At 44.8% G+C, this 115343-nt stretch carries 106 protein-coding genes, 1 pseudogene and 1 riboswitch (2 of these 108 running past the window's edge); of the genes and pseudogenes, 74 read left to right on the top strand and 33 right to left on the bottom strand.

Annotated elements, in window-relative coordinates:
• A protein-coding gene (locus NYE25_RS20145) for a putative bifunctional diguanylate cyclase/phosphodiesterase (protein ID WP_341146692.1) crosses the window boundary here: on the bottom strand, window positions 1–1333 show its 5' portion. It extends 389 nt beyond the left edge of the window; only the first 1333 of its 1722 coding nucleotides appear in the window; it begins with the start codon at window positions 1331–1333; its stop codon lies beyond the left edge, outside the window.
• A 228-nt stretch (window positions 1334–1561) separates the two neighbouring features.
• On the opposite strand from NYE25_RS20145, the gene NYE25_RS20140 reads away from it, so the two are divergent.
• The 9 genes from NYE25_RS20140 to hmpA all read left to right on the top strand — a co-directional run bounded on the left by NYE25_RS20140 (window position 1562) and on the right by hmpA (window position 9758).
• Window positions 1562–2620, top strand: coding sequence for an LLM class flavin-dependent oxidoreductase (locus tag NYE25_RS20140; protein WP_341146691.1), 1059 nt, complete (start codon window positions 1562–1564; stop codon window positions 2618–2620).
• A 76-nt stretch (window positions 2621–2696) separates the two neighbouring features.
• Entirely contained in the window at window positions 2697–3152 is a 456-nt protein-coding gene (locus NYE25_RS20135) for a RidA family protein (RefSeq protein ID WP_341051162.1), read from the top strand.
• Between the two features lie 153 nt (window positions 3153–3305).
• Window positions 3306–4340 carry a C40 family peptidase gene (locus NYE25_RS20130; RefSeq protein ID WP_341146690.1) on the top strand — a complete coding sequence of 345 codons (1035 nt, stop codon included), beginning with the start codon at window positions 3306–3308 and terminating at the stop codon, window positions 4338–4340.
• A 67-nt stretch (window positions 4341–4407) separates the two neighbouring features.
• Window positions 4408–5088: a YdeI/OmpD-associated family protein gene (locus NYE25_RS20125; protein WP_341147757.1), complete on the top strand. Its 681-nt coding sequence runs from the start codon at window positions 4408–4410 to the stop codon at window positions 5086–5088.
• Between the two features lie 180 nt (window positions 5089–5268).
• The gene (locus NYE25_RS20120; RefSeq protein ID WP_042192843.1) at window positions 5269–5964 is read left to right on the top strand and encodes a response regulator transcription factor; all 696 of its coding nucleotides are present in this window, start codon (window positions 5269–5271) and stop codon (window positions 5962–5964) included.
• A gap of 124 nt (window positions 5965–6088) precedes the next feature.
• The gene (locus NYE25_RS20115) at window positions 6089–6943 is read left to right on the top strand and encodes a M15 family metallopeptidase (RefSeq protein WP_341051166.1); all 855 of its coding nucleotides are present in this window, start codon (window positions 6089–6091) and stop codon (window positions 6941–6943) included.
• A gap of 29 nt (window positions 6944–6972) precedes the next feature.
• Window positions 6973–7464: a VanZ family protein gene (locus tag NYE25_RS20110; protein WP_052404457.1), complete on the top strand. Its 492-nt coding sequence runs from the start codon at window positions 6973–6975 to the stop codon at window positions 7462–7464.
• Window positions 7465–7509: 45 nt separating this feature from the next.
• Window positions 7510–8346 carry a YitT family protein gene (locus NYE25_RS20105; RefSeq protein WP_341146689.1) on the top strand — a complete coding sequence of 279 codons (837 nt, stop codon included), beginning with the start codon at window positions 7510–7512 and terminating at the stop codon, window positions 8344–8346.
• A gap of 206 nt (window positions 8347–8552) precedes the next feature.
• The gene (gene hmpA, locus NYE25_RS20100) at window positions 8553–9758 is read left to right on the top strand and encodes an NO-inducible flavohemoprotein (RefSeq protein ID WP_341146688.1); all 1206 of its coding nucleotides are present in this window, start codon (window positions 8553–8555) and stop codon (window positions 9756–9758) included.
• Window positions 9759–9823: 65 nt separating this feature from the next.
• Here hmpA and NYE25_RS20095 read toward each other — a convergent pair whose 3' ends face one another.
• Entirely contained in the window at window positions 9824–10930 is a 1107-nt protein-coding gene (locus NYE25_RS20095) for a PdaC/SigV domain-containing protein (protein ID WP_341146687.1), read from the bottom strand.
• 182 nt (window positions 10931–11112) lie between these two features.
• Window positions 11113–11964 carry a metallophosphoesterase gene (locus NYE25_RS20090; RefSeq protein ID WP_341146686.1) on the bottom strand — a complete coding sequence of 284 codons (852 nt, stop codon included), beginning with the start codon at window positions 11962–11964 and terminating at the stop codon, window positions 11113–11115.
• A 91-nt stretch (window positions 11965–12055) separates the two neighbouring features.
• Here NYE25_RS20090 and NYE25_RS20085 point away from each other — a divergent pair, with 91 nt between their 5' ends.
• The 3 genes from NYE25_RS20085 (at window position 12056) to NYE25_RS20075 (ending at window position 14510) form a co-directional block, all read left to right on the top strand.
• Window positions 12056–12892 carry a methyl-accepting chemotaxis protein gene (locus NYE25_RS20085; RefSeq protein WP_443189833.1) on the top strand — a complete coding sequence of 279 codons (837 nt, stop codon included), beginning with the start codon at window positions 12056–12058 and terminating at the stop codon, window positions 12890–12892.
• Between the two features lie 78 nt (window positions 12893–12970).
• On the top strand, window positions 12971–13249 hold the full coding sequence (locus NYE25_RS20080; protein WP_076284951.1) for a hypothetical protein: 279 nt from the start codon (window positions 12971–12973) through the stop codon (window positions 13247–13249).
• Between the two features lie 139 nt (window positions 13250–13388).
• Window positions 13389–14510: a nitric oxide synthase oxygenase gene (locus tag NYE25_RS20075; RefSeq protein ID WP_445667141.1), complete on the top strand. Its 1122-nt coding sequence runs from the start codon at window positions 13389–13391 to the stop codon at window positions 14508–14510.
• A gap of 58 nt (window positions 14511–14568) precedes the next feature.
• Here the strand turns inward: NYE25_RS20075 and NYE25_RS20070 are convergent, their stop codons facing one another.
• A complete protein-coding gene (locus tag NYE25_RS20070; protein WP_081382675.1) occupies window positions 14569–15210 on the bottom strand; it encodes a TetR/AcrR family transcriptional regulator in 642 nt (213 codons plus the stop codon).
• Window positions 15211–15398: 188 nt separating this feature from the next.
• Here NYE25_RS20070 and NYE25_RS20065 point away from each other — a divergent pair, with 188 nt between their 5' ends.
• From NYE25_RS20065 to NYE25_RS20055, 3 genes are all read left to right on the top strand, one after another.
• Window positions 15399–16151, top strand: coding sequence for an SDR family NAD(P)-dependent oxidoreductase (locus NYE25_RS20065; RefSeq protein WP_341146685.1), 753 nt, complete (start codon window positions 15399–15401; stop codon window positions 16149–16151).
• Between the two features lie 180 nt (window positions 16152–16331).
• Window positions 16332–17102, top strand: a complete 771-nt coding sequence (locus tag NYE25_RS20060; protein ID WP_341147755.1) for a helix-turn-helix domain-containing protein — start codon at window positions 16332–16334, stop codon at window positions 17100–17102.
• Between the two features lie 98 nt (window positions 17103–17200).
• The gene (locus tag NYE25_RS20055) at window positions 17201–18616 is read left to right on the top strand and encodes a hypothetical protein (RefSeq protein ID WP_076298017.1); all 1416 of its coding nucleotides are present in this window, start codon (window positions 17201–17203) and stop codon (window positions 18614–18616) included.
• 63 nt (window positions 18617–18679) lie between these two features.
• On the opposite strand, the gene NYE25_RS20050 is transcribed toward NYE25_RS20055, so the two are convergent.
• Complete coding sequence (locus NYE25_RS20050; RefSeq protein ID WP_076298016.1) at window positions 18680–20170, bottom strand: peptide MFS transporter; 1491 nt, start codon at window positions 20168–20170, stop codon at window positions 18680–18682.
• Window positions 20171–20531: 361 nt separating this feature from the next.
• Here NYE25_RS20050 and NYE25_RS20045 point away from each other — a divergent pair, with 361 nt between their 5' ends.
• From NYE25_RS20045 to NYE25_RS20030, 4 genes are all read left to right on the top strand, one after another.
• Window positions 20532–20888, top strand: coding sequence for a nucleotide excision repair endonuclease (locus NYE25_RS20045; protein ID WP_042192814.1), 357 nt, complete (start codon window positions 20532–20534; stop codon window positions 20886–20888).
• A 127-nt stretch (window positions 20889–21015) separates the two neighbouring features.
• Window positions 21016–21678, top strand: coding sequence for a glycosyltransferase (locus NYE25_RS20040; RefSeq protein WP_143759242.1), 663 nt, complete (start codon window positions 21016–21018; stop codon window positions 21676–21678).
• 177 nt (window positions 21679–21855) lie between these two features.
• Window positions 21856–22578 carry a hypothetical protein gene (locus NYE25_RS20035; RefSeq protein ID WP_042192810.1) on the top strand — a complete coding sequence of 241 codons (723 nt, stop codon included), beginning with the start codon at window positions 21856–21858 and terminating at the stop codon, window positions 22576–22578.
• A 5-nt stretch (window positions 22579–22583) separates the two neighbouring features.
• Window positions 22584–23879, top strand: a complete 1296-nt coding sequence (locus NYE25_RS20030) for a polysaccharide deacetylase family protein (protein WP_341146684.1) — start codon at window positions 22584–22586, stop codon at window positions 23877–23879.
• 23 nt (window positions 23880–23902) lie between these two features.
• Here the strand turns inward: NYE25_RS20030 and NYE25_RS20025 are convergent, their stop codons facing one another.
• Entirely contained in the window at window positions 23903–24964 is a 1062-nt protein-coding gene (locus NYE25_RS20025) for an endonuclease/exonuclease/phosphatase family protein (RefSeq protein WP_341146683.1), read from the bottom strand.
• A gap of 156 nt (window positions 24965–25120) precedes the next feature.
• On the opposite strand from NYE25_RS20025, the gene rlmN reads away from it, so the two are divergent.
• The 4 genes from rlmN (at window position 25121) to NYE25_RS20005 (ending at window position 28334) form a co-directional block, all read left to right on the top strand.
• Complete coding sequence (gene rlmN / locus NYE25_RS20020; RefSeq protein ID WP_341146682.1) at window positions 25121–26191, top strand: 23S rRNA (adenine(2503)-C(2))-methyltransferase RlmN; 1071 nt, start codon at window positions 25121–25123, stop codon at window positions 26189–26191.
• A gap of 77 nt (window positions 26192–26268) precedes the next feature.
• A complete protein-coding gene (locus tag NYE25_RS20015; RefSeq protein WP_042192802.1) occupies window positions 26269–26556 on the top strand; it encodes a DUF6509 family protein in 288 nt (95 codons plus the stop codon).
• 217 nt (window positions 26557–26773) lie between these two features.
• Window positions 26774–27253, top strand: coding sequence for a transcription elongation factor GreA (greA, locus tag NYE25_RS20010; RefSeq protein ID WP_042131553.1), 480 nt, complete (start codon window positions 26774–26776; stop codon window positions 27251–27253).
• A 151-nt stretch (window positions 27254–27404) separates the two neighbouring features.
• Window positions 27405–28334: an AEC family transporter gene (locus NYE25_RS20005; RefSeq protein ID WP_042192800.1), complete on the top strand. Its 930-nt coding sequence runs from the start codon at window positions 27405–27407 to the stop codon at window positions 28332–28334.
• Between the two features lie 76 nt (window positions 28335–28410).
• Here NYE25_RS20005 and NYE25_RS20000 read toward each other — a convergent pair whose 3' ends face one another.
• The 4 genes from NYE25_RS20000 to rpiA form a co-directional block, all read right to left on the bottom strand.
• Window positions 28411–29253 carry an aldo/keto reductase gene (locus NYE25_RS20000; RefSeq protein WP_341146681.1) on the bottom strand — a complete coding sequence of 281 codons (843 nt, stop codon included), beginning with the start codon at window positions 29251–29253 and terminating at the stop codon, window positions 28411–28413.
• A gap of 58 nt (window positions 29254–29311) precedes the next feature.
• Entirely contained in the window at window positions 29312–30520 is a 1209-nt protein-coding gene (locus NYE25_RS19995; protein WP_341051187.1) for an MFS transporter, read from the bottom strand.
• Between the two features lie 234 nt (window positions 30521–30754).
• Window positions 30755–31723: a Gfo/Idh/MocA family protein gene (locus NYE25_RS19990; RefSeq protein ID WP_341146680.1), complete on the bottom strand. Its 969-nt coding sequence runs from the start codon at window positions 31721–31723 to the stop codon at window positions 30755–30757.
• 33 nt (window positions 31724–31756) lie between these two features.
• Window positions 31757–32425, bottom strand: coding sequence for a ribose 5-phosphate isomerase A (rpiA, locus tag NYE25_RS19985; protein ID WP_341146679.1), 669 nt, complete (start codon window positions 32423–32425; stop codon window positions 31757–31759).
• A gap of 142 nt (window positions 32426–32567) precedes the next feature.
• On the opposite strand from rpiA, the gene NYE25_RS19980 reads away from it, so the two are divergent.
• The 3 genes from NYE25_RS19980 to NYE25_RS19970 all read left to right on the top strand — a co-directional run bounded on the left by NYE25_RS19980 (window position 32568) and on the right by NYE25_RS19970 (window position 35834).
• On the top strand, window positions 32568–33515 hold the full coding sequence (locus NYE25_RS19980) for a sugar-binding transcriptional regulator (protein ID WP_341146678.1): 948 nt from the start codon (window positions 32568–32570) through the stop codon (window positions 33513–33515).
• A gap of 116 nt (window positions 33516–33631) precedes the next feature.
• A riboswitch (purine riboswitch) is annotated at window positions 33632–33735 on the top strand.
• Between the two features lie 171 nt (window positions 33736–33906).
• On the top strand, window positions 33907–34521 hold the full coding sequence (locus NYE25_RS19975; RefSeq protein WP_339799366.1) for a xanthine phosphoribosyltransferase: 615 nt from the start codon (window positions 33907–33909) through the stop codon (window positions 34519–34521).
• Window positions 34515–35834: a nucleobase:cation symporter-2 family protein gene (locus NYE25_RS19970; RefSeq protein ID WP_341146677.1), complete on the top strand. Its 1320-nt coding sequence runs from the start codon at window positions 34515–34517 to the stop codon at window positions 35832–35834. The genes NYE25_RS19975 and NYE25_RS19970 overlap by 7 nt, the downstream gene beginning before the upstream one ends.
• A gap of 126 nt (window positions 35835–35960) precedes the next feature.
• On the opposite strand, the gene NYE25_RS19965 is transcribed toward NYE25_RS19970, so the two are convergent.
• From NYE25_RS19965 to NYE25_RS19955, 3 genes are all read right to left on the bottom strand, one after another.
• A complete protein-coding gene (locus NYE25_RS19965; RefSeq protein ID WP_341146676.1) occupies window positions 35961–37097 on the bottom strand; it encodes a glycerate kinase in 1137 nt (378 codons plus the stop codon).
• 41 nt (window positions 37098–37138) lie between these two features.
• On the bottom strand, window positions 37139–38407 hold the full coding sequence (locus tag NYE25_RS19960) for a GntP family permease (protein ID WP_076284937.1): 1269 nt from the start codon (window positions 38405–38407) through the stop codon (window positions 37139–37141).
• A 161-nt stretch (window positions 38408–38568) separates the two neighbouring features.
• Window positions 38569–39735, bottom strand: a complete 1167-nt coding sequence (locus tag NYE25_RS19955) for a sugar diacid recognition domain-containing protein (RefSeq protein WP_341059191.1) — start codon at window positions 39733–39735, stop codon at window positions 38569–38571.
• Window positions 39736–40017: 282 nt separating this feature from the next.
• Here NYE25_RS19955 and NYE25_RS19950 point away from each other — a divergent pair, with 282 nt between their 5' ends.
• The 18 genes from NYE25_RS19950 to NYE25_RS19865 all read left to right on the top strand — a co-directional run bounded on the left by NYE25_RS19950 (window position 40018) and on the right by NYE25_RS19865 (window position 59895).
• Window positions 40018–41373: an MFS transporter gene (locus NYE25_RS19950; RefSeq protein WP_341146675.1), complete on the top strand. Its 1356-nt coding sequence runs from the start codon at window positions 40018–40020 to the stop codon at window positions 41371–41373.
• Window positions 41374–41440: 67 nt separating this feature from the next.
• Entirely contained in the window at window positions 41441–41656 is a 216-nt protein-coding gene (locus NYE25_RS19945; RefSeq protein WP_042192779.1) for a hypothetical protein, read from the top strand.
• Between the two features lie 27 nt (window positions 41657–41683).
• Window positions 41684–42370 carry a hypothetical protein gene (locus NYE25_RS19940; protein ID WP_076284935.1) on the top strand — a complete coding sequence of 229 codons (687 nt, stop codon included), beginning with the start codon at window positions 41684–41686 and terminating at the stop codon, window positions 42368–42370.
• Entirely contained in the window at window positions 42367–43569 is a 1203-nt protein-coding gene (locus NYE25_RS19935) for a glutathionylspermidine synthase family protein (protein WP_341146674.1), read from the top strand. The genes NYE25_RS19940 and NYE25_RS19935 overlap by 4 nt, the downstream gene beginning before the upstream one ends.
• 39 nt (window positions 43570–43608) lie before the next feature.
• The gene (locus NYE25_RS19930; protein ID WP_179085796.1) at window positions 43609–44202 is read left to right on the top strand and encodes a hypothetical protein; all 594 of its coding nucleotides are present in this window, start codon (window positions 43609–43611) and stop codon (window positions 44200–44202) included.
• Window positions 44199–44591 carry a DUF350 domain-containing protein gene (locus NYE25_RS19925; RefSeq protein ID WP_149645447.1) on the top strand — a complete coding sequence of 131 codons (393 nt, stop codon included), beginning with the start codon at window positions 44199–44201 and terminating at the stop codon, window positions 44589–44591. Before NYE25_RS19930 ends, NYE25_RS19925 begins: the two co-directional genes overlap by 4 nt.
• A 123-nt stretch (window positions 44592–44714) precedes the next feature.
• Window positions 44715–45728: a potassium channel family protein gene (locus tag NYE25_RS19920; RefSeq protein ID WP_076284933.1), complete on the top strand. Its 1014-nt coding sequence runs from the start codon at window positions 44715–44717 to the stop codon at window positions 45726–45728.
• 138 nt (window positions 45729–45866) lie between these two features.
• Complete coding sequence (locus NYE25_RS19915; RefSeq protein WP_341129419.1) at window positions 45867–47915, top strand: catalase; 2049 nt, start codon at window positions 45867–45869, stop codon at window positions 47913–47915.
• 173 nt (window positions 47916–48088) lie between these two features.
• A complete protein-coding gene (locus NYE25_RS19910) occupies window positions 48089–49228 on the top strand; it encodes a glycosyl hydrolase family 8 (RefSeq protein WP_341146673.1) in 1140 nt (379 codons plus the stop codon).
• Window positions 49229–49259: 31 nt separating this feature from the next.
• Entirely contained in the window at window positions 49260–50810 is a 1551-nt protein-coding gene (wsfD, locus tag NYE25_RS19905) for a glycan biosynthesis hexose transferase WsfD (RefSeq protein WP_341146672.1), read from the top strand.
• Complete coding sequence (locus tag NYE25_RS19900; RefSeq protein ID WP_341146671.1) at window positions 50807–52363, top strand: hypothetical protein; 1557 nt, start codon at window positions 50807–50809, stop codon at window positions 52361–52363. The genes wsfD and NYE25_RS19900 overlap by 4 nt, the downstream gene beginning before the upstream one ends.
• 28 nt (window positions 52364–52391) lie before the next feature.
• Window positions 52392–53642: a glycosyltransferase family 2 protein gene (locus NYE25_RS19895; RefSeq protein WP_341146670.1), complete on the top strand. Its 1251-nt coding sequence runs from the start codon at window positions 52392–52394 to the stop codon at window positions 53640–53642.
• Window positions 53643–53694: 52 nt separating this feature from the next.
• Complete coding sequence (locus NYE25_RS19890) at window positions 53695–55791, top strand: cellulose biosynthesis cyclic di-GMP-binding regulatory protein BcsB (RefSeq protein ID WP_341146669.1); 2097 nt, start codon at window positions 53695–53697, stop codon at window positions 55789–55791.
• Window positions 55781–56635: a diguanylate cyclase domain-containing protein gene (locus NYE25_RS19885; protein WP_341146668.1), complete on the top strand. Its 855-nt coding sequence runs from the start codon at window positions 55781–55783 to the stop codon at window positions 56633–56635. Before NYE25_RS19890 ends, NYE25_RS19885 begins: the two co-directional genes overlap by 11 nt.
• Before the next feature lie 207 nt (window positions 56636–56842).
• Entirely contained in the window at window positions 56843–57091 is a 249-nt protein-coding gene (locus NYE25_RS19880; RefSeq protein WP_042131530.1) for a type B 50S ribosomal protein L31, read from the top strand.
• 132 nt (window positions 57092–57223) lie between these two features.
• Window positions 57224–57745: a YcxB family protein gene (locus tag NYE25_RS19875; protein ID WP_341146667.1), complete on the top strand. Its 522-nt coding sequence runs from the start codon at window positions 57224–57226 to the stop codon at window positions 57743–57745.
• A gap of 92 nt (window positions 57746–57837) precedes the next feature.
• Window positions 57838–59169 carry a histidine kinase N-terminal 7TM domain-containing protein gene (locus NYE25_RS19870; RefSeq protein ID WP_341146666.1) on the top strand — a complete coding sequence of 444 codons (1332 nt, stop codon included), beginning with the start codon at window positions 57838–57840 and terminating at the stop codon, window positions 59167–59169.
• Window positions 59170–59187: 18 nt separating this feature from the next.
• Window positions 59188–59895 carry a DNA alkylation repair protein gene (locus NYE25_RS19865; protein ID WP_081382694.1) on the top strand — a complete coding sequence of 236 codons (708 nt, stop codon included), beginning with the start codon at window positions 59188–59190 and terminating at the stop codon, window positions 59893–59895.
• Window positions 59896–59971: 76 nt separating this feature from the next.
• Here the strand turns inward: NYE25_RS19865 and NYE25_RS19860 are convergent, their stop codons facing one another.
• On the bottom strand, window positions 59972–61012 hold the full coding sequence (locus NYE25_RS19860; protein ID WP_341146665.1) for a copper amine oxidase N-terminal domain-containing protein: 1041 nt from the start codon (window positions 61010–61012) through the stop codon (window positions 59972–59974).
• Window positions 61013–61169: 157 nt separating this feature from the next.
• Between NYE25_RS19860 and NYE25_RS19855 the strand changes: the two genes are divergently transcribed.
• Window positions 61170–63737, top strand: coding sequence for a DUF2339 domain-containing protein (locus NYE25_RS19855; protein WP_341146664.1), 2568 nt, complete (start codon window positions 61170–61172; stop codon window positions 63735–63737).
• Window positions 63738–63770: 33 nt separating this feature from the next.
• A complete protein-coding gene (locus NYE25_RS19850; protein ID WP_076284921.1) occupies window positions 63771–64484 on the top strand; it encodes an HAD family hydrolase in 714 nt (237 codons plus the stop codon).
• 86 nt (window positions 64485–64570) lie between these two features.
• Here the strand turns inward: NYE25_RS19850 and gdhA are convergent, their stop codons facing one another.
• On the bottom strand, window positions 64571–65956 hold the full coding sequence (gene gdhA / locus NYE25_RS19845) for an NADP-specific glutamate dehydrogenase (protein ID WP_339243929.1): 1386 nt from the start codon (window positions 65954–65956) through the stop codon (window positions 64571–64573).
• A 239-nt stretch (window positions 65957–66195) separates the two neighbouring features.
• Here gdhA and NYE25_RS19840 point away from each other — a divergent pair, with 239 nt between their 5' ends.
• The 3 genes from NYE25_RS19840 to NYE25_RS19830 all read left to right on the top strand — a co-directional run bounded on the left by NYE25_RS19840 (window position 66196) and on the right by NYE25_RS19830 (window position 67281).
• Window positions 66196–66474: a hypothetical protein gene (locus tag NYE25_RS19840; RefSeq protein WP_341146663.1), complete on the top strand. Its 279-nt coding sequence runs from the start codon at window positions 66196–66198 to the stop codon at window positions 66472–66474.
• A gap of 257 nt (window positions 66475–66731) precedes the next feature.
• Complete coding sequence (locus NYE25_RS19835; RefSeq protein WP_019914790.1) at window positions 66732–66932, top strand: cold-shock protein; 201 nt, start codon at window positions 66732–66734, stop codon at window positions 66930–66932.
• Between the two features lie 118 nt (window positions 66933–67050).
• The gene (locus NYE25_RS19830; RefSeq protein WP_042131520.1) at window positions 67051–67281 is read left to right on the top strand and encodes a cold-shock protein; all 231 of its coding nucleotides are present in this window, start codon (window positions 67051–67053) and stop codon (window positions 67279–67281) included.
• 104 nt (window positions 67282–67385) lie between these two features.
• Here the strand turns inward: NYE25_RS19830 and NYE25_RS19825 are convergent, their stop codons facing one another.
• The 6 genes from NYE25_RS19825 to NYE25_RS19800 all read right to left on the bottom strand — a co-directional run bounded on the left by NYE25_RS19825 (window position 67386) and on the right by NYE25_RS19800 (window position 72994).
• On the bottom strand, window positions 67386–67847 hold the full coding sequence (locus NYE25_RS19825) for a VOC family protein (protein WP_341146662.1): 462 nt from the start codon (window positions 67845–67847) through the stop codon (window positions 67386–67388).
• Between the two features lie 43 nt (window positions 67848–67890).
• On the bottom strand, window positions 67891–68358 hold the full coding sequence (locus NYE25_RS19820) for a VOC family protein (RefSeq protein WP_341146661.1): 468 nt from the start codon (window positions 68356–68358) through the stop codon (window positions 67891–67893).
• Window positions 68355–68918, bottom strand: coding sequence for an NADPH-dependent FMN reductase (locus NYE25_RS19815; protein ID WP_076284919.1), 564 nt, complete (start codon window positions 68916–68918; stop codon window positions 68355–68357). Before NYE25_RS19815 ends, NYE25_RS19820 begins: the two co-directional genes overlap by 4 nt.
• A gap of 151 nt (window positions 68919–69069) precedes the next feature.
• Complete coding sequence (locus NYE25_RS19810) at window positions 69070–69762, bottom strand: response regulator transcription factor (RefSeq protein WP_341146660.1); 693 nt, start codon at window positions 69760–69762, stop codon at window positions 69070–69072.
• Window positions 69763–69778: 16 nt separating this feature from the next.
• On the bottom strand, window positions 69779–71455 hold the full coding sequence (locus NYE25_RS19805; RefSeq protein ID WP_341146659.1) for a GAF domain-containing sensor histidine kinase: 1677 nt from the start codon (window positions 71453–71455) through the stop codon (window positions 69779–69781).
• A 147-nt stretch (window positions 71456–71602) separates the two neighbouring features.
• Window positions 71603–72994 carry an MATE family efflux transporter gene (locus NYE25_RS19800; RefSeq protein WP_341146658.1) on the bottom strand — a complete coding sequence of 464 codons (1392 nt, stop codon included), beginning with the start codon at window positions 72992–72994 and terminating at the stop codon, window positions 71603–71605.
• A gap of 263 nt (window positions 72995–73257) precedes the next feature.
• On the opposite strand from NYE25_RS19800, the gene hxlA reads away from it, so the two are divergent.
• The 3 genes from hxlA (at window position 73258) to NYE25_RS19785 (ending at window position 74918) form a co-directional block, all read left to right on the top strand.
• Complete coding sequence (gene hxlA / locus NYE25_RS19795) at window positions 73258–73890, top strand: 3-hexulose-6-phosphate synthase (RefSeq protein WP_341146657.1); 633 nt, start codon at window positions 73258–73260, stop codon at window positions 73888–73890.
• Between the two features lie 7 nt (window positions 73891–73897).
• Complete coding sequence (gene hxlB / locus NYE25_RS19790; protein ID WP_341146656.1) at window positions 73898–74455, top strand: 6-phospho-3-hexuloisomerase; 558 nt, start codon at window positions 73898–73900, stop codon at window positions 74453–74455.
• A gap of 85 nt (window positions 74456–74540) precedes the next feature.
• Window positions 74541–74918, top strand: coding sequence for a winged helix-turn-helix transcriptional regulator (locus NYE25_RS19785; protein WP_036682121.1), 378 nt, complete (start codon window positions 74541–74543; stop codon window positions 74916–74918).
• Between the two features lie 95 nt (window positions 74919–75013).
• Here NYE25_RS19785 and pepT read toward each other — a convergent pair whose 3' ends face one another.
• The 4 genes from pepT to NYE25_RS19765 form a co-directional block, all read right to left on the bottom strand.
• Window positions 75014–76246, bottom strand: a complete 1233-nt coding sequence (gene pepT / locus NYE25_RS19780; RefSeq protein ID WP_341146655.1) for a peptidase T — start codon at window positions 76244–76246, stop codon at window positions 75014–75016.
• A gap of 96 nt (window positions 76247–76342) precedes the next feature.
• A complete protein-coding gene (locus NYE25_RS19775; protein ID WP_341146654.1) occupies window positions 76343–76996 on the bottom strand; it encodes a sortase in 654 nt (217 codons plus the stop codon).
• Window positions 76997–77027: 31 nt separating this feature from the next.
• The gene (locus NYE25_RS19770) at window positions 77028–78035 is read right to left on the bottom strand and encodes a hypothetical protein (RefSeq protein ID WP_341146653.1); all 1008 of its coding nucleotides are present in this window, start codon (window positions 78033–78035) and stop codon (window positions 77028–77030) included.
• Window positions 78036–78510: 475 nt separating this feature from the next.
• Window positions 78511–79524, bottom strand: a complete 1014-nt coding sequence (locus NYE25_RS19765; RefSeq protein ID WP_341146652.1) for an LLM class flavin-dependent oxidoreductase — start codon at window positions 79522–79524, stop codon at window positions 78511–78513.
• Between the two features lie 255 nt (window positions 79525–79779).
• Here NYE25_RS19765 and NYE25_RS19760 point away from each other — a divergent pair, with 255 nt between their 5' ends.
• From NYE25_RS19760 to pgmB, 5 genes are all read left to right on the top strand, one after another.
• A complete protein-coding gene (locus NYE25_RS19760) occupies window positions 79780–80784 on the top strand; it encodes a LacI family DNA-binding transcriptional regulator (RefSeq protein ID WP_076297981.1) in 1005 nt (334 codons plus the stop codon).
• A gap of 332 nt (window positions 80785–81116) precedes the next feature.
• A complete protein-coding gene (locus NYE25_RS19755; RefSeq protein ID WP_076285069.1) occupies window positions 81117–82541 on the top strand; it encodes an ABC transporter substrate-binding protein in 1425 nt (474 codons plus the stop codon).
• Between the two features lie 142 nt (window positions 82542–82683).
• Window positions 82684–83772: a carbohydrate ABC transporter permease gene (locus NYE25_RS19750; protein ID WP_341147754.1), complete on the top strand. Its 1089-nt coding sequence runs from the start codon at window positions 82684–82686 to the stop codon at window positions 83770–83772.
• Window positions 83772–84863 carry a carbohydrate ABC transporter permease gene (locus NYE25_RS19745; RefSeq protein ID WP_042131499.1) on the top strand — a complete coding sequence of 364 codons (1092 nt, stop codon included), beginning with the start codon at window positions 83772–83774 and terminating at the stop codon, window positions 84861–84863. Before NYE25_RS19750 ends, NYE25_RS19745 begins: the two co-directional genes overlap by 1 nt.
• Window positions 84864–84937: 74 nt before the next feature.
• Window positions 84938–87943, top strand: coding sequence for a beta-phosphoglucomutase (pgmB, locus tag NYE25_RS19740; RefSeq protein ID WP_341146651.1), 3006 nt, complete (start codon window positions 84938–84940; stop codon window positions 87941–87943).
• Window positions 87944–88013: 70 nt separating this feature from the next.
• Here the strand turns inward: pgmB and NYE25_RS19735 are convergent, their stop codons facing one another.
• Genes NYE25_RS19735 through NYE25_RS19725 form a run of 3 tightly spaced genes read right to left on the bottom strand, consistent with a single transcriptional unit; the run spans window position 88014 to window position 91311 of the window.
• The gene (locus tag NYE25_RS19735) at window positions 88014–89405 is read right to left on the bottom strand and encodes an aldehyde dehydrogenase (protein ID WP_341146650.1); all 1392 of its coding nucleotides are present in this window, start codon (window positions 89403–89405) and stop codon (window positions 88014–88016) included.
• A gap of 32 nt (window positions 89406–89437) precedes the next feature.
• Entirely contained in the window at window positions 89438–90412 is a 975-nt protein-coding gene (locus tag NYE25_RS19730; protein ID WP_341146649.1) for an aldo/keto reductase, read from the bottom strand.
• A gap of 2 nt (window positions 90413–90414) precedes the next feature.
• Window positions 90415–91311: a LysR family transcriptional regulator gene (locus NYE25_RS19725; RefSeq protein WP_341146648.1), complete on the bottom strand. Its 897-nt coding sequence runs from the start codon at window positions 91309–91311 to the stop codon at window positions 90415–90417.
• A 96-nt stretch (window positions 91312–91407) separates the two neighbouring features.
• On the opposite strand from NYE25_RS19725, the gene NYE25_RS19720 reads away from it, so the two are divergent.
• Window positions 91408–92295, top strand: coding sequence for a DMT family transporter (locus tag NYE25_RS19720; RefSeq protein WP_341146647.1), 888 nt, complete (start codon window positions 91408–91410; stop codon window positions 92293–92295).
• 115 nt (window positions 92296–92410) lie between these two features.
• Here NYE25_RS19720 and NYE25_RS19715 read toward each other — a convergent pair whose 3' ends face one another.
• Window positions 92411–93508, bottom strand: coding sequence for an FUSC family protein (locus NYE25_RS19715; RefSeq protein WP_341146646.1), 1098 nt, complete (start codon window positions 93506–93508; stop codon window positions 92411–92413).
• Between the two features lie 307 nt (window positions 93509–93815).
• Here NYE25_RS19715 and NYE25_RS19710 point away from each other — a divergent pair, with 307 nt between their 5' ends.
• The 7 genes from NYE25_RS19710 to NYE25_RS19680 all read left to right on the top strand — a co-directional run bounded on the left by NYE25_RS19710 (window position 93816) and on the right by NYE25_RS19680 (window position 101072).
• Window positions 93816–94925, top strand: coding sequence for an ABC transporter ATP-binding protein (locus tag NYE25_RS19710; protein ID WP_042194671.1), 1110 nt, complete (start codon window positions 93816–93818; stop codon window positions 94923–94925).
• Window positions 94915–95727 (top strand): ABC transporter permease, encoded by an 813-nt coding sequence (locus NYE25_RS19705; protein ID WP_042192705.1) that lies wholly within the window; start codon window positions 94915–94917, stop codon window positions 95725–95727. Before NYE25_RS19710 ends, NYE25_RS19705 begins: the two co-directional genes overlap by 11 nt.
• Window positions 95717–96550: an ABC transporter permease gene (locus NYE25_RS19700; protein WP_042131492.1), complete on the top strand. Its 834-nt coding sequence runs from the start codon at window positions 95717–95719 to the stop codon at window positions 96548–96550. Before NYE25_RS19705 ends, NYE25_RS19700 begins: the two co-directional genes overlap by 11 nt.
• On the top strand, window positions 96547–97620 hold the full coding sequence (locus NYE25_RS19695; protein WP_076284904.1) for an ABC transporter substrate-binding protein: 1074 nt from the start codon (window positions 96547–96549) through the stop codon (window positions 97618–97620). Before NYE25_RS19700 ends, NYE25_RS19695 begins: the two co-directional genes overlap by 4 nt.
• Before the next feature lie 209 nt (window positions 97621–97829).
• A complete protein-coding gene (locus NYE25_RS19690; protein ID WP_340973343.1) occupies window positions 97830–98504 on the top strand; it encodes a response regulator transcription factor in 675 nt (224 codons plus the stop codon).
• Complete coding sequence (locus NYE25_RS19685; protein WP_341146645.1) at window positions 98501–99868, top strand: sensor histidine kinase; 1368 nt, start codon at window positions 98501–98503, stop codon at window positions 99866–99868. The genes NYE25_RS19690 and NYE25_RS19685 overlap by 4 nt, the downstream gene beginning before the upstream one ends.
• A gap of 223 nt (window positions 99869–100091) precedes the next feature.
• A complete protein-coding gene (locus NYE25_RS19680) occupies window positions 100092–101072 on the top strand; it encodes an alpha/beta hydrolase (protein WP_076284902.1) in 981 nt (326 codons plus the stop codon).
• Window positions 101073–101143: 71 nt separating this feature from the next.
• On the opposite strand, the gene NYE25_RS19675 is transcribed toward NYE25_RS19680, so the two are convergent.
• From NYE25_RS19675 to NYE25_RS19665, 3 genes are all read right to left on the bottom strand, one after another.
• The gene (locus NYE25_RS19675; protein ID WP_341146644.1) at window positions 101144–101965 is read right to left on the bottom strand and encodes a class I SAM-dependent methyltransferase; all 822 of its coding nucleotides are present in this window, start codon (window positions 101963–101965) and stop codon (window positions 101144–101146) included.
• 293 nt (window positions 101966–102258) lie between these two features.
• Entirely contained in the window at window positions 102259–103110 is an 852-nt protein-coding gene (locus NYE25_RS19670; RefSeq protein ID WP_042192692.1) for a 1,4-dihydroxy-6-naphthoate synthase, read from the bottom strand.
• Entirely contained in the window at window positions 103110–103772 is a 663-nt protein-coding gene (locus NYE25_RS19665; protein ID WP_149645415.1) for a futalosine hydrolase, read from the bottom strand. Before NYE25_RS19665 ends, NYE25_RS19670 begins: the two co-directional genes overlap by 1 nt.
• A 290-nt stretch (window positions 103773–104062) precedes the next feature.
• On the opposite strand from NYE25_RS19665, the gene NYE25_RS19660 reads away from it, so the two are divergent.
• The 9 genes and pseudogenes from NYE25_RS19660 (at window position 104063) to mprF (ending at window position 113340) form a co-directional block, all read left to right on the top strand.
• Window positions 104063–104533 carry a MarR family winged helix-turn-helix transcriptional regulator gene (locus NYE25_RS19660; protein ID WP_081393105.1) on the top strand — a complete coding sequence of 157 codons (471 nt, stop codon included), beginning with the start codon at window positions 104063–104065 and terminating at the stop codon, window positions 104531–104533.
• Window positions 104534–104673: 140 nt separating this feature from the next.
• Entirely contained in the window at window positions 104674–105075 is a 402-nt protein-coding gene (locus NYE25_RS19655; protein WP_042192683.1) for a DoxX family protein, read from the top strand.
• A gap of 17 nt (window positions 105076–105092) precedes the next feature.
• Window positions 105093–106043 carry a ring-cleaving dioxygenase gene (locus NYE25_RS19650; RefSeq protein WP_341146643.1) on the top strand — a complete coding sequence of 317 codons (951 nt, stop codon included), beginning with the start codon at window positions 105093–105095 and terminating at the stop codon, window positions 106041–106043.
• On the top strand, window positions 106040–106660 hold the full coding sequence (locus tag NYE25_RS19645) for an alpha/beta hydrolase (protein WP_341051270.1): 621 nt from the start codon (window positions 106040–106042) through the stop codon (window positions 106658–106660). The genes NYE25_RS19650 and NYE25_RS19645 overlap by 4 nt, the downstream gene beginning before the upstream one ends.
• A gap of 262 nt (window positions 106661–106922) precedes the next feature.
• Window positions 106923–107084 carry a hypothetical protein gene (locus NYE25_RS19640; RefSeq protein WP_179085742.1) on the top strand — a complete coding sequence of 54 codons (162 nt, stop codon included), beginning with the start codon at window positions 106923–106925 and terminating at the stop codon, window positions 107082–107084.
• A gap of 181 nt (window positions 107085–107265) precedes the next feature.
• Window positions 107266–108527, top strand: a pseudogene (gene ltrA / locus NYE25_RS19635) (group II intron reverse transcriptase/maturase).
• Window positions 108528–108711: 184 nt separating this feature from the next.
• Window positions 108712–109944, top strand: coding sequence for a multidrug effflux MFS transporter (locus NYE25_RS19630; protein ID WP_341146642.1), 1233 nt, complete (start codon window positions 108712–108714; stop codon window positions 109942–109944).
• Between the two features lie 111 nt (window positions 109945–110055).
• On the top strand, window positions 110056–110406 hold the full coding sequence (locus NYE25_RS19625; RefSeq protein ID WP_076297964.1) for a FlxA-like family protein: 351 nt from the start codon (window positions 110056–110058) through the stop codon (window positions 110404–110406).
• A 282-nt stretch (window positions 110407–110688) separates the two neighbouring features.
• Entirely contained in the window at window positions 110689–113340 is a 2652-nt protein-coding gene (gene mprF / locus NYE25_RS19620; RefSeq protein WP_341146641.1) for a bifunctional lysylphosphatidylglycerol flippase/synthetase MprF, read from the top strand.
• Between the two features lie 554 nt (window positions 113341–113894).
• Here the strand turns inward: mprF and NYE25_RS19615 are convergent.
• On the bottom strand, window positions 113895–115343 hold the 3' portion of the coding sequence (locus tag NYE25_RS19615) for an alpha-amylase (protein ID WP_042194667.1). It continues 24 nt past the right edge of the window; 1449 of the gene's 1473 nt are visible here — the last part of the coding sequence; the start codon falls outside the window, past its right edge; it ends in the stop codon at window positions 113895–113897.

Genomic DNA, 115343 nt, shown 5'->3' with positions numbered 1-115343 from the left:
CCAGAACACTCTCTGTGATCTCTAGCTCTAAGTATTCAGGATCTAGCCCGGAGGCTTGCAAGGTGTCTAGAACTAATTCATTGAAGTCGCTTTGCAGTAGCTGCAGCATTGAAATATTAACAGACATCGTCAGATGTGATAATCCTTGCTCATGAAGGCTTTTCAAAAAGGCGCAGGCCGTTCTGAGCACCCACGCTCCGAGGGGAATGATGAGGTGGGAATCTTCTGCTATTTTGATAAACTTATCCGGAGGGACCATGCCTAGTATGGGGTTGTTCCAGCGCATAAGAGCCTCTAGTCCCGTCACCCTGTTCTGAGTCAGATCAATCTGGGGTTGATAGAATACTTCCAGCTCATTTTTCTCTAAAGCATTATATAACTGCTTCTCAATGTTCATTCGCTCAGTAAAGGTATCATTGAGCGGTTGATCAAAGACAATAATTTGACCCTTGCCAGCGTCTTTGGCTTTATACATAGCGATGTCTGCGCATTTAAGGAGTTCCATAATATTACTTCCATGTTCGGGGTGAGCACTGATTCCGATGCTTAGGCTAACATGTAGCAGACTGTCATCCATCTCAATCGCATCTTTAAAACCGGCAATAATGTGAGAGGCTACGCTAGTTATACACTGACTGTTCTCAATAGAATATAAAAGAACGATGAACTCATCCCCGGCGAAACGATACACTTCCCCACTACTCCCAACCAGGGAAACCAATCTCTCACTAACCTTAACAATTAGCCGGTCACCAAATTCATGGCCCATCGTATCATTTACATATTTGAAGTAATCAATGTCGATGAACATTAAGGCTGCAATGTTATTCAGTTCCAAAATGTGAGGCCCATTCTCATAAAAAGCTAATTTGTTGGGCAAGCCGGTTAATAGATCATGATACGCCAGGTAATGCATCCTTTCTTCATTCATGGCTAGCTTCTCTTGATTCTCAATGAGCTGATCATATTGCTGTCTGAGTTCTTCTTCCGTAGCTGTGATTTCCTCATAGGCGGCCTCTAGATTTTCGTGGGCGCTCACCCTATCCCTATAGGCAAGATCCAGTTTCTTCTCGATCCTTTTAATCCGTTTCAGAGTACCTAGAATTAATGCAAAGATAAGCAAAGCTGTTATGAGGATAAAGAACCAGCCTTTAATTATATTAATAAGTCTTATCCACTCCGGATCTCGCGTAAAAGTGGAAACGGCCTTATCTGTTAAAGGGATCCATAAGCACCCAACAATAAAATATATTATGGCGATTTTTAACGAGCCCCGAACAGGATTGAAGGTTTGTTTGGATATGGAATTTTTGTGTTTATTTCTTTGAAGCATATGTCCCTCCTATATCAAGCATGAGATGCATGAGAGCTACTTGTTTTAGATCATTTCAACATATTTCATCAAAATCCTCTATTTGTCAGTGATGTTCTGCAAATTTTAAAAATGAGTTTTTGGACAAGCTGGATCTAGGCATTAATGCCTAGCTATGCTTGAACGTAACTTGTGTTATAATCAAACAAATAACTCGAAGAGGAAATTATAGTTAAGGGGGAATCGTAAGTGGAAATAGGTATCAGTACGTTCGTAGAAACAACACCGGATGTTCAATCGGGGGAGTTAATAAGTCATGCACAGCGATTGCGCGAGGTAGTAGAGGAGATTGTTCTTGCAGATAAGGTGGGTTTAGATATATTCGGTGTGGGTGAGCATCATCGAAAGGATTATGCCGCATCTTCTCCAGCAGTTTTGCTGGCTGCGGCTGCCTCACAGACGACACGAATTCGGCTGACCAGTGCGGTAACCGTGCTGTCCTCTGCTGATCCAGTACGTGTATTTCAGGATTTTGCAACACTTGATGGAATCTCAAATGGACGGGCAGAAATCATGGCAGGCCGGGGTTCTTTTATCGAATCTTTCCCGCTCTTTGGATACGATTTAAATGACTACGATGAGTTATTCGATGAGAAGCTGGACCTGTTGTTAAAAATAACGGCATCTGAAAAAGTAACCTGGAGTGGAAATCACCGACCAGCCATTAATAATCTGGGGATTTATCCGCGCCCCGTTCAGAATCCTTTGCCCGTATGGATTGGCAGTGGAGGCAATACGGAATCTGTGATTCGTGCTGGCCTGCTCGGGCTGCCACTTGTGCTCGCAATTATTGGAGGAAGTCCGTTGCAATTTGCTCCACTGGTGAAGCTCTATAAGAAAGCGGCGGCCCAAGCAGGACATGATGTGTCGAAGCTTCCGGTTGCCTCACACTCGCACGGCTTTATTGCAGAGGATAATCAGCTTGCGGCCGATATGTTCTTCCCCTCTACGCAGGCTAGCATGAATGTGATTGGTCGTGAGCGTGGCTGGGGTCATTATAGTCGGGCGAGCTTTGATGCGGCACGTAGATTTGAAGGTGCCTTGTATGTAGGAGATCCAGACACTGTTGCTGAGAAGATTATTCACCTACGCAAACACGTAGGAATTACACGCTTTATGCTGCATGTACCGCTAGGTACGATGCCTCATAAGGATGTATTGAGAGCCATTGAACTATTGGGTACTGAAGTAGCGCCAATTGTTCGAGCTGAGATATCGAGATGGGAAGCGGAGGTCGAAGCAAAATAGGATTGACCCTTTCTGGATTAATCAGTATAATCTTACCAATTTATTGAGGTTGTACTGATTGGAGGAGGGAACTGAAGTGGCGGATCGAATCATAGCGGATAGACTTGAGGAATTAGGTATTGTCCTGCCTAGTGCTAGTGAACCGGCGGCAAAATATGCTAACTACGTTATAGTTAATGGATTATGTTTTGTATCGGGAAAAGGACCTGCCGGGCATCCCAAAGGCAAGCTGGGACAAGACTTCACCACCGAAGAAGGCTATCATTTTGCACGTCAGGCTGGTATAGAGATCCTTGCCGTCCTTGAGTCAGCTCTAGGTTCCTTGGATAAAGTGAAGAGAGTGGTCAAAATTCAAGGATTTGTGAATGCAGATCCCTTATTCGAAGAACATCATAAAGTGCTCAATGGCTGTTCGGATTTAATGCTGGAGGTATTCGGAGACAAGGGCAGTCATGCTCGTTCGGTATTGGGCGCTATTTCTGTAAGGGATAATCTTCCGATCATTATCGATTCTATTTTTGAAGTGGATTAAAAGGAGGGCTGTGGCACCGAAAGGTGACCGCAGTCCTCTTTTTTACATGGTTTGAGAAGTAGTTAGACAGCAACCCCAATAATTGTAACAAAACTAATTACCCTTTTTTTAGTAATAATAATTGAACATATCAATCAACGAGGTGATGACATCATGAGGATTCATAAGAAAGCCACACTACTTGTACTGCTTACATCTATACTCTATACTGCTCCAGCCCATGCGGCGGTGACGCCTCAGAATCAGGTTACAGGCGTTTTTCTGGATGATCGGCAGCTTGAATTAGAGGTTCAGCCCTTGCTCATAAACGGTACAACGCTTATTCCCATGCGCAAGCTGTTTGAAGAACAGGGAGCAAAGATTTCATGGAACAACGATACCAAAACAGTTAAGGCCACTAAGGGAGCGCTGGTACTGACTTATCAAATAGGAGATTTAACCGCGAACAAAAATGGACAAGCCTTAAGCTTAACCGTTCCGGGTCAGGTTGTCGGTGGTAATACGATGATGCCGCTGCGTTTTGTCAGCGAGGCTCTAGGCAGCACCGTGAAGTGGGAGGCTAACACTCGGACCGTCCGCATCTATTCAGCACTGAATTACGATACAACGATTCGTTATGGGGTTAACCTGCGCAGTTCGCCGAATTCATCGGATCAATCAGGTGTCCAGCAAATGTTGTCCGTAGGTGATAAAGTCCATATCGTTAGAGAAGTGGATGCTTTGTGGTTAGAAGTGCGAACGCAAGACAACAAGACGGGGTACATATCTGCTAAACCGAAATATAGCAATTATACTAGTGAGTCGCTCGCTGAGAAGCAGGGAAGTGCGTTGCTTGCTTATGGAGAAAAGTATCTGGGAACCCCTTATGAATTCGGTGCAGCGACGAACCAGACGTCTACCTTTGACTGTTCTTCTTTCGTAGCACATTTATTAGAGAACGTGTTGTCGGTGGATCTGCCACGCGCCTCTTATAATCAAGCCAAAGAAGGGAAGGAAGTTGGGATCAGCGAACTGCGTAAGGGAGATCTACTGTTCTTTAGTGCACGGGGTCTCGACATTGGTCATGTTGCTATGTATGCGGGAAATAATCAGATATTGCATACGTATTCTAAGGAGCAAGGCGTCCATTATGAAGCCCTGAGTGAGAAGTGGAAGAAGCGTTTTGTGACGGCCCGTAGAATGTTTTAGATTGGGTAGCGATTAGGCTATAATGATCACGATGAAGAAGCATCCGAATACATTTGGGGGATGAAGCATAGTGACTAAAACCATCGTAGAAAAGCTGAACTTACAAAAATACAACCAAGTAGCGATATTGAGTAAACCAGAAGGCTCCGATTATTTAGCGGAATTGACGGATTATGATACTTCGCTAAATGGGGCGTATGATCTTATATTTGCCTTTGTACTAGACATGGCGTCGTTACAGGAACTAGTGAACCGTGTGATTGAGCAACAGAATCTTCATAAGAATGGCTATCTCTTTGTGGCGTATCCTAAAAAGGGAAACAAAGTGTATCCGACCTTTATTCATCGTGACGACTTACTAGAGGGTCTGGGCAGTGATGAGAATGGCTACATCGGGACAAGCAATATTAAATTTGCACGCATGGTAGGTTTGGATGATGTCTTTACAGTTGTGGGGTTAAAAGAGGATGCTAAGGGGAAAGGTCAGCTTTCCAATACCCCAAGTCAATCTGTGGATGACTATATTTCTTTCATTCCAAATGTGGAGCAAGATCTGAAAGATACGTCGGATTTGCTTGCGATCTATGAATCGCTTACCCCGGGATACCGCAAAGACTGGGCTCGATATGTCTATAGTGCCAAACAAGAGGCAACAAGAGCTAAGCGTAAAGAGGAAATGAAGAAGATTCTACAGGCTGGTTATAAGAGTCGTGAGCTGTATCGGCAAGCCAGTAGTACTGAACTCTAACTAGACCTTTCTTCATCAAAAAGATTATTTTGCAGACATAAAGACGGTAAATAATATTGCAACATTACTATTTATTCATCATAGATTTCATCAAAACCACTTCATCCTAGGAGTGGTTTTTAAGTTTGGGGTATAATGGATGTAGATCATATAGCACAAACCTACAGGGGTGAAATATAGATGAAGCGCATTACGATTTTAATTGCGGATGATGAGGCGGAGATTGCTGATCTGGTGGCTTTGCATTTGCAAAAAGAAGGGTATCATATCATTAAAGTATCCGATGGGCGGGCAGCGGTACAAGCTATTGAGTCCCAAACGATAGATTTGGCGATTCTGGATATTATGATGCCAGGGCTGGATGGCTATGAGGTAACCCGTCACATTCGGGAGCAGCATCATCTGCCGATTATTTTTTTAAGTGCGAAGACTTCTGATCTGGACAAGATCACGGGACTTGTCATGGGCGCAGATGATTATATGACCAAACCGTTCAATCCAATGGAGTTAGTCGCCCGCGTTAATTCTCAACTACGGCGCTCTATACAATTCAGTCAGCCCGCAGCCGTTCTTAAGTCGGTCCTTGAAGTTGGTGGGTTGACGATTTCACCAGATGAACATACCGTCACTCTTTACGGTGAGGTAATAGACCTAACTCCGAAAGAGTTTGATATTCTGCATTTATTGGCGAGCCATCCTAAGCAGGTGTTTAGCGCGGAGAGTATCTTCCAACAGGTATGGGGAGAAGCTTATTATGAGAGTGGCAACACGGTCATGGTGCATATCCGTACCTTGCGCAAAAAGCTTGGTGAAGACATCAATAAGAACAAATTTATTAAGACAATCTGGGGCGTAGGATATACCTTTACTGGGTAAGGCCACTGAGCTCTTATACATTTTAAGAAAAACTTTATATTTGTCCTGCTTTTTCTTTAAAGTGTCTTCGTTATTCTATTCCTATCAAGCATAAACGCCTTAAGGAAATGGGAGGACATTACGGATGAAAAAGTGGTTTTTTTTGGTGATCGTTGTGTTATTTGTTGGTTACGCAGCCGCTCGTTATTTACCGGATACGGGTAATTTAGCTGATAAGAATGATAAGATCCAGAAGGGATCGATTAGAGATAGCGATAGTTTAAAGGTGGTTACGCAAGATCAGGTATATCAAGGGGATTTATTGCTGGTGAACAAACAATATCCGGTACATGAGGACAGCGTGAAGTCTGATATTGTGACCTTATTTGATCAGAAGGATCTGGTTCAGGGCTATGGATTACTAGATACCTCGATTCGGTTGTCTGAAAGTGTAGCACATAAATTCAATAAGATGATCAAGGCTGCTGAGAAGGATGGCGTGAATCATTTTTTAATTAGCAGTGGGTACAGGGACTTTGAGGAGCAAGAGCGATTGTATGAGGAAAAAGGTTCAGACTATGCTCTGCCAGCGCAATATAGCGAACATAATTTAGGATTATCGCTGGACATCGGATCGTCCCAATCGGAAATGAGCAAAGCACCTGAAGGCAAATGGCTGGAAAAGAATGCGTGGAAATACGGCTTTATTCTACGCTATCCGAAAGACAAAACGGAGATTACGGGGATTAAATATGAACCTTGGCACTTCCGTTATGTCGGCTTGCCGCACAGTGCGATCATTTATGAGAAGGGAATTGTGCTGGAACAATATTTAGATCTTTTGAAGGAGAATAGTGAAATTTCAACGGTTGTAGACGGCAAAACATATACAGTAAACTATTATCCAGTATCAGGATATACAAGTATTAAGATTCCAAAGGAAGGGCAATATAAAACGTCGGGCGATAATATGGATGGCGTAATTGTCACTACATTTTGATGAGTACGAAGCCTAAGAGCGAGTCTACTATGACGTTATTGCTGGCAGCCGTATTTATTGTCTATATGTATTTCTTGATCCGAATTATCGTATTTAAAGGCGCACCTTTTAGCTTGCAATCACTTTGGGAACAGGCAGGGCGTATGCTCGAGCATCCCGACAGAATTTTTAAGCGACAGGGCAACTATGTACCCTTTAAAGAGATCTCGCGGGGGATAGAGCATCTGTCACTTTCAGATCCTTTTTCATCACTTAATTTAGTGGGCAATCTTCTGGCGTTTATTCCGTTTGGAGTCTTTGTTCCTATGCTGTTGTCGCAAAAAGTAAGGTTATTTCAAAAGGTCTTCATGCTCTCTTTTGCGCTGAGTCTGAGCTTTGAAGTTACACAATTAGTATTGTATATCGGCACCTTTGACGTGGATGATCTGATCTTAAACACTTGCGGTGGGGTAGTCGGTTACGCCATATATAGAATGCTGGTTTCTTCTGGATTGTTTACAACTATATCGAAGCGGTGTTAGTATTTGTGGATGGTAGATATAGACAGAGGATAGAAGGGGCATGGTATGAAAAAGCGTATTTCGGATATTGTTTCCATCATTGTAGGAGCATTGCTATTTTCCTTGGCCGTTAACTTGTTTGTGATTCCGAACGAGTTCGGTGAAGGCGGGGTAACGGGACTGACTATGATTACATACTATTTGTATCAGTGGTCACCAGGTATTGTTAGCTTAATTCTTAATGCTTTATTATTGATTGTGGGTTATAAATTTCTGGACAAAACGACGACAGTATACACGATTATTGCGGTGTTTTTTAACTCGTTATTCCTGATTCTTACGAAGAATTGGCATATCGCCAGCGATGAGTTGATCATCAATACAATATTTGGAGGCATCTTGTCTGGTGTGGGTATCGGAATGATCATACGTGTGGGTGGAACGACCGCAGGGTCAACCATTATCGCCAGAATCCTGCATAAATTTTTGGATTGGAACGTTAGCTACGCTCTTCTTCTAGTCGATTTAGTTGTAGTATTTGCTTCGTATTTCATCATTGGTGTTCAAAGTCTGATGTTTACGATTGTGATGCTTTATGTAGCGACTAAGGTGATGGACTTCATTATTGAGGGAGTGAATCCTAAGAAGGCCGTTACGATTGTATCCAAGGAGCAGGACAAAATTGCTGAACAAGTTAATGGAATCATGGATAGAGGGGTCACAGTCATATATGGCCGAGGGTATTATACTAAAGAACCCAAAGAGCTGCTCTATATTGTCATTAGCAAACAGGAAGTAACCATGCTTAAGAAAATTGTAAGATCGATTGATAAAGAAGCTTTTATCGCCATTCACGATGTAAGAGATGTGTTCGGAGAAGGCTTTGTGGAGCTGGCAAAATAAGAGTGAAAGTGCTGTCCGGTAGCTACCTGAGCTGCTTGGACAGCTTTTTTTTGGATTGGGCATTCGAATGTGATGGATATCATTGCACTTTCTGTTTGTTCACATTTTATTAAATTTTAAAGTGATTCAGCGCACACTCGCTCATTTGCAGCTTCTATATGCTTTTTATAGAGGCATTATCTAATTGCAGGAGAGAGGGTATTCATATGTTAGATCAACAAACGATTGCTATTATAAAATCAACAGTTCCTGTAGTACAGGTTCATGGAACAACCATTACTACGACGTTCTATGGCATGTTATTTGAAAACCATCCAGAGCTATTAAATATATTTAATCATGCCAATCAGCGGCAAGGCAGACAGCAGACAGCGCTTGCTAACGCAGTCCTAGCAGCGGCTATGAATATTGATCAACTAGGGAATATCTTACCGGTGGTAAAACAGATTGCAGAGAAGCATCGAGCACTGGGTGTATTGCCTGAGCATTATCCGATCGTGGGTGAGACCTTGTTAGCTGCGATTGGGAAAGTGCTTGGTGATGCGGCAACACCGGAAATTATAGATGCATGGGCTAAGGCTTATGGGGTAATCGCAGATGCTTTCATAGGAGTGGAAGCAGAAAAATATCGTGAGGCTGCCGAAGCGCTGGGGGGCTGGAGTGGATTCAGAAACTTTATCGTCACTCGGAAGGTTAGAGAAAGTGAGCTTATTACTTCCTTTTACCTGTCTCCTGAGGACGGAGGGGCGATCGCCTCTTATTCCCCGGGTCAGTACATCACGGTTCGTGTTCAGCCCGAGGGGGAAGAATATTCCCATATTCGCCACTACAGTTTGTCCAGTGCTCCGGGACAGGCGTATTACCGTATCACTGTTAAACGGGAAGGTGAAGGGATAGACAGACCTGCGGGCGTCGTATCCGCTTATCTGCATGATTTCGTCCAAGTGGGCTCTATATTAGAAGTGGGCTCTCCAGCGGGCGATTTCGTACTGGATCAGCGTAGTGACACTCCGGTGGTTCTAATCAGTGGGGGTGTAGGCTTAACCCCAATGGTAAGTATGCTGGAGACAATAATTGCTGCACAGCCAGAACGCGAGGTAACCTATATTCATGCAGCCATCAATGGAAGTTTGCATGCTATGAAAGATAGGGTGGCAGATTTAGCACAATCTCATTCTTCTCTTCGGTCCTATGTATGTTATGAATCTCCAGGAGAAGGCGACAAGTGCAATAGATCTGGTTACATTGATCTTTCTTGGCTTCAAGAAATAGCAGATGTGAACTCTGAATTCTATTTCTGTGGGCCGACCCCATTTATGAAGGTCATATATAAGGCGCTCAAGGAATGGCGGGTACCTGATGACAGAATTCATTTTGAATTTTTTGGACCTGCCGGCAGTTTAGAAGAATAATATAGATAACAAAAAGCGCCTCAGCCGATTGGCTGAAGCGCTTTTTGCATTGCGTTAGTGGTGATTTATTTGAAAGAAGCAAATGGATTAGTGCCTTTAGGCAGTATTGAACTAAAATTAAAGGTATAGGTAGGGATTCCAGCTGCATAAGGTGCGATTTCATATTGTTGATAGAAGATAGCTAAGCCACTTTCACTGACGAAGAAGGCAGGCTTCTCTGTTAGACCACCAGTTGACTCCGGAAAAGCTATATCCTTAGTGCTTTGCTTCAACATTTTATCTAGTTTTTGTTTGTAGTTTGGTTCTGCCTTTAGCAGGTCTTTAAGCTCTATCTTCATACCATCCTTCAGCGAGAAGGTATGTCCCTCGCGCATGGTACCGCCGTGTGCTCCACCGCTATATCCATATTGATCAACTACAATACTAAGCACGCCTTCACGGTTAAAGGTGACAACATAATTTTGAGAGTAATCATATTTATTCTCTATCGTGCCATCCCTACGGCTAGACTCTTTCTCAGCCTCTGACACGAATAGTTCAGCCTCTTTTTTGAAGGTGGTATTAATCGTGTTTTGTACTTCATTCGTCAGACCGCTGATCTGTGGATATTGTACTTTAATATTAGCATTCTTATTGCTCTTGTCTAAGGTAACAGAGGTGATCTTGATGTCATTCATCACCTTCTTGCTAAGTTCAAGTGATTTCTGAGCTGGATTATATACGCCTTGAACACCTAAATAATCATTTAACAGTTTGAATGGAACATATAAACGGTCATTGATCATCTTCACTTCATGATTTCCGGTCATGCTATAAATGTAATATCCGTTCAAATCGGTACTGACGCCATAGTCAGAGACCTCCATGTTCAGCTTCACCGAGTCACTACTTACACTGTAAGTCTTTGTGGTTGAATTGTATTGAATAGCAAGGCCGAAGGCATCACGCAATACGGTTAAAGGGATCATCGTATTTCCGTCTACGATTTTTCCTTGCTGCGTTAAGACTTGGCCTTTATATTTAAGCGCCACAGAAGGCTGCTGAACAGCTTGATTGACTGTTTTTGTACCGGTCGTTGCAGCTTGAACAGAATTCCCTCCGATGAGTCCAGTACCTCCAAATAATACTCCAGTAGCTATTACAGCAGACGTCCATTTCATAGTTTTGTTCATGATTTAATTTCTCCTCTCCAATGATGGGCTTATGTAGTTCATTATGATTTTTGATGTTATCTATCACTCCTACAATTATACCTAGGCCCCAAATAGATTTGATTACAAACACGGTTACAGTGTTGTTGCATAGACGTGCAAAAGGTATATACTTTTTAACCATTTATTAATTTTTGACACAATCATGAGGACTTTAAAGTAATTACGGTAAGCTCGGGACGACAATTAAAACGTATAGGCATACGAGTCACTCCAATTCCGCGTGTGGTGTAGACCTGGAGTCGACTATCTGGGAGCTGGTATAATCCGCTTGAATATTTACTGCCGTGCGGCGGGGTATACAAGGCACCTACAAATGGGAGACGCACCTGTCCTCCATGACTATGGCCGGACAATTGCAGATCTATGGGAAGATGACTATATTCATCAGCAAAATCGGGTTCGTGCGCAAGGAGTAGAGTACATGCCTTATCAGGGATATGGCGTAGCGCCTGATGAATATCTGCTTTGCCGACCCACGGATCATCTACTCCAGCTAGATAAAGCGCCTCCGCATCTTTTTTTAAGACAATATGTTCATTATGAAGTACGTGGAATCCAGATTGCGTTAACCCTTTCGTCACAGCTTTCCTAGTGCCAAAAGCATCGTGGTTACCTAACACAGCATATTGTCCAAAGGGTGCCAGCAACTGTGAACAGATGTCCACAGCCTCAGAAATATAATCGACAGAATGATCTAGTAGATCCCCTGTGAAGCAGATCAGATCTGGATTTACATGTTGAATTTGCTGTACTAACTCTGTTAAGGCTTCGGACTTCGTATACACGCCTAAGTGTAAATCACTGAAATGAACGATACGAAATCTATCGAATGCTGGAGGGAGTAGAGGAAGCTTTATATCTATATGTTTAACTTCAAGCCAGTAGGGCTCAACCCAGTGTGAATAAATGCCGGATGCACTTGCGGTTCCAAGCAGCCCGAGCGACACTTGAGCACTTTTCTTCAGAAATTGGCGTCTGCTAATAGTATTCATAAACAAATCATACGTGGGGATTGTTACTCTACTATGACAATATTCATTTAATAACCCATTGTGACGATAAAACTACATATACATTTTTTATATGGGAGATGAAGAGATGAGTATTATCGATGCCTTAGTCCTCGCAGCACCTTATTTCAAAAAGATTCACTCGCAGGATATTATGATTGGAATCACGGACAGGGAGATCTTCCATTATTACGCACCAAGTAAAGTTATTGATCTCGGATTGGTTAAGGGTAACCCTATCCCTCCTGAAGATCTGTCGCTTTCAAATGGACTGAAAGGTATAGCAAGCTCTAACCGAATCCCAGCAGAAATTTATGGAGCTCCTGTAATCTCAACATGTGTACCTATCTACGGAACGGATGATGATGTAATCGGGGTTTTTGCCATTGCCTATACACTAGAGAACGAGAATAAGCTTGAAGGATTCACAGATGAGATTAATGAGATAAGCAGTCATCTAATGGAGATGGTGCAGAGCGTAGCTGCCCAATCTCAGGAATTATCAGCTACTTCGCAGCAAATATTAGATAATACGCGTAGAGCCGTAACGGAATCACAAGAAGTGAATAAGGTTGCCGGCTTCATTCGTGAGATTTCTGAGCAGACGAACCTGCTTGGGCTGAATGCGGCAATCGAAGCCGCGCGTGTAGGAGAGCAAGGGGCAGGTTTTGGGGTGGTTGCTACTGAAGTGCGCAAACTGTCCGTTAACACTAAAGAAGCAACCCATAATATTGAAAAATCACTGAGTGATGTTCAAAAGTCCATTAAGCAAATGGAGCAAGAAATTGAAGCGATCTCTGCTTCTTCACACGCACAAGCAGAATTGGTCACTGAATTCAGCGGGGTAATTGAGCGCTTGAATAAGGCCAGCAAAGAAATGACTACTTTCATGCAATCCATCATCCAGTAGGGTGTATGCATAAAGTTACTTATCCTAAACCATGCTAGAAGAGAACAGGCGCATTTCAGAAGGGAGCGAATTTCATTTATGAAACAACCCGATTCCAGTCTGCAAGCGAACGACAATGTAACTCAAGCCAAAAATGCTTTAGGCAAGCTTCATTTCTCTGTCTCTCAGGCGCTTAGTCATCCAACAGAACAGACTTTGGCACAGGCTGAGAACCGTTTGGCGCATACCGAACAGGCGGTAGAGCAAGCTCGTGCCTCGTTAGGTCCCCAAGGTGTGGAGTTGGCTGAAGAACTGCTGGCCGAGGATAAGAGCAGGCTTGCTGCATTGAAGACGCAAGGGAAACGTTCAGAACGCTAGATGTTCCTGCTACAACCCGTGAAGCGAATAAGCTTCACGGGTTGTTCTCATGTGCTATTCCCCTAAGGATGTAGCTTAGGAGTGTGGGTGGTATACTGGAACGAGAGTTCTAGCATGGCTTAGATGGAGGATAAAGGATATGAATGGCATGCACATCGAAGAGTTAACCCGGCAGGCGGAGGCTTTCATTCGACAATGTTACGCTGAACTTGATAAGACTGAAGCTGAGATGGATCAACGCATCCAAGCCGTACGAGAAGAAATTAATCAATCCGGGAGTTACACACATACAACGGAAGAGCTGGCTCATGGGGCGAGAATGGCTTGGCGAAATAATAGCCGCTGCATTGGCCGCCTCTTTTGGCAATCCATTGAGCTGATGGATGAACGTCTGGCAGAGACCGAGGAGGATATTGCTGAAGCTTTGCTGCGACATCTGGAAAAGGCGAATAATGGAGGACGTATTCGTCCACTTATCACGGTCTTCCGCAGCGGGGAAGCTCCTGATCGGAGAATCCGGATTTGGAACCATCAATTGATTCGTTACGCGGGATATCCTGGTGATGCTGAACATGAACGCGCTGGTGATCCGGCATCGGATGAATTTACGAAAGTGTGCCAACAACTAGGCTGGCAGGGAACAAGGGGCAATTATGATGTATTGCCGCTAGTGATCAGCATAGGTAATGGGCACCCCCATGTATTTCCTATTCCTCAACACCTTATTCAAGAGGTACCGTTAACTCATCCTGAAATTGAACGTTTTGCAGAGCTTCAGCTTCGCTGGTATTCTGTGCCGATCATTTCGGACATGCAGTTGGAGATTGGCGGGATTCTATACCCCGCGGCTCCTTTTAACGGCTGGTACATGGAGACCGAAATTGGCTCACGTAACTTAGGGGATACTGGAAGATATAACACTTTGCCAGCTGTAGCTGATCTGATGGGACTTGACCGCTCCAGTAACACAACGCTTTGGAAGGATCGGGTGCTTCTTGAGTTGAATCGTGCAGTACTGCATTCCTTTAAGCAAGCTGGGGTCAGTATCGTTGATCACCATACAGTAGCCGATCAATTTGTGAGATTTCAAGAGCAGGAGCAGGGACATGGACGTCAGGTTTCGGGACGCTGGTCATGGCTGATCCCCCCTATGTCTCCGTCGTCTACACCGATTTGGCATGACAGTAAACTGAAAGAATATGATTACAGCCCTCGTTTCCTTTATCAGCGATCACCTGTGGCCACCTGTCCTTTTCACTAGCAATCCAATTTATGATCAAAAAAGCGCCAAGTTCCCCTCATAAGGAAACTGGCGCTTTTTAGGCTTTTAAATGCTCTAGAAAGATTTGTTTAAGAAGCTCGAGCTGCTTGTCGGAGTCTAAATCCGATTCTAGCAGGAGGATGTTCTCTTTCATCGTTAGCTTTCTGGAAAAGAGAGCAAAGCTGTTCATCAGCGTGATTAAGGTCTCTTTCACAGGGAGATCGGCGCGAATAGAACCGTCTTCTACCCCATTTTGAATGATCCTGGAGTACTCATGCCAGATCTTGCGGTTTAATGCATTGAAATCCAGAACGTCCTCAACAGGCTCATTTAAGTGAGAGGCGTAGCTTTCAAAATTGACCATAAAAATAATGCTTAAATGATTTTGATCCTGAATAAAGAAGTCAAATAACATCTCGATCTTTTCGAGACAGGTAAGTGGTAAGTCGGCTACATGCTTAAAGTAATCGAGCATTGGCTCTAGCATTCGGGTGGCCACCGCCACGATGAGCTTTTCTTTTCTGGGAAAATATCGAAACAGCGTCGCAATCCCTATATTTGCTTCGCTTGCGACATCCTGCATCGTCGACTTTTCAATTCCTTTTTGCGAAAATATTCGTTCTGCTGATTCGAGAATCGTATATAATCGCTGCTGTTTACCGTCAGATCGTTCTTTTTCATAGCGTGCTTTAGGATTCATGAGGGATAGACCCTTCCATTTTTTAATTAGGTTCTTTAATTATTAGTATTATATCCACCGTTTATTGGATTAAGCAAGGAGAGGTTGTAGTTATTTCGTAAAAATGATATGATGAATATCACAGTGATAGTGTGACTATCATCACTCGAGTTATTATATCACAATACGATTATAGAGGAGACTTAATTATGAATCGTCTAACTAATAAAGTAGCAATTATTACAGGTGCAGGCAGCGGCATGGGTCGTGAAGAAGCCCTTTTATTGTCCAAAGAAGGTGCTACAGTTGTAGCAACTGATATTAACGAAGCTGCTGTACAAGCAGTTGTAAAAGAAATCGAAGCCAATGGTGGACAAGCAGTAGCTTATGCACATAATGTAGCTTACGAAGAAGACTGGATCAAAGTTGTAGAAAATGTGATTAGCAAATTTGGAAAAATCGACATCCTGGTAAATAACGCAGGGATCTCGTTCCCAGTTCAATTACTTGAATCCACTGTTGATCAATGGAACAAAGTAATGAACATTAATGTAAGCAGCGTATTCCTTGGGATGAAACATGTTGTTCCTCAAATGAAGAACAATAAAGGTGGTTCCATCGTCAATATCTCCTCCATCGCAGGTTTGACTGGCAGCAGCGGTGCTGGCGCTTATACAGCTTCTAAAGGTGCCGTTCGTATGCTGAGTAAAGCAGCAGCTGTAGACTTTGGTAAAGATAACATTCGCGTGAACTCTGTTCACCCAGGCTTTATCGAAACTCCAATGAGTGCTGAATTTGTAAATGATGAAAGAATGCATAGCTTCTTTATGTCCCAGACTGCATTGCCACGCGTTGGACGTGCTTCTGAAGTAGCTGAAGCTGTATTGTTCCTAGCTTCTGACGAAGCTTCTTACATTACGGGTGTTGAGCTGCCAGTTGATGGCGGAGTCGTGGCTAAATAATAAATTTCTAATAGGCAATACTAAGAAAGCCGTCTCATGCGTAGATGTTATCTACGCGTGGGGCGGCTTTTTGCGTTCTAGGCGTCTCGATAAGCACTCAAGTAACGCTTGATATACAAAATTAATAGTAATAGATACACTGAAACCATCATAAATGAGGAGGAGATTTCGGTGTTCGATATGTTAAAGGTAGGCAAGAATATCGCTGATTTAAGAAAGCAGACAGGGATGACTCAGATGGGGCTTGCCGATCAACTAGGCATTAGTTATCAGGCGGTTAGTAATTGGGAACGAGGAGAGACTATGCCGGATGTTTCTAAGCTTCCCCAGCTGGCCGAAATTTTTAATGTGAGCATTGATGCAATCCTTGAAAAGAGCAAATCGACTCAGATAGTAGTAAATGTACTGGAAAATACCACAGAACAATTTTTAAATCAAAATGAGCTTTCAGTAGCCGAAATTTCCGAAGTTGCCCCCATTCTTCTTACGGAACATGTGAACGAGGTATTTGAATATGTGAAGGATCCAGTATCGATACAAGATCTGCTATCCATCGCTCCATTTATAAGCGAAGAAGTACTAGATGAGTGCGCAAAAGTTACCTTTGAGCGAGAAGGAATTCATGTGCTGTTGTCTATTGCTCCGTTTATAAGCGATGAGATGCTGGATGAGTGTGCAAGAAGTACCTTTGAGCGAGAAGGAATTCATGCGCTGTTGTCTATTGCTCCGTTTATAAGCGATGAGATGCTGGATGAGTGTGCAAGAAGTACCTTTGAACGAGAAGGCATTAACGCATTATTATCTATTGCTCCTTTTTTAAGTGACGAGGTACTAGATGAGTGCGCTAGAAGAGCTTTTGAACAAGAAGGGATAAAAGCCCTCGTGTCTATCGCACCATTTATTAGCGACGAGGTGATGGATACATTAGCAAAAGCGTCTCTTTCTATTTAAATCATAAAAATATTTAAGCGCCCATTTCTACCGAACATTAGCCTACACCCCTGCATAACATATAGCACTTGTAAGCAGGAGAAGGGTGTGGTTCAGTGATGGGCATCCAATTAACAGCGCTCCATTATGTATATTTGGCATTCATCGTGTTCATTATGGCACTTCTGATTAAGCGGCGGGATACAACGATGATCTGTATTTCAGGCATCTTTGTATTAGGCTGGCTCGCGACAGAAACGATTAGTGGTTCAGTCACAGGCGTATTCAACTCTTTTGTATATGCAACAAAGGAGCTAATGGGTACGATTATGATTATTTCGATCATTGTAGCCATGAGCAGAGTTTTAACACGTACCGGAATAAACGAGACGATGGTTGCCCCGCTTACACGTTTTTTACGTACGCCGTTTATGGCATTTTGGGGCATTGGCTTGATTATGATGGTGACATCATGGTTCTTCTGGCCTTCGCCAGCAGTGGCTCTGATAGGGGTTGTGCTGCTGCCCGTTGCTATTCGCGTAGGATTGCCTGCACTTGGAGCAGCGATTGCGATGAATCTATTCGGTCATGGGATTGCGCTGTCGAGTGATTATATTATTCAAGGTGCACCTAAATTGACGGCAGATGCGGCAGGACTTCCGGTAAGCAGTGTCATGGAAGCGAGTATTCCGCTTGTTATAGTGATGGGTGTAGTCACTACGGTAACAGCTTATTGGATGATGCGACGAGATCAGAAGAACGGTACTTGGCGAGACGGACTTATTTCCGGGAAAAATGCCGCGAATGCGCTAGCTGCAGACAGTGAGGCGGTCGAGGGTCAAGCGGTGATTCCTCCCACACTGAAAAAATGGCTGGCGATCGTTATCCCACTCCTGTTTCTAGCTGATGTAGCAGGCATGTTCCTACTGGATTTACAGGGTGGAGACGCAACGGCCTTAGTTGGCGGGACTGCTGTATTTATCTTGGTTGTAGTAACAATGCTCGCACATCGTAATAAAGGACTTGAGCAAGTCACCACATATCTGATCGATGGGCTTACGTTCGGCTTTAAAGTATTCGGTCCAGTAATTCCAATTGCGGCATTCTTCTATCTGGGAGATTCGGCCTTTGCTGAATTGTTTGGTAAAGTCTTACCTGCTGCATCTCAGGGAATTGTTAATGATCTAGGGGTTGCTCTGGCGCATAATGTACCTCTAAATGGTGCTGTAGGTGCTGTGACCGCTACCATAACAGGGGCCATTACGGGCCTTGATGGTTCAGGGTTCTCGGGAATCTCACTTGCGGGGTCCATCGGAAAATTGTTCGCTGTTGCCACACATTCCGACGCAGCTACTTTAACTGCACTCGGTCAGGTATCTGCCATTTGGGTTGGCGGGGGGACGCTAATCCCATGGGCATTGATTCCAGCCGCCGCCATCTGCGGCGTAAGTCCATTTGAGCTCGCTAGACGCAATGTTAAACCGGTGCTGATTGGGCTGATAGTTACAACAATTGTTGCTATGTTTCTGGTGTAGAACTAGCTTAGAATATTGACTCAAAAAAAGGCTGCCGAGACTAATCTCGACAGCCTTATATGTTTATCGAATACCCTTCATGAAATTCTGAATCTTAGGAGAGAACAGGAAGAGAATTAACGCGAGCACAATGGCTACTCCGCCGATAACTCCGAAGTACAGCATCTCGGTATCCGGGGTATAGAACTTCACAATCTGAGCATTAATAGCTTGCGCAGCAGCATTGGACAAGAACCACATACTCATCATCTGAGCGGTAAAGGCAGCTGGTGCCAGTTTGGTTGTTGCTGATAAGCCAACAGGTGACAAGCATAGTTCCCCAATGACGACGATAAAGTAGCTGAGAACCAGCCATAATGGATTCACCAGTGAATTGGCTCCACCGAAGTAAGCCGGTACCAGAATTACTAGGAAGGACAGACCGGCAAACAATAAACCAAGCGAGAACTTTTGTGGAATCGTTGGTTGGCGGTTACCGAGCTTTAACCAAAGCCATGCAAATGCAGGTGCAAGGGCGATAATAAACAGCGGGTTAAGCGATTGGAACCAAGCTGGAGAAATGTGTATGCCTGCAAAGTCCAATTGGGTACGCTTATCAGCAAAGCTTGCTAGAACTGTTGAAGTTTGTTCCTGAATCGCCCAGAACATAATCGAAGCAATAAATAAAGGGATGTACGCGAGAATCCGTGATCGCTCTACAGCTGTTGTTTTGGGACTGCGGTACATCACAATGAAGTACATTGTAGGAATAAGTAGCCCTAACACCCCTACGATTTTAATGAATGTCTCAAAGGTGAGTATTCCAGTAAGAATGCCGACCGTAACTAATACAGCAAGCACAACTAGTCCAATGCCAATCCAAGTAAATAATTTTTTCTTTTGTTCGGCTGGAATCGGGTTGCGTACAATCGTACCTGCCAGACCTAGATTTTTGGTGCGAGTCACTACGTAAACAACTAATCCAATAAACATGCCCACCGCGGCAATCGAGAAACCGAGATGGAAATTATTCATACCTACAGCGCCTACAATCAGTGGAGAGATGAATCCGCCGAGATTAATACCCATATAAAAAATGCTGAAAGCAGCGTCGCGGCGGTTATCTTGTTCGCTGTAGATTTCGCCTACAATACTTGATACATTGGGCTTAAGAAGTCCGGTTCCAAGCACGATCATAATCATCGAAGAAAAGAATAGCGTGGCATTTCCCGGTATCGCCAGTAAAATATGCCCAAACATAATTAGAACGCCGCCGTAAAAGACAGCCTTCGAAGTCCCGAAAATCCGATCCGCAAGCCATCCACCTATAATTCCAGACATATATACGAGTGATCCATAGATAGACATAATCGAAAGGGCCATATCCTCTGGAAATCCGAGCCCGCCTTTGCTTACTTCATAATACATGTAGTAAACAAGGATCGCTCTCATGCCATAATAGGAAAAACGTTCCCAAAATTCAGTAAAGAAGAGTGTGAATAGTCCCTTAGGATGTCCGAAAAATCCGGTTTGCGGGACACTATCTACAATTTTTTGCCTGTCTGTTGCTGACATGAATCAAATCCTCCTAGATGCTAATTGCTCTTTTCATGAAGTTAACACAACTCTACACTACCTTAATATTTATAATACCCTCATGAGGAAAATCACAACCCTTTGGCGAGAAGGTTCTGAATAACGTCATATTTTTTAGTAATATTTCCAGTGGGAATTTATAATTAACTTTTATTGTATTTTTCATCCAGGATGAGACGCTGTATTTAACCAAAGAACCTGTGATCCTAAACGGTGGTAAATACGAGCGTTATTTGGGTTCAATTCCCACTAATCCATTTGAACAAGGGTGTGAAAGATAGAATAAAAGGCAAACTTATGATACTATTTACTCCTATATAGAAAGAGGACGTGAGCTAAAATGATCAACATAACTATGCCCAATGTGGATGTTAGTATTACTAAACAAATCAACCCGCAGCTAAGCAATATCTACGGATTCACTGATTTCCACCTAATTCCAAGAGATTACGGCGGTATCTTTATGTTCTACAATGACCAAGATGAGTTGTTGTTTGTAGGTAAAGCGAGAAAGCTAAGACCTAGAATCAAAAAACATTTCGAAGACACCGTATCTGATATTAAGCTGCATCGGGACGAGGTCACCAGAATTGATGTAAGTTTAATCGAGAGCCCCGTTCATAGAGAGATCTACGAAACGTATATCATTAATGAATTGAAGTCTAAATACAATGTAGATAAAGTGATGTTCAGATAAGTTTAAGGAAGAGGCGCCGTCTAATGACGGTGCTTTTTTTTATGTACAAGAAGATAGGAATGAAATAAGAGTATCGGTACACACTATACAGGATTGTTAATAGATGCTTAAAAGGAGATAGGTCATATTGAAGCCTAAGTTTTTGATTGCGAAGTTAGTTTTTGTGTGTATGTTCCTTGTTGTTAGTGTAATGCCTGTAACTGCCGATGCTGCAGCCAAAGAGAAAAAGAGTTCACACAAGCAATGCTTTACGCCCTCTGTAATAGAGCTTAAGGATAATCTTAGGAAACTATGGAGCGACCATGTGATATGGACGAAAAACTACATAGTTAGCGCCTTTGCGAATTCCGAGGACAAAGAGAAGGTACTGGCAAGGTTGTTACAGAATCAGCAGGAGATAGGGAATGTTTATAAGCCGTATTACGGTGAGGCCGTAGGTGATAAGCTAGCTCAATTATTGCGGGAGCATATCCTTATTGCCGGAAAGGTAGTTGCTGCTGCACTAGCAGGTAATCAGGCGGATTTGGAAAAATACAATAAAGAGTGGTACGACAACGCTGACGACATTGCTAAGTTCCTTAGCGCACAGAATCCCAAATATTCGTATGAACAATTGAAAGAGATGCTTCATGAACATTTGGAGCTAATAACGGATGATGTGACAGCTAGAGCTAAAAAGGATTGGGATGCCGAGATCGTCGCTTTCGATAAAGGGCTCGAGCATATGATTATGTTTGGAGATATACTAACCGAAGGTATTGTTAAACAATTCCCCGATAAATTTAATTAAAACCAGAGCACCCGCAAGGGTGCTTTTTTCTTGTTATTGGCAAGAATTTAGGTCTTTTGATCCAATTCAAAAAGTTAGATATAAAGGCTCACTTACAGACAAGACAAGTAAACTATAATAGACTCGTGGGCACTCGACATTTTTTGACATTTTTTTATAATTGAGGTGATAAGATCAATGATTTCTCCCTTTTTTAAAAAGAAAGATTCAGTGGATAAGCAGTCCAAACCGGGTATGGTTCAAAAGGTGCAATTATCAGAAGAGCAGGGCGAGGAAGTAGAGGAACAGATTGCTGGCGAGACTTTAGCAGGAGTGGTTACTACAGGGAAAGCGCCGCTTGATAAAAAATCACTCGATTTGATCTTCTCCGTGGAGCAGATCATTCAGGCCAGACAGCATGCTGAGACGAATATTAATGAACTTCAGGATCGGTTGACTCATTCCAGCAGCCATGTTGAACGTTTGAACCGGGACATGAAGAATCTCAATAAAGTGATTGAGGAAAGAGAGAAGAACGTTCGAGAGCTTGAGCATAAATTGATTGAGAAGAATCTGAAAGTCGATCAAGTGCTGGAAGATTATCGGGAGCTTCAGACTACCCTCACTGCAGAGATTGAAGAATTAAAGAGTACGATCGATCTGGAGCATCAAAAGTATGTAAATCTGATCCAAAAGCATAACGAAGCTCATGCAGAGAAGCTCAAGAAGATGAATGATCTGGAAGAGAAGCTCGGACGGATTGAAACTGAGAACGCGCATTTAAGACAGAAATACGATACGATCCGCCAAGAAAAAGCATATCTCTCCGGTATGATCAGCGATTTTACAAATCGTATGACCGTTCCTTTTGGGAATGGAAGCACACTGGCGGGACGAAATGACGAAAACGGAGATACATAAGATTCATGGCAATGAATGAACCGAGCACTGTTCTAATGATTGAGTTGCTGTCGCTTGAGCATGAACAGGCCGGTTATCAGATTGAAGTAGGTTTAACCCGTGATATTGGGTATGCCAGACGCATGCTAAACATAGACGAATTTACATATGAACAACTAAACGCGCTGGCTCCCTTTTTCGGGGAAAGAATGAGATTGTCATTGTATCCGAAGTGGGATCCATTTCGTAATAGTTATTACAGCACACTGATTATTATGAACCAAACCTTCAGCGAAACTATGTATTTTGCCTGCTCTGAATATTATGTGTCTCAGCTTCTTCAATTAAAGCAAGTGAACGATCCCCATGTACAGGAAGAGATTACTGTTGAAACTACGCCACCCTCTATACCTCCAGCACGCAGGCTAAGAAAGAAGAGCAAAAAACGGGTTGGAAGACTTAGACTGCAGAGTATCATGTTCGCTTGTTTAGTAGTTATATTGTTGTCTCTTCGAATGGGTGGTCAAGATATGGACCGTGCAGAAGGATTGGAAGGTCCCTCACTAGGCGCCAGCGCTGAGGGGATCGAGAAAATAGTCTCTCTACCGTTCATTCCTCCTATTGGTAAGATAGAAGCGAGCGCTAGCCAGCAAGAGGAGTCTGAGCCTACGCCAGAACCTTCTAAACCTACACCAGAACCTACAGAGCCTCCTCAAGAACAAACACAGCGGTATGAGGAGATTAAATTAACCGGGAATAAATACACCTATAGCCTGCCGAAAGGTTACGTGGCCTTGTCATTTGATGATGGTCCGTCGAAGTATACGAAAGAAATCGTAGATATTCTAGTAGAACATGAGGTGGCAGCCACCTTTTTATTTGTTGGGAATAAGGTCGCTCATAATGTGGAAGCGGTTAAGTATGCGAGTGAACATCAGATGTCGATTGGAAGTCATTCGTGGGATCATAGCAAGATGACCGACAATGGGGCTAACGAGAATCAGAATAATTTGGCGAAGGCTAACCAGGCATTGGAGCAAATCATTCAATCGCCGATTACTGTTTTTCGGCCGCCATATGGTGCGATTAATGATAAGTTAGCAGCCAAAGTGACAGAACAGCAGATGAAAGTATTGTTATGGAATCGTGATTCCGAGGATTGGAGACGCAAGACCCCGAAAGACGTCATTCAATTTGTTCATCATACTGATCCGTCCGGTGCTGTATATCTTTTTCACGAAAAGAAGATTACCGTAGAGGCATTGCCTGCTATCATTCAGTATCTAAAAGGGAAAAACATGAAATTCGTCATTTTTAAATAACATCAATGATCCATGATTGGGTCTTATCTTAGAATAAGAGTAGCTGTTACAGGGTTATGATCGCTGTGTTCAAAAGATAGGTCATGGCCCTGTACGCCACTTATTGTGATATTCGGTGAAACTAGGAAGCCATCAATTACAGCCCGGAAATTTACACCTTCTGAATAAGCTACATCAAGTGTCCGGACGGACGGCACTTTAGCATCGACAGCCCATTGAAAGCCCTCCGGTTTGAAATCTTCAGGGAACTGCTGCAGCCATTCTGGCCAAGCTTGTGTAGTCTCAAAGGCCTCAGGGGTTGTGCCAGGTAAAGAATGATTCCAGTCTCCGCCTAAGATGAGGTAATTACCTTTATCATTCTCTCTCTGAATATAAGTAGAAAGATATTCTAATTGCTGCTTGCGAATCGTTCCCCCTTGGTCAAAGGCTGATAAATGAAGGTTGATCAGGATCAGCTCTTTCCCGTTATCGACGGGGAATCTGCTCTCCAAAAAGGCGCGGTCAAGTTCAAACAGTTGACGAGGCCAGCTTTCTTTTCCCGGAAGATCATATCTAACGTTACTTGTGCTACCGAATTTAGATAAGGTTAATAAACCGCTATTTACTGAGCCCATCGGATCAAGAACGGGAATCGGTACCCAAGGCACCTTGTAGTTCGTTGCGAATACGTTGCTGTAATCAGAGAAGGTATTCGATAACAAGGAGACCTCATCTATATGGTTGCTACGAGAAGAATCGATATCTACCTCCTGCAACACAAATAAATCTGAGCCTGAAGTGGTCATTAGAGAGGCTATTGCCTCAAGATTTGTCCTCGTTTGTTCCTCGCTGCTTGAACGTGATTTGGTCCCGCCATCCATAAAGAAATCCTGATCCTTATCCAGCCCAGCATAGCCAATATTAAAGGTTGTTATTGCAAAAGGTTCTCCCTGCTTCATCATTAGTTCCTGATTATGGTTTACCGTTAGTGGAGTAGTCTCCTTCGGCTTATAATCGGTAATGGTAATATACAGTAAAAAGCCACCAAAGATTAGAACGGCAGCTAGAAGGGCAAAACCGATGATTTTTATTGTGGTTGAGCTCATTTGATTCGATCTCTCCTCAGATGTAATTTCATAGAACGGACTTCTAATGGTGTAAACTTCGACGCTTCGCTACAACTCCCCTTGTTTAAATAAAAAAAATTTGAGACAATGAGTAGTGATGGACTGAACTTTAATGTTTTGAAAAGAGGATAACGAATGAATATGGAATCCATTTATGGATTAACTTTTGATCAACTGGCGGCATGGCTGTTAGAACGTGGACATAAAAAATTTCGAGCTACGCAGGTCTGGGATTGGCTTTATCGGAAGCGGATTACAGAATTCTCAGAAATGCTCGATGTAAATAAAGATTGTGTAGAATTATTGGAGCAGCACTATGTGATCCATACGCTGGAAGAACATGTGAAGCAGGAGTCTGCGGATGGGACGATCAAGTTCCTGTTCCGTTTGAAGGATGGCAACCTGATCGAGACGGTGCTCATGAGACAGAAATACGGTTTGTCCGTATGTGTCACTACTCAGGTTGGATGTAATATCGGCTGCAGCTTTTGCGCTAGTGGACTGTTAGCGAAGAGTCGTGATCTTTCCAGCGGTGAAATTGTAGAGCAGATTATGAAGGTTCAGCAGCATTTGGATGCAGCAAACCTCGAACAAAAGGTTAGTCACGTTGTAGTCATGGGAATTGGCGAACCGTTCGACAACTTTAAGAACCTGCTCAATTTCTTATCGATTATTAAGGACCACAAGGGATTAGCCATCGCAGGAAGAGGTATTACTGTATCGACGAGTGGGCTTGCTAACAAAATCGTAGAATTTGCCGATGCGAATACACAGGTGAACTTGGCAGTATCGCTTCACGCGCCTAATAATGAGCTGCGGACGAAGATTATGAAGATTAACAAGGCCATTCCAATTGAGAAGCTAATGGAGTCCATAGATTATTATTTGGAAAAAACAAATCGCAGAATTACGTTAGAATACATTCTGATGAAGGATGTAAATGACGGCAAGGAGCATGCGCTTGAGCTGACCGAACTAATCGGCGACCGGCGCCAGCTCGTCAATGTGAACTTGATTCCTTATAATCCAGTCGATGAGCACAGTCAATATCAAAGAAGCGAGCGGGAGACCGTACGAGCCTTTTTTGATACCTTGAAGAAGCAGGGCGTCAGCGTAAGCACTCGTCTGGAGCATGGTGTAGATATTGATGCTGCTTGCGGACAATTGCGAAGCAAGCAGATCAAGAAGTCGAAAGCTATGGTTTGAGGACGGGCTGACCCCTTCATGCAGCTTTTTGTGATACAATGACGTGGCAGGTATTAGGAAAAGAGGTTGATTGAGCAATGTTGACATTTACAAGCTACAACGTGGAGAATGTTAAAGATCCTTTTGGTATACTAACCGGTAAACGGTATGAATTCGTAGTTCAACTGGATGTTCCAGAAGATGATGAGCTCTATGTAGAGAACGGAGTATCCGCTAGAGCGATTATTAAAGTGGATGAAGATCAAGTTAGCATCGTGAGTTATGATCTACAGGAGACAACAACAGGTCAGTTGCTTGACTTTGATATGGAAGAGGACGAGGAAGCAGCGTTACTCCTTTTCTGTAAAGAGCATTTGCCAGAATAATGATGCAGCATTGACATCCTTGCCCTAGGTTCAATTGTGGCAGGGATTTTTCTTTAAATATAAGAAAGTATAGGTTTTGCACCTATACTTTAATTTTTATATTTCTCGTTTAAACGCTTGCCGTCCTTACAAGGACGCCGAAGGCGTTTATGCTTGTCGCACGAATGTGAAATATAGGTTAAAATATTATAAAGCATCCAAAATAGGAGTTGTATACATGTCTAATGAAGAAGTGTTCTTGACCAAAGAAGGATTAGCTCAATTAGAGGAAGAACTGAAGGAATTGAAGGGTCCAGGGCGCAAGGAGTTGGCAGCTCGGCTTAAATTGGCGATTAGCTATGGAGACTTGAAGGAAAATAGTGAGTACCATTCGGCCAAGGACGATCAATCGTTCATGGAGACTCGTATTATGATTTTGGAGAAAATGCTGACCAAAGCCAAGATCGTAGATGAGAGCCAGATGGATCTTTCGAAGGTTAGTATGGGTTGTATCGTTACTCTGAATGATATCGAATACTCCGAGAAGATTGAATATAGAATTGTAGGGGCTGCTGAAGCAGATGTCCTGAACAACAAGATTTCCTATGAAAGTCCGCTGGGCAAGGAATTGCTGGGTAAAAAAGTCGGGGATATCGTTAGCGTAAACGCACCAATGGGTATCATCAAATATGAATTGCTTGAAATCAAAATGATGTAACACATGATAAAAAGGTCTCAACCCCGTTATAGGGGTTGAGACCTTTTTTAATTATAGGTAATGGCTATTGTGTATATTGATTTCATATCTTAGACGTCTTGCTCTGTTGCGCTTATAGTTTAGAGTAACTTAGAGCAGAGGAGTACTGTTCATGATCCAGAGCGTGTTATCAACGTTGTATCAAGTCATCGTGCCATTATCCATTCCGGTGATCGTCGGTGCACTGCTTGGACGGTTTAAGAATTTGGATACCAAGCCGTTATTGACGCTCTATTTATACTTTTTAACGCCGGCTATTATTCTTAATACACTGGCTACGGCCGAGATTTCTATGGATGATATTTACAAGACACTCGCTTTTTCGCTGCTAAATCTGTGCTTTTTATGGGCGATTGCAAATATCATCGGAAAGTTATTGAAGCTCGGCCCCTCTGAAATATCGGGATTGACTCTGGTCTCGACATTTACGAATAGTGTGAATTATGGACTTCCCTTGGTGTTGCTGGCTTTCGGACAGCTTGGGCTCGATAAGGCTTCTGTGTATGTGATTGGGCAGATGATTATCGTGAATACTGTGGGCGTTTATTTTGCGGCTAGATCGCAGTTCTCGGTGAAAAATGCGGTAAAGTCCGTGTTCTCTCTCCCTGCCATCTATGCAGCTATGCTAGCACTTTTTCTTAGAATATTTGACCTGCATTTACCTTCTGAGCTTGCTACAGGGGTCTCCATGGTTGCCGGAGGTTATTCACCAGTCGTACTGGCGATTCTGGGTGCACAGATGGTCAAAGTACGAACCATGTCATCTGAACGTAAGGGTCAGTCTACTTTTTGGGCAGGGATGATCATTCGATTAATCTTAGCTCCACTAGTGGCCTACCTCGGATTATCTATTCTGCATATTGATGGTATTTTATTCTCTGTGCTGCTGATTCTGGCCTCCATGCCAGTTGCCGTCAACGCGGTGGTATTAGCGGAACGATTTGACGCCTCTCCAGAGCTGGTATCCAAATGTATTTTATGGACGACGCTTGCTTCCTTTCTTGTGTTGCCGATCCTTATTGTGCTAGTGCAAGGGGCGTAAAGACAAAAAGGACCCCTCTTTCATTTCTGAAAGATAGGGTCTTTTTTTACTGTTACTTAACCTAGTGCTTAATCTCTTAGAAGTCGAAATTATCAGGGTCAGGACCTACCCGTTGATCTTGGTTCAGGGCGTTGATTAGATTCATATCCTCTTCTGTTAACAGAAAATCAAACACATCTACGTTTTCGATGATCCGGTGCTCTTTAGTAGACTTTGGAATGGTAATAATTCCACGCTGCAGGTCCCAACGGACAATCACTTGAGCTACGGATTTAGTGTATTTAGCTGCAATTTGTTTCAGTACCGGCTGATCCAACAATTGCCCTTGCATTAATGGAGACCAAGCCTCCAGTTGAATTCCTTGTTCCTGGCAGAAGCTAAGCAGCGCTTGCTGACTCAAATAAGGATGGAGCTCCACTTGGTTTACCATCGGCTTAATTTCCGCATCCTTCATCACATCTTCAAGATGATGGATCTGGAAATTGCTGACCCCAATTGCTTTTACGCGTCCCTCTTTATACAAGGTTTCAAGTGCTCTCCAAGTCTCTTTATATTTTCCTTTTACAGGCCAGTGGATAAGATATAGATCAAGGTATTCAAGTCCAAGCTTAGCTAGGCTAGCTTCGTAAGCGGCAATGGTTTCTTCGTAGCCCATATCTGCAGTCCAGACCTTTGAAGTTACGAAGAGCTCTTCTCTGGACAGGTTGTTGTCCTGCAAAGCTTCTTTGATCGCTTGACCTACGCCAGTCTCATTCTGATAGATCGCTGCTGTATCGATGCTGCGGTAGCCGTGTGCAATAGCAGATTTGACCGCTTGGATCAGCTCAGAGCCTTCTTCGACTTGAAATACACCAAGTCCAAGCCAAGGCATGTTTACCCCGTTGTGTAATGCAGTTGTATCCTGTAGATGTTGAGCCATAATAAAATTACCTCCTGAGATATTTAAAAGTTTGATTGGTATGTTAAGGCAAGGCTGATTAAGCAGCCTCAGACTGGAGAAGAGTCTCATCTTTCTTCTCCAGCGCACGACTCCAAGCGGTTAGGAATACAGCGGATAGAACCATTATAGCACCCACCCAAGTGGTATGAATCAGTCCCATATGATCCGTCACAATACCGCCAAGATAGGCGCCAATGGCGATACCAGCGTTAAAAGCAGCAATATTTAGCGCAGAAGCGACGTCTCTCGCACTCGGAGCATATCGATCTGCAAGTGTAACTACATGTACCTGTAGACCGGGTACGTTCATGAAGGCTAACAATCCCATAAAGAAGATCGTGAGTAATGCAGCCACTTTATAGGGTGCAGTAAAGGTTAAGACGAACAGTACAACAGCTTGTATAGCAAACATGTAGAACAGGGCATTCATAGGTTTACGGTTAGCTACTTTGCCTCCAATGACATTGCCAATGGCGATAGCTATGCCATATACAAGAAGGATGATGGCAACGGTACTCTCTTTGAAACCGCTGATTTCATGAAGAAGTGGAGATAAATAAGTAAAGACTACAAAGGTACCTCCATACCCTAAAGCAGTGATTGCGAAGGCAAGCAGTAACCGTCCGTTCTTCACGAGTTTGACTTGTTCGCGAAGCGGTGTTCGGGTTCCTTTGCGCAGCCCTGTGGCAGGGACCAAGATCAGATTACCGATGAGCGCTATAAGCCCGATGGCAATAATGGCGATGAATGCAGCTCTCCAGCCTAACTGTTGCCCTAGAAAGGTACCCAGTGGCACACCGGTAACAGTAGCTACGGTTAGCCCTGTGAACATGATCGCAATAGCGCTGGCTTTACGATTCTCAGGCACAAGGTCGGCGGCAATGGTCGAAGCAATCGACATGAACAGACCATGCGAAAGGGCAGATATTACTCTAGCTATTAGCAGAATTGTAATACTGTCCGCAGCCGCGGCAAGGCTATTGCCGATAATAAATACAATCATAATGATAAGCAATAATGTTTTGCGCGATATCGCCGTGGTCAGCGACGTTAAGATTGGGGCGCCAAAGGTTACCCCTAAAGCGTACAAAGTAACAGTTAATCCAGCTGTGGTCAGCGGTATATTCAGGTCATCGGCGATTAAAGGCAGCAGCCCTACACTGATAAACTCGGTGGTTCCGATCGCAAAGGCGCTAATGGCTAAAGCCAGGAGTGCCAGGGTACTTCTTTTTTGGTTTAACAACATGTCTCTCACTCCTACACTCTGATAATCACCGGCCGGTAAGTGCAATTATGAAGGCATGAGTCATTTAAGTATAGTACGTACTTTAAAGTGCTATAGGTACTAAAAAGTACCTATAAGAAATCACCTAAGGATATTGTCATCCATTCCTAGAAAATTATCCGCAAAAAGCGTTGGGTCTCCTTCAGTTGAAGGGAATGCCAACGCTTTGATGATTGATCTATTATGTTCAGTATGTTATTCGAAGCTGTATTTGATTCCCCATTGTTCTCTAACATTACTCATAATGTCCATGACATCTAAAGAGAGATTAAGGGTTTCCTGGTTGCCTTTTGCCGCGATATAGCGCTGCATATCTTCAATTTCGTATTGCAGCGCTTTGGAAGTATCGCCGGCTTCAATCGTTTCTAGGGTGCCATCTAAATATTGAATCGTAGCTTTGGAGGCCCGTGGGAAATTATCTACGGTAATAAAGCCAAGTTCTCCAGCAACGACGCCGCGTTTAGGCATTTTGGAGCGCATGGTAAGGGAGATGACCGCCATTTCATCCGCATCGTTGTTCAGAATGATTCCGGATTGTTCATCGACGCCTGTCTCAAAACGTTTCACTGTCGTTAGAATTTCCTGTGGCTGTTTGGACAGGAAGAATCTTGTGAAGGACAAGGCATACGTCCCAATATCCAGCAGCGCTCCGCCCGCCAGATCTTTGCTGAAGAAACGGTTGTTCACATCATATTCTTTATGGCTGCCAAAGGAGACCTGCACCATTTTGAGGCGTCCGATCTTACCTTCATCCACGATTTTCCGTAGCTTTTTGTACAGTGGCATATGGTAGATAGTCATAGCCTCTGCGACGACTAAGCTTTTTTGTTTAGCAAGCTCGGCGATTTCCTGCAGTTGTTTGCTATTTACGGTGATCGCCTTTTCACAGAGGACATGTTTGTTATTCTGCAAGCTTTCTATGATGTATTCGTAGTGGTTACTATGTGGTGTTGAGATGTAGACGACATCAATTTCTGGATCTTGCAGCATTTCGCTGTAATTGCCATAAGCCTTCTCCGCTCCATATTGGCTCGCGAACGCCTGGGCTTTCTCTAAGGTTCGTGATCCTACCGCATATAAAGTTCCGCCGATGTCATTTAGAGCAGCCGCAAATTCAATAGCGATACTTCCCGGGCCGATGATTGCCCACTTCAGATTGTTCATGGTTAGCACCTCGCCTGTTTTGATTGTTTGAGCTTACTTAGAGATTACCTTGATTCCATTTGAACCAGCCACAAGTGCTGAGGTAACTTCTTTCGTGAATAGGGAGGTCTCAATGACCCCGTTAATGGCTTTGAGTTCAGTTTGAAGAGCAGTGCTATCCTCTACCTTGTCAAAAAAGACATCCAGCAGCACATTGCCGTGATCACTGACCGTATACCCATCCTTACTTGCGCTTGTTCGAATCTCAGGCTTGCCGCCCAGCGATTTCACGGAATGTTGAACATAACTAAGAGCATCCATAAGAATCTCCAATACTACGGGATGCTTGAAGGTTAGCTTGTTCACAAGTTTAGTTTCATCTACCAGCAATATATAATGATCCGCCATACTAGCAATCAGTTTTTCTTTCGTATGAATGCCGCCACCACTCTTAAGCGCATGCAGTTGCTCATCCACCTCATCACAGCCGTCAAAAGCAACAGCTATTCGGTCAACGGACCAAGTGGGTACAACCTGCAGTCCATTTTGGACACAGAGTGAAGCTGTAGTGAAGGAGGGGGTAACTACCTTTACCCGAAGATCTGCTTCTTTAATATTCCCGATTAAATAGGAAATCGTACTACCCCCACCTAAACCAATGGTTGTGTCGTTCTCAATATACTTTAGAGCTTCTGCGGCGCAACTTTTCTTTCTAAAGTCCATATTAAAAGCCGATCATCTCCATTAAAAAATTGATAATCTGCACATTTGTGCAATATAATAAAAAGTGTGCAAAATAATCGTCTACAGTATAGCTAGGGGTTATGGATTCGTCAAATCCTTGAAAAAAGCGAGGAGTTCTATCATGGATCGAAAAGAAGACAGAAAGCTGCTCATTAAGATTGCACAAATGTATTATGAGCAGAATTCAACGCAAAGTGAAATTTCTAATGAACTTGGCATATATCGCACCACCATAAGTAGGATGCTGAAGAGAGTCCGTGAAGAGGGCATCGTTACAATCACCATCAATTACGATATTGGAGATCATTGTACACTGGAGCAGGAATTGAAAGAACGGTTCGGGCTGAAGGAAGCCATTGTTGTAGAGGTAGACCCGGCCCAGTCCGGGGTGATCAAGCGTAAAGCCATTGGACAGGCTTGTGCAAGATGGCTGGAGCAAGTGGTTCAGCCGAAAGATACGATTGGGTTCTCTTGGGGAAGCAGCTTAGCTGCCGTTGTAGACAATCTGACCCTCGGACAGAGGCCTTTTGTAACCTGTGTTCCTACGGTGGGTGGTCCATCTGGAAAGATGGAGAGCGGATACCATGTCAATAATATCTGCTACCAAGCTGCCTTAAAGTGGGGTGCGCGCTCATTAATGATTGACGTGCCAGCGATCACGGAGCAAAAGGAAACCAGAGATCAACTGATGCGTTCGCAGTATTATCAGACCATTGCGAAGGCATGGGATCGGCTGGATATCGCTATATTCGGCATTGGATCACCGGAAATTAAAGGCGAAGAGGCATGGCGCGGATTTTATGGCGATGCTGTGATTGATGAGCTGGAGGACGGGAAAGTAGCTGGTGATATTTGCTCGCGTTTTTATGATGGCAATGGATTGCCTGTACGCACAGCAATATCGGACCGAACGTTGACCATTGAGCTGGAGCAGATCAGACGAGCGAGGTACGCTATTGGTGTAGCGGAATCGCTGGAGAAGGTTTCGGGGATCTTGGGCGCTCTAAATGGCGGGTATATGAATGTGCTCGTAACGACCGAAGAAACGGCGCAGAAGATCTTGGAGTAACCACTACTAAATGTAAACAATTGAATTTCGTGAAAATAACCTGAAAATGGTATGCAAAACACTAAAGATTTTGCTTGTAAGCACCAGACAGAGCGTGTAAGATATACAAGGTATTCATATCGAACATTAATAAAACTCATATAATCTTGGGGATATGGCCCATAAGTTTCTACCGGATAACCATCGTAATTATCCGACTATGAGTGAAATAGCGCATCTAGGGTTCCGCTTTCTTCTTTGGAGGAAAGGTCTGGACCGAGCGATGCGGACACTATGTAGTGTTACACCACTAAGGGACAAAAGCCCAGAAGGACAGATTCACTTGAGAGAAACGACTCAAGGGATTTGTCCTTTTTTTGTTTTTTTAATGAAGAGGAGAGATTAGTTCACGATGAAAGTACTTCAAGAGCGCATTAGACAAGAGGGTCTTATTTTATCAGATACGGTACTGAAGGTAGATTCATTTCTGAATCATCAGGTCGATACGGAGCTAGCGCTGCAAATCGGTCAAGAGTTCAAAAAGTTGTTCGGTCATCAACCGATCACTAAGGTGATTACGATTGAAGCTAGTGGGATTCAGTTCGCCATGGCTACTGCGATTGCATTAGGTGTACCGTTTGTTTATGCGAAGAAAAAGAAAGCAGTGACGCTCTCAGAGGCTGTCTACTCAGCACCTGTTCATTCCTTTACTCGCCAAGAGGACTATCTGGTCAGCGTCTCCCAGAAATATCTTGGAGCGAATGACAAAGTGCTTATTGTGGATGATTTCCTCGCTACTGGTGCTGCACTTGTGGGACTGGTTGATATCGTAAAAGAGGCGGGAGCAGAGCTCCTTGGCGTCGGTTGTGTCATTGAAAAGAGCTTCCAGGAAGGCCGGAGCCTTCTGGAGAACAGAGGCATAGAAGTCCATGCCTTGGCTCGTATTGCATCTATGTCACCAGGTGAAATTCACTTCATTGATAATGAAAGCTCATTAGAGAAAATCAAGGAGAGTGCGGGATGTTAAGCAAGCAAAAGGTATTTACGTTAGGTCTTCAGCATGTCCTAGCCATGTATGCAGGAGCAGTAATTGTACCGCTGATTGTTGGGGGTGCCTTGAAGCTAAATGGGACTCAAATGGCTTACCTCATCGCAGCCGATTTGTTCACTTGCGGATTGGCTACACTGCTGCAAATAATGGGCACCAAGTATTTTGGTAGCAGGCTCCCGGTTATTCTTGGATGTACCTTTACAGCAGTTGGCCCAATTATTGCGATTGCCTCGACACATAATCTGGCGACTGCGTATGGTGCGATCATTATTTCCGGTTTGTTCGTTGTTCTTGCGGCCCCGCTTTATGGGAAGCTACTGAAGTTCTTCCCGACCATTGTAACGGGTTCTGTCGTGACCATTATCGGGTTATCTCTTATTCCAGTTGCTATGAATAACGTTGCTGGCGGAGAAGGCAGTGCTGATTTTGGACAACCCCGCAATTTGTTGCTTGCACTGATTACACTACTTGTCATTTTAGCAGTTAACCGTTTCGCCACTGGATTCCTGCGCTCGATCTCAGTTCTGGTAGGTCTTGTGGTGGGTACAGCGATTGCTTATGGAATGGGTATCGTTAACTTTTCTACGGTAGGTGACGCTTCTTGGGTAAGCATCGCACAACCGTTTTACTTCGGATGGCCTGAGTTCAGTCTTACTGCAATCTTCACTATGATCATCGTTAATATTGTTAGTATGGTGGAGTCTACTGGGGTTTATTTTGCAGTTGGTAAAGTAATTGATCAGAAAGTTGAACAGAAGCAGATCGTAAACGGACTGCGTTCCGAGGGAGTAGCAATTATGCTGGGCGGAATTTTTAATGCCTTCCCATACACTGCTTTTTCTCAAAATGTGGGTTTGATTTCGCTGTCTCGCATTAAGACTCGTAATGTTATTTTTGCCGCTGGCGGGATCATGATTGTACTAGGACTCCTGCCTAAGCTGGCTGCCTTGACGACGATTGTACCGAATGCCGTACTTGGTGGAGCCATGATTGTCATGTTCGGATCGGTTGCCGTTTCCGGGATATCCATTCTATCCGATGTGGATCTCCGTAAGGATGGTAATCTACTGATTGCTGCTTGCAGTATTGCTGTTGGCTTAGGTTCAGCGACACTTCCTGCAATGTTCGCAGAGCTGCCTGAATTTGCGCGGATGCTGCTACAGAACGGTATCGTATCCGGTTCGCTTACAGCGATTGTACTGAACATTGTCCTCTCCAAGACAAAGGATGATGTGCAGGTAGCGGATAACACCGTACCTGTTCTTACTAAGGAATCTCAAGTGTCCTAAACTTAAGCTTAGATTAGCTTGCAAAAACGAAATAAAAGATCTGACTCAGCTTCATGGCATGAGTCAGATCTTTTTTTTGATATAATAATTAATTCCACGCGACGCCGAAGGCGTTTATGCTTGCGATTAACGTTTACTATGTTTGATTAATGTGCCTACATTGCGCGCAGTGCGTTCCATGTTGAAGGAAGCATCGGTGAGCGCTTTATCTAGCGTACATATCCCAGGCACGATGGAGAAGAACATATCGATACCATGCTCGTATACGGCTTCCACACCATTACCGAGGGAACCTGCTAAGGCAATAACAGGTACACCAGCGGCTTGTGCTACTTTGGCAACACCAATCGGTGTTTTGCCATAGACGGTTTGGCTATCCATACCCCCTTCGCCTGTGATGACATAATCGGCATCTTTCACTTTATCCGCAAGCTTCATGGCATCGACGACGATGTTCACGCCTCGCTTCAACTTGGCTCCTAGGAAGGCCATCACGCCAGCACCTAGTCCACCTGCTGCACCTGCACCTGCTGTATCATTCACTTCTTTGCCGAGATCGCGCTTGATGATGTTTGCGAAACGGGCAAGATTTACATCCAATTGCTTCACCATGTCGGGTGTTGCACCTTTTTGCGGACCGAAGATGGCGGATGCCCCGCGCTCACCAGTTAACGGATTGTCTACGTCACATGCGGCTACCACTTGTACACCTTGGAGTCTCGGATCTACATGATCACTATCAATACGGGTAACTTCACTTAGCGATCCTCCACCGTATCCAATCTCCGTTCCATCTTCTCGCAGGAAGCGGAATCCAAGCGCTTGTGCCATGCCTACACCGCCATCGTTGGTTGCACTGCCACCAAGACCCATAATAATAGAACGTACGCCTGCATTCAGCGCATGAACGATAAGCTCTCCTGTACCCTTTGTCGTGGTGATCAACGGATTACGCTCTTCCTTCGGCACAAGTCCAAGTCCAGAAGCAGCTGCCATCTCAATAATCGCGGTCTTTCCATCTCCCATAATGCCATAAAATGCATTCACAGGCTGACCGAGCGGCCCTGTTACGTCACAATGTACAATTCGTCCGCCTGTCGCATCGACGAGTGACTGAACTGTACCTTCGCCGCCATCTGCCATCGGTACTTTAATATATTCTGCATCGGGAAAAGAGGAACGAAGTCCTCGTTCTATGGCCTCACAGGCTTCCATTGCTGTCATACTTTCTTTGAATGAATCTGGTGCCAATACAAACTTCATGCTCTTCACATCCTTTTGTGTTGTTTATGCTTCAACAGTTGTTATAGGAACCATTGGAATACACCGAATACTAATGTCGAAACGATCGCTAGTGTTAGACCAACTGCGGTTTCATAAGGAATCAATTTCAGACGCTCTTTCATCTGCATGTTCACACTGCCACCAGTTGCGTGGAAGAAGCTGCCGTGAGGCATGTGGTCTAATACAGTCGCACCAGAGTGAATCATTGCCCCTGCTCCTAGCGAAGCTACGCCAAGTCCCATGATGGTGGAGCCGAATACAGAGCTTGCTACGGCTGTGCCTGCTGTTGTCGATGCTGTTGCAAGAGACATTAACGCACCACTGATTGGAGCAAGCAAGTATGCCGGTAGGCCAGATGCAGTAAGGCCGTCGATAATAACATCCTTTAATTGTGAATTTGCAATGATACCAGCTAGTGTACCTGTCCCGATTAACATGACGGCTACACCCGTCATTTTACCAAGACCAAATACAGCGAACTCATTTAACTTCTTAAATCTTCCCATTGCAATGGCGCCTACGATACCTCCTACTGGAAGCGCGATAACTGGATCGATTACGATGCCTGCAATTGGACGAAGGGATAACAAGATAATGGCTACAAGTGGAGCTAGAAAGGCTGTAAAGAAGCTTGGAAGCTGCTCATTCGGATTATTCGTTACCTCAGAAGCTTCTACTTTACTGCCTTTATTATTTAAACGCTTTGCGATGAAGTACGTTACGATAATCCCGAATACGGCTGGGATTATACCTGCTGCCATCAACGAAGTTAATGGAATATGAAATGCATCTGATGCGGCAATCGCATTCGGGTTAGGTGACATGATGTTACCGGCTTTACCGCCGCCGATCATAGCGATCAGAATTGCCAATTTCGATAGATTCGCACGTTGTGCGATAGCTAATGCAATGGGTGCTACAGTAATAACAGCTACATCCACGAATACGCCGACCGCTGTAAGCACCATTGTTGCTAAGGCTAATGCGAGTAATGCCCGTGTCTCGCCGGCCTTCTGAACCAACGTCTCTGCAATCTTTTTCGCCGCGCCTGATTCAATCAATACACCTGCTAACACACCTGCTGCCAAGATGCGAAGCACGGCAGGAATCATCCCTTTAGCACCATCCATCATCAGCGTAATAGTATCCACCATACTCACGCCGCCGATTAAACCACCTACTAACGCACCGATCATCATGCCGTAGGCTGGCGGTACTTTTTTCAATATTAGAACGATTGCCACAACCAATGCAGCTAAAGCACCTAAAACGCTTACACTCACTGTCATGAGTTATTCCTCCCCAGGTTTACACATAGTTGTATATATCGATATGTGGTTTGAGCTCATACCTATACTTTAGCGTTTATTTGTAAGCGTTTCATTAGGCGGAGAAATAAACATTTCGCATCGATTGATGTCTTTTTTTGTGCATATGCACATATATCCTCTTATTCATCACAAGACATAGCAGAATGCTCCAACAAATATAACCAACGCGCACTCATGAGTAGGAACAGCTCCTGATAATTTCTTGGATCCTTCCCTGTGAGCTCGGTTATACGCTGGAGTCGGTAGCGTAACGTATTCCGATGAATGCGCAGTCGTTCAGCGATATGCTGTTGCTCCCCACTTTCGAAGTAAAATAGAGCTAATGTCTGCTGAAGCTCACCACTACGATCCTCCTCCACAAAATGCGCCCATAGCTGCAGCAACTCCTCCGACATCCAATTATGTACACTCGGAACGACCATCGTCTCCAGTTGCAGATCCGTTGCATAATAAACCGGCTCATCCGGATATATTGCATAGCCTGCACGCATCGTATCTTCTGCGGATTGAATGGACTTCATCATCCCTTGAATCCCTGTAAAAGGTTTGCCTACCGCGATACGTAGTGGAGAAATCTCCTTTACATCTAACCAACGTCTTATCTGGTGAATTCCTTCACATATATCCGTATGCGGCTTCCGCTCATGGAGATGCTCCTTGACCAGAATAACTTGTCTGGCATTACGAATAGTAATCAATTGAACAGCCGGGCGTCCTTCTAATACATCAGTTACCCGCTTCATTGTTGCCATTAGATCCTCTTCATTACGATTAATTAATTCAATGATGCATGCGATATGAGGCTTATCCACCTGAAAATGAATCTGCTGTGCTTGATGTCGCAATGTTTGTACGTTCCCCTCATCGCCATTCATCACCGCGAGCAGGAAATTCTCCTTCATTCGTTTGTCCCATTGAGCCTGCTCTAACAGCTTCATATGCTCAAGATACATTTCCGCCGTCATCTTCACCAATTCACCATACTTCGTCACTTCCTTGGGATCACCAGTAATCCCAATAACACCAACAATCTCATTCTCAAACTCAATAACAAGGTTCGTGCCGGGCAATACCCCCTGCAATCTAGCGGCGCTCTCCTGATCAATCTCGAATCTGCCACGACGCTCTATCGCGAGTAATGCACCCTCATGTGATTGCCCTAACCGCTTACCATCTCCAGACCCAATAATTCGTCCTCGCTTGTCCATAACATTGACATTGTACCCAATCACATGCATCGTACGTCGAACAATTTCCATCGCAACTTCTTTTGTCAAACCCCTCATGGCTACTACCTCCTATTTAGAAATTCTCTATGCGAACTCATGTGAACACTCTTTTCCTAGTTCATGCGCGATATAATATACCTCTAAGATCTTATCATTATCACAAGCCGGGTCTGATTGAAACACTACAAGTATATATTGCGGAGAATGGAGATCATAATCGAACTGGTATGTGGATTGATGTGGCGCAAGTAATCCTCCTCTTCTAATTGCCAACCTCTTTTTATAGGCATAAAATTAGTTGAGCATGTATAGATAAATTAGGACAGGGATGGAGTAGGAATGAACGAGAAAGTATTAATGAATGATAAGATAGTCATGCCATTATGGACGATTTGCCTCTTTATTGTAGTGATGAACACAACGATGTTTAATGTATCGCTTCCAACCATTATTCAGGATCTCCAAATTTCTGCTGACCTAGGCTCATGGGTCATTTCCAGCTATTCGATTGGATACGCGTTGTCGACGGTTATTTATAGCCGGTTATCCGACTTGGTGCCGATTCGCAAGCTCTTGACCATTGGCTTAATTACGCTTGGGACAGCATCAGTGTTTGGATTGTTCGCACATGACTTTAATATGCTATTGATTACAAGAATCCTACAATCTGCGGGCGCCGGATCTATGGCTGGATTGGGGCTTGTACTCGCCAGTCGCTATGTTCCGATTGAAAGACGCGGCGCTGCTATTGCGATGATCTCGGCGGGTAGTGCAATGGCCTTTGGTTTGGGCCCTATTGTCGGAGGTGTCATCAGCCAGTACTTTGGCTGGAATGGATTGTTCGGCATAACTTGCCTTGTGCTTATCGTGCTGCCGGTACTGCTGCGGTTATTGCCTAAGGAACAGCCACAGCCTGCAAGCTTTGACATCCTGGGGGCGGCGCTGACCGTGGTAAATGCAGCAAGTCTGCTGGTAGCTGTAACTACCCAGTCGCTTGTATGGCTAGCGGTGGGTGTAGTGTCTATTATCGTGCATGCCTTACATCTAAAGAAGGCTAAGGAATCATTCATTAATCCGCAGCTGCTTACCATGCCGGGTTACTTGAAACTGGTTGCCGTAGGCTTTTGTATTCTGGTGCTGAACTTAGGGAACTTGTTCCTGATGCCGCTTGCGCTCGCTAATCTGTTCGATAAATCAGCGCTGATGATTGGTTTGTATATCGCACCGGGAGCGCTATTATCTGCATTTCTGACCCGTTATGTGGGACGTTTTATTGATCGGTACGGTAATATACGTTTCTTAGTGATTGGACATTGTATACTTGCAGCCGTTATGGCTGTGTTTGCCCTGAATCTTTCTGTATCACCTGTAGTACTGCTGCTAGGTTATCTATGCTTCTCTCCCGCTTTCTCAGCTACGATGGCATCCTTAAACAATGAAACTTCTATAGTTCTTCCAAGGACTTGGATTGGTTCTGGTATGGGGCTTTTACAACTGGTTCAATTCTTCGGAGGCTCTGTATCTGTTGCGGTCTGCGGGCTTTTGCTGCATGCTCAGCGTGATATCTCTCCTGCAAAAGTATATCAGCATGTATACAGCGTGTTGCTCCTCGTTAGCTTGTGCTCGTTAGGAATTCTTCTTTTATATAGACATTCTAACGGCAAGAGTAAGGTTGGGCAGTCTACGCACGCCTAGAACTGAAACGAAAAGGTAATAAAGACGTATCAGATGCTATAGCAGAACTAAGGAAGGAATGGTAATAATGGACAATGGGATGAATGTAATCTTATTTGAAAAAATGCCGGAAGGCGGGCTGCGAGTCATTGAGGAACGCACGTGGAGCATGAATATGATCGCAGCGTTAGAGCATGTCAATTATATTGTGGTTGGCAGTGTTGAATATGAAACGGTTGAAGGACGGCTGAATGTAGATGAAGGCAAGCTGGAGCTTTTACTTGTTCCGATGCACAACGAATGATTGAGATAAGGGAAGGAGAACCTTACGATGTCTAAAGATGAAAAGGATAAGGAATTAGCGGTATCTAAATTATTCACTTCTGATGGTAAGCCCATTCGAGTATTATCTACTTCGCTAGGCATAGCTTTGTTAGCGAATGCTATGTTTATTCCTGGCGGCGCAGGGGCTAGTGCAAATACTTCTGGAGATGAACCACAGCTAGTGTCCTGGTCTACCGAAGAGGTTAAAGCCTATTTTGACAAAAATGTGGATTGGAATATTCCATATCCGGAAGGTACACAAGAGGTAGAACAGGAAGGCCAAGGTGTTGTAACCAATAATGGAACGACGGTAGTGAATAACTATGGTGGATATCATTCAGGTTTTGGTTGGGATGACTTGCTGCTATATCACATGCTGTTTAACAGTGGTGGCAATTACTCTTCCAGAGGATGGTCTAAGGACCGTCCAACTTATTATGGAGGCACGAGAACAACTTATAAGCCGCCTACCTATAACAGTGAGAAATTCCAGAATAAGAAGGTTCCCGGTTCTGTTGTAAAGCCCAAAACATCGACTTCCTCCACAGGCTCTATTACGAGAAGAGGTTCTTCCTCAAAAAATGGAATCGGTGGCACTTCCAGCGGATTAAACTCTTCGAAGAACTCTAAATCTAGCTCAGGCTCGAAGTCCTCTTCGAGATCAGGCTCAAGTAAGAGTGGTTTTGGCGGATGAGTGAGCAGCAGAGTGTATTTGAAATTCTAGATCAGTCTGAGCTTGAAAGAGGTCCACGGGTCAAAGCGTTATATGAACTCGGGTTCACTTGGGCTGATCTTGAGGATGAAGAGTACTGGTTGGATGCAATTGCTCTAATGCACAGGGACACTTATAAGGAGCTTGAAGAAGCCTCATCAAAACTCTGGGCCATTCTCGATAAAGCGGTTCGCTATGTTCATCTAAAGCGCGATTTGTATGAACTGCTTGGGATTGCCCCTGTACTTTGGGAGATGCTTGACGGGTGTCCTATGCCAGAAGAAGGATTCATTAGTCGGTATGCCAGATTTGACTTTGCCATAGCCCATGATGGGACGATTAAGCTGCTCGAACTGAATGCGGATACCCCAACAGGTTATGTGGAAGCCTCGATAGCTACACCATGGATCTGTGAGCAAGCTGGAATGCAGAGTCCAAATCAAGGGATGAAGGCACAAGTTGCGGCAGCTTGGCAGGTAGAACGTCCGGATACCGCAGCTTGTGTGGCTTATGGATCTCATCTTGAAGATTCAGGTACGATAGAAGCATTAGTGAAGCACAGTGGTCTCGATATCCAGTGTGTGGATTGTCTTGATCTGTGGGTCGACAACGGAATTCTCAAGGATGGGGAGGACCGTGTGATCGAGCGGATGTTCGCTCTATATCCTAAAGAGTGGATGGCTGTGGATGAAGGCGGTGATGCCCTCGCCTATGCGGTAGAGCAAGGGAATCTTCAGCTCTTTAATGGTCCTCACAGTATAATGCTCCAATCCAAGGGGCTGGTTGCAGCGGTGTGGGGAATGTATGAGCTGGGCCTGCTATTCGACAAGGAAGAGCGAGAGACGATCTCGCGCTATATTTTGCCTACTTATAATAAGCCTGTATTCTCAGGGAACTTTGTGTCCAAATCTGTTTTTGGTCGTGAAGGGGGTTCGGTGCGCATGTTTGATGATAGCGGTGCGCTAGAGCTTGAAGATGAAGACGGTTATGACAGTAGTCAGCTCTTCCCCACTGTGTATCAAAAAAGAGCCGATTTAGCACGGATAACGACATCAGAGGGTGAATTTCATCTGCTGACAGGCATGTTCGTGATTAACGGGAAGCCTTGTGGTATGCTCGGCCGAGCGGGCGGATTGATTACAGGCAATGCCAGTCATTTTATTGCGTTGGGAGTGAGATAATTGGATAAGAGCAAGAAAGCCCGAATCAGAGTCTTATGTATGATGCTTTTGACGGTACTGTTGCTAAGCGCATGTTCCAGTAATCAGGGCAGTGTATTTGATTCAGGAACAGCTCAAACTTCAGATAGTGTAGCACGGGTACCGTGGGACTACCGGGTGGTAGAGAGTACCGTAGGGGATTTAATTGGGAGTGACATGACGGTTTTGCCGGATAATGAACTGCTCCCGAATGATGGGAATTATGCTACTGGTGATAAAATCTGGACACTTCAGTTCATGGACGCCGAGCTAATCACGGATGCCGATCAGAAGAACGAAGTCCGCCTGTCTTCATGGAGCACGATTAAGTCTTATGCAGATGAGAAAACGGCAGCAGAGGATCTTACCAATCTTAAAGTATCGGTAACCACTGATGTTGATCTTGTAGGAGTATACAAGACTAAGTATAAGGATAAGACAAGAAACTTTGCGGTGCTTGAGCTCCCTTCAGGTAATCGGATTAAGCAGCCGATTGATGATGAACGCTATACCGCATTAGAAAAAAAGAAGACCGCTTCCGTAGTCCTTGAGGAAGTACATGATTTTGCCGACTATGATTCGGCTTATGCGAAATTTCGGGGGTGGGCGAAGTGACGATGGTGGTTAATTTGGTAGTGAGTGTGTTTGTGATTATTCTTTTGCAATTGTTAGGCATGGTGATCTTTGGTTTGATGACTCCGTTTAAAGATATGGAGGAGCTGAAGAAGGGGAATGTGGCTGTAGCTTTGGCTTTAGGCGGCAAGTTTCTGGCAACGGCTATTATTATTGGCGTAGCGGCGTATACGAATACCTCCATTCTGCACATGATTATTTGGTTTGCGGTAGGTTATGTGTGCTTGATAGCGGCTTATTGGATCTTTGAATTGGCAACCCCAACCTTTAAGATTTCAGAGCATCTGGAGAAAGGAAATGTGGCTGTAGGCACTATGCTTTGCTTGGTGTTTATTGGGACTGCATTTGCGATTAGCAGTTTGATTGTTTAGTTTCAACTTGAAATAGGATAAAGACAAAGGTTGCCCCGATCCATCCGTCGAGTGGCAGCCTTATTGAAAATCTAAGAAAGTATAAGTTTTACTTTTAGCTTGATGTGAAGAAGGGGTGGGCAGATGCATCTGTTTCTGAGAATTTCCACCAAGATGATGCGGTTACGTAAACGGACTATAGGGTTAATTATTCTGATCTTTATAGTTCTTAGTGCGTCAATTGCTTACCTGATTGAGCCGGGTACGTTTCACAGTTGGTTTAATGCATTCTATTGGGTTATGACAACGATGGCGACAGTGGGGTATGGGGACTATTTTGCAGAGACCGTAGTTGGAAAGCTGTTTACCATGTTTCTATATATCTTTGGTATTGGCCTCCTCAGCTTGGTTATTGGTAAGGTCATTGACTCCATTGCGGAGGTGCAGAGAAGGAGAGGAGCGGGAACGTTGAGCTTTCGGGGAAAGGACCATGTGATTCTAATTAATTGGAGTAAGAAAGCACAAGCTGCCGTAGACGAGGTTCTATGCTATTCGCCAAAATGCCACATTGTCATCATTGATGAGACAGGAAGTCATCCTCTGGAGCATATGGATCAAGTTCACTTTATAAGTGGCGATGCCTCCAGTGATGAGATTCTAGTTAAGGCTAACATCCATGAAGCAAGAGCGGCCATTGTGTTCGGGGACACCAGGATTGATGAAGCATCGCTGATCGACGGTAAATCTTTGTTAATTGCCTCTAGCATTGAGCGCATTGCGCCACAAGTACATACGACTGTAGAAATAATGCAAGAGAAGAATATTCAGAATTTCAGGCATGTCCAAGTAAACGAGTTCGTTCTTTCGCATGATGCCATCTCCAGACTGGCTGTTCGTTCTGCACTGCAAGAGGGCAACTCTGAGGTGATAACGCAGCTGCTGAGCCGTAAATATGGTGATGATATTTATGAGATTCCAGTGAATACTACGTGGAAGACTTATGGGGACGCGTTTCAGAGCCTGCTTCTGCAAGGTGCAACCTTATTGGCGGATCGTAGCGATCTAAGTATCAATCGAAAGCTGGATCAGGCTATTCCTAAGGATGCTAGATTGTATGTTGTTTCCGATGAAGCGACGTATCGCAGGATTAAGGGTTAGGTCAGAATTAGATGGAATAGGCGGATTTTCGGGAGCTATGGCTTCGCGGAATTCCGCCTTTTTTTGTTTGCCAAACTTTCCTAAAGGGTAAGAGATACATGATAATATTTACTTTACCTTTGGAAGGAGCCATTGTTAATGAGTGAACATCAAAAAGTGAACGGAAACAGCAAGAATGAGCAACTGGAACAGTTTCGCAGTAAGGATGAAGGTCACACCTTAACAACGAACCAGGGTTTAAAAGTATCAGAGGACGAGTTCTCCTTAAAAGCGGGTGATCGGGGCCCAACCTTACTGGAAGACTTTCATTTCCGGGAAAAAATGACGCATTTCGATCATGAGCGAATCCCTGAGCGAATCGTGCATGCACGTGGATTTGCTGCTCATGGTGAGTTTGAAGTATATAAATCACTGAAAGAATATACAAAGGCGAAATTCCTTCAAGATCCCTCCGTGAAGACACCGGTGTTTGTCCGATTCTCGACGGTAGCCGGATCACGGGGATCAGCCGAGACGGTGCGGGATGCCCGCGGATTCTCTACCAAATTCTATACAGAGGAAGGCAATTACGATTTAGTCGGAAATAATATGCCCGTCTTCTTTATCCAGGATGCGATCAAGTTCCCAGATTTAGTACATGCGCTTAAGCCTGAGCCGCACAATGAAATGCCTCAGGCCGCATCGGCTCACGATACCTTTTGGGATTTCATAGCCAATAACCAAGAATCGGCCCATATGGCAATGTGGCTGATGTCGGACCGTGCTATTCCACGTAGCTTCAGAATGATGGAAGGGTTTGGGGTGCATACTTTCAGGTTGATTAATGAGCAAGGAAAAGCCCATTTTGTTAAATTCCACTGGAAACCGGTGCTCGGTGTACACTCTTTGGTGTGGGACGAAGCTCAGAAAATATCAGGTGCGGACCCTGACTTTCATCGCCGTGATTTATGGGAATCGATTGAAGCCGGCAACTTTCCGGAATACGAGTTGGGCATTCAGCTTCTAAGTGAAGAAGATGAATTTAAGTTTGATTTTGACGTGCTGGATCCTACAAAGCTATGGCCAGAGGAAGATGTACCTGTACAGATTGTTGGGAAAATGACCTTGAACCGCAACGTGGATAATGTCTTCGCCGAAACGGAGCAGGTAGCTTTCCACCCTGGACATGTGGTTCCAGGCATCGATTTCACCAATGATCCACTGCTTCAGGGCAGATTGTTCTCTTATACGGATACTCAGCTAATTCGGCTTGGCGGTCCTAACTTCCATGAGTTGCCGATCAATAGACCGGTATGTCCTTTCCACAACAATCAGCGTGACGGGTATGGACGGCAGACGATTAATCAGGGTTCAGTGAGCTATCATAATAATTCGCTTGCTAACAATACGCCTGCACCTGCAACAGAGGCTGAAGGTGGTTATGCACATTATCAGGAGAAGGTTGAGGGCCGTAAGGTGCGTAGCCGGAGCAAAAGCTTTGAAGACCATTTTTCACAAGCCAAGCTGTTCTGGAACAGCATGAGTGCTCCAGAAAAAACGCATATTATTGAAGCCTATTCATTCGAGCTCGGGAAGGTAAAGAGTAAGTCTGTCCGGCAGCAGGTTGTAGATATGCTCGCGAACGTTACGTTAGAGCTTGCTGTGCCTGTAGCAGAAGCTATTGGGGCGACGCCACCGAAAACGGGCGGTTCCGAGGTGGCTCAAATCTCCCCGGCACTAAGTCAGGCAAATACGAAGAAGCACCCAAACACACGTAAAATAGGTGTGATTATAGGCGACAGATTTGATGAAGACTTGGTGATGCCTGTTCTGGATACGCTTATGAGAGCCGGGATCCAGCCGGAAATAATCAGTGATAAGCTTGGATTTATTAAAGGCTCGAAGGGGACAGAGCTTGAAGTCATTCATACCTTATCCACGACAGATTCGGTGCTCTTTGATGCAATTTATGCAGCTGGTGGAAATTCGGAACATAAGAAATTCCATAAAGATACAGCGCAATTCCTGAACCAAGCCTATTCTCACTTTAAGCCCATCGCGGTGACTACTGAAAATGCTAAACTACTTGAAACGGCCGAGCATAGAAGCAGTCCGGGTGTAATCATTGGAGATGGCGGAGAGGTGTTCGCTGCCAGCCTTGTCGCGGCAATTACTGCCCATCGTTTTTGGGAACGTATGAATGAATAAATAACTGATACAGAGGGGATATCCCGCTCGCCAAAGGCGTAAGGATATCTCTTTTTTGTCTAAGGATAGATACATAACGCTCACAGTTTGATTTAACATTTTGTTGTATATTACCGTTATAGATAATACTAGGCAGTAAGCAGAATAGGAGAATATTAAAAGGAGGTGATCACTTGAGGAAAATAATTATTGCTGCACTAGCGATATTTGCGGGCATTATAGGGTTAACGGCATGCGAAAAAACGGCAGTACCGAATCCGTCCAATAGTGTTCATACTAATTCTCCAGCTCCAGTAGATTCGGAAAATGATACTAAGGTAATCCAGACGCAGGAAGTAACTAACTTAGAGCAGTTTATTACCTCGAAACTCACAGGTGAGTACGGTGTATATACTAATTTTATTGAAACAGATCAGTCGGCGGAAGCGGCGAGTGGACACGAAGTTCTGAGTGAATCGGCATCTCTCCGGATGCTGGCAGCTGTGCGTAGCGGCCAACAAGAGAGATTTACAGAGCAATGGCAACTAGCTAAGCAAACCTTTGATATCAACAGCGGTTTCAGCTACCGTTACAGTCCTAAACAGCAGAAGCTATACCCCTTGAATGCTGCCGTTGATGATTTGCGTATGATTCAAGCTCTTTATGAGGCAGGGGAGAAGTTCGGCGATAAACGTTATACAGCTGAAGCGGATAAATATGGCGAAAGATTATATGATTATAATGTAAAAGACGGAAAACTTTATGATTTCTACGATATGGAATATTCTTCAACAAACACATTCGTCACTTTGTGTTATATTAATTTGGGCACTTTGCGAAAATTGTCGATTTCTAGCCAATTTAGTAAGAAACTGACGAATGATTTGAACGTAATATTGGAAAACGGATATTTATCGGATGAATTCCCCTTTTATGAGACACGGTTTAATTATGAGACCGGAAAATATAGTTCGGAAAACATCAATACAGTAGAGTCGCTTTTATCCATTCTAGCCTTAGCTGAGGTGGGCCAGCAGAAAGCCACCAGCATTGATTTTATCAAGCAACAGGTCGAAGCTGGAACGTTGTATGGGCAATATTCGAGAGAAGGTAAGCCGCTGAACGATATCCGGTCCACAGCCATTTATGCCATTACAGCTATGATCGGCGCAGAAATCGGCGATGAATCTCTCCACCATAAAAGCATTGAAAGAATGAACGAGTTCAGAGTAACAGATGTGGATAGCCCACTGTACGGAGGATTCGGTGATGTCGCTAGCGGCCAAGCTTATTCTTTTGACAACCTGATGGCATTACTGGCCTATGTCTATTAACTTAAACTTATTGTATTGAAGGTGAACCTGCATGATGGACAACACGGTGAAAACGCCTCTAAGGCAGGGGATATCACTTGCTAATTTATCGGTTTCTCCTGCATTTCTTGCTGCATTTGGAGTGCTGCTTATTACCATCATCGCGCTGTTCACAGCTCCGTATGTCGGAGTGGCGGATAACGGTGACTTTTTCCGTAGCATTTATAGTAATGGACTCTATTTCAATCTGCCGGATTATGATAGTCAGTACTTTGGTTATTTTGTGAAGCAATATGGGATCTTTCAATATTTTAATGAGAATGGTGCAATGTTATTTTCCTCTCAGTCCTTATTTATCAAGCTGGCTATAGGACTTAACAAGTTGTTCTTCAGTAGTGAGGTATTCGACATCCGCTTTCAAGCGGCGATTTATACGATTCTATATGTAATCGCAATTTACTTATTAATAGAGGCTATTACATGGAAGATGTCCCGAAAACAGGGATTCATCATTGCAGGTATTGCTATTTTTATATTCGGAGATACCGGTTATACGGCTTATTTTAACTCCTTTTACGGCGAGAGTGTTGTGATGATCACGATGATCTTCATGTTCGCTTCATGGCTGATGTTATATCGAAAAAGATTCAATGACTACGCCATGCTGGCCTTGTTCGTAATTAGCACGCTGATCCTGACTACTTCTAAGCAGCAGAATGCGCCAGTGGGTATGATCATTGCTGTTCTGGCATGTTCACTGCTTTGGATTCGTAGAGACAAGATATTTCGGATCCTGACAATGGCGTCTCTTGCTCTGATGCTGTTCGCAGGTGTGTTCACGTATTTGAATATCTCAAATGAGTTCGTAAACATTAACCAGTTCCATGCCATGACCCGAGGGGTGCTGAAGGAATCACCTGATCCAGAAGCCGCTTTAAAAGCGTTAGGGATGGACGAGCAATTCGCCATTCTGAAGAACAGCATTCACTATGAGAAGTACGTGACCATAGACGTGAATTCACCACTTCTCGAGGAGAATTTCTACAGTCGTTATGGATTTGTATCCATCCTTAAATATTATTTAACGAACCCTGACCAGCTTAATTCGATTCTTAATGTAGCTGCTCAAAGTGCATTCTCGATTAAGCCTGCGGCTATGGGGAATTTCGAGCATTCTGTTGGTAAGGAGTTTCGAGCACAGAGTCACTTTTTCACCGGATACAGCCAACTGAAACAAACGCTGGCCCCGCGAACATTCGGGTTCATCTTCCTCTGGATGGTGCTTGTCATCGGTCTCTATATGCCTTCCTTTGTAAAAGCGATCAACTCCCGTGATTTCAGAGGTATGCAGCGAATGGTATTGATTGTCGCTTCGATTGGCATTGGGCTTTCAGGTATTTTTGTATCGATTATCGGGGCAGGCGATGCCGATATTTCCAAGCATGAGTTCTTATTTACATTATCCTTTGATTTAGTCACTTTTCTGACCCTATCCAGTGTGATTGGGCGTAGAGTTTCTAAAAACAGCAATCGGGTTAAGCAGGTTAGCAAGAGCACCCCTTCTAGCCCGTATACAAAGCCTCAAAAGGATGTGAGTGTGTGAGCATCAGAGGAGTTTTAAACGGTATATTGCTACTGACGTTGACCCTAACAGCCCTTCTGATTCCCGTCACACCTGTCCAATCTGCTGCTTCGCCACAGCAGGTCCTACTACTCTATGACAGCCTCGCTAAGGGGACAACGAAGGAAGGCAACGTGACTCAACTCCAGCGACTGCTGGCGGCCTATTCCATGAAGGTCACACTTAAAAGTCTGGATCAATATGAACAAGGGATGCTGAATCATTACTCTAAAGTGATTATGGTCCGTAATGCAGCGGATATTTTGATTACTAATAAATTTTATGTAGAGGATTGGGAGCATTATCAGGGACAGTATTTGCACATCGGGTACAGTCCTCCAGCCTCGCTGAAAAAGAAACTACAGTTAACTACGGATGTTATGTATGACGCGAATCCAGATCTCCAGATCGGACAGTTCTCGGGAATTTCACTTCAGGTACAGGATATGCTCTATATAGCCGGAAGTCAGGGAACCCAGTCCCTTGGAAAGCTGATCTTCCAGGATGATAGCCTGCAAGCACCTTATGCTGTGAGTAAAGAGGATGCTGCTTATGTTCCGTATTTTGAACAAGGGAATGTCAGTGCACTGGCGATGGGGTATGTTCTGAAGGATTGGCTTCATATCAACGCAACGCCTAAAGTGTATCTTGCGATCAAAGAGATCTATCCCTTCTCTGATCTGGGATTGCTGACAGAGACTGCGGAGCGGCTGTATCAAGTGGGGATTCCTTTTCTTGCAAGTGTGCGGCCAGTGTTCAGCAATACCGATTATCCGGCAATGCAGCGTTATTTGGTAGCCATCAAAAGAGTACAATCGAATAATGGCAGCATTCTGGTCAATGCCCCTATTGCGATGCATTCAACGAGTACCAGTAATATGGATCATTCACTTCAGGTGAAGATGAACGCGTTCATTAATCTGCTGGTGCACAACAAGATTGGGCCGCTTGGAATCGGAGCACAAATGCACTGGGCGTATGACAAGGAATACTCGGAGGCGGGGATGGGGTTTTTCGATTCTGTAATACTGTATCCGGATGAAAATGTTGATTATATGGAGCAGAGCGACACCTCCAAGTCCTTTCCATCCTCTTTGTATAGTGTGCCGATTGATTTTTTGCAGGATCTGCAAACATCCAATACTGTGATGCCAGAACTGCCGATGGACACGGTAATCACTGTGGATATGCCTAAGGATAAGGAAGAACTTGAGGAAATGCTGAAGATGCTGGAACAATACTGGGTTTCTTTTGCGGATTATAAACAAGAAAGGCATGAGGTTGTTACAGACGTCAATACGATCACTTCATCAGAAGGAGTGATTTCTATTAATGGACAACCCCTGAGTCTGAATTATACGCCAGAAACAGTGAATAGCGATTATCGGTATACAGAAGAGCAGAAGAAGAGCTTTACGACGCTTTTTAATATACAGAATCAGTTCTTTATAGTTGCGATAATGATTTCTCTGTTGCTATTTGGCGGATTAATGATCATCGGATACCGATTGTATAGGAGAAAGTATTTGAAATGAGACAACTAATCGTGATTTGGAGGATCCTATGACGATTTCAGACATACTGATGGTAATTGCAGTGATCTGTATCTGGTCTCTATTGCTGGTGAATGTGACCCTCATTATCGCAGGCTATTTATATTACATTAAATCTGAAAATGAGGACATACCAGAGATAGAGGGCGAATATCCTTTGGTTTCAATTATGGTTCCTGCTCACAATGAGGGGGTAGTAATCTGTAAGACGGTGGAGTCTCTGCTAGCGCTTGATTATCCGGAAGATCGATATGAGATTATTGTGATTAATGATAATTCCTCTGATAATAGTGCTGAACTGCTGGCCGATATCCAAAACCGAAATCCGGGGCGGCAGCTGATCGTTATTAATACGGATGCGATTACTGGTGGCAAAGGGAAATCGAATGCGCTGAATATAGGCTTCACCCATTGCAAAGGGGAGTTAATTGCGATTTATGATGCAGACAACACTCCTGAAAAAACGGCTTTACGTTATCTGGTTGCTGAGATCATGAATGATTCTAGCCTAGGCGCAGTAATCGGTAAGTTTAGAACCCGTAACCGTAACGCAAGCCTACTTACCCGGTTTATTAATATTGAGACGTTGTCCTTTCAATGGATGGCGCAAGCGGGACGCTGGAAGCTGTTCAAGTTATGCACCATTCCCGGCACTAATTTTATTATGCGCAGGTCTATCGTAGAAAGTATCGGTGGCTGGGATGTTAAAGCGATAGCCGAAGATACAGAAATCAGCTTCAGAATATATATGATGGGTTATCGGATCAAGTTCCAGCCGAAATCGGCCACATGGGAGCAAGAGCCACAGACCTTAAAAGTCTGGTTCAAGCAGCGAACGCGCTGGGCTAAGGGCAACATTTATGTCATTGTCAAAAATATCCCCCTGCTGTTCGATAAATCCGCCGCAAAAGTCCGATTCGATATTCTTTATTTTTTAGCGATTTACTTCTTATTGCTGATTTCGTTAATTACCTCGGATGTGCTGCTCATCCTGCATGCTTTGGGCTATGTACATACTACTATTGCTGGGCTTAGCAATTTTCTCTGGCTGCTCGCCATCATTTTATTCGTTGTAGGTACTTTCATAACGTTGACGACAGAGAAGGGCGAGATGAGCTTGTCCAATTTATGGATCGTAATGTTAATGTACGTCTCTTATTGTCAGCTGTGGATGGTTGTCGCGGCTTACGGATTATATCTTTACGCCAAAGATCTCATCTTCAAAAGAGAAGCAAAGTGGTATAAGACTGAACGCTATTAATAACGAACAAAGAAGTAATATGAGAAATATGTGATCACAGGAGAAACAGAACATGATGATGAAAAAACAAATGGTTATACTGTTAACCAGCCTCTCTCTTTTTCTAATTCAATTGAATGTTGCAGCCGCCGAGGCTCCGCCTCAGGATACTAGATTAACCTACACAACGTCTTTCACAGGAACAGATACTGCGTTAAAGGGTTCGAGTGCTCAGCAGCAATATTTTGAGGTCATGGATTATTGGAATGTGGATGAGATCAGAATTAACCTGCACTTTCAAATTTCGCAAATTACCAAGGAGCAGATTTCTAGCGTTACCTTAACGCTAAATGGCAGCCCATTCTATACATTTAGACCCTCTCTAAAAGATAATGGCGAACAACAGCTGGTCCTTCAGGCACCTAAAGGGTTTCTAAAAAAAGGAACCAATACGCTTGGAATTCAGGGCTATTTGCAGTCGAACTATACAGATGAACAATCTTGTTCTGTCGATTATGATTTTGATAATTGGCTGCATCTGTTTAATACATCCAGTATTAGCGTGATGTATACGCCGAAGCCCTTGACTGGAGGGATTAGTGACTTTAGCGAGCGCTTCTCTGGCGTTGATACCTTAACGAAGAATCATAGTGTGCTGACCGTACCGGATAAAAGCACAGGGGCAGAATTGGAGTCGGCTACCTATGCGCTCTCCGGGCTTGTGAAGGGGAATACATTGGACAATAGAACGATTCCAATGCTTCCCTACCGGTCAGATGCGGTGAAGAATAAAGCTGCGGTTGTACTGGTAGCTATGTATGACCGAGTACCAAGTGGGCTCAAGGCTCAGCTAAGCACCTCTGAAGATTTAAGTACACATGCACTGCTGCAGTTAGTGAATAAGGATACTCAGCCGACACTTGTCGTAACCTCGAAGGATGAGAACTTACTGATTAAAGCAGGCCGTTTTGTTGCGAATCAAGAGTTATTGGGTCAAATCAGCAGTGATTTAAAGGTGGTCGATGATGCTACAGAAGTATCTGCACCCCCCCTTTCGATTAGCTCCAATATTACGCTTACAGAAACGGGTGATAAACTCACTGGGGCACGTCATCAGGAGCAGACATACTTTGTTGCACTGCCCTCTAACCGCTCGATTGCAGATTCAGGCAGAATCAGATTGGATTTTCGTTATGCACAGAATTTAGATTTCGACCGTTCATTAGTGACTGTCAGCATCAACAACATACCCATTGGCAGCAAGAAGCTGACCAAAGAGCTGGCGAATGGCGATAAGCTGGATCTTCCAGTTCCCCAAAGCTTGAATATCTCTGGTAATTTCACGGTAACTTTAGCCTTTGATTTGGAGCTGAAGGGAGCCGAATGTACTTTAGATAAGGAACAAATGCCGTGGGCGTATATCAGTAAAGATTCTGTAATGCGTCTTAATACTAAGGATCGTACGGATCTTTTGTTTAATAACTATCCGTATCCGTTCATACGTGACGGACTTTACAATCAAGTAGCAGTCGTACTACCACAAGAAATGGATGATTATTCATATTTGAGTTTAGCTAATGTATTTAATCTACTGGGAAAATACGCTAGCGGAAATATAGGCAACATTCAGTTCTACACGGATAACATTAGCGCTGATCATTTGAAGAATAATAATGTCATCGCCATAGGCACGTATAAGAATAATAAGATCATCCGTGATCATAATGATAAGCTCTATTTTCAATATAACGGGAACGGAACAGCGATTCGCTCCAATGAGAAGATGAGTATTGAAGATCATTACGGATCTCAAATTGGAACACTGCAGCTGATTGAATCACCATTTGAGGCGGGACGGGGATTGCTTGCTGTTACGGGAGCCCACTCTGAAGAGTACTATTTGGCGTCGAAGTTGATCGCAACAGAGCGGGATAAATGGAAGGTGTTTGGCGATGGGGTAATCGTTGATAAGGACGGTAATGTCAATGCGCACCGTTTCAAGATCATTACTGGAGCAGCAGAGGATTCCGTGGTTAAAAAAATAGCGGAACGAACGGACGTGCTGAGTTTCATTATCGTAATTGTGCTGGTGCTGACACTGGTGATTCTATCGCTGATCCTGCTGCTTCGTAAACATATGAAGAAACGTGGTGATAAGCGTGAGACGTAATCGCAGCGGTTTAGTTTCAGATATCGCTCTCTTATCGTTCCTGGTGCTTCTTTTTATTAGTATTGTCTTCATTTCAGGGGCACCTGACGATTATATCCAGAATATTATCATTTTAAATGTGGCTTTTATTCTGGCGATTGTTACGTATTTTACAACGGTGACCGCAGGGTTGGTCTTGAACCTGGTGTTTATATTTGCTTACGGCTTCTACACGATGTATCAGACGATATCTTTGGGAGAGACAATTGGACTGAATACTTACTTCTGGCTAATTATGACCCCATTATTAACAGTGGTACTGTGGATATTTACACTAAGCAATCGTGAGCTGCAGGCTGAGAATCAGCGTTTGGAGAATAAGACTGCCAATATGGCCATCATCGACGAGAACACAGATTTGCGAAATAGTATTTCTTTTCAGAAGGATGCTGCCTTATTTACAGGCATTTCGACTCGATATCAGATTCCACTCACACTGCTAGTAGTGAAAGTGAAATACTGGAATGAGATTAGACGTATTATTCCCGAAGATAAGCTGGCTGAGGCCATTCACGACGTATCTCAGCTCAGTCAGGCCAGCATTCGTACCAATGATGCATTGTATTTACTGGACAAAGATGACGCAACATGGGGCCTTCTGCTGTTCACCGACAACGATGGAGCAAAAATCGTGATCGAGCGGATTAAATTGAAGCTTCAAGAGCTTAATGACACTGAATTTGTCAAAAAGTATAAAGTTAGCCTCGGTCTCAAAATAGGTGCTGTAGAATATCAATCCAGCACTATTGAGAACCCGTTAGATTTTATTGTTCAGGCTAAAAAACAACTGGAGTATGATGTATAAGTCAGTTGAACGTAAGGGAATATAAGGAATATCGGATATTAGTTGACTTTACATGTCGATTTCACGTATGATGGAGTGGTGGTCTAAATCGTAAGATTTACGAATTTTCCTACGTTTATTAGGTTATACTTATAGATAAACCTACAGATCATTTGGTTAATTTACCATAAAGGCTCCACTAATTTGTTCAGAAGGAGGACGATCAGAATGAGAGAAGGCATACATCCAAAGTACAACAAGGTTATTTTCATGGATGCAAGCGTAGGCTTCAAATTCTTGAGTGCATCTACAAAATCATCCAATGAAACAATGGAATGGGAAGATGGTAACACTTATCCTGTTATCCGCGTGGACGCAAGTTCCGCATCCCACCCATTTTACACTGGTAAACAAAGAGATACAGAACAAGGCGGCCGTGTTGACAAGTTCAAACAACGTCTTGCACAAAAGAAATAAGAATCCTTACGGATTAAAAAGGGACAACCCATTTAGAAGCGATCGCTTCAGGGATGTCCCTTTTTTGTGTTCAGACATGTTAGAATGAAATGGAATTGACAAATTTCGATAGTGGCAGGGGAGCGATTAGTAGTGGAAAATGAAATAAAAGTAGATACCGTCCTTAAGAGTGAGGACGTTCAGGAGTTTAACCTATGGTTCAGCTTGAATAGCCGTATTATACTTAGCTCTTTCAGTGTGGTTGCTTATTTTGTGATTTTGCTGTTAATTACTAAGGATTACAGTATTAAAAATATTTCAATCCTTGCTGTGACTGCTGTGATTCTTGCCGCTGTTTTATGGTATATGACCAAATCAAGTTTGACCAAAAAATCTAAAAAAGCCTTCGCAACAGACAGTTTAGCCCAGCAGCCTCAGAGCTATTCCGTATCAGATGAGGGTATAAAGTACGTATCTGAGGCAGGTTCCGGGCAAGTGAAATGGGAAGAGATACATAAAATAGGTGAAACGATGAACCTGTTCGTGTTTTTTGTGTCTTCTAATCGAGCGCTGATTATCCCTAAACGGTACTTTCAGTCGGTACAAGATAAAGATGGATTTAAGGACTTGGCCAGAAAGTATATGTTCTCCCATCGAGTAAAGTTCAAATCGTAAGGTGTACAGATGTGCTGGTATTTGTTGATTCATTTGTAGGATTGATTAGGATATAATGATAGGAGCGACTTGAAAAATAGGAGAAATATGGCATGCCGTGGATTCAAGGATATCCGTATTACTTATTAATGGGTAGTGTTCTAAGCTTTTACATGGGCATCAGCTCCTATCGACATCGAAAGTCGGCAGGAAGACGTTATTTGTGGATCTTAATGCTACTGGTCAGCCTCATATTTATTGCAACGGCGGGAGAGATTATGTCATCCTCTTTTCAGGCTAAGCTGTGGTGGAAGAATATGCAGCAGGCTCCGCTTTTTTTAAGTGCTTTATTTACTTATGCTGTCGTTAAAGAATACGTGTCTCCTTCCGCGGAACACCTACCTGTAAAACTTGCTATTTTCTCGATTCCAATTGCTTTGGACGTACTGCTTATTTTTACGGATACCTATCATCATCTAATGCGTAGTGAAGTGGGCATGGCCACTGTTGCGGGTGTTAGTGGAATTACTGTAAAGCCTACGCTTCTTAGCATGGCTTTTATTGCTTATGATCAGCTATTTGGTCTATATGCGGTCTGCTTGCTAGGTGTTTCCTTAATGAATAGACCGAGAGCTTTTTTGCGACGTGCGTTCTTCCTATTTGCCGGGTTACTTGTTCCGGTCGTTTCTGTTTTTTTGCTTCCCTTGTTGAAGATCACGCTTACAGGCTTTACGGCCTTCACTTATCTACCCGCAATTATAGCGGCTTATTTGTGTTTATTCATTGACTCCAAATCTACGATCTATCCTTTAACTAAAATTAAAATCCTGGAGCATATGAAAGACGGCGTAGTTTTGACAGACCGGAATGATAGTATCATTGGTATAAATGAGGCTGCAACCTCCATTTTGTTTGAGATTACCGGGATATCGAATGAGACCTGGATGGGGAAAAATATTGATCTTTTTATGAGGCATCACAAGGACATTGGCGCTCATTATAGTCAAAGGACCGAAGGACAGTTTGAGATTGTATGTACTGGAATAAGAGAGGTTTGTTATGGGGTTTCCTTGATAGCCACTGAACATCAGGCATTAGTTGATTTCTCGAATAAAATACTTCAGGTGTACCAAAACAAAGGCATTGCCGGAAGAGTCGGGGGCGAGGAGTTTGCTGTATGCTTTTTTGCTGAGGATAAACGTGCAGCCTTAATGGAAGCAGAGGATTTTCGCACTACGATGAGTGATTATAAAATAATTTTGAACGAACACGATAGCATTCAGCTTACCGCTAGCATCGGAATTTCTTTTACAGAGCGCAGAGAGGTGACTTTCGAAGATTTATATCGGGAAGCGGATGAAGCGTTATATCGTTCCAAGAATTCGGGCAAGAATAGAGTAACGCTGGGTCGTGAGCCCATTTTAAGAGAAGCGATGAAGGGATAAAGAGGTGTTCTAATGAATCTGACAATTAATGAAGTGATGAGTAAGCTTGAGGAAATGGGTACAGAGCAGACGAAGCGTACCTTCATACGACATGGTGCTAAGGAGCCTTTATTTGGAGTACGGATAGGGGACATGAAGAAGCTGGTAAAGGATATCAAGAAAGACCAAGGTCTAGCTCGCGCTTTGTATCAGACGGGGAATTATGATGCGATGTATTTGGCAGGGCTTACAGTTGACCCCAAGACGCTTACGAAGGAAGAGCTTCAAAGCTGGGTAGTGGCAGCTTACTGCTCTGGAATAGCGGAATATACGGTAGCGTCTGTCGCTGCAGAGAGCCCTTACGCACTAGAACTTGCAAGAGAATGGATTTCTTCATCGGATGAAATGGTGGCCACCTGTGGCTGGAGTACTTATGGGAATTACATTTCAGTTACGCCGGATGATCTGCTAGACATCGCTGAGATCAGAAAGCTACTACAGCAAATACAATCTACCATTCATCAGGAACGGAATCGAGTTCGTTACACGATGAATATGTTTGTAATTATCGCCGCCAGCAGCGTAACCGAACTGCATGATGAGGCGACGCAGATTGCTGCAAGCATTGGAAAGGTCCAGGTACAAATGGGACAAACAGCATGTAAAGTACCACTGGCTGTAGATTATATTGCTAAGGTTGAACAGGCTGGAAAGCTTGGTGTGAAGAAGAAGACTTGTATTTGTTAGCAGAGTTCTCAGGCTAAAAATAATCAATCAAAAGGCCAGTTCCCGTAATCCGAGAACTGGCCTTTTTTAAATGCTCTTATTGTTGAACGGAATCTACTACGACTTTAGCAGCTGTGCCGATTGGTGGCAGGCTCTTAGTCAGCATAGGGCTGTAGAATCCTATAACTTTTGCGCCTTTTACAAGCTCGCTGCTGTTTACAGCTTTGCCATCGGTATTAATTAGCGCGGTATCTTTGCTAATGCGAAGTACTACTTCTTGTTGTGACTGTTCGTTCAGGCCACTGCCTTTAACGGTGATGCTGATGTTTCCTTCATCGTCTTTTTGAACTTCTTCAATGGTACCTGCAGTACCCAAAAGATCATTTTGTTTCTGCTCATCTAGAACAGTGATCTTGTAAGTTGGAGTTTGCGGTGGCAGGCTCATGGTCATGATCATGGAATGCTCTGCTTTTACGGTCATACCGATATGAAGATCTTTTAGAGCAAGCTTAGTACCGTCTGCCATTTCGATAGTCGTATCTTCACCTACATTCAGTACGATGCCATCTGTGCCTACACCCTGGATCTGAACGGATTGGTATTTGCCCTCATTATTGACAGCTGTAATCACGCCAGTCTTGGTCATATGCTCTTCCTGATTAGCAGCAGTGATCACGATGGAATCTCCCTTCACTGTCATGTTGTGGTGGATGATTTCACTTACAAAGGAAGCTGGAACGTACAAAATGGAGTCAACCAATCGTGGTGCAGTTCCAAGCGTAGTATTCATTTTATTAATGCTATAGCGATCTTCTCCGGCTTTCACTGTAGTGAACACAGCACCATTGATAAGATCAACGGATTTAGTTTGTCCATTCCAAGTCAATTCAAAGCCAAGTGCTTCAGTAACCGAACGAAGTGGCACCATAGGCTCTTTGCCATTTGTAGTTTGGAAGCCTGTTTCTTTCAGAGCGGAACCGTTGATTTCAATCGCAAATGTTTTTTGGTTAGCGCTAACGGTAGTTTGAGCAGCATCATTTTTGGCAGAAGTTGTTGTTGGTGCGGCATAGGCTGCTCCTGTTGATAGTGCTAGGGACAAAGTTAAAAGAACTGTACTTGTTTTTAAAATGTTGTTCATAGTTGTGAGCTCCTTTTAATTTCATTTGTTAGTGTTGTTATTATCTAGACGGGACATCCCTCAAATATGTTGCAGTTTTTTGCATAAAAAAGAGTAAGAGATCCTTCCGTTTGTAGTAAAATGGAAATATTAACAATCGCTCACATTAGGAGGCGCTATGGAGTCATTCAAAGATCGACTTAGATTTATGAAGGTCCAGCAGGACGGGCTTATTAAGGAATATGAAGCTCTGATCGCGGAATATGAAAGTCACGATCTGGTCAACGAGAATGAACACTTAAAGAAGCAATATGAGAAACATAAGCTTGCTTTAGTGGAGTTAAAGACTCAGGTAGGGAAGCTTCAAGAAGAGAATACAGAGCTAAAAGTTACGCTAACGGAACAAATTTTAGATGAGAAGCTTGGCATTCTTAGTCTGTCCAGACAGAAGCTGCAGACTTATTTTGCCTCTAAAAGCCTTGCCCATACGGACCGGCTGACGGCTTTTGAGATGGACACAAAGCGTCATATTCAGCAGCTGTACCAAACAGCCGCGAGGCAGCTCGGTGAGGATAAAGCGGAGTTATCCAGTCGACTTGGAGCGTTGTCGGCGGAGTTAAATGAGCGTGTACTAGCGCAGCGACAAAGACTGAGGGAATCCGAAATTGCTCTGAACTCCAGAATGGATAACGGATTACATGATTTTGCCTCAGAAGAGATCAGTGAAGAAGTATTGGAGCGTCGAAGAAAACAAAATCAGATCGAAATGAAAATTGGACTAGGCTGGATTAACAAGCTTGGGATCTTGTTGCTGATCTTGGCTGTGGGAGCAGCATTCAGATACTCCTATTCCAATTGGTTCACCGGTTATATGAAGGGAGGCGCCTTTTTCCTACTGGGTTTACTGATGTTAGGGGGCGGGGAGTGGCTATACCGCAAAGGAAAAGGGACGTTCGCTTTAGGGCTACTTGGCGGCGGGATTTCAGTGCTGTACGGCTCTATTTTCTATAGCTATTTTTTACTGGATATTATCAGTATTTATGTAGGGCTGTCCTTATCCGTGCTCGTCACTTTGACTGCGGTGCTCCTGTCTTTAAGGTATGAATCACGAAGTATTTGTGCTTTGGGCTTAATCGGAGGGTACCTGCCACTATATTCTTATCTTGGGGCTTTCGGACTTTCAGGCAACGCAGTTTATGTGGCAATGGGCTACTTGTTTCTTCTGAATTTATTCATTCTACTGATCTCCTTCCGCAAACGCTGGAACGTGGTCAATTACATCAGCTACTTATTTAATACACCCTCCATGCTGATATTAATAGCGTTATCGGATAGCAACGGAATGAATATGATTTATGCGGTGCTGACTTTTGCGATGTATTTGGGCATTACGTTATGGTACCCGTTCAAGTATCGCTCCAAGTTGTCTTGGTGGGATTTCTCTCTACTGGGATGCAACACGTTTATTAGCTGTCTTACCTTGTATCTTCTATTTCTGGATGCAGGGCTCAAGGATTACAATGGTGCGCTGGCGCTGCTCTTCTGTCTGCTGTATCTAGGGCTTGGACGAGGGCTTGAAAAGCTGATGCCACAAGAAAAAGAAAGCATGCTGCTGTTCTACGCTACTTCGCTGACCTTTGGTATTCTGATGATTCCGTTCCAATTCGGAGCGGCTTGGTGGTCCATTGGCTGGTTGGTTGAAGGCGTTGTGCTTACCTTGTTTGGTAATCTGAATCGGTTTAAAGGGATGGAAAGGGCAGGCTGGGGTATTTTAACGCTTTGCCTTGCGGTGTTCTTCGGATTAAATGTACCAATGCAGCTCAGTATAGCCAATGAATGGTTGAATTCCGCAGACGTCTATTTTCCGCTAAAATATGTCTTCATTACTGCAGGTATGCTGATCATTGCCGTATGGTACGCCGTTCAGCATAATCGAAAGGATGTCCTACAGCGCAGTGAGCCTTACGAAATCACCTTAGCTCTGTGGTTTAAATACGCGGCATTATTGAATTTCTGGATCTATGGTTTGTATGAATCGAGAAGACTGTATCGTCTGGCTGTACCGGAGGATTTCTCGCATAGAACCTTCTATAATTTGCTGTTGTCCGCTCTGTTAACTATTGTTCTGGCCTATGTTTTGCCAAAGGTAAGGGTGCTTTATGACACGATTGTTAAGTATTTTGTAACACTTCTCTTTGGGATCGGCTACGCTATTTGTTTGGTGATTACAGTAGGCTTGCCAAGCCTGCAGAATGATCTTTCACGTAATACCGGGGCTGATTATATCGCACTGGGTATACTCATTATCTTCAATATTTTCGTGTGGTTTAGTGGACGTGATCTGCTGATCACCTTGCTTAAACGTGAGTATAAAAGTATGGAAATCTATCCTGTCTTCATGGGAGTGTATCTACTCGGAATCATCACCGCTTTTCTAGGGGTACAGCTGCAATTAAGCGATGCGGGATTAATATTTAGTCTTGTGTATCTGTTGATAGCAGTTCTGTTCATCATGTACGGCTTCCGCAAAAGATATGTGTATATCCGGCGCTTCGGCCTTGGATTAACGCTTCTGGCGACAGGTAAGCTGCTGCTATACGATCTTGGACTACTGAATACCGGAAGTAAAATTATCGCTTATGCCAGCTTTGGGATTTGCCTGCTCGGGATCTCCTATCTCTATCAAAAGGTGTCAAACAAAATGGAGGAGGGGCAGGCAGCGACGGAGAATGTGACTAAGGGGTAATTTACAATGTGAATCATGGGAAGGAAGACAGGGATGTATCAGACTTATATTTTCGATCTGTACGGTACACTGATTGATATTGAGACCGATGAGGAGCAATCTGAGGTATGGGAAAGGTTGGCTCTCCATTTCGGATATCAGGGACTCTCTATATCAGGTGGTGAACTGCAAGAACGGTTTTTGCGGGAGCGGGATCTTCAACTTGGTGAAGCCGCACGGAGCTGCGAGTATCCGGATTTCGTAATGGAGGAAGTGTTTCGGTCTGTGGCCCGTCAATTAGGTGGAGAACCGGATCAAGCGTGGTTATATGAAACCGTGAGGTGGCTACGGACGTTATCGATGCTTCATATCTCTCTATATGAGGGTGTGACTGAAATTCTACAAACGTTAAGAGAACGTGGCAAAAAAGTATTCTTGCTCTCCAACGGGCAGAAGACATTTATTGAGGCAGAGTTAACTATGCTCGGAATCATACATCTATTTGATGGCATTGCGATCTCTTCGGAAGCAGGGGTGAGCAAGCCTGATCCGCTATTTTATCGCTATTTAGTTGAAAGGTACGGAGCGGATTTGAGCTCAGCCATTATGATTGGAAATGATCCTCGTACGGATATTGAGGGGGCTCTGAAGGCAGGGATTGATTCCTGTTACATTCACACGGCTTCTTCACCGTCCGATATGGTTGTGAAGAGTACGTATTCTATATGGGATGGTGGTTTGCGGCAAATCCCAGGTTGGAACTCATAGTTGAATTAAAAAGTCCCCGTCCCCGGCTTCTTACTCACCGGTTACGGGGACTTCGTATGATCACAACGCCGTTTGTTTATTATTGATTAAATTACGCCTTCAGCCAACATAGCATCGGCTACTTTTTTGAATCCAGCGATGTTCGCTCCTGCAACGAGGTTGCCGGACTGTCCATACTGCTCGGATGCATCTACAGACTGTTGATAGATGGAAACCATGATCTCATGCAGTTTCGTATCAACTTCTTCAAAGCTCCAGGACATACGCATGCTGTTTTGGGCCATTTCAAGCGCAGATACAGCTACGCCGCCAGCATTAGCAGCTTTGGCAGGTGCGAATAGCACGCCAGCTTCTTGGAACTGGTGAATAGCTTCAAGGGTGGATGGCATGTTGGCGCCTTCGCCTACTGCTTTAACACCATTCTCAATCAGTTTCAATGCCATGGCTTCATCAATCTCATTCTGAGTAGCACTCGGAAGGGCGATATCACAAGGAATAGTCCAAATTTGCGTGGAGTCTTCGGTATACACAGCGTTAGGGTGTTCATTCACATATTCACTTATCCGTTTTCTTTCGACTTCTTTCAGGCGGCGGACAGTTTCGAGGTTAATGCCGTTTTCGTCATAGATATATCCAGCGGAGTCACTACAAGCTACGACTGTTGCACCTAGCTGTACAGCTTTTTCAATCGCATAGATCGCTACGTTACCAGAACCGGAAACAACAACGCGACTTCCTTCAAAGGAAAGGCCTTTTGCTTTCAGCATCTCGTTTACGAAATAAACTGTACCGTAACCAGTAGCTTCTGTCCGAGCCTGACTTCCGCCATAACCAATACCTTTACCAGTCAATACGCCAGCCGGATATCCTCCGCGGATCCGCTTGTATTGTCCGTACATGTAGCCAATCTCACGACCACCTACACCGATATCTCCTGCAGGAACGTCTTGGTCAGGACCGATGTAATTTTGCAATTCAGTCATGAAGCTTTGTGCAAAACGCATGATTTCGCCTTCGGATTTTCCTTTAGGATCAAAGTCGGATCCACCTTTACCTCCGCCGATGTGTTGGCCGGTAAGAGCGTTTTTGAAGATTTGCTCGAAGCCGAGGAATTTGATAATACTAGCATTAACGGATGGGTGAAAACGAAGTCCACCTTTGTAAGGTCCAATGGCACTGCTGAACTGTACACGATATCCACGGTTAACTCTGACCTTGCCTTGATCATCTGTCCAAGGAACACGGAACATAATCAAACGTTCTGGCTCAACCAATCTTTCCAGAATGGCATTTTCCTGATACTTAGGTTCAGCAGCCAGGATTGGAAGCAAAGATTCAAGGATTTCCTTTACAGCCTGATGGAATTCGGGCTCGAAAGGATTACGCGCAACAACCTGTGCGTATACGTCTTCGATATAACGATGTGCCTTGTTGCTGTTTGTGTCTAATTGCTGGGAAGATACAGAGCTCATGAATTCAACCGCCTTTTCTAGTATTCAATTTGGTCCAACACTTTTTTTATATTTTGGCACAAGTCAATGTTCCTCACAACTGTTTTTATTAAATAACTTACCTGAAGTGGAATGTTGCAGAGCCTGTGATAGCAAGAAAAGTGTGAACAAACCGCGGTATACTTCGCGTAATGACGCGTTAAAGCGTGAAATATGCTACAATGGAGATGTAATAATTGTAGGGAGATGAAATTTGAAAAATGAGTGACAAATTAAACGAGCAGGAATTAGTAACCGTATTATCTGCCAAAACCAAAGTAGATTCTAAATTAATTCGTTTAGTATTGAAGCATGAACAGACCTTTATCAATAACGCCAAGGCCAATGCCAAAGGCGAGGTAGACATCGACAATGATGATCTGGTTGATTATGTTGTTGGCCAGCGTGATGTGAAGCTGGATGAAATCACAGTGGAGACGATTCTTGATGCGGAGATGGATTACTTAATGGATAAAGGGTTGGCAGGATACATCGATTAACCCGTGCACATTTCCGGCTCTAAAGCCTTTAATATAGAGGATATTGAGCCGGAATGAAAAAAGTAGGCATTTACATTGCATTCAATGATTTAGTGTGGTACAATGAAGTTAATCATAAATTTAACCCTTAATTCACATATTGTAAAAGGTTATCATTTGTGCGTATGAGTCCTTTTCCAATGTGTGAATTTTTATTTGTTCGTACACTACGTAGGAATAAAAGGACATGTGTTAAATAAAATATTGGAGGTAATATCATGCAAACAGGTACAGTTAAATGGTTTAATGCAGACAAAGGATTTGGTTTTATCGAGGTTGAAGGTGGAAGCGACGTATTCGTACACTTCTCCGCAATCACAGGCGACGGATTTAAATCTTTGGACGAAGGCCAACGCGTTGAGTTCAACGTAACTCAAGGCGCTCGTGGACCACAAGCCGAAAACGTTGTAAAACTGTAATTCGAAAATTAGGCTGCCCTTAACACAAGTTGAGGGCAGCTTTTTTATTTTTCATCTTATGAATCTGCCCCTAATAGGGTGGCGAAATCGTCTCGATTCGATCCAAGGAGGGGTACTTATGTATTTTCGTAAAAAAGCACTGGAGGATCTTCCGCAGGAAGACACAGCCATTTGGTCTTGTACCAAGGAAGGTTGCACCGGTTGGATGCGCGATAACTTTGCATTTCAGTACGTACCTACCTGCTGGCAATGTAACTCTCCCATGACGAGAAGTATGAAGATACTACCAATGCTTGTGAACACGAATTCAGATATGAAGGCTATGAAGAAAGGCATCACGATTAAGTAACAGCCTTTACTAAAACCATGCTAGAGATGGTTAAATAGAAGCAGCTAACATACTCAAACAGCTGGACCCTTGATGGTGGGCAGCTGTTTTTTGTTTGAGTATTTTTATTTATGGTCGAGCAATTTCTCCCACTCGGTTAAGATGATATTCTCTGAGAGATGCTTCAAATGCTCAGGAACCTCTACATGGCACATCAATTCCAGGCTGTTGCCGTCCGGGTCGTTGAAGTACACAGAAGCATTCCCTTGATAAGCTCGAATAAAAGGCTCAACGGAAGTTCGATTACGGAACGGAACAGCCTCTACCCCAATGGATTGCAGCCATTGCAATGATTGCTTCAGATCCTCATAAGTTACGCGGAAGGCAATATGCCGTAAAGATGGGTGGTATGGCGTTGCTACTTCCTTTCCTTCCCAAATGCCGATCCAACTCCGACCTTCCTCAATCCAGAAGAATGCAGTTTCCTCATCCCGCCAGGCCATTTTTAATCCCAATTTCTCATAAAATTCGATAGATACCTCAAGATTACTTACTGGTAAATGTGCTTCGTATAGTCCTTTTATCATATTCTCGTCTCCTCGTGCAGGCTTAGCCTGAATTTTATAATAACTACCAGGTTCTTCCATGTATTAGTTCCCATTCTTTCCAGGGTACCATTCCTAGCTCAGGTCTGGGTGAATCAGACAGTACAGCTAGGAACTCTAAGGAATGACCATCTGGATCACTGAAATACACGGATACGGCTGGCATCCAGCCAAATACATACAATTGTCCCTTATCATCATCGAGGAAGTTAGAGGTTTGAATCCCCTTGGCCTTTAGGTAGGATACTGACTGCTTCAAATCCTCAAGCGTTACTTGAAAAGCAAAGTGCTGACGCACAACCTCGGAAGGTGCCTTCTCCCAAATCCCCAGCATGGCCTGATTACGATCTTCTCCAATCCAGTAAAATCGCCGCTTGCGGCCTTCAGTATTCTCCGAATGTGCTAAGGGTAGTCCTAGAACATGTTCATAGAAATGAGCAGATTGTTCAAGGTTAGTCACGTTCAGATGGGTTTCAAACAGTCCTTTGATCATAGGGCGGCACCTGCCGGGCTATTGATTTTGCGAGCTAAATTTAGGAATGATTCTAAGACTAGGCGAATGCGATCTTCAATTTCTTGACCACCCTCGTACCCGTCGTATTCAACCTCGAACCGCTTGCGCTGCATCCCGCCGATGGAGATCCAGTCTGGCGTATTAATCCCATGTAGATTGCGTACAACCGCCTGCAATTGAAGCAATGAGCTTACACCTACAGCTCCACCTGCAGAGCTAGCAGACAATACCACTTTGCCGTTGAAGTGCGTCTGGCCTAGATGGTCGAGAGCATTTTTCATCACGCCGCTCATGGAACCGTGGTATTCCGGGGTAATCAGGATGATTGCGTTCGCAGTTAGCATCTCTTGATGGAGAGCGCTTAGATGCTCATGCTCCGCGTAAGACTCATCTGGTGAATAAAAGGGCAGTGGGCGTTTATGGAGATTAAACAGGGTGACTTGTTCGCCTTGCTGATTAATAAAATGTGCGGCATGCTCTGCCAACTTTGTGCTGGTCGCTTCTTTTCGATTGCTGCCTGTCAGGATCATGACTTTCATCTGTATCCACTCCTATAAGGTCGATTGCTATAAACCAATGATAGCTGAATCGACATTTGTTGACGTCAGCACATGGAATGAACCTGCATAATAAAAACGCTCAGCCATTGTGCTGAGCGTCTAAGACTATAGTTGTAGATGAGCTGTGGCGCTATGAGTTGTAGCCGCTTTTCAATGCAAAAATGGCAGCTTGAGTCCGATCCGATAAGTTCAGCTTTCCCAGTACATGACTGACATGTGTCTTAACAGTCTTCTCGGTGATGACCAGCTTACTGGCAATCTCTTTGTTGCTCATACCTAGTGCAATGAGGTCTAACACTTCCTGCTCTCGCGGAGTAAGAAGCTCAGATCCGGTGATTGTAACCGATGTAGTACTGGATCCATTCAGATCTGAGTTGCTAACATTCAGTTGTTCTGGTGTAGAAGCTGCCATTAGATCCATCAGTTGGCTGGCAGCTGCGGAATGCAGCTCAACTTGACCACTTTGTACCTTACGGATGGCGACTACCAGCGCTTCTGGTTCTATGTCTTTTAGCAAATATCCTTTGATCCCTACGCGGATAGCAGGGAGTACATGATCCTGATCTGAAAAGGAGGTCAACACAATGATTTTGACCTGTGGATGGGAGATTCGTAGCTGTTTAGCCGTCTCGATGCCATCCATAACGGGCATGTGCAAATCCATTAATATGATATCCGGCTGGAGCTCAGCCGTTCTCTCTAGTGCCTCGCGGCCGTTCGATGCTTCTCCGATAACCTTGATGTCCGGTTGTGTCGAGAGAAACACTTGTAGCCCTCGACGAACCATTGCATGATCGTCAACCAGTAATAAACCTATTGTCATTTGTGATCACCCGACTTCATGTGGATTGGAGGGGCAAAGGGATGGTTACCTCAATCGTTGTGCCTTGGTGCTCCTCACTGTAAATATGAATATGGCCGTAGAGCGCCTCAGCTCTTTCCTTCATAATATGCAGGCCGAGAGATTCATTGGTGTCTGTATTACAGCGCCGTTTGGCACCGCCCTTGCCCTGATCGGCAATGCTCAGTATCACCTCGGTAGCGTTTAAATGTAGAGATACTTCAGCTTTAGAAGCTCCGGAGTGCTTACGTACATTATTAAGTGCTTCTTGACCAATGCGCAGCAGTCCTTCTTCCACATTGCGGGGAAGTTCGAGTACACCGCTGCGCTCTGTCTGTATCAACAGCCCTAGTTGCTGACCGTGAGCCTGCAGCGCGGTCAATAACCCGGCTTCCAGTCCTGCGGGACGAAGCTGCATGATTAAAGCGCGCATTTCTTTGAGTGCAGATTGAGAGAGCTCTTGAATATCGCGGACAGCCTCAGCAGCCGGATGGGAGGTGTGCTCTTGCTGCAGCATGCTTTCTACACCTTTGGCCGTCATCGAGAGGGAGAACAGAATCTGGTTCACCGAGTCGTGGAGGTCACGGGCCAGTCGATTCCGCTCGTCCAGACGCGCGATTTCGCGGCGCTTCTCTCCGAGCTGTACACTTTCCAGTGTAGCTGAAATGTGCTCGGCAATCGCTTCGAGTACTTCTCCATCTGCGGTTGCGGAGGCGAGTGCTTTAGGCGAGGTGATGAGTAGAATGGCTGAACCATGTGCAGTAATCTGCCGAAAGGGGACGGCAAGCATTACAACTCGCTCTGTAACAGGCTGTTCGGAACAGCATGAGTTTGTAATTTCCTGTTCTTCGTCAGAGGTTAATGTTGCGAAGCGCTGTCCTTTTGCAATATCCCTTAGACGATTCTTAAAGGAATCCGAGAGCTCAAAAGGAGCTAATTCAGGTGTTATATTAGCTGCATGAGCGGCTGCATGTACTTCGAATTTGCCTTCGTGTTGTCCAATAATCGCTGCAAAAGGCCAATCGAAATATTGGCCAATCAGGGCGGTGGTTTTCTCCACCAGAATGCTTGGGGAGATGCATTCACTTGCCGTTATATTCAAAGCAGCGCTGAACTCCCCTAATTTGGCGTACAGATTGGCACGGCGCTGCTCGGTGCTATATAACTGCATGCGTTCAATGGCACTGCCAATTTGCAGGGCCACGGATTGTAGCAGAGCCAGCTCACTGTCGGGGTAATGTGCTTTGCCCGGTGCAGCTACATTCATAAGTCCTAGGTAGCGATCGCCTGAATGCAGTGGGATAGTGGCGTGGTGGGTGATCCCTAATGTATCGCCCCAGTTATTTTGCCTGGCATTACTCAGCCGCTTGCAGTTTAGAATGTTAACAGCATGCTCTAGCCGTCCGTCCCATAGGCGGTCTAAGCACCAGCAGCTTCCACACTGCATCGGCTGTTTATTGTCCCGCTGCAGCGCTGGCGGTAAACCCCGATCTGCGGCGAATTCATACTCCATATTCTCTTCGCTCAGGAAGATCCAGCCTGCCGTATTTCCTGTTAGATCTAACAGCTTGCCCATAACTGTATCGAGCATCGGTTTGAGCTCATTGGAACTGTTTAAGGTCTCCGCAATCGTCTTGAGCGTCAATAACTCGTGGATCCCGGTTTCTTCCGACATGAGGTTCTCCCCTTTAGATTAATTACGTTCTATCTATTGTAACGTAGAATGCTTCATTCATTCTAATATTTATGTAATCATGAAGCGATAAAAAAGGTGGACCCTTAAGATCTGGTATGACCTTAGAGAACCACCTAAATAAATTGGTTAATTTACAGCTGCAGGGGTAGTGGAAGGCGTGCTGTGTTCTACATCATCGTGCTGAATCAGTCCATGTTTCTCCCAAGCTCGACTCTTCCAGCGGAAATACATAATGACAGCTCTTGTCCACTCATCAGCCGCAGTGGCAATCCACACACCGGCTAATCCTAGGTTAAGCTGGAATACCAGAAAATATCCAAGGGGTAAGCTCATACAGACCATGGAGATCAGTCCCATATATACTGGGAACTTCGCATCGCCCGAGGCGCGTAGTGAGTTAATGATGACCAAATTAGTTGTACGCCCGGTCTCTAGGAAGAAACTAAGCAGTATAACCTGAGCCCCCATCAGAATAATGTTCTCGTTATCTGTGAAGAGGCCGAATAGCGGTACCCGGAAGACGATCACAAGCACATCTATTACTACTGTGACCAGAAGTGCCCACTTCACACTGGTGAATACACGAGTATAGGCCTCCTTGGGGCGCCTAGCTCCCACCAGATGTCCTACGATAATGGAGGTTCCCATGGAGACGGCTACACTGAATAAATAAATATAATTGGAAATGTTGAGCGCGTATTGACGAGTGGCCATAGCCTCGGCGCCCAGATAGGTAATATACAGCGTGAATACGAGCTGACAAGATTGATAAATAATCGATTCAAACGCGGACGGGATGCCGATTTTGAGAATTTGCTGCACATATTTTTTGGAAAGATGAATGTAATAGGTTAACTTCACCCGTACCTCCATCACTCTGTAGAGCAGTAAGAAGAAAATAATAAGACAGATAAACCGACTGACAACCGTTGAGATAGCTGCACCTTCGACACCTAACGCTGGAAGTCCAAAATGACCATAGATGAGTAAGTAGTTACCCACCACGTGAATGATGTTCATCAGCAAGGATACGACCATCGTCTGTTTAGTGAAACCGTGCGTACGGATTGTGGTCGCCAGAGCATTGATTAATGCTTGGAGAAAAATACCGCCCCCGACAATATGAATATAGGATTTAGCGTAAACGAGAATATCCCCTTTTACATTCAGGGCAGTTAGTAGAGTCCCTCCGAATATCAGCAAAAACGTACTTAGGAGAATTCCTACTAACAGGTTTAGAGTAATGGCATTGCCGGTCACTTGAGCGGCTTCCAGAGGTTTTTTCGAACCGAGGTATTGGGAGACCACAATCGCTGCGCCGTTACCAATTACACTGAGAACTAAAATAGCCATCGCGATAATCTGATTCGCTGCGCCAACACCCGATACGGCATCGTCCGATACAGAGCTGATCATAAAAGTATCCACACTGCCCATGAGCATAAATAGGAACAGTTCCAGGAATATCGGCCAAGTTAGTTTTACAAGGTTAAATTCTTGGTGATTATTGTGCTTCATTGTACACCTTCTTACATCATGATTAAATTCCTGTTATTCCATAAACAAACTGTAATGTTAGCACAGCTTTCATGAAAATGCAGTACTTTTACAAAAATATGACAATAGGTTATTAATGTTTGCAAAGATAAAGCTGGCAGCAGCACATTAGTATCCTCCAGGTAACTACATTACAATAAAGTGCCTACTTCCCTTAAAGGATGTAAGGATCTACAATTTGTACATGACTTACTAAAATATATTAACAAGGAGTGCAAATAAATATGAAATTGCAATTAGCATTGGATCTAGTGGACATTGCGGGAGCGAAAGCGATTGTCTCAGAGGTTGCTGAATATATAGATATCGTTGAAATTGGAACGCCTATCGTTATTAATGAAGGCTTGCATGCGGTGAAAGCAATAAAGGAAGCTTTTCCTGCTTTGACGGTATTGGCTGATTTGAAAATCATGGATGCTGGCGGATATGAAGTGATGAAGGCGGCAGAAGCTGGTGCTGATATCGTTACTGTGCTTGGTGTATCTGATGATGCTACCATTAGAGGTGCGGTGGAGGAAGCTAAGAAGACGAATAAAGAGGTTCTGGTTGACCTGATCAATGTGAAGGATGTCAAAGCAAGAGCGGCTGAAGTGGACGCACTTGGTGTAGACTATATCTGCGTACATTCTGGATATGACCATCAGGCGGAAGGGAAAAATTCTTTTGCAGATTTGAATGCAATTAAAAGTGTGGTTAAACAGGCTAAAACCGCTATCGCTGGGGGAATCAAGCTAAGTACGCTTCCGGAAGTTATCGCAGCGAATCCTGATCTTGTTATCGTTGGCGGAGGCATTACGGGTGAGGCTGATCAAAAGGCCGCAGCGGCTGAGATGAAACGTCTAGTAAACCAGGCTTAAGATTACAATGGACATATTGAAATATGCGCAGCAAATTATAGAGGAGCTTCAGTGCTCCATTTCTCAGCTTGATCATCAAGAGGCTGAACGAATGGCTGAACTGCTTCTTCAGTCGAATAAGGTATTTGTGGCCGGGGCTGGTAGATCAGGATTGATGGGACGTGCTTTTGCAATGCGACTCATGCATGTCGGTAAAGAAGCGTACGTCGTGGGAGAAACGGTAACCCCGGGTATTGAGCCTGGTGATGTGCTTGTGCTCGGTTCGGGTTCAGGAGAGACGAAGGGGCTGATCTCTATGGCAGAGAAGGCCAAAGGAGTAGGTGCAGAGGTTATTGCCGTTACGATTGCGCCGGACTCGACCGTCGGACGTTTAGCGAGCTATGTAGTGAAGCTGCCGGGGGCTACAAAAGATCAGACCAGCGGAGGCTACAGCACGATTCAACCAATGGCTTCTTTATTCGAACAGACGATGTTAGTCTTTTACGATGCAGTGATTCTGCGGATGATGGAGAAGACGGGGCAAACGACTAAGCAGATGTTCGGCAAGCATGCTAATTTAGAGTGAGAGTACAGAAACGAATGCCTTCCTAGTAAGGAGGTTATTCGTTTTTGTGTTAGTATGACAACAGGAGAGAGGAGGCGCTTTAGTTATGGCGACCGAGATTAAAGATCGCATCAATTTGAAGGAAATTAACTGCGAGAAGGAACTGACGCTTGCGGTGATCGGAGGCAAATGGAAGCTGATAATCCTGTGGCATCTTGGGCTTGAAGGGACAAAGCGGTTCAGTGAGCTGAAGAAGCTAATTCCTCATATCACGCAAAAAATGTTGACCAATCAGCTTCGAGAGCTTGAAGAAGATCAGTTGGTTCTTCGGAAAGTGTATGCCGAGGTTCCTCCAAAAGTAGAGTATTCTCTGACTTCATATGGACAGAGTCTGCTTCCCGTCCTTCGATTGATGTATGATTGGGGTAAGAATTACGGGGAAAACGTGATCTGGAAAGACACGCCGCCGGAAGAAAGATGCTGATCGAATAGATTTTGAACATTAATAATCCCTGAGAGGTCTGAATCGACCTTTTCAGGGATTTATTGTATTCAATATGGAGTGACGTGAATTACGATTTAGGCTTTTTGTTCGAACAGCTTGGCGATCTCGACGATTACGTTCACCGCTTTTTCCATGTTGTCAGCAGAGGCGTATTCGAATTTGCCGTGGAAATTTTCGCCCCCCGTGAAAATATTAGGTGTAGGTAAACCCATGTAGGAAAGCTGTGAGCCATCTGTTCCCCCGCGAATCGGGCGGATGATCGGCGTAATGTTCAGATTCTCCATCGCCTCATGGGCAATATCGACAATATGACGCACCGGTTCGATTTTTTCGCGCATGTTGTAATATTGGTCTTTCATTTCAAGCACGATGTTCTCTTCACCATGGATGCTCTTGAATTCATCTACGATGGCAGAAAGAAAGGCTTTACGTGCCTCGAATTTCTCGCGGTCGAAGTCACGAATGATATATTGAAGCTTGCTGAATTCCGGTGTGCCTTCTATGGAGCTAAGGTGGTAGAAGCCATCATAACCGTCTGTGAATTCTGGAGCTTCCTCAGCAGGGAGTCTAAGATGGAGCGCCATAGCGATTTTTGCGGAATGAATCATTTTTCCTTTGGCAGTACCAGGATGTACATTGACGCCGTAAACCGAGATTTTGGCTGATGCAGCATTAAAGCTTTCATACTCTAGTTCACCGAGTGGGCCTCCGTCCACAGTGTAAGCATAGGAAGCATTAAAAGCAGCTACGTCAAATTTATGAGGTCCGCGGCCGATTTCTTCGTCCGGTGTGAAGGCAACTCTAATCTTGCCATGTTTGATTTCTGGATGCTGAAGAAGGTAATTCATAGCTGTCATAATCTCGGCAATACCGGCTTTATTGTCTGCGCCAAGCAGGGTGGTACCATCGGTTGTAATTAATGTATGGCCTTTATATTCTGCCAGCTCTGGGAAGCTCGCTTTAGACAATACAACATTTAATTCTTTGTTCAGAAGAATATCTTTGCCATCGTAGTTCTCCACGATCTGTGGCTTTACATTTGTTCCTGTGAAATCAGTTGCTGTATCGAGATGCGCCAAAAAACCAATGGTCGGAACATCCTTCTCCGTATTGGCTGGGAGTGTAGCCATGACATACCCATGCTCGTCCACCTGCACTTCATCCATGCCGATCTCCTTGAGCTCTTCGACCAGCTTGTGGGCCAACGCCATCTGCCCCGGAGTGGACGGACAAGTTTCATTATCCTCGTTCGATTGGGTATCCATTTGAGCATACGAAATAAACCGTTCTATAACCTCTTTTTTCACTGTGAGTCATCTCCTCATTACTGTTGTATCTATATAGTATCACTTTCCATATCCGGTCTCATCCCTGAGGAGGAAGATTAAGAGTTAAGATTAGCTTTAATGAGGCGATATTTCTTGCTTCACTAGCTTCGCTGAAAGTAAATACCGGTCCGGTGCTGATCCCACGTATGAAAAAGGATAACAGGTGATCAAGGTAAGAATAGCCTTATCGCTTAGTTTTATTGCGCCGCGTTCATTCCCGTCTACAATCGTGCTGCCTGTCACTTCATAGGTGAACGTACCGTCCATGCTTTCCAGTTCGATCAGATCTCCTGCGACAAGTTCTCCTAGATTTCGGAATACGGTATCACGGTGTCCAGCAAGCACGCTATTACCGATGGCGCCGATGGCTGCGCTACCTATATAGTGTCCTGCTCCTTTTTTTAATTCAGGGCTTTCCGTACCCTCCAGAATAGCCACCTTCTTATTTAAGGTGGGGAAGCGGATTTCTCCAATCACTTCACCCTCTTTATAGGAAGGAGATGAAGCTGGTTGTTCTTTTGGAGAACTGACCATTCCCTTGGGGAGAGGGTTCTCTTCATTTGAAAGGGGGCGGGCGATGGCTTCCTCCCTCTTTTTGGCCCAATCATTTAGGGCCTGCTTGGCCTCGATGGGTGCTTTGACGACTTGAACGATCGAATAAATCAGCACAACTAAAGAGAGTATGAAGATTAGCTTCACGGTTAATAAGACACCATTACGCTTCTTCATACTCTCTCCTCCAGACTTAAATTACTAAACGTTATTCTTTCTTCGATTTCAATCTGCGCATGATGATCACGCTGAGTACCGCAATAGCTAAGCTGGCCAGAATTAAGTTATACCAAGGCTCGGCGGTATTTGGAAGCTCGTTGCCTGCCTCTGGTGCTCCCAAAGGAATGTCGCCGTCAGGTAAGGCTACCTCATCGCTTGGCTGAGGTGTTGCACTGGTGGCTTGACTACCAGCACCTGGTGACGCTGCAGGTGTAGGCTCATTACTGCTTCCGCCCATTGGAATCGGTTCTTCAGTAACGCTTATTTCATCGACTGCAGGCGGTGAAGCCGTAGGTGTAGGCGATGGTGTTGCAGTTGCTGTTGGAGGCACTGACTGACCTGGTGTTACGACAGCTGTAGGTGAGGCAGTAGTCGTTGGTGAATCCGTAGGTGTTTCAGTAGGTGTTGTAGTAGGTTCAGTTGTTGCTGTTGCCGTTGCTGTAGGTGATGGATCAGGTGTAGGTGCAACCGTCGCTATTGGCGTTGGCGTTGGCGTTGGCGTTGAAGTAGGCTCGGTGGTTGGACTTGGTTCTCCGGAAGCGGAGAATTCAAAAGCTACGGTCGTGGCCTTCCCTTGATATTCGTTGCCGGCTTCCCATGGGAAGGTTACATCCATTTGAATTACACTCTTCTCTCCTCCAGCAAGTGAACCGATGGTTACTCTGCCAGCAGCCTCACTCATCACTCCCGAATAGATGATTACTCCCTCTTTTTCGAGTGTCATTTGGAGAATATTGTACAATTCTACGTCTCCAGAGATGAATTTAAAGTCCACAAAGTAATCAAAGCCTTCTGTGCCATCATTAATAATCGTGTACTCTGAGCTCATTTCGTCACCGGGCTTCATATTGTTCATGGTGGCTGTGCTCGTGGTATGAGAATTCACAGTAAGCTTAATGGTATCCTGAGCGCTTACCCCTCCAGCGTGCCATATTACTCCTACCAGAATAATCAGAACGTAAGCAGCTATGAAGACCGAATGGTATTTCTTCTTCACTTTCTTTGCTCCTTTCTCCTGAGCCCATTGTAGCTGTTGAAAAACAAAATCTGCGGGCTTCCGGCAAAATTCTCCGTTTTAAACGATTATTCCATTCTACATTGTCGAAATAAGTGGTATTGTAAAGTACCACTCTTTCATTTGTGGGCGGAATCTTTCTGAATGAACGGAGAAAGAGGGCATAGCCAAAATACAAATCGTTCGTTATAGCGAATATATAAAGTATAATCAAAATGATATCCAAAGAAAAATGATGTATTACAACTAATTAGATCATATTTGCTTAAATAATAAGTATATGGTCTGTTTATCTGTTGATTTCTCTCTATATCTCTTTATTTTTATGTTTTTTAATATCTTATTAGTGTTTTATTAAGAACGGTTTCGAAAACAAAACAAAAAAGGCAAGACGAATATCTGAAACGGGAGAATTCCCGATACTCAGATAACGTCCTGCCTTGTTAAGACTGCAATCTTACAGTTCTTTCATAGCCTCAGCTACAATTTCATAGGAACGAAGACGAGCTTCATGATCATAAATCCCTGCGGAGATAATCAATTCATCTGCTTGTGTCTCTTTCAGAATGTCTTGAAGTCTTTCTTTAATCACTGCTTTATCGCCAGAGAAAGAATAACGCTGCTTATCGAGCATGATTGCTTTTTCTTGTACCGTCCATAGCCCATCCATACTCTCAACGGGTGGTTGTAGCTTGCCTGTACGCCCGCGGATGATATTGAGGAACTGCTGCTGCTGCGAGGTAGCTAGCTTTCTTGCCTCATCTACGGTATCGGCTGCTGTAACCCCTAGTCCGACCATAACATAAGGTTTGTCTAGTACTTCTGATGGACGGAAATTACTGTGGTATATGTGCAGCGCCTGAAGTAAATACTCAGGTGCAAAATGGCTGGCAAAGGCAAAAGGCAGCCCTAGCTTGGCTGCTAGCTCAGCACTAAAGCCGCTGGAGCCTAAGAGCCAGATGGGAACATTTAAGCCTTCCCCAGGAACCGCGCGTACTCCAGCTGGGCGCGATCCTGCTCCTGAAGGGTCGAAGTAAGCTCTTAGCTCACTTAGCTGCTCAGGGAATTCACTGCCATCGCTTCCGAGCCCGCGACGCAGCGCACGGGAAGCTGGTTGATCAGATCCGGGTGCTCTGCCCAGTCCAAGATCGATCCGTCCCGGATATAGAGATTCGAGAGTCCCGAACTGTTCGGCAATAACAAGTGGTGCGTGGTTGGATAGCATAATGCCACCAGAGCCAACACGTATACTTTGGGTGCCACCAGCAATATGTCCGATCAAGAGTGAGGTAGCAGAGCTGGCAACTCCGATCATATTATGATGTTCAGCGAACCAATACCGATGATAGCCCCACTTCTCAGCGTTCCGAGCTAAATCTAGTGAGTTATGAAAAGAGTCTGCCGCGGTCCCTCCTTCCACAATAGAAGCCAGGTCCAGTACGGAGAATCGAATGTCACGAGGTTGTTTCAATGTTATCCCTCCTATAATAAATGCTCTATGCTCATAGAGCAGTATTTGTAGCTACGAATATCGCTACTCGGATAGTATACCATGTAATAAAACTATATACACACTTTAAGTAAGTCGTTTATCTTCCGAGTGAAGAAAGAGGAGGAGAAGATGAATTTTAAAAACAATGTAAGCGCTTTAAAAATTCTATTGTTATTTCCAATCGGGCTTGCTATAATCACATCGAAAAGTTCCCTAAAAAAGGAAGTTATCATTATGAAGCCAACCATAAGAGATGTTGCCAGAATGGCCGAGGTGTCGATTAGCACAGTGTCACGTGTTATGAATGCACCGAATTCGGTAGTGGAGAGCAAACGGAATCGAGTGATGGAGGCTGTAGAACGATTGCGGTATCAACCTAATTCATTTGCACGTGGTTTGATTTACAAGAAGTCCTTTACACTGGGCCTGCTTATTCCGGATATTGAGAACCTGTATTTCGCAGGGGTGATTCGGGGGATGCAGGATGCTTGTATCAAGCTTGGGTATAGTCTAATGATCTGCAATACGGACCGCGACAAAGAACGACTACTGTCCTATATTGATAACTTCCATGAGAAGCAGGTGGATGGAATTGTATTCGCCAGTGATTTTCTTTACCCTGAGTATCATGACAAATTGGTCGGTTGTAGAATTCCATTTGTGCTAGTGTCCTCGCATTCCGATGAGTTCGACATTCCAAGTGTGGAGGTGGATGATGAAGCGGCTGCCTATGATGCGGTAAAGTTCCTGATTGATTTAGGTCATAAAGACATTGGTATGATTGGTTTTAACCATGATAATTCCGTATCAGGACCACCACGCTATGAGGGATTTGTAAGAGCACTAACAGAGTCAGGGCTACAGCAGAATATTGTGAAGAGCAAATATGCCAGTCACCGGTTTGAACATGCTTATCAAGCTGCGCACGAACTATTTACGGATTACCCTGAGCTAACTGCTGTTTTCTGTGTTGCTGATGAATTCGCGATGGGGACGATTTCTTATCTGAAGGATCGTAATATTCTTGTTCCGGGTCAGGTATCCGTGATTGGGTTTGATAATCTAAGGATGTCGGGTATGTTCATCCCGAAGCTAACTACGATTGCACAGCCAATTTACGAGTTAGGGTATCGTGCGGCCGAGAAGCTGCATGAATTGCTTACAACAGGTGAAGTGCAGGTATTGAATGAGAAGATGGAGCATAAGCTGATTGTGCGGGAATCTACACGAGAAAAATAGGGGTAGTTCACTTTTGTACCACCCTCTGAAAAGCTTTTCAGAATTCAGCGCTCGTCTTAAGCAACATTTGAATATTTGCTTAGACAATAAAAATAATTTTTACCAAAACATTTCAAATACAGATTGGAAACGCTTACTTTATGTGATACTATAACAAATGTAAGCGCTACAATTAATTGGAATTTATGATTGGATTCTTTTTTAGTATAGATCCTTAGATTCTGAAAAGCTTTGCAAGGAGGTGATCTGCTACAAGCTGCTTATACATGCCAGGGTACCGGATGATTGAGTCAGAAGCAATCTCTAAAACCATTAAAGGGGATGTACAAAAGATGAAGAAAACCTCAGGACGTAAAAAGTCATTGGCTTTAGTACTGTGTTTATCCTTCACTATGATGCTGAGCGCATGCGGCGGAGGCAATAACAACAATGCAGCGCCTACAGATCCACCTGCGGCGACTACCAGCCCAACAGCAGATAACACTGAGAAAGCTACAACTGCTCCTAGCACCGAGCCATCGGGATCTCCGCTAGAGCTAGCCATGAAGGGCGACTATAAAGGAACTAAAGTAACGATGTTCGGCCCCTTCGTAGATGCTGACCAAGTGAAATTTGAGAATAGTATTAAAGAGTTTGAAGAGAAGACAGGAATTGATATTCAATACGAGGGCTCAAAAGAGTTCGAAGCTACGATAAACATTCGAGTAGACGGTGGAAATGCTCCGGATATCGCTGATTTCCCGCAGCCGGGACTGCTAGCCTCCATTGCTAAGACTGGCAAGGTTATCGATTTAACTAACGTGCTGGATCAAGCCAAATTGACGGCTAATTACAACAAGAGCTGGCTTGATATGTCTAATATGGACGGGAAAGACGGCAAGATCATGGCGGGGATCTGGAACCGCAGTAACGTAAAGAGCTTGGTCTGGTATCCAAAAAAGCAATTTGATGAAGCAGGCTACAAGGTTCCTGAGACATGGGATGAGATGATGGCTCTGACGGAACAAATTGCGAAAGACGGTGATCCTGCTTGGGCTATTGGAATCGAGAGTGGTGCTGCAACAGGCTGGCCGGCAACAGACTGGGTAGAAAATATAATGCTGCGCACAACTACACCTGAGAACTACGATAAATGGGTAAAAGGTGAGCTGCCATTTACCTCTCCAGAAGTGAAGAATGCAGTTGAAACCATGTCCAAAATTTGGCTCAACAAGGATTATGTCTATGGTGGTGCAAAATCCATCGTGACGACATCGTTCGGGGATGCCCCAGCACCAATGTTCAATAATCCTCCTAAAGCATGGTTTAATATGCTCGGCAACTTTATTACAAGCTTCTTCCCTGAAACCGCAAAGGTTGATGTAGATTATGATTGGTTCTACCTGCCGCCTATTGACCCTCAATATGGTAAACCAGTACTAGTTGCTGGCGATATTTACGCGATGTTCAACGATCGTCCTGAAGTTCGTGCAGTTATGGAATTCTTTACTACAGGAGAATCCATTAAGAGCTGGGTGCAATCGGGCGGCGTAATTGCTCCAATGAATGATGCTTCCCTTGATTGGTATACCTCAGAATCCGATCGCCGGATGGCGAAGCTGGTTCAGGATGCTTCAACGCTGCGCTTTGATGGCTCTGACCTGATGCCGGGCAAAGTGGGCGCAGGTACCTTCTGGAAGGGCATGACCGACTACGTAAGCGGTACTGCGACGCTGGATCAGGCGTTGGAACAAATCCAGTCTGGCTGGAACAACTAACCTAATATTGAAAGCACACAGTTAAAAGAGGGGCAGCGAGATTTGAAGGTTCTCTGCCCCTCTTTTTGTTTTCCAAAGCGCGAGTATAGGAGGAGCTGGAGCTAATATGGGTGGACAATCACAACTACAACCACAACCACAAATGAAGCCACAATTAAAAGCCAAGCAGACGGTAAGCCTTAGGGCGGTATTGCTGTCTCTTTTAGTATTAATAGCCAATGTTGTTGTTAATGGCGCGATCTTTTTATTCTTTCGGGATTCGACGCTAAACCCGCTACTAACGGCGGTTCTGGCTGTTCTATGGGGGGTTCTGGGTGTTTATCTGATCTATTACACACTTACCTGGGCAGTCGAGCAATATCCTGATTACGTACGCCGAAAGGTATTGCCTTATATTTTTATTGGTCCGGCAGTGATTATATTGGGGTGGCTATTGGTGCTGCCTGCGCTGCGGACGCTGTATTTAAGCTTTTTCAATGCTTCTTCAGAGAAATTTGTGGGTCTCAGCAACTATGCAGCGATCTTTAGCGACCATCTAATGGCGACGGCACTGCGTAACAACTTGCTTTGGGTATTCGTTGGTACACTGGCATGTGTAGCTTTTGGGCTCTTGATTGCAATTCTTGCCGACAGAAGCAGCTATGAGAAGCTAGCTAAATCGATCATTTTTATGCCGATGGCTATTTCTTTTGTAGCCGCAGGCGTTATTTGGAAGTTTGTATATTACTATCAACCCGGCGATGAACAAATTGGACTTTTGAACGCCATCGTTACTTATTTTGGGGGAGAACCACAGGCATGGACGAGTATGCTTCAGCCGTGGAATAACTTTTTCCTCATCATCATTCTGATCTGGATGCAGACCGGATTTGCGATGGTGATATTCTCGGCAGCTATTAAGGGAGTTCCTGATGACATATTGGAAGCTGCACGAGTGGATGGTGCTAATGAGGTGAAGATCTTCTTTGGAATCATGATCCCCTACATTTCAGCAACCATTCTGACTGTGACAACGACCATTATCGTCTTTACATTGAAAATATTTGACGTCGTCATGGTGATGACAGGAGGTCAATACGATACAGAGGTAGTGGCTACACAGTTTTACCGCCAATTCTTTATGTACCGGAATTTCGGTTATGGCTCCACGCTGGCTATTGTTCTGCTGATCGCGGTGTTGCCTGTGATCATAATCAATCTACGTCAGTTCCGTAAGCAAGGGGGATTCTAATGGCCGGGAAAAAGAAGAGAAAAGGCAGCAAGACGATTGTTAATATCGTGCTGGGTGTGATTTGTTTCATTTGGTTGCTTCCGACCCTTGGGCTGTTCATTTCCTCCTTCCGTCCGGCTGCCGATATTCTGCAGACTGGATGGTGGAAAGCTTTTCCCCATCAGGAGTGGAAGGCTGGAGAGACCCTTCAGCTATCGAAGGATGTGGATCTGCGGGAGCCGATCGAGGTGAATGGCAAAACCTATACAGATGATCAGCTGAAGGCAGGCGTGAAGGCCGATGGCAGTCGTTTGATGTGGGAGAACCGCAGAGCGCGTACCATAAATCAACAGGAACAAGGCTGGAAAATGACACCGGATCTCACATTGGATAACTACAATAACGTGCTCTCGGGCAAGGAATACAAGCTCAAGCAAGCCGATGGCAGTGAAACGGTGCAAAAGGGTACCGGATTGTCGCAAGCCTTCTGGAATACACTGACGATCGCTGTTCCAGCGACGGTCATTCCGGTGTTAATTGCTTCTTTTGCCGCCTATGCTTTTGCTTGGCTACGTTTTCCTGGGCGCCGCACACTTTTTGTCATCATTATCGCTATGCTCGTTATTCCAATACAAGTGGCACTTATTCCAGTGCTCAAAGATTATACAGCTCTTGGACTGAACGGAAGTTACTTGGGCATTTGGCTGGCGCATACGGCCTTTGGATTACCGCTGGTTACCTACTTTATGTATAACTTTATCAGTCAGCTTCCTAAGGATTTGTTTGAATCAGCTTTTATGGATGGGGCGAGCCATTTCACTATTTTCAGTAGGCTGATTCTACCGTTATCTGTGCCCGCACTGGCTTCTATCGGAATCTTTCAATTCCTATGGGTGTGGAATGACTATTTAGTCTCGCTGATTTTTATCGGCAATCAACCGTCAGTGCAGGTCATGTCGATGAAGATCGCCGACTTAGTAGGCTCACGAGGCAACGACTGGCATTTACTCACCTCGGCTGCATTTATCTCCATGCTGATGCCGCTCGCGATTTTTTTCCTGCTGCAAAAGTATTTCGTCAGAGGGCTTATGGGTGGATCAATAAAAGGTTGATTTGAACATTTCAGGAATTATAAGGATAAAGTATAGCTAATTGAACAAAACTGTGTCAGGAGGAGCATAGAGAGATGAAGATGAAACCATACGTACATCCGGCTGCGGTGTATCCTTACCGGGAGTGGAGTCTTGATGAGGAGACTTATGATGAAGAGAACAATCAAAGAAGCGAAAGTGTATTTGCTCTGGGTAATGGATACATTGGCATGCGCGGTAATTTCGAGGAAGGTTACCATGGCCACTCGGGCTCATCTGTAATAGGGAACTATTTGAATGGATTTTTTGATTCCGAGCCTATTGTGTATCCAGAGGGAGCTTATGGGTATCCTTCCCGCAACCAAGCCATGCTGAACGTGACGGATGCCAAGATTATTGAGCTCAGCATTGAGGGTCATACCTTTCAGTTGAACAGTGGGCAAGTGCACCGTTATGAACGGAAGCTGGATATGCGAAATGGGATCTTGCATCGGCAGGTAGAATGGGAATCTCCTGCCGGACACAGGGTACAGCTGAACATTCGTCGGATGGTGGCCATGCAGCATAAACATTTAGCGGCCATAGATTACGAGGTCAAGGCATTGAATTTTGAGGGAACCCTAACGTTTACTTCATCGATCGATGGTGAGATCCAAAGGCCGGAGGTCACGGATGACCCTCGGCTGGGATCAGGGAGTAAGGAACCCAATTTGCTGCTAGTCGAAACCGGTCATGAGCTCGAGCAGTCCTTTTTGTGGATGAAGCAGAGGACGCGGCATACCGGGTTTGCTCTTTTAACAGGGATAAGCCACAGTCTGAAATGTAGCGCTGGATATGAAAGGCTCGTGCAGCTAGAAGATCAGCGATTGTCCATGCAATGGGTTGTTCCAGTGATAATGGGGGAAAGGATCTCCCTGACCAAGTACATTTCGTATCACACTTCTAAGGATTATGCAGAAGACGAGCTGTTAGGCAGGTGCTTAGAAGTGCAACACTTGGCGGAGAACTGTGGGTTTGAAGCGCTAGTTCATGAACAACGGGCTTTTCTGGATCAATTCTGGGCACATACCGATGTGGAGATTCAGGGCGATCTTGCGCTTCAACAGGGTATCCGTTTTAATGCTTTTCAATTGCTGCAATCCGTAGGACGCGACGGGGTTACGAACATCGGGGCCAAGGGCCTGACGGGTGAAGGATACGAAGGTCACTATTTCTGGGATACTGAGATGTATATGATACCCTTCTTTACATTTACACAGCCGGAGATTAGCCGGAAGCTACTCGAGTTTCGTTATGCTACGTTAGATAAGGCACGGGAACGGGCAGCAGTGATGTCTCAGAAGGGAGCACTGTATCCTTGGCGCACCATAGACGGGGCTGAGAACTCTTCCTATTTTCCGGCAGGAACAGCACAAATGCATATTAACGCGGATATTGCCTATGCCATTAAACAGTATGTGCAGGCAACTGGCGATTATGAGTTTCTGGTCCTGGAGGGGGCGGAAATGATTTTCGAGACCTCCCGCTTTTGGGTGGATCTGGGTCATTTTAATCCAGCCAGGGAGGGTGCGTTCTGTATTGACGCAGTAACGGGTCCAGATGAGTATACAGCTATCGTTAACAATAATGCATACACTAATCTTATGGTACGGGATCAACTCTATTATGCATATGAGATAGCCAGACTGTTAGGAAAGCAGTATCCGGAGCATTTTGAACGTCTGAAGGGCAAGATTGGTCTGACTGAGGAAGAGCCTGATGATTGGCTGGTCGCCGCAGAAAAAATGTATGTCCCTTTTGATGAGGAGCTTGGCATCTATGCTCAGGATGATACGTTTCTGACTAAGAAAAAGTGGGACTTTGAACATACGCCAGCGGATAAATATCCACTTCTGCTTCATTACCATCCGTTGGTGATTTACCGCCATCAGGTGCTCAAACAGGCAGATCTGGTGATGGCCATGTTTCTGTTAGGTGATCAGTTCAGCTTGGCGGACAAGATCCGCAATTACAATTACTATGAGCCGCTAACGACACATGATTCTTCTTTGTCACCGTGCATTCACAGTATTATTTCTGCTGAGATTGGTGATTTAACGGGGGCGTACGCCTATTTTGACCGCACGGTACGGATGGATTTAGATGATATTAACCGCAATGTGAAGGACGGGCTGCATACTGCTGCTATGGCAGGATCTTGGCTGTCGATTGTGAATGGGTTTGGTGGGATGCGCTTATGTGGCGGTATGCTGTCCTTTAATCCTGCCTTGCCAGCACAATGGGACAGCTATCGGTTTAAAATAACAAGTGGTGGGCACTTATTGGATATTTATGTTGATAGTAAGGTAGTGATTTATACACTACTGACAGGTGAAGAGATTGAAATTCTACATAAAGGGAGCCTTGTGCAGTTAACTGTAAAGAAGCCGGTGACCCTTTCAAATGTGAAGCAGCTTGAAGCTGTTATTTTCGAGCTGGACGGGATTATTACCGATTCTAGTGAGTATCATTATCTGGCCTGGAAAGCCTTAGCCGATGAGCTGGCGATTTCTTTTGATAGAGAGAAGCATGTACGTCTGAAGGGCCATAGTCGAATGGAATGTTTAGAGATTCTACTGGAGGGAAGCGGTCTGAATTTACCCCAACCGGTAAAAGGAATGCTCTGCAACAAAAAGAACGAAAAGTATAAACAGCTGATTCAACAAATGACACCGGATGATTTGCACCCGGGTATCCATAGTCTTCTGACCGATTTGAAGAAAAGGCGAATCCCTGTCGGGCTGGCTTCCGTTAATGAGAATGCGATGCTGATTCTTGAACGATTGAAGATCGGGCGCTTGTTTCAGGCGATTGCTGACCCTAAAAACATCCGTATGGGCAAGCCAGATCCGGAAATTTATTTACAGGTTACCGAGATGCTGGGCATATCACCTGACTGCTGCGTAGCTATCGAAGATACAGCGGAGGGGATAGCAGCCATCAAAGCCGCTGGTATGAGGTCCGTTGGAGCCGGAAGTTCATCCTTGAAAGAGAGTGCTGAGCTATGGTTCCCTTCTACCGCGGAGTTGCATGTAGAGAAATTGGTACAGTTTTTTGAGTAGTGAAAAGTATTTCTCCCGATAAGCTTAATAAGCAGCAAGCCTCCCAGTCATGGGAGGCTTGCTGCTTTGTCTATTTTAATACTTTTCGTACCAGCTTGATCTTATTCCCATAGGGTGGGTACACAATCCCGAGGTCGATTCGTGTGCCTCTCTTAACGATGCTTTTGCGGTGGGAAAAGACTTCAAAGCTGTGCTTCCCGTGATAACCGCCGATTCCAGAGTTGCCTACCCCACCAAACGGCAAGCTAGCGTTCGCCACATGCGAGATCGTATCATTGATGCAGCCTCCTCCGAAAGAGACTCGGGAAAGCACCTCTTGTTCAACATTTTTATCCTCTGTGAATAGATAAAGTGCAAGTGGTTTTGGGTGCTCGTTAATACTCTGGATAGCTTCATCCAATTGATGATATTCCAATATGGGTAGGATCGGACCGAAGATCTCATCTTCCATAGAAGCGTCAGTCCAAGCCGCAGGATAGATTAGTGTAGGTTCAATATAACGTTCTTCTGAAATGACGGTTCCGCCCATAACCACCTTTTCCCGATCCCGTTCAATGAGACTGGCGAGTCTTTGCAGCTGGCGCTCATTTACGATCCGGCCATAATCTGTATTCGGCTGCGTATTTTGACCGTAGAATTCAGTAATCTGATGTTTGATTTTGGTGATCAATTCATTAGCAATGTCCTTATGAACGAGCAAATAATCGGGGGCGATACAGGTTTGACCGGCATTTAATAATTTTCCCCATACGATTCGCTTCGCTGCAACATCAAGATTGGCTGATGTGTCGACAATGACCGGACTTTTCCCGCCAAGCTCCAAGGTTACAGGCACTAGATTCTTCGCAGCGGCTTCCATCACGATTTTGCCGACCGGAACACTGCCCGTGAAGAAAATATAATCAAACTTGGCATGGATCAGCAGATTGGTGGTCTCTTTCTCCCCCTGAACTACGCGAATATACTGGGGTTCGAAGGTCTCCTGAATGAGCTGCTCTATAACAGCCGTAATGGCTGGTGTGCTCTCCGATGGCTTGAGGACAGCGCAGTTTCCAGCGGCAATGGCGCCTATAAGCGGTTCGATCAGCAACTGAAATGGATAATTAAAAGGACCTATAATGAGCGCGGTACCGTAAGGTTCACTTAAGATATAACTCTTCGCAGGAAATAAATGCAGTGGTGATCTAACCTTTACGGGCTTCGCCCAACGTCTGAGATGCTTCATCATGTAACCTAGGCTGTCCAAGGTGAAGCCAATCTCTGTGGCATAAGCCTCGAACTCACTTTTTCCTAAATCCTGTTGTAAGGCAGTGATAATGCGAACCTCGTATCGTTTAATACTGTCTTTAAGTTTCTGTAGCTGACTAAGCCGAAAGGCAACCTCTTTAGTTGCGCCACGATTAAAAAAGTCCTTATGTTCTTCAAGCATCACTTGAATACTAGCCGTTGTATGTGTTGTCATAATACTCCCCTCCTTCATTATAGTAGTTCAGACTATGGGAGCCGATAAAAGGCGAAGGGCTCGCCAAAGCGGAAGGAATCACTTGCCTCGTCCAGATTGCTCACTGTCTCTTCGTTAAGCTGAATGGAGGTACTATGCAAATTCTGTTCCAGCTGCTCCACGCGTGTAGCCCCAACAATAACTGTCGAGACGGCAGGACGATTCATGAGCCAAGCTAAGGAAAGTGCTGTAGAAGAGGTTCCCAGTTCTTCAGCTATCTGCCCCACTTTGTTCCCCAGTTCGATCCGTTCATGATTCAGGAATCTTTTGAAATTAGGATCGGTATCTGCTCTGGATCCTGAAGGTGCGGAACCGTTTGAGTTATATTTACCTGTGAGAATTCCGCCCGCCAGTGGAAAATAAGGAATAATCCCTACACCTTGATCAAGACAAAGGGAGAGAAGCTCATTCTCCGGGGTCCGATCCGCTAAGGAGTAGCTACACTGAATTGAAATATATTTGGCGAAGCTCCGTGCCTCACAAATTCCAATCGCCTTCATTAATTGCCATGCTGTATAGTTGGAAGCCCCGATATAGCGTACTTTGCCCGAAGATACCATATCATCCAAGGTCCGTAACGTCTCTTCGAGTGGCGTATTGGGATCGAAGGTGTGAATCTGGTATAGATCGACATAGTCCGTTTTTAGGCGGCGAAGACTATCTTCTAATTCCTGCATCAAATGGCGCCTCGAGGAGCCGCTTCCGTTAGGTCCGTCATGCTTAACTAAACCTGCTTTAGTGGCGAGAACAGCCTCATGTCTTCTACTTTCCAAGGCCAAACCGATGATTCGCTCAGATTCGGAGCCGGCGTAAATATTAGCGGTATCGATAAAGTTAATGCCATGATCCAGCGCAGTATGTACGATCTTTATGGAGGTCTCTTGATCCGCCCTTTTACCAAAAGCATTTGTCCCCAGTCCCAATGCGGATACTTGTAGTCCGCTATTTCCAAGTCTTTTAAAGTTCATCTTCAGCACTCCTCATCATCCATTTTTTTAGGCTTAGTAAAAAGATCCATAGCTGTCTCTATGAACATCTTTACAGCTATGGAAGTATCGGTAAGCGAGCTGACTGCAATATGTATATCTCTATAGGCGTCGGGCTGCAATTCACGGGTTACTACATTTGGAGGTAAAGATAACAAAGATAGCTCAGACATCACACCTACAGCCAGCCCCTCTTGAACCATATTAAGAGCTGTTGCATAGTTATTAACCACATATTTTACATTCAGATAGCTGCTGCTTCTGCGGAATAAATCTACCACCGGTGGTTCATAACCTGCTTTACAGATCAGCATAGGCTCACCTGCTAATTCTCTCACACCTATGACAGAACGCTCGTGCAAAGGATGGTCATCTCTGATTACAGCGTACAGCTTTTCTCTATATAGTGGGATGGTTTCGAACGCCTCGCAAGGAGCGAGCAATAAGCCAACATCAATTTCTTTGGATTCCAGCCATTCTCTGACTTCGGCGATAGAGCCCTCCTGCAGGCTAATCGTAATATTCGGATATCTTTCAGTGATAGAGCTAATAATCTTCGGTAAAAAATAGGCAGAAGCCACTGGAAAAGCCCCAATTCGAATGCTTCCCTTCTCAAGCCCCCTCTCGGCAAAAATCTCCTGATTGACCTTATCAAAGCCCATTAGAATTTCACGAAAAATAACAAGGATACGCTTGCCGATGTCAGTAAGCATTAGACCGTTCCGTCGATCTCGAAGTAATAGCTTTACATCCAGTTCGGCTTCTAAAGAGGAAATTGCTCGACTGACAGCAGGTTGGGTCATATTCAGTTCTACACCAGCTTTGGTAAAACTACCGCTCTCTGCGATTTTGACGAACAAACGAATTTGATTATTGTTCATAACAAATATGATATGCCCCTTATGAGTATTATTCATTTCATTTATATTCTTAATTATTGTATCATTTGTGATGAATCTACACCAAGGAGTGAATATATGAATCAGCAGAAGAAAAGCATCATCCTTCTTATATTTTTGGTGATTGTATGGGGCATAAATTGGCCTATATCCAAAATCGCCTTAGACTACGCTCCACCCTTATTATTTGCAGGTATCCGAACCGTCATCGGTGGATTCATTCTTATTCTAATTGCACTTCCTAAGATGAAGGAGCTTCGCTTCAAGCAGCTATGGCCGATCTATCTGACCTCGGCTATATTAAGTATCGTGTTTTATTATGGATTTCAGACGATTGGCTTGCAGTATGTACCCGCAGGATTATTCTCGTCCATTGTATTTCTGCAGCCGGTATTGCTGGGTATTTTTTCATGGCTGTGGTTAGGAGAGAGCATGTACGGGCTCAAAATGGCAGGTCTGTTGCTAGGGTTCATCGGAGTAGGCTCCCTCAGTATTGGAGGACTTAACGGAAGCATCTCTGTATGGGGAATTGTGCTTGCTTTAGCCAGTGCTTTGAGCTGGGCATTAGGAACGGTATATATGAAACGAAATGCTGTGCGCGTGGATATGCTATGGATGACCGCTATGCAAATAACGATCGGTGGTATCATTTTGCTGCTTTCGGGATCTGCTACAGAAAAGTGGTCGGATATCACCTGGAGCGGAACGTTTATAGCCGATACACTGTTTATTGCAGTCTTTGTGATCGCTTTAGGCTGGCTGATCTATTTCAAGCTGATTAACGAGGGCGAGGCAGGGAAGGTTGGATCATTCACTTTTTTGATCCCACTGATCTCGATAGGTACTAGTGTAGTCTTTTTAAATGAGCAGATTACTTTGAATCTTGTGATGGGTCTACTGCTTATTGTTAGCAGCATTGTTCTGGTGAATGTGAGGATAGGACGTGCCGCAAAGCAGTCGGTTTAGTTCGAATTTAAGGAAGTATAAGTAGTAGACAGCGTTTAAGCGAGAAATATAGGGATAAAATATAGTGTGAAACTTATACCTTCTTATATATGAACAAAAGGGACGCTCCCGAAGCTTATAGCTTCTGGGAGAGTCCCTTTTTAATAAAACGTAAAGCGCGTGCGACTTCAGCTGTTGAGGGCCGAGTGGCTACAACATAAGTAGCGGATTTAGCGCGTTCTACTTCCTCCAGCACCCGGTTTAAGTGACTGAAGACCGCACCAAGATCACGAATGCTTGAAAGTGAACAATTTCCTTGTAGTTGAGAGAAACTAGCCAGCTGCAGGTCTCGAGCGTGCTCTATACAATCGGCAAGAGAACGTTGGCACTCGGCGTCTGATAAAGTTCTGGTTCCATAAAGCGCAATACAATCTGCAGTTGCTTCCAACACTTCCTTCATCCAGTCAGAAGAGGCATGATGCGCGGGTAGAAGGCGAATTTCGTCTGCAATTTCTTGGACGTAAGAATGAATGCTCTTCAGATGTGAAGTAGCTTGAATGAGTCCCTTTAGTTCACCACGGCACTGATAATGTGTGAGGGTATAGAACATTTCTTTCTGTTCCCGGCTGCTATTCGACAGGAGTTTACCTGCTTCCTCCAGCAAATTATCTTTCGGAGAATCACGTCTTACGCCTACGAGATCTTTTAATGCATCCGCAAGTAGAAGACTTCCTTCGAATGCCAATGCTTTTACCTTGACGAACCTGTTCGGCGGCACGATAATCATATTTATGGCCAGGGCGATCAGCACACCAATGAACGTTTCCCCTATTCTCCAAAGCACGTAGTCATTCTGGTAAAAAGTAAGAGCCAGAACGGAAGTAACACCCACCTGTGAGACAGCTTGAATGTTCATCTTACAGGCCGTAGCGATGCCAATCCCGATGAGTAGAATGAGCAGGATAGAAAGCCCGCCTACATCAAAAAACTGGCCAACAATTAGGCTAACGACCCCGCCAAGAATAATGCCGATCAGGCGGTAGATTCCTTTTTCTAGCGATGCTTTAACACTGGCTTGGGTGATGAGGATAGCCGCAAGGGGTGCAAAGTATAAATATTGGCTACCATATATGCTGTGTACGGCGACCCATGAAAGTGAAGCGGCCAGCGTAATTCGTATCATGTAAAGTGAGAAACCATATTTTTCAAGGCGGTCTTGTAACCCCTCGTTCATTATCATTCATCTTCTTTCGGAAAAAAATGAAAAAACTGTCTGGTCTTTCAGTTCGCTTTCATTATAGCACCTTAAAAAAGGCATGGAGGACTGGATATTTTACAAAGTTGTTAAGTTTACGCATTCCTTTTTCCTGTACGCTATCGCATATAATGGTACAATCTAATATGCTATATCTATTGGAGTGTCGAATGAGAGGAGGAATTGTCGCTTATTAGCGCTGAGCATGCCCATTCGATTGTTCTCCGCGAGATGCGGGTAAAATAGTATTGTGATACTTTAGGCAGGGAGGTTGTTAGCTATAACTATTCAGGAAGGCACCATTATTTCATTTGAAGAGGTTACCAAGCAATATGACGACGAAGATCCGGTGTTAAAAGGAGTCAGCTTTGAGATAGAGCGCGGCAAATTCTATACACTACTTGGTCCATCAGGCTGTGGTAAAACGACTATTCTACGATTGATCGCTGGGTTCGCAGAGCCAACAAGCGGTTCTATCTATTTAAACGGTAAAGTGATCAACCACATTCCAGCCAATGAGCGGCAGGTAAATACGGTCTTTCAGGATTATGCATTATTTCCACACCTGAACGTATTCGAGAATGTGGCTTTCGGACTGCGCATTAAGAAGCTTAAGAAAGACGTCATCACGAAGAAGGTGCAGGAAGCGCTAAGTTTCGTCAACCTTGTGGGCTATGAGCAGCGTGCCATTAACGAAATGTCCGGTGGTCAACGTCAGCGCGTGGCCATTGCCCGTGCGATTGTGAATGAGCCGCAGGTTCTTTTGCTGGACGAGCCGCTATCTGCGCTCGATCTGAAGCTGCGAACAGAGATGCAGTACATACTGCGTGAAATGCAGCAACGACTTGGTATTACCTTTATTTTTGTTACACATGACCAGGAAGAGGCACTCGCGATGTCCGACTGGATTTTTGTCATGAACAAAGGAAAAATCGAACAAAGCGGAACACCTAACGATATCTATGATGAGCCAATTAACCGCTTTGTAGCTGATTTTATTGGCGAGTCCAACATTGTTCCGGGTGTTATGATTGAAGACTATCTGGTGGAGTTTAACGGGCGCCGCTTCGAATGCTTCGATGCCGGTCTTAAACCAAATGAATCTGTGGAGATTGTTATACGTCCAGAGGATTTGGAGATTTCAACGCTGGAACAGGGCAAGCTACGTGTGCGAGTGGATTCCCAGTTGTTCCGTGGCGTACACTATGAAATCAGTTGTTATGATGAATCCGGACATGAATGGCTTGTGCATTCTACACGTAAGGCGACGGTAGGTAGTGAAATTGGCCTTTACTTTGATCCGGAAGCGATTCATGTTATGCGTTTTGGTGAAACGGAGGAAGAGTTCGACAAACGTCTGGAAGCTTACGGCGAGGTGGAGAGTCATGAAGAATAAGGGCAGATCGTATTATCTCATCCCTTATTACCTGTGGATTGCCTTGTTTGTAATCGCACCAGTGCTGCTTGTCATCTATTATTCTCTATTTGATCTGGATGGGCATCTTACGCTAGATAACTACGTGAACTTCTTTACACCTGTGTACTTAAAAATGACGCTGACCTCATTCTGGTATGCGTTTTTGATTACAGCATTCTCTTTGCTGGTCGCCTATCCGGCGGCATATCTGTTGACGAGAACGAAGCATAAGCAGCTATGGTTATTGCTGATTATTTTACCGACATGGATTAATTTGCTGCTAAAAACTTACGCTTTTATCGGCATATTTGGTACGTTCGGACCAATCAACAATTTCTTTGATCTGCTTGGAATCGGAGAACAGCAAATTTTGTTTACGGGCTTCAGCTTTGTATTTGTATCTGTGTATATCTTTATCCCATTCATGATCTTGCCGATCTACAGCGCTTTGGAGGATCTTAATTTATCCTTGCTGGATGCGGCACGTGATCTGGGTGCTTCAGGCTGGACGACGTTCCGGCGCGTTATTTTTCCATTGACCATTTCGGGTGTACGTTCCGGTTGTATGGCGGTATTCATACCAGCGCTGTCCCTGTTTATGATTACTCGTCTGATTGCAGGCAACAGGGTCATTACACTCGGTACTGCGATTGAGCAGCATTTTCTGGTCACACAGGACTGGGGCATGGGCTCCACGGTCGCAGTGTTTCTGATTGCTATTATGGCGCTGTTTATGATTATTACCGGCGGATCGCGGAAAGGGGTGCGGAATGAGAAATAAAAACGGGTTCTCCAATCTGTACCTAGTGCTAGTGTTCGCTGTTCTGTATGCGCCAATCTTCTATCTGATGTACTATTCGTTCAACAGCGGGGGGACGATGCACAAGTTCGAGGGCTTTACGCTGGATTACTACCGTGAGGTCCTTCAGGATACACGTCTGATTATCATCATGATCAACACGCTTGTAATCGCGCTTCTGTCCTCGGCTATCGCCACGCTTATCGCTATTATTGGTGCATTGGCCATTAAGAGTGTACAGAACCGCCGTGCTAAAAACACCTTGTTATCTCTGAACAACGTGTTGATCGTTAGTCCGGATGTCATTATCGGTGCATCGTTCCTGATCCTGTTCACCATTGCAGGCATCAAGCTTGGCTTCGTGTCCGTCCTGCTTTCGCATGTCGCGTTCAGTGTGCCGATTGCCGTGTTGATGATTCTACCGCATTTACAGGATATGAGTCCTTCACTGACGGATGCCGCACGTGACCTCGGCGCAAGCCGCAAGGATGTTCTGACTAAGGTTATTCTGCCGATTATCAAACCGGGGATCTTTAGTGGATTCTTCATGGCACTTACGTATTCACTGGATGACTTTGCAGTTACGTTCTTCGTAACGGGTAATGGTTATTCGACGCTATCGGTTGAGATTTATTCCAGAGCTCGGCAAGGGGTGTCGTTATCCATTAATGCGCTATCGACACTGATCTTCCTGTTCACGATACTGCTCGTTGTCGGTTATTACTTCCTGACCCTTAAGAAGAACCGTCAGAATACCTCGGAAGCTGTGGCGGAGCCAGTGGCGGAAGCGGGGGTGCCTAGATGAAACAGCTGGTAAATGCTTTTTTGGCGATCATGATCACGGCATTTGCTCTAATGTACTTGGGCTCCTGGATGAACTCGAGAGAGGGCTATTCCGGTGGGAATACACTGACTATCTATAACTGGGGCGACTATGTCGATCCTGATCTGTTGAAGGAATTTGAAAAAGAGACCGGATTAACGGTCATTTACCAAACTTTTGACTCTAATGAAGCTATGCTAACTAAAGTGGAGCAGGGTGGAACTACTTTTGATGTCGTAATTCCTTCGGATTACGCTATTGCTAAGATGAAAGAAGAAAATTTGCTCATACCGCTGGATCATAGCAAGGTTCCGAATCTAAAGAATATTGATCCGCGGTTTATGGACCTTTCCTTTGATCCTGGCAACAAGTATTCCGTGCCTTACTTCTGGGGAACCGTCGGGATTATCTTCAACCCGGAGATGACCAAAGGGATGGACTTCACCAGCTGGGATTCCCTCTGGGACAGCAGGCTGAAGAACAACATTTTCTTGGTGGATGGAGCACGCGAAGTGATGGGTATGGCTTTGAACAGCCTGCACTATTCCGTTAATGACCGGGATGAGGCTCACCTGCAAGAAGCACTGACCAAGCTGAATAGACTGTCTCCTAACGTTAAGGCGATTGTCGGAGATGAGATCAAGATGCTGCTTGCCAATGAAGAGGCTGCCGTTGGGATTGTGTGGTCCGGTGATGCTTCTGAGATCATGGATGAGAATGATAAATTGGATTATGTAGTGCCTGAGGAAGGCTCGAACAAGTGGTTTGATAACATGGTCATTCCACGAACTGCGGATAATGTGGATGGAGCGCATAAGTTCATTAACTTCATGCTTCGCCCAGATGTAGCGGCTAAGAATGCAGAATACGTAGGTTATTCCACACCTAACATCCCTGCGCTGGAGCTACTTCCGAAGGAAACTTCCGAGGATACCCGTTTCTACCCGCCAGCTGAGATTACGGATCGGCTTGAGGTGTATGATAATCTTGGCAAACGGATGCTTGCTCATTACAATGAGCTCTTCCTGAAGTTTAAGATGAATAAAAAGTAAGTCGTTTGGAGGTAAAGTCAAACGACTTCAAGAGCGTCTACATGCGGATTACCGTGTTAGACGCTCTTTTTTGAAATAAAAGAGAGTATAAGTTTTGCGCTTTCGTGAAACGATCATCACCCTTTAAATGATGCCGAAGGCGTTCCTTCTTGGCTGGAAGTATATTGTAGTATAATGGCTAGGATGGATAACAGGAAAAGAGGGTACGAATGCCTACTATACTAGTTGCTGACGACGACGCGAACATTCGCGAACTCGTCTGTTTATTTCTACGTAACGACGGATTTGATACAGCCGAAGCTGCAGACGGCAAAGAAGCGTTAGCCGTTTACGCCTCAAAGCAGGTTGATCTTGTTGTACTCGATATCATGATGCCGATTATGGATGGGTGGACGTTATGTAAAGAGCTCCGAAAAGCCAATCCGGATCTTCCCTTACTTATGCTAACTGCGAGAGGTGAAACCTGGGAGAAGGTGAAGGGCTTCGAACTGGGGACAGACGATTATTTGACGAAGCCATTCGATCCGCTGGAGTTGACGGTTCGTGTTAGATCCTTATTGAAGCGATACAAGATTGGTTCCACTCAGACGATCCAGTTCGGCAACGTCGTCCTTGATCGGCAAACCTATAAGGTGATGAGAGGAACAGAGTCATTCACGTTGCCACTCAAGGAGTTCGAATTGCTGTATAAGCTCGCTGGAACACCCGGACAAGTCTATACGCGCGAGCAGTTAATCGATCAGATTTGGGGGATTGATTACGCTGGAGACGATCGAACGATAGATGTGCATATCAAACGTCTGCGCGAACGGTTCGCGTCTACATCTGATTTTCGCATTGAGACGGTCCGTGGACTTGGCTACCGGCTTGAGGTATATGAATGATCAAATCGTTATATACACGTGTTGTTCTGACCTTTCTAGTCTCCGTGATCGGAGGCACACTGATTTCTCTATTTGTGACAACCTGGGTATTTCAAGATAAATTAAACGAAAACCTGCGAATTCCCTTACTTCGCTTTGGTCAGGACATCGCCCGGATATACGAAACCTTACCATCACGTGAAGCGGATGTTCTTATAAGTGGAATGAAGCAGCTTGATTCCTACCATATTCGAATTTACGATGAGAACGGTCAGTTTGAGTCTTACGGAGTGCTTAATGGAGAGAGCCCTGTTACCGTGACTAGGGAGCAACTGAAGAAAGTATTGGCTGGTGAAGCTGTTCAAGTTAAACCGAGTATAGGTTCTTCCAACCTCTTAGGACTACCTTTGAAAACTGAAATGGGAACGAAGGCGATGTTTGTGGAGCCGATTGTGCCTCCTACTTTGTCTTCTACGAGGAATCTGCTATTTAATTTTTTGGCGTATTCGTTAATAACGGGAAGCGTATTGATACTGGTCGCTTCTATGTTCTTAGTGAGACCGATCAAAAGGCTTACAAAGGCAACTAGGCGTATAGCAACTGGGGATTTTAATGTCGAATTGAATATTAAGCAGATGGGTGAGCTAGGTACCTTGGCTAATAGCTTCGAGGAAATGATGCACGATCTGCAGCACCTTGAGCAAATGCGTAGGGAGTTCGTAACGAATGTGTCGCATGAGGTTCAGTCTCCGCTTACCTCGATATCTGGTTATGCTATTGCGCTCAAGAAAGTAGCCCTCACAGAGGATGAACGGAATCGTTATCTCGACATTATTATTGCTGAAGCGGAGCGGATGTCCAAGATGAGCGATAGTTTGTTAAAGCTGAGCTTGCTTGAATCGCAATCCCAACAACTGCGGCTTATCACGTTCAGTCTTGACGAACAGATCAGACGTGTAATCGTGGCGATACAGCCCCAATGGTCGGCACGCAACATTAGTTTTGAACTTGATTTGAAATCAGTAATCGTATGGGCAGACCATGATCTGTTAAGTCAGGTGTGGACGAATCTCCTTGGAAATAGCATCAAGTTCTCCAAGGATGACAGTGTGATTAACGTCAGCATCAAACAAGATTTGGACAATGTAATCGTCCGAATATCCGACACTGGCATTGGTATTTCTCCCGAGGACCAAGAACGTATATTTGAACGCTTCTTTAAAGCTGATCGTTCTCACAGTCGCAAGTATGGCGGTAGCGGGATGGGACTAGCCATTGTTAAACAGATCGTATCGCTTCATAAAGGGGATATCCGAGTGGAAAGCGAACCTACCCAAGGAACGACCTTCATCGTCACCTTACCAATTATAGTGCCGACAGAATAATTATCGTTCAAGGATATTTTGCGAGGGGTTGAACGCGCGCCTCATTGTTCATACTACGGTAGCACAGGTAAGATTTCTTGCTTGCGCTGCCGTAGTATTTTTTTTTGCCTATTCATATTTAGTTCATATTGTGGTCATGAGGAGTACATCATCGTTGGTTAAGATCTCATTAGCGAAACGTTAAGGCGACATAATAAATAGATTAGGACAGGAGAAGATGAGGGTGACACAAACAGAGGTAATAAAAACGGGGAATGAAAAGAAAAAGCATAAAGTACGTAACTTGTTGCTTAAAATATTAGGAGCAATAGTGATTTTGATCGTGCTTTTTCTAGCTGTTGTTTATACAGTTAATGTGATTAGCAACAAATCTGATCAGAAAAAAATACATCAATATGGTCAGTTAGTTCCTGTTGACGGAAAAAGTATGAATGTTTTGATCCAAGGACAAGGGAAGCAGACTATTGTGCTTATCCCGGGCTTTGGAACTGGAGCGCCAGCACTTGATTTTAAGCCGTTGATTGATGAGTTATCACCATTTTACAAAGTGGTCGCGGTTGAGCCGTTTGGGTATGGATTAAGTGATGAGACCGATAAGGAACGAACTACAGCGAATATCATAAGTGAGGTTCATGAAGCCGTACAGAATCTAAACATTGACCAATATATTCTAATGGGTCACTCTATTGGAGGTATTTACGGACTAGAATATGCGAAGACATATCCAAACGAAGTGAGTGCATTTGTGGGGGTTGATAGTAGTGTTCCTGAGCAAGGCGGTATGGATGTTAAATTCCCGATAAAAAAATTAAAGCTGCTCAAAGACTCGGGTATCCTTAGATTGGGATTGCAATTAAGCGGTGACCCTTATGATGGACTGCCATTTGATGATGAGACCAAAAAACAAATGAAATTGATCTCACTCAAAAATATGAATAATTCCACTACCTTAAATGAAATGGAACATATATATCCTAACTTTGTCGCAGCCAGAGGGTTGAAATTCGACAAGAACCTTCCCATTATATTCTTTATACAAGCGAATAATACAACCGTGAAAGATTGGATTCCTCTGCATGAAGGGCAAGTTAAGGAATCTGTGCATGGAAAAGTGATGACATTCGAAGGCGGACATTATTTACACCATTCCAGATCTAAGGAAATCGTTGAGAACCTAAATTTGTTCATGGAAGAAGTCAAATAAAATAAGAAAACGCTCCGACCTTCCTTCTAAATAAGGAAATCGGGGCGTTCTTTGCGCTTAAGGGGTGGAGATTATTTGATGCCGATTCTCATTCGGTAGCTGATCAGAACCTCTAAGGTGCGTCCTTGGAAATGATCTTCGACGGCAGCGCTGAAATCAGCAATGTCTTGATCGAGTAAGGCAGCGTCTTGCTTCAGCACGGTTCGTATTCCACCTTGGCTTAGAGCGAGTCCAACATAGCGCTGTGCATCGCAGGACTCAAGATTATGAAATACGATCTCTCTTGCAAAAGAGAAAGCTCCACTAGCCTGAACCCGTGACAAATGCCCTTCTTTGTCCCATTTATGTGCTCTCTCAGCATCAGGTAAGAGTGAGGCGAGCAGTTCCTCGGATTTGGAGATCAGTTGGTTGTAACGCTCTTCTACCTTCTGTTGAAGGGGGAGAGGCCAGTCGCAATCGTAGGCAGCGAAGACACCACCTGTTCTCAAGACCCGGGAGATTTCTCGAAGTGTGCTTTCAGGATCCATCCAGTGGAATGACTGTGAGCAGGTCACTATGTCTACGCTGTCCGCTGCAAGTGAAAGCTGGTTAGAATAACCTTGTACAAAAGTGATGGATTGAGGATCTTCTATCCGGCTTAATTTATCGATTGCTTTTCCCAGCATATCTGGATTCGGTTCAATGCCAATTACGTTGTCCGCGACATCCTTCCACAGAAAAGTAGACAAGCCCGTGCCGCAGCCTATATCTGCGACGACTGAAGGTGTGCTGCCTAAGTAGTCGGTCAGCAGCTTAATGATCATGGCAGGAGCTTCAGGACGGTAGCGGTCATAGTCCTCTTGAAAGCCGAGAAATCGATCGATGTTTTGTTTGCTATTGTTTTCAGGTATCATGTGATCCTCCTTCATAGAACCTATTTATAGTTCTATTGTATAGCCATCGCTTCGCCATGCCAAATAATGGATCGAAGCAATCGCGGGAAATGTTACTCAGAACAAGCATAAATGCCTTCGGCGTCCTTATAAGGACGGTAAGTGTTTAAGCGAGAAATATAAGACATAAAGTATGGTGTGAAATTTATACTTTCTTATATTTCAAACAAAAATCCCCGGAGAACACCTTATGGTGTACCGGGGATTGTGGGTTATGTCTAGTTTTAAAGTGCGCTAAGAACGTCTAGCAAATGCTACCGAAGTAATGCAGGATCGATGGCAGGTACAAGTCCTTCTGCTGCAGCACGATTTAGTAAGGAGGTGATTGCAGCGTAGCCGTCATCGCCTAGATTCATCGAGAAGTCGTTCACATAGAGATCAATGTGTGATTTAGCCACTTCTGGAGCCAGCTCTTGAGCGTGGCTAAGCACATAATCTCTAGAATCGGTAGGATGATCCCACGCATATTGTAGAGAGCTGCGAATCCAGCCAGTGATGGCATCGGCATCCAGATCGCGGCGAGCAATGATCGCGCCGAGTGGAATCGGCAGTCCGGTATCGCTTTCCCACCAGCTGCCCAGGTCAGTCAGCATATTAAGACCATAAGATGCGTAAGTAAAACGGGCTTCGTGAATTACCAGTCCAGCGTCGATATGTCCATCGCGTACGGCAGGCATGATCTCATCGAAAGGCATGACGACGATTTCGCCAATCCCTCCCGTTATATGCTGTGCTGCCCATAATCTGAAGAGCAGATAAGCGGTAGAACGTTCGCTAGGTACGGCAATTCGGCGTCCGGCTAGCTTCTCGGGACGTTTAATCGCGGTTGGGCCACTTGCTGTAAGAAGCAACGGCCCGCAGCCACGACCCAGTGCACCGCCGCATGGCAGCAATTTGTAGCGCTCAAGAACCCAAGGTAGAGCGGCATAGGAGATTTTAAGGACTTCAGGTCCCTCTCCATTAGCAGCAAGCGTGTTGGTAATATCAATGTCGGCATAGGTTACATTAAGTTGTGGTGCATTCGGGACAAGCCCGTGTGCCCAGGCATGGAATACAAAGGTATCGTTAGGGCAAGGGGAAAAAGCGATATTAAGCTCAGTTGTCATTACAGCACCTCCAATAGTATAGCGGCTGCCGCCGTTAATGCTTCCATTGCATCGCCGATCTTCCAGGCGGCCCGGTCGCGGGGACCGACCGGGTTCGAAATGGCGCGGAGCTCCAGTACCGGGAGCCCCAGCGCCTCAGCGGCCACGGCAACTCCGTGGCCTTCCATCGCTTCCGCGACGGCACCGGGATGCCGCGCGATGAGGGCGGCGGCCGTCTCCGCGGTGCCGGTCGCCGTCGAGACCGTAAGCACGGTCCCCGTGCTTACGGTCAGTCCGGCCGCTGCCAGCGCGGCCGAAACTGCCTGTACCGTGCCGCGGTCAGCCGGCACGGACACGCTGCCGAAGCCAAGCTCGGCAGCGCTGCGGAAGCCCTCCGGCGTCTCGGCCCCGAGGTCGGCGGCAATCATCTCGCTGGCAACGACCAGCGAGCCTAAAGGTGCCACCCCCGGGAAGCCGCCGCCGATCCCGGCGCTGATTACGCAGCCGTAAGATCCGGCTGCGAGTGCCGCGGCGGTTCCCGCCGCAGCTGCTGCCGTACCTGCGCCGGCAGCAATCACATGGAACCTGTCGCTGCCTTGTAGGCCGCGCAGGACCGCGTCTCGCTCTGCAGCTACGGCTGTTACGATCAGCACGCGCCGCGCACCAGCTTGTTCCTCCACCATCAGGTTGCCTCCTTTGAGAGAAGTGAAATCGCTTACTAAATAGTCATTCGTAAAGACAAGAATACGCCGTTTTAAGGGTCAGGTCAAACTTAGAGTGATTTTCATCACGCTCCTAAAAAGTCGTAGAAAGAACATTAACAGCTCGTTAAGCACCTTATGTTATCTTTTTAGAGTGGCAAGGTTGACAAAGGTAGTGTGAGGAAGTATAGTTATCTTAACTTAAAGATATTTAATGTAAAGACATTTACTTTATATTGAACAACATCGCTGTCAAACTGGAGGTGGGAATGATGAGTAATACCGAAGAGAATGTTCGCAATACAGAGAATACTACGGAGATGGATCAGGCGTCTTCTTTAAAGTTATTTGTTGTATTATCTAAGGCTTACAGAAGCTTGATGGATCAAGCTGTGAAGGATATGAAGAGTTATGGGCTGGCATCTGCCGAGTTCATGGTGCTTGAGGTGCTATATCACCGGACCCGTATTCCGCTACAACAGATCGGGGAGAAGATTCTCGTTACGAGTGGAAGCATCACCTATAATATCGACAAGCTGGAGAAGAAAGGTCTTCTGAAACGTGTGCCGTGTAGCGAGGACAGACGCGTGACCTATGCGGAGATAACGGATGCAGGGCGTGAGCTGTTCGATAAGATTTTCCCGCGTCATGTGGCTTCGATCCATGATTTGATGCGTGGACTGGATAAGGATGAGAAGGGTCAGGCGATTGAATTACTGAAGAAGCTAGGCAAAGGTGTGTAGGAGCGCTGAAATATCGCATCAAGGGCGTTTTTATAAGGTCGGAAGCAGTTCGCTGCTTCTTGCCACTGAAAGATAAAAATTTTTATCATATATCTTAATGTTAAGATAATTAAATCAAAGAAAATTGGAGTGGATTAACAATGATAAGTGTAGGAATATTATTGATGAGATTAGTGATCGGGATTGCGTTTATAGGGCATGGTGCCCAAAAGTTGTTTGGATGGTTTGGTGGTTACGGCCCGAAGGGTACAGGTGGCTGGATGGAATCCATCGGCATTAAACCGGGGGTTACTATGGCGGTATTAGCAGGACTAATGGAGCTGGTAGGCGGATTCATGTTCGCGGCAGGCCTTCTGACGCCTGTTGCAGCGGTGTTGATTGTTGCCACAATGCTGGGGGCTATCATTAAGGTTCACGCTCCAAATGGCTTCTGGTCTACTTCGAACGGAATTGAGTTTCCGCTTACGGTACTGGTAGTCGCTGCAGGTATAGCACTTACAGGGCCAGGTTCGATTTCTCTGGATGCATTGATTTTTAACTAAGAAGGGGGTTTATCATTATGACACTTCAAACTGCAGGAATCCATCATATTACCGCTTTTGTTGGAGATGCTCAGCGTAACGTTGACTTCTACGCCGGTATTCTAGGACTACGGCTTGTGAAGAAGACGATTAATTTTGACGCTCCGGAAGTTTATCATTTATATTTTGGGAATGAAGTAGGTGCTCCGGGAACGATTATTACCTTTTTTCCTTCACCTACCGGGCGTAAAGGCAGAATTGGCAGTGGGCAAGTTGGCGTAACGACTTACGCAGTGCCAGTGGGCTCTCTGACATTCTGGGAACAGCGTCTTACGGCATATCAAATTCCGGTTACTCTTAAGCAGAGAATCTCGGAATCTTATCTATCCTTTGCTGATTATGATGGTTTGCGCATTGAACTTGTGGAACGTGAGGAAGGGCCGCTTAGCAAGTGGTCTTTCGGTGGAGTTCCCACGGGGCATGCTATCAAAGGGTTCGGCGGTGCTGTGCTATACAGTAACAATCCGTCGCAAACTGCAGAAACGCTTGTCCATACAATGGGAATGAAGCATATCGCTGATGGAGACGGGTATAGCCGTTATAGAACTACTGGTTATTTGGGTAATATTATTGATCTGAAGACAACACCGGTTCCGCAAGGAGCAGGAGGTACAGGCACCGTTCACCATATCGCTTGGCGTGCACAAGATGACGCTGAGCAGCAGGAATGGGGGATTCATGTGCAGAGTCATGGACATCATCCGACACCGGTTCAAGACCGCCAATACTTTAATGCGATTTATTTCCGTGAGAGAGGTGGAATCCTCTTCGAGATTGCTACGGACCCTCCGGGCTTTGCTCGTGATGAAGCGGTGGATGCGCTGGGTGAAAAGCTGATGCTGCCATCTTGGTATGAACCGCATCGTGCGACTATCGAAGGAAATTTAAGTCCTATTCAAATAAGAGAAATTGAGGTGAAGCAGGGATGATTCATGTATTCCATAAAGGTAAAGATGTAACAAAGCCCACGCTTGTATTATTTCACGGTACTGGAGGCAATGAGCAGGACTTGCTGCCGCTTGCCGGGTTGTTATCTCCTGATTCATCGGTGCTGGGCATCAGAGGGAATGTGCTAGAGAACGGTATGCCGCGGTTCTTCCGGCGGTTAGCTGAAGGGGTATTCGATGAAGCAGATCTAATCTTCCGTACTCACGAGATCAAGCAGTTTCTGGATGAAGCCGCAGCGCAATACGGATTCGATGCCAACAATCTGGTAGCCGTGGGTTACTCTAACGGTGCGAACATTGCGGGTAGTCTGCTGTTCCATTATAAGGATGTTTTCCGCGCTGCAATTCTACTGCATCCTATGGTACCGCTTCGGAATATTACGCTTCCTTCGCTGGAAGGAGTATCTATCTTCATCGGAGCTGGCACAAATGATCCACTTATCGCTTCGTCGGAGACTGAGGATTTGGAGATTATTTTACAGAAGGCAGGCGCAGAGGTTACAACACACTGGGGCAACCAAGGTCATCGCCTGAGTGTTGCTGAGGCTGAAGCCGCTAGAGATTGGTTGCAAATACGCAGCACATCTACAAATGCATAAACAATCAGAATAACCGCCGAATGGCGGTTATTCTTGTTAGTGCGCCCAGCATGGGCGCTATCTATAGGGTTGAAGTCCCGAATGGCGAAGGCAGTAGTAGCCATTAGTCTAAGGCAAGGGTGTCCACCGTGAGGTGGAATCTGAAGGAAGCCGGCGGCAAATCTCCGGTCTGAGGAACACGAACTTCATATAAGGCTAGCGTACGTTGGGTGAGGTTGCTAAACAAACTAAAACCCTTACTGCCAAAGGCGTGCGAGAGTAAATGAAGCAGATAGATGGAGAGGAAGATAGCGTTCTTACCTGGGGAGATCTGTACGGAACGCGGAACAACTTCCGTAACCTTACCTGTGAAGGTAAGCTGAACGTACAGAAGTCAGCAGATGCCATAGTACGCCCCGTGGTGCAACACGGGCGGAAGGGCTGAACATGAAATAGGTATTTGTATATCCAGGCGTTCGAGATGAGTGATGAAAGCAGAAAAAAAAAATCCGTAAGGACCTAACTGAAGAAGGAAGCGGTGAATCCCGTGGGGGACTTCAGCAGGGCTGAATTCATCTTTGGCACAAGAGGAAGATGCAAATCACGTAAAGAGAGGTAAAAAAAAAATGTTGGAGCAGTTGCTGTCACGGGAAAATCTTCTGCAAGCCTTAAAGCGTGTTGAAGCCAATAAAGGAAGCCATGGCGTAGATGGCATGTCCGTAAAATCCTTACGAAAACACATCGTACAAAACTGGCAAACCCTACGGCATGCGATAGAAGAAGGAACCTATGAACCGAGCCCCGTACGACGGGTCGAAATCCCGAAACCGAACGGCGGAGGTGTCCGGATGTTAGGGATACCTACCGTGACAGACCGAATGCTTCAGCAAGCCATTTCGCAGGTGGTAACCCCATTGTTCGATCCACAGTTTTCCGAGCACAGTTATGGATTTCGTCCCAAAAGGCGGGGACATGATGCGGTGAGGAAAGCTAGAGAATTCATGAAAGAAGGATATCGATTCGTAGTCGACCTAGACTTGGAGAAATTCTTTGACCGCGTCCACCATGACCGTCTTATGTTGAAGATTGCGGAGAAAGTGAAGGACAAGAAGGTCCTCTTACTTATTCGTAAATATCTTCAATCGGGCGTGATGGAGAATGGATTAGTAAAGCCGACATTAGAAGGAACGCCGCAAGGGGGGCCCTTGAGTCCGTTATTATCTAATATTGTACTGGACGAACTGGATAAGGAACTGGAGAAACGTGGACACCGATTCGTGCGCTATGCGGACGACTGTAATATCTACGTGAAAACTCCAAGAGCAGGTGAACGAGTCAAAGCATCCGTCACTGGGTTCATTGAGGGGAAGCTAAAACTCAAGGTAAACCAAGGCAAGAGTGCGGTAGACCGCCCCTGGAAACGGAAGTTTCTGGGTTTTAGTTTTAGTGTGGACCAAGAACCAAAGGTGAGGATAGCACAGCAATCCTTGCAGAAAGCGAAGGTTAGAATTCGAGAGATAACCTCTCGAAAGAAGCCGATGAAGATGGAAGAGCGAATCCAGAAACTAAACCAATATCTTATGGGATGGTGTGGATACTTCTCGCTAGCGGATACACCAAGTAGCTTTCGAGACATGGATAAGTGGATACGAAGAAGGCTAAGAATGTGCCTATGGAAGCAATGGAAGAACCCAAGAACCAAGTCAAAAGACTAATATCCTTAGGCGTACGCAAGGATAAAGCGGATGAGTGGGGAAATACCCGAAAAGGGTACTGGCGAATTGCAGGGAGTCCAATTTTGTCACGAGCATTGAATAACCGATACTGGGAAACCAATGGACTTAAGAGCTTAATGGACAGATACAACTTACTACGGAATATTTCATGAACCGCCGTATACCGAACGGTACGTACGGTGGTGTGAGAGGTCGGGGGCTCACCGCCCCCTCCTACTCGATTACAGGCACCTATAACCCTCCATAAAAGGATTGATCAATTCACTTCCTTTACGTTAGTATGAAGAATACAAAAAAAGGCCCAAGGGTTGCTTTAGAAAGGTTGAAGTAAGGATCATGATTGGAATTCAAAATGGTAATACGCTTGCCGCAGATGGACCAACACGGAAGCAGAGATTACAGTTGGCTGTGATTCTCGGCTCCATTACAACGATCGGCCCGTTGTCGATTGATATGTATTTGCCGGCACTGCCTACGCTTGTCGCGGATTTCGGTACGACCGCTGCTTTAGTGCAGCTTAGTCTGACCTTCTTTTTGCTGGGACTTGCTTCAGGTCAGTTGGTCGCTGGACCGCTGAGTGATGTATATGGCCGCCGCGGTCCGCTGCTTATAGGTATGTTCATCTACGCCGTTTCCTCAGTGCTATGTGCTTTTAGTCCTTCGATTGGCCTGCTGATCGTTTTGCGGTTTATTCAAGGTCTTGCTGGTTCAGTGGGGGTGGTTGTCTCTAGAGCGGCTGTTCGTGATTTATATAGTGGCTCTGAACTCACGAAGTTCTTCTCACTATTGATGATTGTGAATGGTCTCGGACCGATATTAGCTCCAGTTATTGGGGGCCAGCTGTTAAGGGTGACTACATGGCAAGGGATATTCCTCGTATTATTTGCTGCCGGAATTATTTTTTGTTTAACTATTTTATTGCGCTTGCCGGAGACGCTGCCGAAGGAGCGACGCTCTAAGAGTGGAATGAAGGGTACACTGCTTACCTTCCGGGTATTGCTGGGCAACCGTAAGTTTATGGGTTATGCCTTGTCTCAAGGTTTCGTTACGGCATCTATGTTCGCGTATATCTCAGGTTCTTCTTTTGTATTGCAAAATATTTTTGCGGTTACCCCGCAGGTATATAGTCTGATCTTTGCAGTGAATGGGATCGGGATTATTATTACTGGCCAAATAGCCGGTAGACTTGCTGGGAAGGTAAGTGAGACTAAGTTGTTACTCAGTGGACTATTGCTATGTACGATGGGGGGCATCTTGCTACTGCTAACGGTTCTAGTAGGAGGAGGACTGATCCCTATTCTGATCTGTCTATTTGCGGTTGTCTCCAGTGTAGGGATTGTCGGAGCGACCAGCTTCTCACTGGCGATGCAAGATCAAGGCGAAACTGCAGGCAGTGCCTCGGCGTTAATCGGATTAATACCCCTGTTGCTAGGTAGCTGTGTAGCGCCACTTGTGGGTCTTGGGGGAGTTGAATCCGCACTTCCGATGGCGATTGTGATGGCATGTACAGGAATTCTCTCGATTCTATCTTATCTGCTGCTTGTTAGACGAGGAAAAGCAAGCTCCTAGCAGTCTCTCGTTGTAACCTAGCATGGAGTACTTTCAGCAAACTTTCAGCGGGTCTTAACGTTCCTTACTTGCAAAAGGATTATATTGGAGGTAAGGAAGGGAGGGATGACCATGAGTATATCCGCAGTCTCAGGTTCCACATCGTATACTACCTCGACATCTAGCGCTACAGATACCAGTACGCTTGAGAAACAAAAAGCGAAGCTGGAAGCTGAACTAGACAAGATTAATGCCAGCTCAGACGATGACAAGACCAAGGAAACGAAAACGAAGCAAATTGAGCAACAGATTAAGACCATCGAGGCACAAATCTCGCAGAATTCTCAGAGCAGTGCTTCCACCGCAGGCAGTGGTGTAGAGGCGCCTGCCAAACCTGCGAACAATGCGCTTGCTGCAGCAAGTCCGCAAGAGATCGCTACCGCAACAACGGATAGTAAAGGCAGATTTGATATTCGAGTATAAACGCTAGTTAAACCCGTGCTACATAACAGAGAGGACATCCTTTGCCGTGAGGGATGTCCTTTTTGTTGTGCAATTTTATGTGTAAACTACAGTCTCAATGTTCTTTAGCTAAATAGAATTTCACTAACATTTTTTAACTATTGCAGGGATTAGGGCTGTGCTGGCAGTCTAATGTAGTAGGTGTTGATTATCATGGGTTTTTTATTCCAATAATTGTTATAATGAAATGGTTGTAAAAATTGTCTAGCACAACGTGTGTCGGCGGTAAGGGTAGGTGGCCTAATGCAATCAAAACAACAAACATTAGAAAGATTCAAAATTGTAAGGCTGTTCTTAACCATCTATCGGATTCGGGCGGTGAGAGCCCTCTTTCCAGTAGCTATCATAGCGCTGGTGTATTGGGAGGGGCAACATGAGCTGAAGCAGGTTCATTTAGGACTTATTATGCGTGAGCTAAGAAGAGTGCCTACATCTGCCGTTTTGCAAATGATCGGATTTGCACTTCTCGCAGTAGCTGTAATGAGTGCTTATGATTATTTGATACGAGCACATTTTCGTTTAAAAGTAGGGCTGTGGGACACCTTCCGTTATGCTTGGATAGCTAATACATTTAATAATTTAATTGGTTTTGCAGGTCTGGCTGGAGTGGGTTTAAGGACGTTGATGTACAAAAAAAGCGGAGTGTCAACTTCCGTCCTAACGCCGGCAATCGTATTTTTATCACCACTCATGATTACCGGGTTATCTTTACTTTCTTGGGCAAATATTTTTGGTTTACTCCCGGCAACGGCGTTGCTGGAAGAGCATCATTGGTTAGTATTTGCGGTATGGGGGATGGCGCTTTATTTGCCGTTTTTTGTGTTTGTACAGCGCTCTGCTCTTTATGCAAAGTGGATTAACCGGGGACAAGGTAGAACACCCTGGCTTACAGTAGTTGCCTCTGTAGGTGCCTCCTTTCTGGAATGGAGTTTTGCTGGCGTAACGTTTTGGACAATCAGTAGTCATCTCTTGCACGAGGTGCATTTTCCAGTTATATTCGGCATCTTTACGATTGCTGCTATCGCAGGCATCTTGAGTATGGCGCCTGGTGGTATCGGTGCTTTTGACCTTATTGCATTGCTGGGTCTTACGCAGCTTGGATTTAAAAGTGATCAGGCCATGGCAGTGCTTGTTATTTTTAGATTGTTCTATTATCTCATTCCATGGCTGATTGGATTGGTGCTGGCGGCACTGGAATTTGGTCTGCAGGGAAAAAAGGGTCAAGATCGTTCAGCTCCAGGGTTCGAACCCGCTCTTAACATTTGGCAGAGGATTTGGGGTTGGCCGGGTCAGTATACCTTTCTGAGCGATCTTGGTGTGTGGGCTCTAGGCAAGCTTGTACTAGCTAGCGGGCTTATTCTCTTACTATCAACAGCTACGCCCGGATTGTTGTACAGACTGAAGATTACAGAGGAAATATTGTCATTCTCGATCATGCAGCTCTCACATCATTTATCTGTACTTATTGGCTTTATGCTCATTTTGTTGTCGAGAGGCATTACATTACGGGTTCGTAGCGCGTACATCTGGACCAGCATTTTATTATTTTCCGGGTCTGTGTTTGCGGTGGCTAAAGGCTTTGATTATGAAGAGGCGCTGTTTCTGCTCCTAGTTGCACTCATTCTGTGGATCTCCAGATCTCGGTTCTACCGGATCAGTGCTCCCGTAAGCAGACAGAGTACGATTTGGTGGCTTGCGCTTACTTCAGTAATTGCCCTAAGCTATTATCTATTGGGCAGCCATGTCCATCGTGGATTTCTAAAGCATCTCCCGCCCGGTGTAGAGCCAGAGTGGCTACAGCGGCATAGTCATGTTGCTTTTACAGCCGTAGGGGGACTAGCTTTCTCTTGGATCATTCTTACTTTGCTGATCACCCTTAGACCCCATCGTAAACCGGAGGAGTTATTCGGAAATTTTGATATGGCAAGGCTGAAAAACTTCCTAGGTGAAGTTCAAGGCAATGCCTTAACTCATATGTTGTTTTTGGGTGATAAAAGCTTCTTCTGGGCGCAAGAAGGCAAGGTGTTGCTCGCTTTCGCTAGGGTTAGGGATAAGCTTGTAGTCCTTGGTGATCCATTGGGAGAGAGAAGTCTCATGAATGATGCAATCAGTGAATTTAGACAAGCTGCAGATAAGTACGGTCTGGTCGTAGTTTTTTATCAGGCCACACCTGATTTCTTATCGATCTATCATGAGCAGGGATATCGATTTTTTAAGCTGGGGGAAGAGGCATTAGTAACGCTCGATACCTTTACGCTCAGTGGCAAAAAGAACAGTGATTTGCGAAGCGTATGCAACCGTTTTGAACGGGAAGGCTATGCCTTCGAAGTTGTAGAAGCACCGCACGCTGAAGATTTGCTACGAGAGCTGCGATCCGTTTCGAACGAATGGTTGAATGGGCGCACCGAAAAAGGGTATTCGCTGGGTTGGTTTAACGAGGCCTATCTACAGCTGGCTCCAATCGTGCTCCTGAGGAATGCCCAAGGGACGATACTGGCATTTGCTTCGATTGCACACGGGTATGATCAGGGTATGACCTTATCGATTGATTTGATGCGCCATCGAAAGAATGTGCCGAACGGAACGATGGATTATTTATTTGTTCGTTTGCTAGAATGGGCGAAATCTAAGGGATATCATCGATTCAATCTAGGTAATGCCCCGCTGTCCAGTGTGGGTGAGAATGCTGGGGCCTTGAAAGAGGAGAAGCTGGCTCATCTCGTATTTAAAAGAGGGGGGCATTGGTACGGCTTTGTCGGACTTCGCCGCTATAAAGAAAAATTCAGCCCGGAGTGGGAACCGCGTTACTTGGCTTATCCGGCTTCTATAGCATTGCCGATCTTAACACTCGATCTGGTGAGGTTAGTATCCCGCCATCCTAGGGCGGAGGAGTAGAGTGAGACGTGCGTGAAGTCTCTATGTACATTGGCCTAACTAAAGAAGAGGGTGCCGTCTCAAAGTAGTTTTAGCTACTTGGGTACGACCCTTTTTTTGCGTTGAAGGTTAATTGAAGTTTCAAATGATGGTTTGAGTGAAACATCAACATAACAATTAGGGAATTTCCCCCTGAAATTCTAAGATTACTGGTCATTAGATTTATAATTAGGGAAAATATCCCTAAAATTCATCTGATTTGGTGGGAAATCAAGGCATTACCCTAATTTTTAGGGAGGAATTCCCTAATTTCGTTGATTATAAGCGAATATCGAATATTTTTAGGGAGCTTTTCCCTAATTAGTGTTAAACCCACTCCGCCCACCGCAAAAACGCCCACCGCACATCCCCGCTGCATATCCTCATCATCGTCTGCCATCATTACCCAATCTGAAAAGGTTTAATGGTTAAGTGAGATCTTTACTTGGACTATTCCATAAAATAGATGAAGCTGCCCCGTAAGCAGCATTCACTACTTTCGAGAGCAGCCTCATCTATTTTGAGTAACATAACCTTTATTTTTCGTCGGCTTTTTCATCAGGCAGAGCCCAGACAGATACGCTGCCACCGTTGACCGGGAAGGTCGCCCAGCCATCTTTTTCAATCGTTATAGTCGCCTTGTGATTATGAGTGAAATCTACCCATGCTTCACCCGCGCGTTGTTCCCCTACGAACATTCTTTTCTGACCGTTCTCTCCGTTACTAATCACAACCGCACAGCCGGAGCGTTCGATGTCTTTCACGCCGAGTCGTGTCCAGCCAATCGTGTTGGGATGATCGAAATAATCCTTCTGCTCACCATAGGCTTTGTGATAGCGGGTATATAGCAGCGGGTCAATCGCCTCTTTTTTGCCTGCGACAGGTGTAGGTCCCTCGATCCCATAATAATCTCCATAAAAGACCACAGGATATCCGTCGCGTCGCAGTAGGATAAGTGCATAAGCACTTTGCTTAAACCAATCATCTACCCAAGATTCCAGAGCTTCATGGGGTTGAGAATCATGATTGTCAACGAACGTTACAGCATTGGTAGGATGGGTCTGCACCAGTGTGTCGTCGAGGATTTTGGTTAAATCAAAGTTTCTACCCCCCAAGGAAGCTGAATGCAGCTTGTAGTGAAGGGAAACATCGAAGAGGTCGATCTTATAATCGACGGTATTTAGAAATTGTCGGCAGGATTCTAAATCCGAATTCCAGAACTCGCCCACGATATAGAAATCCTTCTCACATTTATTAAACATTTCTACCGCGAATTGTTTCACAAACTCATGGTTGATATGCTTGATGGCATCTAAGCGAAAGCCGCTGCAGTGGAGCGTGTCCACCAGCCATTTTCCCCATTGGATCATTTCTTTTTTGACTTCTGGATGACTGTAATCAATATTTGCGAACATTAGATAATCGTAGTTGCCGAACTCGTCATCAACATTCTGGTTCCATGTTTTATTCTCGCCTGCGATACGGAATACACCTGTTCGCCCCGACTTGGCGTCGAAGTCAGTGCCGTTAAAATGATTGTGATTCCATTTAAAGGAAGAGTGTTCATCACCGCGGCCGGGGAAGGTGAATTTAGTCCAGCCCTCAATCTCGAAAGGCTTGGAGATTTCTTTCATCCGGTCATTAGGGTCGACCTCGATCACCTGGAAGACTTCCTTTTCATCCGCTCCTGCCTTGTGATTCATGACCAAATCAACGTATACGGCAATGCCGTTTTTTTGACATTCCGAAATGGCTTCAATTAGTGCTTGTTTGGTGCCATATTTGGTGCGTACCGTACCTTTTTGGTCATATTCGCCCAGATCGTATAGATCATACACGCCATAGCCTGTATCGTCGGCGGAGACAGCCTTTGTCACAGGAGGTACCCAAACAGAATCAATGCCTACGGCTTTTAGTGCGGAAGCTGTTTCTTTCAGGCGATCCCAGTGTTTCCCATCCGCAGCGACATGCCATTCAAAAAATTG

The sequence above is a fragment of the Paenibacillus sp. FSL E2-8871 genome (genome assembly GCF_038000345.1).
In the GTDB taxonomy this organism is placed as follows: domain Bacteria; phylum Bacillota; class Bacilli; order Paenibacillales; family Paenibacillaceae; genus Paenibacillus_AQ.
The sequence above is the reverse complement of the archived record's forward strand: the minus strand, read 5'-3'. Positions and strand labels throughout refer to the sequence as shown.

Bases quoted from the DNA above. Each gene is read 5' to 3' on its own strand.
- NYE25_RS20130 (WP_341146690.1), top strand. From the start codon at position 3,306: ATGAGGATTCATAAGAAAGCCACACTACTTGTACTGCTTACATCTATA.
- NYE25_RS20120 (WP_042192843.1), top strand. From the start codon at position 5,269: ATGAAGCGCATTACGATTTTAATTGCGGATGATGAGGCGGAGATTGCT.
- NYE25_RS20115 (WP_341051166.1), top strand. From the start codon at position 6,089: ATGAAAAAGTGGTTTTTTTTGGTGATCGTTGTGTTATTTGTTGGTTAC.
- NYE25_RS20110 (WP_052404457.1), top strand. From the start codon at position 6,973: ATGACGTTATTGCTGGCAGCCGTATTTATTGTCTATATGTATTTCTTG.
- NYE25_RS20105 (WP_341146689.1), top strand. From the start codon at position 7,510: ATGAAAAAGCGTATTTCGGATATTGTTTCCATCATTGTAGGAGCATTG.
- hmpA (WP_341146688.1), top strand. From the start codon at position 8,553: ATGTTAGATCAACAAACGATTGCTATTATAAAATCAACAGTTCCTGTA.
- NYE25_RS20095 (WP_341146687.1), bottom strand. From the start codon at position 10,930: ATGAACAAAACTATGAAATGGACGTCTGCTGTAATAGCTACTGGAGTA.
- NYE25_RS20090 (WP_341146686.1), bottom strand. From the start codon at position 11,964: ATGAATACTATTAGCAGACGCCAATTTCTGAAGAAAAGTGCTCAAGTG.
- NYE25_RS20085 (WP_443189833.1), top strand. From the start codon at position 12,056: ATGGGAGATGAAGAGATGAGTATTATCGATGCCTTAGTCCTCGCAGCA.
- NYE25_RS20080 (WP_076284951.1), top strand. From the start codon at position 12,971: ATGAAACAACCCGATTCCAGTCTGCAAGCGAACGACAATGTAACTCAA.
- NYE25_RS20075 (WP_445667141.1), top strand. From the start codon at position 13,389: ATGAATGGCATGCACATCGAAGAGTTAACCCGGCAGGCGGAGGCTTTC.
- NYE25_RS20070 (WP_081382675.1), bottom strand. From the start codon at position 15,210: ATGAATCCTAAAGCACGCTATGAAAAAGAACGATCTGACGGTAAACAG.
- NYE25_RS20065 (WP_341146685.1), top strand. From the start codon at position 15,399: ATGAATCGTCTAACTAATAAAGTAGCAATTATTACAGGTGCAGGCAGC.
- NYE25_RS20060 (WP_341147755.1), top strand. From the start codon at position 16,332: ATGTTAAAGGTAGGCAAGAATATCGCTGATTTAAGAAAGCAGACAGGG.
- NYE25_RS20055 (WP_076298017.1), top strand. From the start codon at position 17,201: ATGGGCATCCAATTAACAGCGCTCCATTATGTATATTTGGCATTCATC.
- NYE25_RS20050 (WP_076298016.1), bottom strand. From the start codon at position 20,170: ATGTCAGCAACAGACAGGCAAAAAATTGTAGATAGTGTCCCGCAAACC.
- NYE25_RS20045 (WP_042192814.1), top strand. From the start codon at position 20,532: ATGATCAACATAACTATGCCCAATGTGGATGTTAGTATTACTAAACAA.
- NYE25_RS20035 (WP_042192810.1), top strand. From the start codon at position 21,856: ATGATTTCTCCCTTTTTTAAAAAGAAAGATTCAGTGGATAAGCAGTCC.
- NYE25_RS20030 (WP_341146684.1), top strand. From the start codon at position 22,584: ATGGCAATGAATGAACCGAGCACTGTTCTAATGATTGAGTTGCTGTCG.
- NYE25_RS20025 (WP_341146683.1), bottom strand. From the start codon at position 24,964: ATGAGCTCAACCACAATAAAAATCATCGGTTTTGCCCTTCTAGCTGCC.
- rlmN (WP_341146682.1), top strand. From the start codon at position 25,121: ATGAATATGGAATCCATTTATGGATTAACTTTTGATCAACTGGCGGCA.
- NYE25_RS20015 (WP_042192802.1), top strand. From the start codon at position 26,269: ATGTTGACATTTACAAGCTACAACGTGGAGAATGTTAAAGATCCTTTT.
- greA (WP_042131553.1), top strand. From the start codon at position 26,774: ATGTCTAATGAAGAAGTGTTCTTGACCAAAGAAGGATTAGCTCAATTA.
- NYE25_RS20005 (WP_042192800.1), top strand. From the start codon at position 27,405: ATGATCCAGAGCGTGTTATCAACGTTGTATCAAGTCATCGTGCCATTA.
- NYE25_RS20000 (WP_341146681.1), bottom strand. From the start codon at position 29,253: ATGGCTCAACATCTACAGGATACAACTGCATTACACAACGGGGTAAAC.
- NYE25_RS19995 (WP_341051187.1), bottom strand. From the start codon at position 30,520: ATGTTGTTAAACCAAAAAAGAAGTACCCTGGCACTCCTGGCTTTAGCC.
- NYE25_RS19990 (WP_341146680.1), bottom strand. From the start codon at position 31,723: ATGAACAATCTGAAGTGGGCAATCATCGGCCCGGGAAGTATCGCTATT.
- rpiA (WP_341146679.1), bottom strand. From the start codon at position 32,425: ATGGACTTTAGAAAGAAAAGTTGCGCCGCAGAAGCTCTAAAGTATATT.
- NYE25_RS19980 (WP_341146678.1), top strand. From the start codon at position 32,568: ATGGATCGAAAAGAAGACAGAAAGCTGCTCATTAAGATTGCACAAATG.
- NYE25_RS19975 (WP_339799366.1), top strand. From the start codon at position 33,907: ATGAAAGTACTTCAAGAGCGCATTAGACAAGAGGGTCTTATTTTATCA.
- NYE25_RS19970 (WP_341146677.1), top strand. From the start codon at position 34,515: ATGTTAAGCAAGCAAAAGGTATTTACGTTAGGTCTTCAGCATGTCCTA.
- NYE25_RS19965 (WP_341146676.1), bottom strand. From the start codon at position 37,097: ATGAAGTTTGTATTGGCACCAGATTCATTCAAAGAAAGTATGACAGCA.
- NYE25_RS19960 (WP_076284937.1), bottom strand. From the start codon at position 38,407: ATGACAGTGAGTGTAAGCGTTTTAGGTGCTTTAGCTGCATTGGTTGTG.
- NYE25_RS19955 (WP_341059191.1), bottom strand. From the start codon at position 39,735: ATGAGGGGTTTGACAAAAGAAGTTGCGATGGAAATTGTTCGACGTACG.
- NYE25_RS19950 (WP_341146675.1), top strand. From the start codon at position 40,018: ATGAACGAGAAAGTATTAATGAATGATAAGATAGTCATGCCATTATGG.
- NYE25_RS19945 (WP_042192779.1), top strand. From the start codon at position 41,441: ATGGACAATGGGATGAATGTAATCTTATTTGAAAAAATGCCGGAAGGC.
- NYE25_RS19940 (WP_076284935.1), top strand. From the start codon at position 41,684: ATGTCTAAAGATGAAAAGGATAAGGAATTAGCGGTATCTAAATTATTC.
- NYE25_RS19935 (WP_341146674.1), top strand. From the start codon at position 42,367: ATGAGTGAGCAGCAGAGTGTATTTGAAATTCTAGATCAGTCTGAGCTT.
- NYE25_RS19930 (WP_179085796.1), top strand. From the start codon at position 43,609: ATGATGCTTTTGACGGTACTGTTGCTAAGCGCATGTTCCAGTAATCAG.
- NYE25_RS19920 (WP_076284933.1), top strand. From the start codon at position 44,715: ATGCATCTGTTTCTGAGAATTTCCACCAAGATGATGCGGTTACGTAAA.
- NYE25_RS19915 (WP_341129419.1), top strand. From the start codon at position 45,867: ATGAGTGAACATCAAAAAGTGAACGGAAACAGCAAGAATGAGCAACTG.
- wsfD (WP_341146672.1), top strand. From the start codon at position 49,260: ATGATGGACAACACGGTGAAAACGCCTCTAAGGCAGGGGATATCACTT.
- NYE25_RS19895 (WP_341146670.1), top strand. From the start codon at position 52,392: ATGACGATTTCAGACATACTGATGGTAATTGCAGTGATCTGTATCTGG.
- NYE25_RS19890 (WP_341146669.1), top strand. From the start codon at position 53,695: ATGATGATGAAAAAACAAATGGTTATACTGTTAACCAGCCTCTCTCTT.
- NYE25_RS19880 (WP_042131530.1), top strand. From the start codon at position 56,843: ATGAGAGAAGGCATACATCCAAAGTACAACAAGGTTATTTTCATGGAT.
- NYE25_RS19870 (WP_341146666.1), top strand. From the start codon at position 57,838: ATGCCGTGGATTCAAGGATATCCGTATTACTTATTAATGGGTAGTGTT.
- NYE25_RS19860 (WP_341146665.1), bottom strand. From the start codon at position 61,012: ATGAACAACATTTTAAAAACAAGTACAGTTCTTTTAACTTTGTCCCTA.
- NYE25_RS19855 (WP_341146664.1), top strand. From the start codon at position 61,170: ATGGAGTCATTCAAAGATCGACTTAGATTTATGAAGGTCCAGCAGGAC.
- NYE25_RS19850 (WP_076284921.1), top strand. From the start codon at position 63,771: ATGTATCAGACTTATATTTTCGATCTGTACGGTACACTGATTGATATT.
- gdhA (WP_339243929.1), bottom strand. From the start codon at position 65,956: ATGAGCTCTGTATCTTCCCAGCAATTAGACACAAACAGCAACAAGGCA.
- NYE25_RS19840 (WP_341146663.1), top strand. From the start codon at position 66,196: ATGAGTGACAAATTAAACGAGCAGGAATTAGTAACCGTATTATCTGCC.
- NYE25_RS19835 (WP_019914790.1), top strand. From the start codon at position 66,732: ATGCAAACAGGTACAGTTAAATGGTTTAATGCAGACAAAGGATTTGGT.
- NYE25_RS19830 (WP_042131520.1), top strand. From the start codon at position 67,051: ATGTATTTTCGTAAAAAAGCACTGGAGGATCTTCCGCAGGAAGACACA.
- NYE25_RS19825 (WP_341146662.1), bottom strand. From the start codon at position 67,847: ATGATAAAAGGACTATACGAAGCACATTTACCAGTAAGTAATCTTGAG.
- NYE25_RS19820 (WP_341146661.1), bottom strand. From the start codon at position 68,358: ATGATCAAAGGACTGTTTGAAACCCATCTGAACGTGACTAACCTTGAA.
- NYE25_RS19815 (WP_076284919.1), bottom strand. From the start codon at position 68,918: ATGAAAGTCATGATCCTGACAGGCAGCAATCGAAAAGAAGCGACCAGC.
- NYE25_RS19810 (WP_341146660.1), bottom strand. From the start codon at position 69,762: ATGACAATAGGTTTATTACTGGTTGACGATCATGCAATGGTTCGTCGA.
- NYE25_RS19805 (WP_341146659.1), bottom strand. From the start codon at position 71,455: ATGTCGGAAGAAACCGGGATCCACGAGTTATTGACGCTCAAGACGATT.
- NYE25_RS19800 (WP_341146658.1), bottom strand. From the start codon at position 72,994: ATGAAGCACAATAATCACCAAGAATTTAACCTTGTAAAACTAACTTGG.
- hxlA (WP_341146657.1), top strand. From the start codon at position 73,258: ATGAAATTGCAATTAGCATTGGATCTAGTGGACATTGCGGGAGCGAAA.
- hxlB (WP_341146656.1), top strand. From the start codon at position 73,898: ATGGACATATTGAAATATGCGCAGCAAATTATAGAGGAGCTTCAGTGC.
- NYE25_RS19785 (WP_036682121.1), top strand. From the start codon at position 74,541: ATGGCGACCGAGATTAAAGATCGCATCAATTTGAAGGAAATTAACTGC.
- NYE25_RS19775 (WP_341146654.1), bottom strand. From the start codon at position 76,996: ATGAAGAAGCGTAATGGTGTCTTATTAACCGTGAAGCTAATCTTCATA.
- NYE25_RS19760 (WP_076297981.1), top strand. From the start codon at position 79,780: ATGAAGCCAACCATAAGAGATGTTGCCAGAATGGCCGAGGTGTCGATT.
- NYE25_RS19755 (WP_076285069.1), top strand. From the start codon at position 81,117: ATGAAGAAAACCTCAGGACGTAAAAAGTCATTGGCTTTAGTACTGTGT.
- NYE25_RS19750 (WP_341147754.1), top strand. From the start codon at position 82,684: ATGAAGCCACAATTAAAAGCCAAGCAGACGGTAAGCCTTAGGGCGGTA.
- NYE25_RS19745 (WP_042131499.1), top strand. From the start codon at position 83,772: ATGGCCGGGAAAAAGAAGAGAAAAGGCAGCAAGACGATTGTTAATATC.
- pgmB (WP_341146651.1), top strand. From the start codon at position 84,938: ATGAAGATGAAACCATACGTACATCCGGCTGCGGTGTATCCTTACCGG.
- NYE25_RS19735 (WP_341146650.1), bottom strand. From the start codon at position 89,405: ATGACAACACATACAACGGCTAGTATTCAAGTGATGCTTGAAGAACAT.
- NYE25_RS19730 (WP_341146649.1), bottom strand. From the start codon at position 90,412: ATGAACTTTAAAAGACTTGGAAATAGCGGACTACAAGTATCCGCATTG.
- NYE25_RS19725 (WP_341146648.1), bottom strand. From the start codon at position 91,311: ATGAACAATAATCAAATTCGTTTGTTCGTCAAAATCGCAGAGAGCGGT.
- NYE25_RS19720 (WP_341146647.1), top strand. From the start codon at position 91,408: ATGAATCAGCAGAAGAAAAGCATCATCCTTCTTATATTTTTGGTGATT.
- NYE25_RS19715 (WP_341146646.1), bottom strand. From the start codon at position 93,508: ATGAACGAGGGGTTACAAGACCGCCTTGAAAAATATGGTTTCTCACTT.
- NYE25_RS19705 (WP_042192705.1), top strand. From the start codon at position 94,915: ATGAAGAATAAGGGCAGATCGTATTATCTCATCCCTTATTACCTGTGG.
- NYE25_RS19700 (WP_042131492.1), top strand. From the start codon at position 95,717: ATGAGAAATAAAAACGGGTTCTCCAATCTGTACCTAGTGCTAGTGTTC.
- NYE25_RS19695 (WP_076284904.1), top strand. From the start codon at position 96,547: ATGAAACAGCTGGTAAATGCTTTTTTGGCGATCATGATCACGGCATTT.
- NYE25_RS19690 (WP_340973343.1), top strand. From the start codon at position 97,830: ATGCCTACTATACTAGTTGCTGACGACGACGCGAACATTCGCGAACTC.
- NYE25_RS19685 (WP_341146645.1), top strand. From the start codon at position 98,501: ATGATCAAATCGTTATATACACGTGTTGTTCTGACCTTTCTAGTCTCC.
- NYE25_RS19675 (WP_341146644.1), bottom strand. From the start codon at position 101,965: ATGATACCTGAAAACAATAGCAAACAAAACATCGATCGATTTCTCGGC.
- NYE25_RS19670 (WP_042192692.1), bottom strand. From the start codon at position 103,110: ATGACAACTGAGCTTAATATCGCTTTTTCCCCTTGCCCTAACGATACC.
- NYE25_RS19665 (WP_149645415.1), bottom strand. From the start codon at position 103,772: ATGGTGGAGGAACAAGCTGGTGCGCGGCGCGTGCTGATCGTAACAGCC.
- NYE25_RS19660 (WP_081393105.1), top strand. From the start codon at position 104,063: ATGAGTAATACCGAAGAGAATGTTCGCAATACAGAGAATACTACGGAG.
- NYE25_RS19655 (WP_042192683.1), top strand. From the start codon at position 104,674: ATGATAAGTGTAGGAATATTATTGATGAGATTAGTGATCGGGATTGCG.
- NYE25_RS19650 (WP_341146643.1), top strand. From the start codon at position 105,093: ATGACACTTCAAACTGCAGGAATCCATCATATTACCGCTTTTGTTGGA.
- NYE25_RS19645 (WP_341051270.1), top strand. From the start codon at position 106,040: ATGATTCATGTATTCCATAAAGGTAAAGATGTAACAAAGCCCACGCTT.
- NYE25_RS19640 (WP_179085742.1), top strand. From the start codon at position 106,923: ATGAAGCAGATAGATGGAGAGGAAGATAGCGTTCTTACCTGGGGAGAT.
- NYE25_RS19630 (WP_341146642.1), top strand. From the start codon at position 108,712: ATGATTGGAATTCAAAATGGTAATACGCTTGCCGCAGATGGACCAACA.
- NYE25_RS19625 (WP_076297964.1), top strand. From the start codon at position 110,056: ATGAGTATATCCGCAGTCTCAGGTTCCACATCGTATACTACCTCGACA.
- mprF (WP_341146641.1), top strand. From the start codon at position 110,689: ATGCAATCAAAACAACAAACATTAGAAAGATTCAAAATTGTAAGGCTG.